Origin of the sequence: Undibacterium sp. WLHG33 (assembly GCF_049544815.1) — a bacterium.
Lineage (GTDB): Bacteria > Pseudomonadota > Gammaproteobacteria > Burkholderiales > Burkholderiaceae_D > Undibacterium.
Map to the genome: position 1 here is coordinate 3,225,099 of NZ_CP186697.1, position 115,343 is coordinate 3,340,441.

The window sequence follows — 115,343 nt, forward strand, 5'->3', positions numbered from 1 at the left end:
TCTGAATGCCGCCGCCGAAACGGAGGATGCGCAATGAGTCATCTGCTCAATCCGATAAGTTTTCCGCTGCATGGCAGTCGTCTGATTGAAGCGAGCGCCGGAACGGGAAAAACCTGGACTATTGCTGCTCTGTACTTACGACTGGTGCTCGGGCACGGCGATGAAAATGCATTTCAGCGCGCTTTGCATCCATCAGAAATTCTGGTCATGACATTCACACGTGCTGCAACCAGAGAATTATCCGATCGCATACGTCAGCGATTGACGGAAGCTGCGAACTATTTCCGTTCTGGCGATGTTCCCGCACATGATCATTTCATCCGCGAACTGATGTCGGCTTATCCTACCCATGAGTTACAACAGCAGGCGGCGTATCGCCTCAGTATGGCGGCGCAAGCGATGGATGAGGCGGCGATTTTCACGATTGATGCCTGGTGTCAGCGCATGCTCAAAGAGCATGCATTTGACAGCGGTTGTCTGTTTGATGAAGAACTGATCGCCAGCGAATCTTCTTTGCTGGAAAATGCGGCGCTCGATTACTGGCGGCAGCAGGTGTATCCGCTCGATAGTAATAGTTTCTCGCTGCTCACTTCATTCTGGAGTGATGCGCATGCACTATCAGCCGCGGTGCTGAAACTGGTGCCATTTGCCGGTTTGCTCGGTCCACGTATGACCCGGCCTTTGTCTGCATTGATTGAACAGACATTGGCTGATCAGGAGAAAATTCTGGCCGCGCTGAAAGCGGGTTGGGCGGATAAAGCTGAACAGATGGCGCAATGGTTCGCGGAACAAAAAGAGACCGCGCCCAAACAATTCAGCGCAACGAAATTAAAACCTGCGAATCTGGAAAAATGGCTGACTGCACTCAAAGTCTGGGCGCAGACGCCTTCGCTGGTCTGGCCGGACGGTTTTGATAAGGCGGCAGAAAAGCTGACACCGGATGGCTTACGGAGCGCATGTAATAAAGGGTACGAGCCGCAGATTCCTGAGATCTTCAATGACATCGCGCCACTCGCGGAAAAACTGGGCGAGATAGAACCGATCAAACACGTGCTGTACCGCCATGCCGTTTCTGTGATCGTTGCCCGCGCTGATGCACTCAAACGCAACAGCCGCCAGTTTGGTTTCAACGATATGTTGCAAAGGCTGCGTGCCGCCGTTAGCGGGCCGAATGCGGCTGCGCTGAATCTGCGTATCCGTCAACAATATCCGGTGGCGCTGGTGGATGAGTTTCAGGATACTTCGCCGGATCAGTATGCGATTTTTGACGCAATTTATCGTATTGAAGAGAACGCGCAGACGCAGGGCTTGTTTCTGATCGGTGACCCTAAGCAATCGATTTATGGTTTTCGCGGTGCTGATATACAAAGTTACCTGGCCGCCCGCGAAGCGACCACAGGCCGGCACTATATGCTTGGCACTAACTTCCGCTCGACGCATGCACTGGTTGGTGCATTGAATCATTTGTTTCTGCACGCGGAAAAAAATGAAGATGCGGCATTTGCTGCCGGTGCTTTCCGGTTCCGACGTGCTGCAACTGATCCTGTGCCGTTTGAAGCCGTCACAGCACATGGTCGCGCAGAAAAATTTGTTAATGCCGAAGGCGAAGTCAGTGCGCTGAATCTGTGGGCATCGGCAAATCCTGACATGAAAAAAGACGAGTATCTTTCGTTTTTTGCAGAAAACTGTGCTGAGCATATCGTCACGCAACTGAATAGCGCGCAGACTGGTTTTCAGTACACCGGAGACGTGCAGCGATTTCAGCGATTGCAGGCAGCGGATATCGCGATTCTGGTCAGGGATAAATTTGAAGCCGAAGCGATCCGCAGCGCGCTGCAAAAGCGACATGTCGCCAGTGTCTATTTGTCCGATAAAGATTCAGTGCTCAACAGCGACGAGGCCAGCGATGTCTTACGCTGGCTGCATGCATTTGCGAATCCGCTGGATGATATTGCTGGTCGCGCCGCGTTCGCTACCAAAACAGCGAAACTCAGCATCGCGCAACTGATCACGCTGGCATCGGATGATGAAGCATGGGAAAACTGCACTACGCAATTAAAAGAGTTGCACCTGATCTGGCAAAGGCAGGGTGTTCTTGCTGCTATCCGGCGGTTTATACACATGTTGGAATTACCTGCAAAATTACTCAGCGAGGTTGGCGGCGAGCGCAGCCTGACGAATATCCTGCATCTGGCGGAATTATTGGAAACGGCGAGCATGCAACTCGATGGCGAGCAATCACTGGTACGCTGGCTGGCAGAACAAATGGCGGATGATAGTCAGCTCAGCGACGAACATATCTTACGACTTGAAAGCGATGCGAAACTGGTCAAGGTGATTACGATACATAAGTCCAAGGGGCTGCAATATCCATTGGTGTATCTGCCGTTCGCCGTGTCAAACCGGGTGACAACGCGGATGAACCGCAGTTTCTTTGATTATGTCGATGAATCCGGTGTACGGAAAATTGATTTTGCATTGTCGCAGGAAGCGTTGGATGCGGTGGATCGCGTCAGAAAAGAAGAAGACATTCGTTTGTTTTATGTGGCGGTCACACGCGCCGTCCATACCTTGTGGCTGGGTGTTTCCTCGAATCAGAACAAAATACACGAGTCCGCGTTCGGTTATCTGCTGGCTGGCGAAACGACACTGGCGGCTGCAGCGTTGATCGATGCTTTGCAAAAAATGCGCAATGATTGCAACGATATCACCATCACTGACGTTGCAGAGTTAGCTGACGTTAATATCTACGAGCAGCAAGAAACAAAACAAAGCCTGGTGGAAATGCCTGAGTACAAACACGAGTTTGAGCGCGACTGGACTGTCGGCAGCTTCACTTCGCTGACGCGAAGTATCGCAACCACCGGCAATATGACCCGCGTGCAGGACAGTAAGCTGCTGGAGGACGACGGCAGTGCGCCGGTGACAGTAGCTGGTCACAGTGCTTGGCATCGTTTTCCGCGCGGCGCGATGCCGGGTCAGTTTTTACATGAACAGCTCGAATGGATGGCTGGTGAGGGCTTCGAGTCCGCCGGGGCCGATACTTTCGATGCCAGACTGGCAGCGCGTTGTCAGCGCGCGGGTTGGGATAATCATTTCGACGATATTCTGCTCTGGCTGAAGCGCATCGTCGCAACGCCTTTGTTGCCAGCGAATGTACGTCTGCAGGAACTGTCAACATTTCTGCCTGAAATGGAATTCTGGTTTCCGTGTGAACGCGTGAACGCGCAACAGATAGATCGCTTATGCCAGGAATTTTTTCTCGACGGTACGCCACGCGATGCTCTGGCTGAACGCGATTTGCATGGTCTGCTGATGGGCTTCGCTGATCTGGTGTTTGAGTATCAAGGCAAATACTGGGTGCTGGATTACAAGTCAAATGTTGTTGCTGCGGATGACGCGGGATATCACCGCGCCGCTCTGGCATCTGCTATGGCTGCGCACCGTTACGATGTGCAGGGGGCGATTTATATGCTGGCCTTACATCGCTTGTTGCAGTTGCGCCTGGGCGAGACTTATAACCCTGCCATACATCTTGGTGGCGCGATTTTTTTCTTCATGCGTGGCGTTGCCAACGAAGAGACGCATGGTTGTTACCAGCTTGAAGCAAACCCGGAATTCCTCGGCAGGCTCGATCAGATGATGCGCCACGATGAAGCGTCGGCTGCCGGTAATTCTGTGAACGATACAAAGGACATCCCATCATGATGGTAGCGACACCGCCAGTGCTGGAAAGATTCAAACAATATGCAGAGCAGGGGCAAGTCCGTCTTCTTTCTGTGGCTTTTATGCGTTTCATGCACAGCCTTGGCATGCAGGATCAGCGGCAATTGCTGATTGTCGGCTTGTTATGTGAACTCGAAGCGCTGGGCCATAGTTGTATCAAACTCGGTGCATTAGTGGCTGACCCTTGCGCTTTGTCAGGCTGGGATAAGGCGCTGTGGGAAACGCTGGTCGCGGAGATGGATGTACCTGCCGACGTTGAAGGCTGGTTGCATGTGCTCAGCAGTTCTGCGCAGATTTATGCTGCGGATAAAGCGGGTCAGGATGATCAGTTTGATCAACAAGAGCCGCTGGTGTTGCACAGAGAGAGCCTGTATCTGCGTCGTTACTGGCGACATGAAATGGCGATAGCGACTGCGGCCAGACGACGGGCGTCGGCTTTGATGCCGGTCGATGTGGCTACCGTGTCGCGCTGGCTGGATGTGTTATTTCATGCCTCTGACGAGATTGACTGGCAGAAAACCGCTTGTGCGATTGCTGTACGCAGCCATTTTTCGGTGATTACCGGTGGCCCGGGAACGGGTAAGACGTACACCGTGGCGCGGCTGCTGGCGCTGTTGTTTGCCTTGTCCGAGCAGCCAGAACGTCTGCGTATCGCTTTGGCGGCACCAACCGGTAAAGCCGCAGCGCGCCTGAAACAGGCGATTGATCATGCGTTGTCTGAACTCGCTCAGAAAATTGGTCCGGCGCTGCCGCTGGCAGAGCTGACGAACCGTATCGGTGCGGCGCGCACCTTGCATAGTCTGTTGGGGGCTCGCCCTGATACACGGGCATTCCGCCATCATGCGGGAAATCTGCTGGATATCGACGTGCTGATCGTGGACGAGGCATCGATGGTACATCTGGAAATGATGGCAGCGCTGTTAGCGGCGCTGCCCGAATCCACGATGCTGATTTTGCTCGGCGATAAAGATCAACTGGCATCGGTAGAAGCAGGAGCAGTGCTGGGCGATCTGTGTGATCGTGCGGAATCCGGCAATTATTCTTCCGATACGGCGCGTTATATCGCCAGTGCCTGTGGCAAAGAGCTTCCGGCAGAGTTTATTGCCAATGGCAATGTGATTGCGCAGCAGACCGTGATGCTCAGAAAGAGCCGCCGTTTCAGCGGTGCCATCGGTACGCTGGCGCTGGCAGTCAATCGCGGGCAGACTGAGCTGGCGATTGATTGTTTGCGCCGTGCGGATGAGCACGTTTTGTACTGGGCTGAAGCCGCGCAGCAAAAAACGCTATTGCAAATGGCCTTGCATGGCAGGGCTGGTGCAGAAGGTGGTTATTTCTCTTACCTGCAAGTACTGGCACAAAGACCGCAGGGTGATGACGAGGCACAGTTTCAGCAATGGGTGATTGCCGTCCTGAAAGCCTTTGAGTCATTCCGTATTTTGTGTGCCGTCAGGGAAGGGGATTGGGGTGTCAGCGGCTTGAATCAGTCTATCGAAAAACATCTGCATCAGCTCGGCCATATCAATAGCCGGACCGAATGGTACACCGGGCGGCCAGTGATGATTACCCGTAATGACTACGGCATCGGGGTTTTTAATGGCGACATCGGCATGACTTTGCCTGACTTCAGGAAAGACAAGGTGCAAAGAGTGTATTTTCTGGAGGGCGACAAACTGCGCCATGTACTGACCTCACGCCTGCGCCATGTGGAAACAGCGTTTGCGATGACGGTGCATAAATCGCAAGGGTCTGAATTTCAGCATACGGTGATGGTATTGCCCGCAGAGACATCGCCGGTGATCACCCGCGAGCTGATTTATACCGGTATTACCCGGGCGAAGGAGAAATTCAGCCTGCTGACACCGGTAGCGTCTGTCCTGGGACATGCGATCGGACGCCTGACACTACGCGCGAGCGGCTTGCAGGCAGCGTTGAATGTTGATTAAAAGAAAATGAATTTAACGCGACAGTGCAGATTATTCCGTCGGTTTCCGGTGAAGTCTTTTATAATCCCCCGCGTACCAGATAAGTCCCAGGTCGCGCGGACTGATGACTGATACCTTCGAAGTTGATGTGCTCGTATCAACGTTGTGACATTCTTGGAGGTTGTTATCTTGGATAGACGTGTTAAATAAAGAATGTAAATTGTATGAGTAAAGACTTAAGTAAGCCTGCCAGGGCTGAATCAGGAAACATCCCCGAACATATCGCAATCATTATGGATGGTAACGGCAGATGGGCAAAACAACGTTTGTTGCCTCGTTTTGCCGGTCATACCAAAGGGGTGAATGCTGTCAATAAAGTGGTGGAAGCATGTTGTAACCGTGGTGTCCGTTACCTGACCTTGTTTGCGTTCAGTTCAGAAAACTGGCGTCGTCCACCGGAGGAAGTCTCACTGCTCATGAAATTGTTCCGGAAAGTGCTGGTACTTGAAATCAACAATATGTGCCAGAACAATATCCGTCTGAAAATCATCGGTGATCTGAGCAAATTTGACGCCGAACTCAAGCAATTGATCCACAACGCGGAAGAGAAAACGGCCGCTAATACCGGGCTGACGCTGACGATCTGCGCCAATTACGGTGGCCGCTGGGATATCGTCAATGCCTGTAACGCATTAATTCGTGAAGGGCTGGATCAGGACAGCATTACCGAAGACATGCTGTCGTCAAAATTGTCTATGGCCTACGCGCCGCCGCCAGACATGCTGATACGCACCGGTGGCGAAGCACGCATATCGAATTTCCTGTTGTGGCAAATGGCGTATTCAGAATTTTTCTTTACCGATACCTACTGGCCGGATTTCGACGGTAAATCGCTGGATGAAGCGATCGCTTCGTTCCAGAAGCGCGAGCGCCGTTTTGGCAGAACCAGCGAACAATTGCTGGAATCAGCCGAGTAAAGCTGCAGGCGAATTCCAGGGTGAAGCGCGAATAAACGCAAATGATTGAAGTGATGCAGGCGGGAATTATCCATGACCAAAATTGTTCCGGTAATTTTATGTGGAGGCTCAGGTACACGCCTGTGGCCTTTGTCACGCGCGGGTTTTCCTAAGCAGTTTCTGGTGCTGTCCGGCACCACCAGTCTTTTTCAGCAAGCGGTGCAACGCGTGAATGCGATTGCCGATGCCGATATTCAGGTCAGTCCTACACTGATCGTGACCAATGAAGAGCATCGTTTTCTGGCGCTCGACCAGTTACGTGAAATGAAATCCGTTGCGGCCAGTCTGTTACTGGAACCCGCCGGAAAAAATACCGCACCGGCGTTGACGCTGGCGGCGCTTGAAGCCACGGCCAACGGCGAAGACCCGGTGCTGGTGGTGACACCGGCAGATCAGACCATACAGGATGACGCCGCGTTCACCAACGCATTGCAGCGTAGCGTGCGAGCCGCCAGCGATGGCGCGATTATAATTTTAGGCATTACGCCTGATCGCCCTGAAACTGGCTACGGTTATATCCGCAGAACCGGGCAGGCAGCAACATTCGGTGAATCTGCAGTAGCGCAGTTTGCTGAAAAGCCTGATGCAGCGACGGCGCAGCAATATCTGGACAGTGGCGAATATCTCTGGAACAGCGGCATGTTTGTGCTCAGAGCCAGCACCTGGTTGAAAGCACTGGCGCAATTCCGGCCTGATATTGCGGAGTCTGCCAGACTCTCGTGGTCGGAAAAAACCAGCGACGCCCAATTCATCCGTCCCGGTACTGCTGCTTTTGCCAAGATTCCGGCAGATTCTATCGATTACGCAGTGATGGAAAAATGCCCGGGGTCAGCTTTTGACATACGCATGATTCCGCTGGACGCAGGCTGGAACGATCTGGGCGCGTGGGATGCGGTCTGGCAGGTCGGCAAGCAGGATGCGCAGGCCAATGTGACGTACGGCGACGTGATACAGACCAATTCCAGCAACAGCCTGATTTATTCTTCCAGCCGCCTGGTCAGCACCGTCGGCATTGATCATTTGGTGGTGGTGGAAACGCCGGACGCAGTGTTAGTGGCTGATAGGCGTCAGAGTCAGGATGTGAAGGCGATTGTGGCGCAATTAACGCAGCAGGGGCGGCAGGAACATACATTACATCGCAAGGTGTATCGTCCCTGGGGCTGGTATGACAGCATTGATGAAGAAGAACGCTTCAAGGTCAAACGCATACAGGTCAAGCCCGGTGCCAGCCTGAGTCTGCAAAAGCATCATCACCGTGCCGAACACTGGGTCGTGGTCAGGGGAACGGCCGAAGTCACTTGCGGCGATAAAGTCATGCTGCTGACGGAAAATCAATCAACCTACATTCCGTTGGGCGAAGTGCACCGGCTGGCGAATCCGGGCGCGATACCGCTGGAAATTATCGAAGTACAGTCCGGCAGTTATCTGGGTGAGGATGATATTGTCCGTTTTGAAGACACCTATGGCCGCACGAAGTCAAAGTGCTGATGTCTTGAAAAAACAGCGCGGCGGCAGGCAAGCGCATTTTTTTTGATGTATGTCATGGCAATGAAACAATTTTTTGGTATGATTCATCTCAGTTACTGTACATGCAACCGATATGTATGACGGTAACGAGGTGTGCCTGATCAGCAGATAGCGGGTTGGCCACCGTCCGGAACAAGGGTACGGAGACTGAACAGACAGTCTCCGTATTTTTTTTGTGTGCCGCTTTTATTCGTTACGCACAATGCGAATGCAGGGCTGCACCGAAAAAGACAGAAAGTGCCTTGCTGCTCAGATTCAGACACTTTTGCCCATTTCTGATTCCGGCTGCTCCCTGTCTTGAATCACGCACAGCGACGCTGCGCTGTCAGCGGGCATAACGAAGCAAATAATCCGCAACTAGTGCACTCCACATCCGCATCCGGCCTAGCCAGCACGAAAAAACGGCACTGCAGGCGAAAAATATACTCCCCCCAGTATGTAAAAAAACCCAATATCTATAAGGAGATAAAGCTGTTTTCCGCACATACTCCCTCGATTTTTCCTATTTCAGGATAGCCGAAGCGTATTTCCGCCGCTTTTCGCGAACGTGGCACGCTATCTGCTCATAGGCTGGTGAAGCTTGCAGTTTCTTTGTTACCCACCACCTCAGGAGAAATCATGACACGTCGCACGGTTTTGAAAGCAACAGCAATTGGCGCAATGGCGCTCGCTACATCGGGCTGGATGGCTCAGGCATTCGCAGCAGATACGATTAAGGTTGGCATTTTGCATTCCCTCTCAGGAACGATGGCGATTTCTGAAACATCGCTGAAAGACGTGGCGCTGATGACGATTGATGAAATCAATGCCAAAGGTGGCGTGATGGGGAAAAAACTGGAAGCGGTTGTCGTTGATCCGGCATCTAACTGGCCTTTGTTTGCTGAGAAAGCACGGCAGTTAGTGTCGCAAGATAAAGTCTCAGTCGTGTTTGGTTGCTGGACATCGGTATCACGCAAATCGGTGTTGCCGGTGTTTAAAGAGTTGAACAGCCTGCTGTTTTACCCTGTGCAATATGAAGGCGAAGAGCTGGAGAAAAACGTGTTTTACACCGGTGCTGCACCGAATCAGCAAGCGATCCCGGCGACAGAATATCTGATGTCAAAAGAAGGCGGCGCGGCAAAACGTTTCGTGCTGCTGGGTACGGATTATGTCTATCCACGCACGACCAACAAAATCCTGCGCGCTTTCCTGCATAGCAAAGGCGTAAAAGACAGCGATATCGATGAAGTCTACACACCGTTTGGTCACTCTGATTATCAGACCATCGTGGCGAATATCAAGAAATTTTCTGCCGGTGGAAAAACAGCAGTGATCTCGACCATTAATGGCGATTCGAATGTGCCGTTTTACAAAGAGCTTGGTAATGCCGGTCTGAAAGCGACCGATGTACCTGTCGTGGCGTTCTCGGTCGGTGAAGAAGAATTGCGCGGTGTTGATACCAAACCTCTGGTCGGCCATCTGGCGGCATGGAATTACTTCCAGTCGGTCAAAAATCCGGTGAATGCGGAATTCATCAAAAAATGGAAAGCGTATGCCGTTGCGAAAAAATTGCCGAATGCTGCCACCGTGGTGACGAACGATCCTATGGAAGCAACTTATGTCGGCATTTATATGTGGAAGCAAGCAGTGGAAAAAGCCAAATCCACGGATACCGATAAAGTGATCGCAGCGATGAGCGGGCAGACTTTCAAAGCACCATCCGGTTTTGAACTGACGATGGATGCGACCAATCACCATTTGCATAAACCCGTCATGATTGGTGAGATTAAAGCAGACGGCCAGTTCAGCGTCGTCTACAAAACCAAAGCGCCTATCCGCGCGCAACCTTGGAGCCCTTATATTCCGGGTAATGAAGGTAAGCAAAAGCTGTAAACAGTGCGACAGTTTTCTCCTTGCGCGAGCACTTCCTGGTGTTTCCCCGACTGACCAGGTCGTTGCTTGCGCGTGCGGGGAATCTGGCTAGCTTTCTGTTTGCGGCGGTGGTGTTTTCCCGCTCTCGTACACAACCAGCTTGCACGAAAATTCGATTAATGAACACGTCTGCAGAACTATGACATTCCAGAAAATGTTGGCACGCCAGCTTGTCACGATGTCCGCCACATCAGGTGGAACATTGCTTAGCAGATTACGTGGCGGATTATGCGGCATCCTGTTCAGCATCGCGATAGCGATATTGCTGCCGGCAACAGCGCATGCGGCGATTGACGCGAGTCAGCTCAAGGCGCTGGCGGGTGAAGATCCGGATGCGCGTATCGTTGCCGTCAATACGATAGCCGCGCTGGCGAATGATGAAGCCGCGAAAGTGCTGAGCGCACTGAAAAATGAAGAGTTGTATTTCAAAGACGATCAGGTTTTTCTGCCGGATGCTGAACAGTTTATTTCTTTGGTCGATGGAAAAAAGCTTGCCTTACCCGATGGTGCTGATGTCATTGCGATTAACAATCGCTTGCGGGCGGCAGTTGACAGCGCCTTATCCGGTCTGAAGCTGTTTGCGACTGAGCGCGCAGTCCGTCTGGCGGCGGCGCAGGCGCTGCAAAAAGAAGCGACACCGGAACAACTGCCTTTACTGAACAAGGCGTATGTCAAAGAAAAAGATCCTGAGATAGGCGCATTGCTGCAAATGCTGATCGCGACCGTGAATCTGCATGCAGAAGATCCCGCTATTCGTAAAGCGGCGGTCAAAACACTCGTCACCAGTGCGAATGCGAATCTGAAACCTGCATTGCAGGAAATGATTACCCAACGTCCGGATGGTAGTTATGCCGAGCCGGACGAAAGCATACGCGTCGCAGCGGTGGCCACCCTCAATGCGATTGACAACCGCATTGCCCGCACCGAATTTGTCGGTAACCTGTTTTATGGTATCTCGCTCGGCAGCGTGTTGTTACTGGCAGCGCTGGGGCTGGCGATCACATTCGGACTGATGGGTATTATCAATATGGCGCATGGTGAATTGCTAATGATAGGTGCCTATACGACCTATGTTTGTCAGTCACTGTTCCGGCATTTTTTTCCGGAAGCGATTGATGCATATTTATTGCTGGCCGTGCCAGCGGCGTTTCTGGTGTCGGGCATGGTCGGTATCGTGCTCGAGCGCACGGTGATTCGCTGGCTCTACGGCCGTCCTCTGGAAACTCTGCTTTGCACCTGGGGTATCAGCCTGATGTTGATGCAGGGCGTGCGTTCGGTGTTCGGCGCGCAAAACGTCGAGGTCGCCAATCCTGCCTGGATGTCTGGCGGCGTCACAGTGATGGGCTCGCTGGTGTTGTCTTACAACCGCATCATCATTATTTTCTTTTCTCTGGCCGTGGTGTTTGCGGTTTGGCTGATTCTGAATAAAACCCGTATGGGCTTATTTGTGCGTGCCGTCACGCAAAATCGCCGCATGGCCGATTGCGTTGGCGTAGCGACCGGCAAGATCGATATGCTGACCTTTGGTCTGGGCTCGGGTATCGCGGGCCTGGGTGGCGTTGCTTTGTCTCAGTTGGGGAATGTCGGCCCTGATCTGGGGCAGAGCTATATCGTCGATTCGTTTATGGTGGTGGTGCTGGGCGGTGTCGGCCAGCTGGCGGGTACCGTGATTGCGGCATTCGGCCTCGGTGAAGTGAATAAATTTCTGGAGCCGGTGGCAGGTGCGGTGATGGCCAAAATTGTGATTCTGGTGTTCATCATTATCTTTATTCAACGCAGACCGCAGGGCTTGTTTGCACTCAAGGGAAGGAGTGTCGACTGATGCGCCATTTATTTTCACGTCCGGCATGGACGGGCATCGTTGTACTGGCGCTGATCGCAGCGCTGCTGCCGCTGTGCTATCTGATGTTCCCTGAAGGCCATGCCTTGCATGTGTCGTCGTATGTGATCGGTATCGTTGCCAAGTTCATGTGTTACGCACTAGCGGCGATGGCGCTGGATCTAGTGTGGGGCTACACCGGCATTTTGTCTTTGGGCCACGGCGTATTTTTTGCGCTCGGTGCTTACGCGCATGGCATGTATCTGATGCGCGCGATTGGCCGTGACGGTGTATATCAAAGCGATTTGCCCGATTTCATGGTGTTCCTCGATTGGAAAACCTACCCGTGGTACTGGTCGCTGACGGATCATTTCTGGTATTGCATGGCGCTGGTGGTGCTGGTGCCCGGTGTGCTGGCGTTCGTCTTTGGCTATTTCGCTTTCCGCTCCCGAATCAAAGGCGTGTATTTTTCCATCATTACGCAAGCCATGACCTTTGCTTTCATGCTGCTGTTTTTCCGCAATAACACAGGCTTTGGCGGCAATAACGGCTTTACCGATTTTAAACGCATCCTCGGTTTCAGCATTACTGCGCCTGGCACCAAAGCGGTGATGTATCTGACCACCTTAGTGATTCTGCTGGCCGCCTTATTTTTGTGTCGCTGGATCGTGCAGTCCAAACTCGGGCGGGTGTTGCAGGCGGTCAGGGATTCCGAATCCCGCCTGATGTTCATCGGCTACGACCCCTTATGGTTCAAGCTGTTTATCTGGACCTTGTCTGCAGTCTTGTGCGGCATTGCCGGGGCTTTGTACGTGCCGCAGGTCGGCATTATCAATCCGTCTGAAATGTCACCGGGAAATTCCATCGAGATGGTGATCTGGGCCGCCGTTGGCGGACGCGGCACTTTGCTCGGCCCGATTATCGGGGCGTTCACTGTGAATGGGTTGAAGAGCTGGTTTACGGCGGCCTTTCCTGATCTCTGGCTGTATGCGCTGGGCTTGTTATTTATACTGGTGACCCTGTTTATGCAGCAAGGCATCTTGGGTTTGGCAGGTAAATTCAGAAAACGTGGGGAGTCCGCATGACTTACTTGATGAACGGCGTGATGAGCGGCGTATTGCGTCCCGGCCAGCAATACGCATCGGCGACCGGCGATCAGGGTGTTTCCTATGGCAGAGTCCGGCAGGCAGGTGTCGATACCACGCATGGCGCGATTCTGTATCTGGAAGATATCGTTGTCTCCTTTGATGGTTTTAAAGCGATCAATCATCTGACGCTGGATATTTCTGTCGGTGAATTACGCTGCATCATCGGGCCGAACGGTGCCGGTAAAACCACCATGATGGATGTGATTACCGGCAAAACCCGGCCTGCATCGGGCACCGCATTTTTTGGCCAGACCATGGATCTGAGTAAGATGAATGAAGTCGAAATTGCGCATGCCGGTATCGGTCGTAAATTTCAGCGCCCCACGGTGTTTGAGCAGCACACGGTATTCGACAATCTGGAACTCGCCATGAAAATGGATAAGCGGGTCAAGACGACTTTATTTACCAGATTGAATAGCGAACAGCGCGACAAGATCGCGGCAATTTTGCAACTGATACGTTTGCAGGGCGAAGAAAAACGCCTTGCTGGTTTGCTGTCACACGGGCAGAAACAATGGCTGGAAATCGGCATGTTGCTGATACAGGAGCCGCAACTGATTTTGCTGGATGAGCCGGTGGCAGGTATGTCGGATGCTGAGACCGCACGCACCGCCGAATTGCTGAATGAATTGCGTGGCAAACACTCGATCATGGTGGTGGAACATGACATGGGATTTGTGACCGAGATTGCACGACAGGGCAAGGTCACGGTATTGCACGAAGGTGCCGTACTGGCAGAGGGCACGATGCAGCAGGTGCAGGCAGATGAACGTGTGATCGAAGTCTATCTGGGGCGCTGAAAATAAGATGATGTCAGGCAGCCTACAGCCGCCGTTTAAATCGGAAAAATCATGCTAGAAGTTAATCAACTCCATCAATATTACGGCTCCAGCCATACGCTGCGCGGCATTTCCCTGTCGCTAAAAAAAGGCGAATGCCTGACCTTGCTGGGGCGTAACGGCGTCGGTAAAACCACCTTGCTCAAATGTCTGATGGGCGTGCTGCCTGCGTCGCAGGGCGAGGTGATGTTTGAAGGGCGCAATATCAATAAGCTGGCGCCGCATGAGCGGGCGAAGGCCGGTATCGCCTATGTGCCGCAAGGGCGCGAGATATTTGCCCGTCTGACGGTGGAAGATAATCTCTTGATGGGCATGGCAACGCTGCCAGCGAAACGCGCCAAGACGATCAAAGGCGAGGTGTTTGAATTATTCCCCGTGTTGAAGGAAATGCTGCACCGGCGCGGCGGCGATTTGTCTGGTGGACAGCAACAGCAACTCGCGATTGCCCGCGCTTTACTGGCCGAACCCAAGCTGATTATTCTCGATGAACCCACCGAAGGCATACAACCATCGATTATCAAAGACATTGGTCGTGTGATCCGGCTCTTGCGTGAACGCGGCGATATTGGCATTCTGCTGTGCGAACAGTATTTTGATTTCGCACGTGAACTGGCCGATCAGTTTGTAGTCTTGACGCGCGGTGAAGTCGTGGCGTCCGGCACACAGGATTTGATGGATGGCGACGATATCAAACGCCATCTGGCGGTATAGTGTGGTTCTTGTTTTTTTGTTGTGAGTCTGCATGAGTTTGCCTATCACTGTTACGACGCCTATCACCGAAACTGATGCAGTATCTGCACCATCCGCACCAGAAAAAGCCCACTGGCAGGCACGTTTGCAACTGGGGTTTAGCAAAGATGCAGAGACCACACGCCTGACTGAGCGTCAGCACACTGGCCCGCTGCGGGTACAAAAGCCTTTGTATCCCGAAGGCGCGGAGATTTGCCACGCGATCATTATTCATCCTCCCGGTGGCGTGGTCGGTGGCGACGAATTGCAGATCAGCGCAACGCTGGGCGCGGGAACCCACGCCCTGATCACCACGCCCGGCGCCGCCAAATGGTATCGCGGCAATGGCTACACATCTAAGCAAGCTGTGGTGCTACATGTCGCTGACGGCGCGGTCATGGAATGGCTGCCGCAAGAAACCATATTTTTTGATGATGCCTGCGTATCCTTGCATCAGGATATTCACCTCAGCGGCAATGCCGCCGTCATTGCGTCCGACATTCTGTGTTTTGGCCGCACCGCTGCCGGTGAAATCTACACCAGCGGCAATATCTGGCAACACAGCCGCATCTATCGTGATGGCAAACTGATCTGGTTTGAGCAAGGTTGTTTGGAAGGTGATGGCGAGTCCATGCAAAGTCCGCTGGGGCTTGTTGGTCGTTCTGTCAGTGGCATGGTACTGGCGGCAGGCGCCATGCTCAGCAGCGCACAGCTTTTGCAATTACGCGAAGAAAGCCGCGCCTTACTAGATGCGCGCGAGCCACAGGCTTTGTGTGGCGTCACGCAAATGAAGTCAGTGCTGGTCGCGCGTTATCTCGGCAATTCCAGCGAAGTCGCCCGCGCATGGATGCAACTGGTCTGGCAACACCTGCGTCCCGTCATCGCCAGACAACCTGCTCGCATACCGCGCATCTGGAATACCTGAGTGTTGGTTTTTCCAGAGATTCGCATTGTTTTGCCGACGACTGCTATTTACTAAAGTCATCGCACCAGTACCAATGCGATATCTGCAGCGCGAGCGAATACAAACGCTATTCCCTTTCGGCAGCTAAGAGAATTTCCGTCGCATCTCCAGTCGCACCAAAATCAATCAACCTGCACTTATTTGATGCGCACATCATTTCTCGGCGGTGCGTTGCCTGTAAAACTTGGTGCGTTCTGGCTGGTTTGATTCTTGCTGTTTCTGTCAATAACACATTGCGTAGGCAGATGAGGAAAGCGAACGATGGATCTGAGCCCGAGAGAGAAAGACAAACTACTCATTTTTACGGCGGCGCTGCTGGCGGAAAGACGCAAAGCGCGTGGCCTGAAACTGAATTATCCGGAAGCGGTGGCGCTGATTACTGCGGCGATTATGGAAGGTGCTCGCGATGGTAAAAGCGTCGCAGAGCTGATGTCCGACGGCACGCAGATATTGAGCCGTGCCGATGTGATGGAAGGGATTCCTGAAATGATTCCTGATATTCAGGTCGAGGCGACTTTTCCGGATGGCACCAAGCTGGTGACCGTTCATCATCCGATTCCATAGGAGGCCACATGATTCCGGGAGAAATGCTGATCGTTGACGGCGATATCGAGTTGAACGTGGGGCGGCAGACGACGTCGCTGACGGTCGCTAATAGCGGTGACCGGCCGATTCAGGTGGGCTCGCATTTTCATTTTTTTGAAACCAATCCGGCGCTGCAATTTGAGCGTCAGGCAGCGTATGGCATGCGCCTGAATATCGCTGCGGGCACGGCGGTGCGCTTTGAGCCGGGGCAGCAACGCACGGTTGAGCTGGTGGCGCTGGCAGGTGAACGGCGGGTGTTTGGTTTCAGCGGTAAGGTCATGGGCGCACTGGATGCGAAGGAGAAAAACGCATGAGAATTTCGCGTCAGGCGTATGCCGAAATGTTTGGCCCGACCACGGGTGACCGTATTCGTCTTGCCGATACCGGTTTATTTATTGAGATCGAAAAAGACTTTGCGATCTATGGTGAAGAAGTCAAATTCGGTGGCGGCAAAGTGATACGCGATGGCATGGGGCAATCTCAGCGCGCGCACGCGGATGTGATGGATACCGTGATCACGAATGCGGTGATTCTCGATCACTGGGGCGTCGTTAAAGCGGATATCGGCTTGAAAAACGGCCTGATCGCTTGCATAGGCAAGGCGGGCAATCCTGATATTCAGCCCGGCGTGGATATGGCGATCGGCGGTGCGACCGAAATCATTGCGGGCGAGGGAATGATCGTCACTGCCGGTGGCATTGATTCGCATATTCATTTCATTTGCCCGCAACAGATAGAAGAAGCGCTGATGAGCGGCGTGACCACCATGCTTGGCGGTGGCACCGGGCCAGCGGTCGGCACTGCGGCAACGACCTGTACACCAGGGCCGTGGCATCTGCATTCCATGATCATGGCGGCAGATGCGTTTCCTATGAATCTGGGCTTTTTAGGCAAAGGTAATGTCAGCCTGCCGTTGCCGCTGGAAGAGCAGATCCGCGCCGGTGCGATAGGCCTGAAACTGCATGAAGACTGGGGCACAACACCGCAGGCCATCGATAATTGCCTGAGTGTGGCCGACAACATGGATGTGCAGGTCGCCATTCATAGCGATACCCTGAACGAAGGCGGTTTTTTAGAGCACACGCTGGCCGCATTCAAAGACCGCACTATCCATACCTTTCATACGGAAGGCGCGGGTGGCGGCCATGCGCCGGACATCATCGCCGCAGTAGGTGAGGGCAATGTGCTGCCGTCGTCGACCAATCCGACCCGGCCCTATACCGTCAATACGCTCGATGAACATCTGGATATGCTGATGGTCTGCCATCACCTTGATCCGGCGATTGCAGAAGATATTGCGTTTGCCGAATCGCGCATACGCCGTGAGACGATTGCTGCCGAAGATATTCTGCATGACATCGGTGCGATCTCGATGATGTCGTCAGATTCGCAGGCGATGGGGCGTGTTGGTGAGGTGATCATGCGCACCTGGCAAACTGCCGATAAGATGAAACAACAGCGTGGTGCATTACCGGAAGACAGTCGCCATAACGATAATTTCCGCGCCCGACGTTACATCGCTAAATACACGATTAATCCGGCGATCACGCATGGCATTTCGCATGCGGTGGGCTCGCTGGAAGTCGGCAAAATTGCTGATATCGTTTTGTGGAAACCCGCGTTCTTCGGCGTGAAACCATCGATGATACTGAAAGGCGGCATGATCGCAGCGGCGCAGATGGGCGACCCGAATGCGTCGATTCCTACGCCGCAGCCTGTGCATTACCGCATGATGTTTGGCGCGTTTGGCGGCGGCCTGAAAAAATCGTTTACCTTTGTCTCGCAAGCGGCATTTGATGCCGGATTAGCAGAACAACTGAAACTGAATAAAACCCTGATTCCGGTAAAGAACACGCGCACGATACGCAAACAAGACATGATCCTGAATGGGCTCACGCCGAAGATGGAAGTGGACCCCGAAACCTATGAAGTGCGTGCGAATGGTGAATTGCTGGTGTGTGAACCGGCAAAGATTTTACCGATGGCACAGCGCTATTTTTTATTCTGACATGATGCTGACACTCCAAACCAAAATTGAACGCAGTGAGAATGCTGCTCAGATCGACGGGCAACTTATTCTGCCGTATGAATTACGTGAAAAATCGCGTTTGCGTGCGACGCTGCAAAGTGGCGAAGATGTTGCCGTATTCACCGTGCGTGGCACCGTGATGCGCGATGGTGATCTGATGCTGGCAAATGATGGCCGCATTATTCAGGTGCTGGCGGCGGCTGAGCCTACTTACAAAGTCGAATGTGCGAATGCGTTTGCATTGCTGCGCTGCGCCTTCCATCTGGGAAACCGGCACACGCAAGCGCAACTCGGCGATGGCTTTTTACGTATCCGCAAAGACCCGGTGCTGAAAGAAATGCTGGAAGGCCTGAACGCGGTCGTAACTGAAGAGATGGCGAGTTTTGAGCCTGAGGCTGGCGCTTACGGCGGTGGTCATCATCATGGTGGCGATGACATGCATCCGCATAATCCGCTGGCGCCGATACCCTTGCGACAGCGCATACATCGCCCTTCGGATAAGCAGTAAACAACAAAAGACAATGAGCACATGCAATCCGCCGCCTTACTTCATCTGTTGCAGCTCGCCAGCCCGTCGTTGCCGATAGGGGCTTACAGCTATTCGCAGGGTTTGGAAGCAGCGATAGAGAATGGCACGGTAAAAAATGAAGCGACAGCGCGGACATGGATCGCCACGTATTTGCGCGAAGTCGTTGCCCGCTTTGAAGCGCCGGTTTTATGGCGACTGATACGCGCGTTTCAGCAAAAAGATCTGACTGCCGTGACGTACTGGAATGAATTATTTATCGCCGCCCGCGATACCGCAGAGTTTCGCGCAGAAACCATACAAATGGGGTATTCGCTGGGCAAGCTGGTCGGTGATTTGCAGATTGCTGATCCTGCATTGCTGACGATCTTGCAGGCGCAAAGCGAGTTGCCATTACCGACTGCACTGGCTTGTGCCGCCGTCGCGCTGGAGGTGCCGGCGAAAGCAGCCTTGCTGGGCATGTTATTTACCTGGGCAGAAAATCAGGCGCTGGTCTGTGTGAAATCAATACCGCTGGGGCAGGTCGCAGGGCAGCGTTTATTGCTGTCGCTGCGCGCAGATCTGGAAGCCGCAGCGACGCTGGCAGAGCATCTGGAAGACCATCAGTTATCGAACTGGTCGCCGGGTTTGTCGCTTTTGTCTATGCAGCATGAAGTGCAGTACAGCCGTCTTTACCGTTCCTGACGTGTTTTACAGACGGAAGTTAAAGATGATGTTTGTCGCCTCAACATGAGAACAACAGGAACAGAATGACTATGAATACAGAAAATGTGAATGCAGCCGATACGAGCACAGCCGATACGAGCACAGCAACTGGCAAAAGCGAACCGAATCCCTTGCGTGTCGGCATCGGTGGCCCGGTCGGTTCCGGCAAAACCGCCTTGTGCGAAATGCTGTGCAAACGCATGCGCGACGACTACGAAATGGCGGTCATCACGAATGATATTTACACCAAAGAAGATATGGAAATTCTGCTGCGTGCTGATGCGTTGCCAGCGGAAAGACTGATGGGCGTGGAAACCGGCGGTTGCCCGCACACCGCGATTCGTGAAGATGCCTCGATTAATCTGGAAGCGATTGCGCGTATGAGTGCCGATTTTCCTGATCTTGATCTGATACTGGTGGAATCTGGCGGTGACAATCTGGCGGCGACCTTCAGTCCTGAATTATCCGATCTGACGATTTATGTGATCGACGTGGCAGGCGGTGAAAAAATCCCGCGTAAGGGCGGCCCCGGCATCACCCGTTCTGATCTGCTGATCATCAATAAAACAGATCTGGCACCGTATGTTGGTGCGAACCTCGACATCATGGCGCAGGATGCCAAACGCATGCGCGGCACGCGCCCGTTTGTGTTTACGAATCTGCGCACTGGTGACGGGCTGGAAGCCGTGGTGAGTTTCATTCGTGAGCAGGGCATGCTGGACGAAGTCAGACCATAAGCCCGTGCGAGGACTTGCGCAAAATCGCCTCTGCGGCGTTATGGCTCCTGGCCGTACTATTCGTACTGTCTTCGTCGCCCAGCCTTGCCAGGACAATTTTGCGTAAGTTCTGCAGTATTTTTTCTGAAAATTATTAATTCCTACCATTCGTATTCATCCAAGCTGAAGGAAAAAATCATGAAATCCGTCACCGTTAAATCCCGCCATTTACTGAGCTTGTTGAGCTTGCTGAGCGCAACGCTGCTCGCCACAACGCCAGCGTTTGCCCACGTCAGCGTGATGCATTCCGTCGCCGGAGGCAGCGGCTTTCTTGCAGGTTTCCTGCATCCGCTGATGGGCGCAGATCATTTGCTGGCGATGCTGGCGGTGGGCATCTGGGCTGCGCAACATCAGCGCCCGGCTTACTGGCTTTTGCCACTGGCATTTCCGCTGATGATGACGGCTGGTGCAGCGCTGGGCATGAGTGGCGTCATCCTTCCGGGTGTGGAGGCGGGCATTGCCGCCTCTGTCTTGATACTTGGTTTGCTGATCGCGGGCGCAGTGAAATTGCCGCTGGCTGCCAGCACGGCGCTGATCGCGGTATTCGCCGTCGCGCATGGTTATGCGCATGGGGTTGAAATGCCGGCGGATGGCAAAGCCTTGTCGTTCGGTGCCGGTTTTGTGGTGGCGACTGCCTTGTTGCATCTGAGCGGCTTATTCGCGACGATCACCGCAAACCGCTTACTCAGTACAAAATTCAGTGCAAAACTCAGCCGCATCGCCGGTGCCGGTATTGCACTTAGCGGCTTGTTCTTTGTATCGGCGATGGCCTGATTTTTACGAGAGGGATGCAGGCCTTATGCGGTGGTGGCAAGTTGGACTATGCTTTTCTTCAACGCTGCATGTACCGCCTGCATTTCTGTTTTTTGTCTGTGCTTGTGATAGCGGAACAACATCAGACCTTCCACCTGAGCGACGATCAGAACTGCGCGTAACATGTACTCGTCATCACTGACATCCGGGTGCATACCGCGTATCAATTTATAAATGGCTTTGCGTTCGCGCAAAATCATCGTATCCATCAGCGCCGACGCGAATGCATTGCGCGCCGCCAGTGCCCATAGTTCAAAAAACAAACCGTGTGTCAGCGGGTCATTCAATTCCTCCAGAAACATATCAATCGCGCTGTTGAGCTGTTCTATGCGCGACAGTTTGCCCTTCGTTGCCGTGATGTGATCGAGTTTTTCCTGAAACATGTTCATCGTCATCAGCAGCACGGCTTCGATCAGCAAATCTTTGCTTTGATAATAGTGCTGCACGTTGCTGAGGCTGATGCCCGCCTGCGAGGCGACTTTGCGCATCGATAAGCCTGCGTAACCCTCGGTCGCAAAAATCGCCCGTGCAACACTCAGAATCGCATGCACTCGCTCCATGCCTTTTTCTGTGGTACCGGAAGGTTTGCTTTTCAACGAGGTGTGTAGTGCATCAGGCATGAGTAATGTGTGGATATGAGCAATCGCGTTGGGAAATACGAGTAAGTGTGAGGCAAAATTATCCCATAACGATTGACAAATAGTACGACTGACCTATAATTTTTGTTTAATTGGTCGTTTGACCTATTTTATTGCCCGCTTCAGCCCGGCTGTTCTGCGGACGATGCGGCAAAGCTGCAAAGTTGTTACCGGAGATGGCGCAGCTTTGCTTAAGCGCAGTTTTACATCATCTATCAATCATAAAAATAATCAGGAGACACACATGAATCAGCGGGTATATGTATCCGGCGTAGGGATGATCCCTTTCGTCAAGCCAGGCACCAGCGAGAGTTACGATCAGATGGGAATGACAGCTGGCCGTCTGGCACTCGCTGATGCAGGCATCAGCTACGATGACATCGAGCAGGCGTATGTCGGTTATGTGTACGGCGATTCAACGGCAGGGCAAAAGGCTTTGTATCAGATCGGCATGTCCGGCATACCGATTGTGAACGTGAATAATAATTGTTCGACTGGCTCCAGCGCCTTGTTTCTGGCGCGGCAGGCGATTGCCAGCGGTGCCGTTGATTGCGTGCTGGTGCTGGGGTTTGAGCAGATGAGCCCGGGCGCGTTGGGCTCTGTATTTCAGGACAGACCTAGTCCGTTTGATGCGTTTGATGCCGTGACCGATCAGTTGGTCGGCATGCCGCAGATTCCGCTGGCGCTGCGTTATTTTGGCGGTGCCGGGTTGGCGCATATGCAGGAATACGGCACACCGCTGGCGTCGTTTGCAAAGATACGCGCCAAAGCCAGCCGCCATGCGGTGAATAATCCGCTGGCCTTGTTCCGTCAAGAAGTGACACCGGAAGATGTGCTGAATTCCACCATGATCTGGCCCGGTGTGATGACGAAACTGATGGCATGTCCGCCGACCTGTGGCGCTGCTGCGGCAGTCCTGGTTTCTGAAAAATTTGCCAAAGCGCGTGGCCTGAATACGCAAGTGTATATTGCTGCACAAGCCATGACGACGGATACGCCCAGCACTTTTAATTCAAGTGACATGATGCGCGTAGTGGGTTACGACATGAGCCAGAGTGCAGCAGCGAAAGTCTATGCCCAGGCTGGTATAGGCCCGGAAGATCTGGATGTCGTCGAATTGCACGACTGCTTTGCGCACAACGAACTGATCACTTACGAAGCACTGGGTTTATGCCCCGAAGGCGGCGCGGAAAAATTCATTGACGATGGCGACAATACCTACGGCGGTAAAGTCGTGACCAATCCTTCCGGCGGTTTGCTGTCGAAAGGGCATCCGCTGGGCGCCACCGGGCTCGCGCAGTGTTTCGAGCTGACCCAGCAATTGCGTGGCAATGCGGGAGCGCGACAGGTCGCCAATGCGCGGACAGCACTGCAGCATAACCTGGGACTGGGCGGCGCTTGCGTCGTCACCATGTATCGCCAATCCTGAGGCAGAGAGGAAAATAATATGCAATATACATCCCCCTGGATGACAGCCGAGCTGGAAGGTTTCCGCGATGCGATTCGCCGTTTTGTCGAGAGCGAAGTGGTACCGCATCAGGAACGTTGGGCCAGACAGCAACACGTCGATCGCGAGTTGTGGCGCAAAGGTGGCGAAATGGGTATGCTGCTCGCAGATATTCCTGAAGAATACGGTGGTTCCGGCGGCACTTTTGCGCATCAGGCGATCGTGTTTGAAGAACTGACTTATGCCGGTGACATGGCGTTCGGCATCCATGTGCATGCGATTGTGGCGCACTACATTCTGAATCAGGGCACGGAAGCGCAAAAGAAAAAATATCTGCCCTTGCTGGCGAGCGGTGAAATGGTCGCGGCGATTGCGATGTCCGAACCCGGCGCCGGTTCTGATCTGAAAGGCATACGCACCACTGCCTTGGCGGATGCAGATGGTTACCGCATTAATGGCTCAAAAATTTTTATCTCGAATGGCTATCTGGCTGATCTGATCGTTGTCGTTGCCAAAACTGATCCGGACGCGGGTGCCAAAGGTGTTTCGCTGATGTTGCTGGAAACCAGAGATTGCCCCGGTTTTAAAGTCGGTCGTATCCTGGAGAAAATCGGTCAGAAAGGGCAGGATACCTGCGAGCTGTTTTTTGACGATGTGCGCGTGCCTGCGGATGCGGTGCTCGGTGGCGTGGAAGGTCGTGGCTTCGCACAGTTGATGACGGAGTTACCGTATGAACGCACGATACTCGGTGTCACCGGGGTTGCCGCGATAGAACGTGCTTTGCAGCTGACAGTCGAGCATACGAAACAGCGCAAGGCGTTTGGACAGGCATTGATAGACATGCAGAACACCCGTTTTGTACTGGCGGAAATCAAAACTGAAGCCACCATTGCCCGAACCTTTATCGACCGGTGCATCGTCGATATGCTCGAAGGCCGCATGGATACTGAGCTGGCGTCGATGGCGAAATACTGGATCTCCGACCTGCAATGCAAAGTTGTCGATCAGTGTCTGCAACTGTTCGGTGGCTATGGTTATATGCTCGAATATCCGATTGCGCAGATGTATGCGGATGCCCGTGTGCAGCGCATTTATGGCGGGGCGAATGAAATCATGAAAGAAATCATCGCCCGCGGCTTGTAAGCGATTGCAAATAAATTGATCAGGGTGTCGTTCTGACAGAATCGCGCGTACTGCTTGGCACGAAGATGATGCTGCTGAAAACGCGACGCACCCTGCATCAGATAATCATCTTCCGGAGGCAGTATGAGTGGTCCATTAAGTGGTTTGCGCATCATAGAAATGGTGGGGCTGGGGCCTTGCCCGTTTGCGGCGATGATGTTCGCCGACATGGGGGCAGAAGTCATACGCATCGATCGCCCACCAGTGCCCGGTGCGGCCAATCCGTTTCCCATGCTGGGCACAAAATACGATGTGATGGCGCGCGGCCGGCGTTCGCTGGCGCTCGATCTGAAGCAGCCACAAGACCGCGCAACCTTACTGGAACTGATCGGCAAAGCCGATGCGCTGATCGAAGGATTTCGTCCCGGCGTGATGGAAAGGCTGGGTCTGGGGCCGGATGTCTGCCTGCAAAAAAATCCGCGTCTGGTGTTTGGCCGCATGACAGGCTGGGGGCAAGATGGTCCTTTAGCGCAAGTGGCAGGGCACGATCTGAATTACATCGCCTTGAGCGGCATGCTGCATGCAATGGGGCGCCCCGATACGCCACCGGCACCGCCGCTGAATCTGGTCGGTGATTTTGGCGGCGGTGCGATGATGCTGGCGTTCGGTGTCGTTTGCGCCTTACTCGAGGCAAAAACATCCGGGCGCGGCCAGGTCGTGGATGCGGCGATGGTCGATGGTTCCGCCTTGCTCGGCGCGATGCTGTATGGCTTCCGTGCTTACGGTGCGTGGAATGATCAGCGCGGCAGCAATATGCTCGATGGTGGCGCGCATTTTTACGATACCTACGCCTGCGCGGACGGTAAATTTGTTTCGGTCGGTGCAATAGAACCGCAGTTTTATCAGCTATTGCTGCAACACGCAGGCATCACCGATCCCGCGTTTCAGCAGCAAATGCACACGCCAGCATGGCCGGAGCTGAAACAAAAATTAGCGGCGGTTTTTCTGACGAAAACCCGGGCCGAATGGTGCGCCATTATGGAAGGCACCGACATCTGTTTTGCGCCTGTGCTGGATATGGCCGAGGCACCGCAGCATCCGCATAATCTGGCGCGGCAGAATTTTGTTGAGATCGCTGGCGTGACACAGCCAGCACCAGCGCCGCGCTTCAGCCGCAGTGTGCCGGATCTGCCGCAAGCACCGGCGCAACCTGGGCAACACAGTCAGGACATACTGCGTGACTGGGGCATCACTGACACTGCAACGCTTAAAAACTGAACGACCTGCTTCTGCTGTCTGGGTAACTCCTCTAAAAAGCAGAAAACAGGGGAGTATCTGCTGATTTCGCTCTATCCTCATTGTAAATAAAGGGTTTTAAAAAATACTGGGGGGAGTATATATTAGGCATTTTCCCCGGTTTTTAAGCGCTTGTGGCGCGATTTGTCCCGCGCTGACTGAATTGCTGTAACACCCGGCTGATACCGGCGATGTTCTCTGCCTGTCACTGCTCGCGGCTTCACAGCGTCTGCGTTTGTCGTTTCTCTGCACACACACTATGAGTGCTGACGCTGAGCAGGGCGTCATCCATCACCAAAAAGCGGTAACGAAAAGCGCTGACAGCGGGAACTATTTTCTGCTTTGTTCAGTCCGACAGACGTCAACGATCATCAGCGCTCAGCCGGCGTCAGCACTACGGCAAGCAAACGTGCGAGCGCGAACCCTCAAAAAAAGAAACAGGAGAAAAACTGATGCGTGTTTCCAGACTCTTGCCAGGCGCACTGGCAGTCATGATGTGCTTTCCGGTTGCAGCTACATTTGCCGCCGGAGCTGAAAAAACAGCTGCCACCGACACCAAAGCAGAAAACAAGGCCGAAAAAAAGGCAGATACCGACAAGAAAAAATGGGATGTGAATAATCCGCCCGGTGACAAACAAACGGTGAATATCGATACCCGCAGCGGCACCTGGATGAGTGTCGATGTCAGCCCAGATGGCAAGCAACTGGTATTTGATTTGCTCGGTGATATTTACAGCCTGCCGGTCAGCGGTGGTGAAGCGAAAGCGCTCACGCATTCGCTCGCATGGGAAATGCAGCCGCGTTTTTCGCCGGATGGCAAACACATAGCGTTTATGTCGGACGCTGGTGGCGGCGATAATGTCTGGGTGATGGATGCCGATGGCAGCAACCCGCGCGCGGTGTCCAAAGAAGATTTCCGCCTGTTGAATAATCCGGTCTGGCATCCGGATGGCAATTACATCGCCGCCCGCAAACATTACAGCGGCACGCGTTCGCTGGGTTCCGGTGAAATCTGGATGTATCACACCAGCGGTGGTGCAGGCATACAACTGAATGAAAAACCGAACTGGCAAAAAGATCTGGGCGAACCCGCATTTTCGCCGGATGGTCGTTACGTCTATTATTCGCAAGACACAACCGGCGGCACGTCGTTTGAATATAACAAAGATTCGAATGGGCAGATTTATCAGATTTTCCGCAAAGATTTGCAGGATGGTAAAGTCAAAGCCATCGTCAGCGGCCCCGGCGGTGCGGTACGTCCTGTGCCTTCGCCGGATGGCAAATACCTCGCCTTCGTGCGCCGTGTCCGCAATCAATCTACCTTGTTCCTGAAAAATCTGGAGACCGGCGCTGAAACTGCCGCCTGGCCGGAATTGGAACGCGATATGCAGGAAGCCTGGGCGATCCACGGCGTGTATCCTGCGTTTGCGTGGATGCCGGGCAGTAAAGAAATTGTGGTCTGGGCGAAGGGAAAATTATGGCGACTTGATCCGTTTGCAGGCAAAGCAAATGAGATCGCTTTCCATGTCAAAGACAGCCGTGAAATTCGTCCGGCATTGCGCTTTGCGCACGATGTCGCGCCGGATCAGTTCGACGTGCATCAGCTGCGCTGGGTGAATGTTGCACCTGCGGGCGATAAAGTGATTTACTCGGCGCTGGGGCATTTGTATATCCGCGATTTACCGAATGGCACACCACGTCGCCTGACGAAACAAACCGAAAATTTTGAATATTTCCCCAGCTTTTCCCGTGATGGCAAAAGCGTCGTTTATACCACCTGGAATGATCAGAAACTCGGCACGGTGAAGGTGCTGGATATCGCCTCAGGTAAAGAAACCCTGATCACGAAAGCACCGGGTAAATATGTGCAGGCCCGTTTTTCACCCGATGGTAAGCAAGTTGTTTTCGTCAAAGCCAGAGGCGGTTATCTGACCACGCCGTGGTATGCAGTCGAAACAGGCGTGTATATCGCGAATACCGATGGTAAATCTGCACCGGTGCTGGTGACGGAAGATGGCAGCGCACCGCAGTTCGGCAAAGATGGCAGCGCCGTGTATGTGAGCCGCACCAAATACACCGGCGAAGTCGATTGGACGACATCGCTGGTGCGTGTGCCTCTGGATAAATCGCCGGAACAGGCGGTGGCAAAGAGTGAATTTGCCGGTGAGTTTGCGATCTCGCCTGATGGTGAATGGTTGGCATTCGGCGAGCGTTTCCATGCGTACGTGACGCCGCTGCCGTTGGCGGGCAAGCCGATCACGATAGGTCAGAAAATGGATGCGCTACCTGTCAAACAATTGGATGTGAACGCTGGCCAATATCTGCACTGGTCGGGTGATAGCAAGAAAATTCATTTTGCGCTGGGCGATGAATTGTTCACCCGTGATCTGAAAGATGCCTTTGCTTTCGTGCCCGGCGCGCCGAAAGAACTGCCGAAATTCAGTGAAAACGGCATGAAGATAGGCTTTGCGCAAAAGGCTGATAAGCCTGCCGGGGTGACTGTGATTTCCGGCGCAAAAATTGCGACCATGAAAGGCGATGAAGTGATAGACGATGGCCGCATCGTCATCAAAGATAATCGCATTGTGCAGATAGGCAAAACGTCAGAGGTGGCGACACCTGCCGGTGCAACGGTGATTGATGCGAAAGGCAAAACCATATTGCCGGGCATTGTGGATGTGCATTGGCATGGCGGCATGGGCGAGGGCGGCATTATCCCGCAACAAAGCTGGATCGATTACGCGTCGCTCGCTTTTGGTGTGACGACGATACATGATCCGTCGAACGACACCAATGATATTTTCACGCACAGCGAATTACAAAAAGCCGGGGAAGTGGTGGCGCCGCGTATTTTTTCCACCGGCACAATTCTGTACGGCGCAAAAGGTAATTTCAGCGCTGTGGTGAATAGTCTGGATGACGCGATGACGCATCTGAAACGCCTCAAAGCAGCCGGTGCGATTTCGGTGAAAAGCTACAACCAGCCACGCCGCGAACAGCGTCAGCAGATTCTGGAAGCCGCACGGCAGACCGGCATGATGGTGGTACCTGAAGGCGGCTCACTGTTCCAGCACAATATGACCATGGTGGTTGATGGCCATACCGGTGTCGAGCACGCGTTGCCAGTGGAAAAAGTCTATGACGACGTCAAGCAGTTATGGTCGCAGACCAAGGTTGGTTACACCCCGACACTCGGCGTTGCTTATGGCGGACTGGATGGCGAGCATTACTGGTATGCGCGTACTGATGTCTGGAAGCATCCACTCCTGTCTAAATACGTGCCGCGCTCGGTATTGCAACCGCGCAGCGTGCGTCGTGTCACTGCGCCGGAAGAAGATTTCAATGTGTTCCGTACCGCAGAAACAGCCGTGGCGCTGCAAAAAGCCGGTGTACCTGTGAATCTGGGGGCGCATGGTCAGCGTGAAGGTCTGGCGGCGCATTGGGAAATGTGGACGCTGGTGCGCGGCGGTATGACACCGATAGAAGCGATCCGCAGCGCGACGATGAACGGCGCGCGCTACCTGGGGCTGGATAAAGATGTGGGCTCGCTGGAACCCGGCAAACTGGCCGATCTGATGGTGATCGATGGCGATGTGTTGAAAGACATCCGCCAGTCTGACCGCATCACTCAGGTGATGATCAATGGCCGCTTATACGATACCGCCAGCATGAATGAAACCGGTGCAAGCAAAAAAGCCCGCAAGCCTTTCTTTTTTGAAGGCATCAACGGCGCGAACGTACCGGTGGAAGCCAATGATTATTCGCATAATCACGCGGAAGAATAAACACCACTCAGACCTCTTGCAGGTTCAGGGTGAATACACCTTGTAACGCGGGAGTTTTTTTAAGAATGGCATTATTCCACTTTTGGTAATGCCATTTTTTATGGATTTTCGATTTTTTTTAAAAAACGCTATACATTTTTGCTGCATTGCAGTATATTGGAACTGTCTCCTCCAATACCCCACAGGTTTTGGATTCAAGCCCGCAATTGCGGGCTTTTTTTTCGCCTTCTGATTCTGTGATTTCTGAAATCAGATGCTTGTGCGGGTATTTTTATTGCGTTGCACCAAAGGTGGGCTTTGTTATGGTGAATGTCGGCTTCATTGCGGTGCATCTGATGTTTTTATCGGAGGGGAAACTTTTTTGTCGTGCCGTGTTTCGCAGAATACTGTCATCAGGCGCGTGTGCAAGAACGCTGTGTTCGGTTTGAAGCGGCAATCCGGCACAGCTGGTATCGCTTTTGAAAAGATGTCAAAAAACATGCAATACTGTACTTTTTAACAAAACAGATAACGAGACATGAGCATCCAACCGAAAGAATTCATCGTCAACAAAAGCCACTTGCCTGAATCCAGATTTGTCCCTTTGCGTGTACCAACGCTGGGCGAGCTGCAAGACGGACAGGTGTTGCTGCAGATAGACCGTTTTGCTTTCACCTCCAATAACGTGACCTATGCCGCTTTTGGCGAGGCCATGCAATACTGGAATTTCTTTCCTACGGAAGATGGCTGGGGCAATATCCCGGTCTGGGGTTTTGCCGATGTCATCGCGTCCAAAGCCGATGGTGTGCAGGTCGGTGAACGTTTCTACGGCTACTACCCGATGGCGACGCATCTGACCGTGAATGCTACCCGCGTGTCCGACGCTGGTTTTATGGATGGCGCTGAACACCGTCAGGCTATGCACGGTTTGTACAACCATTACGTCAGAACGACGACCGACCCTGGTTACACCAAAGAATCGGAAGACGTGCAAGTGCTGCTGCGGCCGCTGTTTATCACATCCTTCATGATTGATGATTTTCTCGACGACAACCAGTTTTTCGGTGCGCAATCTGTGCTGATTTCGAGTGCCTCCAGCAAAACGGCGTATGGCCTCGCGTTTATGCTGTCGCAGCGCAAGGATAAAACCTGCAAGGTGATCGGTCTGACCTCGGCGGCAAATCTGGAATTCGTCCGCAATATGGGGATTTACGATCAGGTCATCAGCTATGACGAGGTCGCCACACTGACGGCTGATCAGGCCGTGGTGTATGTCGATATGGCGGGCAACGGGCAGTTGCGCAGCCAGCTGCATCATCATTTTGGCGACAACATGAAATACAGCTGCGCCGTTGGCGGCACGCACTGAGATGAACTCAGCGGTGCATCCGGTTTGCCGGGTGCCAGACCAACCCTGTTTTTTGCTCCGGCACAAATCAAAAAACGCATAACAGACTGGGGCCCGGGCGGTGTACAGAAACGCCTGGCAGACGCATGGCAAGCTTTCATGCAACCCGTCATGGCGGCTGAAAAACCGTGGATGCAGATCAGCCACGGTGATGGCGAAGACCATGTGCGTCAGGTCTACGAAGCCATGCTGAGCGGCGCCGCCCGCCCGGATCAGGGGCATGTGCTGTCGCTGTGCCGTCCGCTGGATTAAACGAATTTCATAACTAATATTGTCAGAGTGCAGGCAAATCGCCCGATTGCCTGCCACTGATTTTTTGTACTCACCGCGTTGGCTGGCAGCCTCAGGTGCTCTCCATACTCTTTTTCAGCCCTTCAAATCCTGAAAATATACTCCCCGGGGTATATCTACAAGCCCAATTTTTATGCAGGGATTAAGGGTGTTTTATTAAAAACAGGGGGGAGTATGCAGAATGAGAGCATTTTCCCCTCGGGTTTGGGCGCATGCGTCTGTGCGCCTAACTGATGTGATACCCCGACGTATTTGAGCCTGCGACGAGCGCGGGCAGGTTCCTGTTGTTGTACTGTGTTTTTAATCAGTATAACGAAAAAAAGCTAGACCAGATAAGGACTTGCGAGGCATTGGAACTTGTTGCTTATTTTTCATTCATCTGTTATTTTGCCATTTTGCACTTTAAAACAAGTTAGAACACTATGGGTCCGATGTTCTCCGCACTAATCATTGCTTTCGCACTCCTGGTGCTTTTGGCACTCGCGTTTATCGTTGCTAGAGCATTTTTGCCAACCATCGTAGCGTTTCGAGCAGCTGCCATATTTGTTGCTGGCGTCGTGGTCGGTATTAGCTTGTCAGTTGCCGCACTCGCAGTTCTTTTCGGCGGTGGCACGTTTTCTTCTACCTCGCAGGTTGTTGCCTACTTGTCCGCGCTTGCATGTGGCGGTCTTTTTGTGGGGGCTTTAGGTCTGTGGGCATCTATCAAGCTCCGCGTTCTAACCCTGCGCTCAAGTTCGCTCCCTCCGGTCGCTGGGACGCGCCTTCGGCGCGCCCCTTAGCACCACGTTAGGGATCAAATGTTACGACCACGTGAGTTGCTTCCCCACTGGAATATTCCGTATCTGGCACTTGGTGGAGTTACGCTTGTTCCGCGCAGCGCATCGGCCGCTTGCGTTCATCGCATCCTTGCAGAGCGCTGCAAGTTCCTTGGCTACGAAGGGTTTACGCTTCACGCAGACGGGAAATACCAGCCGCACCTTGAGTGGAGTGCAAGCTGGTCACCGACTAGCGTTCCGTCCGAATCGGAAATCATTTCGCAGCTTGATGAGGCATCTACCGACGTCACGCACTATGAGTTTGTCTTCGAGAGTGATCTCTAACCCTGCAGTCGAGAGGGAACCACAAGCTGCACTTGTGGGTTCCCTTCGCCGCTGCGGCGGCTCGTCATGTCAAACATAAGTACCAAACATGTCCCCTGATTTACTGCCATCCATTCCGAAAATACGCCGGGTCACGCAATCGCTTGCGATGCTGGATGCGATACTTTGCCCGGAATGGGCATATCGCTATTACAGCTTTGATCGCCATTGGGGGCAGGGTGAAGAAATGGCATCGATGCGTAATGGTTGCGGCGATGACTGGTTCTTGCTGCTGGACGCTGCCGGGGCGGTGCTCAAGGGTTACGCACATGAACTGGCCGATGATGCTGAACTTCCTCACAACATTCAGGCGCAGGTGCCGGCAAATTTTGCGTCATTTTTGCAGGAGCCGGCATTTTCTATGGAGCGCGCAACTTTTTGCTACTGGCGACAAACGGCTGATGTGGGCTGGAGTAAGGTCAGCAGCAGTTTAGATAATGATGGTTCCGACGACATGCTTGCGCTGATCGTGTCGGAGCCTGCGGCCTATAAAACTTGGGCGGAAGAGTACTACGAAGTTGCTGTGTCGCTTGCAGCGGTAGAGGCGCTGTTTTCTCATCAGCCGCTTGATGATGCGCTCATTCTGGCGCTGAATCCTGATGCTGATTTAAGTGCAGTCTATGCTGAGGCTGAGGCAATTGGCTACCCGAAAAGCGTTGCCTGACGTGTCTGTCAGCCTGCCGAATTCAACACAGGCGTATCGTTGAATGTGACTTTTCAGCTGCGGTGGACGATATTCTGAAGCGTGCATATTGCGTATTTTCTCTGTGCTTACTGAGCATGCAGCAGCCCGACAGCATGTGCGCGCGATCAAGCGTATTGCACTGAGGTCTGCAGATACCCGTTTTTTCACAGAAGCAGATGCGGATAATCTTCCGGCAATGGCGGTATTGGCGATGGAGTATGTCAAAATGACGGTCTTGTCGCGTTCTGTCTTCGCATCTTGTCTTTCTTTATTTTCAGGATACGCTGAGTACGGAGCGATATTCCTGTCGTATGTATAACTATCTGGAGTCATAACATGTTTCAGCACGTCGAAGCCTATCCTGGTGATCCTATTTTGTCTTTGAATGAGGCGTTTGGTAAAGATCCTCGTCCGAACAAAATTAATCTGTCCATCGGTATTTACTTTGATGATGCCGGCAAGATTCCTATGCTGCCATCGGTGCGTGCGGCGGAGTTGAAGGTGGTGGCAGAAGCGGGCGCACGTCCGTATTTGCCGATGGAAGGCGCGGCGAATTTCCGTACCGCGGTTCAGCATTTGTTGTTCGGCGCGGAACATGCGGCGGTCAAGGCTGGTCGTATTGTAACTTTGCAGACGGTGGGTTCCAGCGGTGGTCTGAAAGTCGGCGGCGATTTTATACATCGTTATTTTCCCGGTTCTGTAATGCTGGTGAGTGACCCGACCTGGGACAATCACCGCGCTGTGTTTGAGGGCTCGGGAATCACGGTTAAGACATATCCGTACTATGACGCTGCGACTGGCGGCCTGCGTTTTGATGCGATGCTGGAAGCGTTCAAAGCGGCAGAAAAGAAAAGCATTGTGTTGTTACATGCTTGCTGCCACAACCCGACCGGCGTTGATCTGACGCAGGCGCAATGGCAGGCATTGGTGCCAGTGCTGAAAGAGCGCGAGCTGATCGCTTTCCTCGATCTGGCTTATCAGGGTTATGGCGATGGTATAGAGGAAGATGCATATGCGGTGCGCTTGCTGGCCGATGAGGGTTTGAGCTTCTTCGTCGCTAATTCTTTCTCCAAGAGTATGAGTCTGTATGGCGAGCGTTGTGGTGCGTTGAGCGTTGTTTGCCCGGATGCGGCGCAGGCGGTGAACGTGCTCGGTCAGATGAAGGCAACGATACGTCGCAATTATTCGAATCCGCCTTTGCATGGTGGCCAATTAGTGGCGCGCGTGTTGACAGATCCAGAGTTGCGCCCGATGTGGGAAGCAGAGGTAGTTGCGATGCGTGATCGTATTCAGTTAATGCGCCGTCAGTTGCACGATGTGCTGAGTGCGAAATTACCGGGCCGCGATTTCAGTTACTTCCTGACGCAACGCGGTATGTTCAGCTACACCGGCCTGACAGCAGAACAATGTGATCGTCTGAAAGACGAGTTCGGCGTGTATCTGGTGCGTTCTGGCCGCATGTGCGTCGCAGGTCTGAATACGGGCAATGTCGAAGCAACAGCGAAGGCGATTGCGGCAGTGCTGAGTTAATCACGCGATGTTATACCCGGGGTAGCCCGGTTTCGCTGAACGTTGATTATTCAGTGATATGCGTAAAAAACGGCGCTGTTGAGCGCCGTTTTTATTTGTCTGCCGGTATGTGTTGCGTGGCTAAGGTGTGTATCGTGGTTGCTGGTATTTTCAATAACTGCGTGAACGCCGTATTCAGGCTGGACTGGCTGCCTGTAGTCCATGCGGTGACATTGGCGGCGTCACTGCTATGTGTCAGCAAATCCGTTTTGATGAGCCGCCGTTTTAATTGCTGAGCGACGGCCAGTCCCGTATCGATGATGTGCATTTGCCTGCCCGGTGCCGAGGTTTGCGCAATCACCTCATTGATGAGTGGGATCACGAACGGGTAATGCGTGCAGCCCAGCACTATGGCATCTGCACCTGCGTGCAATAAAGGTGTGACGTATTTCTGCACCAGCGAGTAGGTGACACCAGAATGCAGTTCGCCTTTCTCTATCTGGCTGGCCAGTCCTATACAGGCTTGCTGTTCTACTTTAACGCCGGTCGTCTGCGTCAGATGATCGCGCAGATCCTGAAATTTTTTACTGTGTAAGGTGCTTTGCGTCGCGAGGACACCGATGATGCCGGATTGACTCAGAGCTGCCGCGGGCTTCAAGCCGGGTTCAATGCCGACGATGATCAGATCAGGGTGGCGCTGACGCAGTAATTGTATCGCCGCTGCAGTCGCTGTGTTGCAGGCGACTACCAGTGCTTTGATGTGATGCTGCAAGAGAAAATCAGTGATCGCAAAACTGCGTTCAATAATCACTGATTCAGATTTTTCGCCGTAAGGAGCAAAGCCCGAATCGGCAAAATACATCAGGGATTCGTGCGGCAGCGTCTGACGAATGTGCTGTAACACCGATAAGCCGCCAACACCGGAATCAAACACGCCTATCGGTGCATCAGGGGAAAATCGCATCGTCATTTTATGATGAGAGGAAAAAGGCAGAGCAATGCCGGATACAAAATACCGGCTTTGCGCTGCCTCTTTCCGTGGTGATGAACCGGGAAACAGGCGGGGATTACTGCACCGGAATGATACCGATTTTTGCCTGCCATTCTTTCGGGCCGGTATTGTGTACCGAGGTGCCGTTTGAATCAACAGCAACGGTCACTGGCATATCGACGACATCGAATTCATAGATCGCTTCCATGCCCAGATCGGCGAAGCCAACCACTTTCGCAGATTTGATCGCTTTCGAGACAAGATAAGCCGCACCACCCACTGCCATCAGATATGCAGACTGATGTTTTTTGATTGATTCAATCGCAACCGGGCCACGTTCTGCTTTACCGATCATCGAGATCAGACCGGTTTTTTCCAGCATCATGTCGGTGAATTTATCCATACGTGTGGCCGTGGTCGGGCCTGCCGGGCCAACTGCTTCATCACGCACAGGATCAACCGGGCCAACGTAATAAATCACACGGTTGGTGAAATCAACTGGCAGCGATTCACCTTTCGCCAGCATATCCTGAATACGCTTATGCGCTGCATCGCGGCCGGTCAGCATTTTGCCGTTCAGCAGCAAGGTCTGACCTGGCTTCCAGGAAGCGACTTCTTCTTTGGTCAGGGTGTTCAGGTCGATGCGTTTGGATTTTTCTGTGTCTGGTGTCCAGTGGACTTCTGGCCAGTCAGACAGTTTCGGTGGTTCGATATAGCTCGGGCCGGAACCGTCGAGTACGAAGTGAGCGTGACGTGTTGCTGCACAGTTAGGAATCATCGCCACCGGTTTGGACGCAGCATGCGTCGGATACATATTGATCTTGACGTCGAGTACAGTCGTCAGACCACCCAGACCTTGCGCGCCTATGCCAAGTGCATTGACCTTGTCGCACAACTCGATACGCAATTCTTCGAGCTTGTTTTGCGGGCCGCGTTTCTTCAGCTCGTACATGTCGATGTCATCCATCAGGGATTCTTTCGCCATCAGCATAGCTTTTTCGGCTGTACCGCCGATACCTATGCCCAGCATACCTGGCGGACACCAGCCTGCACCCATGGTCGGCACGGTTTTCATGACCCAGTCGATCAGAGAATCAGATGGGTTCAGCATTACGAATTTTGTTTTGTTTTCAGAGCCGCCGCCTTTGGCTGCGACTTTGACATCAACGGTATTGCCCGGCACCAGTTCCATGTGCACCACGGCAGGCGTGTTGTCTTTGGTGTTTTTACGTTCAAACTGAGGGTCAGCAACGATGGATGCGCGCAGCTTGTTATCGGCATTGTTGTAGCCCTGACGCACGCCTTCGTTTACGGCATCAATGATGGAGCCGGAAAAACCTTCAAAACGCACGCCCATACCGATTTTCAGGAATACGTTGACGATGCCGGTGTCCTGGCAGATAGGGCGGTGGCCTTCAGCGCACATGCGCGAGTTTGTCAGAATCTGTGCAATCGCATCTTTAGCGGCAGGGCTTTGTTCTGCTTCATAAGCACGCGCCAGATGGGCAATGTAATCAGCAGGATGGTAGTAACTGATGAATTGCAGGGCTGCAGCAACGGATTCGATCAGGTCGTCTTGTTTAATGACTGTCATGATGTGGCTCTTGGCTAGGTGAATGAAAAAAGCGGAGGTTCTTTGCGCTGTATCTTTGCTGTGCCGATATTGGCACAGCGAATATCGGCGCGGGTATCAACCAGTGATGTGGCGGAACCCCAATAAAGATGCGGGTGTCCGGATGAGTGCTCCGGAAGGCCGCATGAATATTGGGAGACAGGGCACATGATTGGTTTGAGTTTGTGCGTTGTTATTAATGTTTAGCAGCGGCTTGCTGTGTCTTGGTCATAATCTGATCGCAGTAGGCGATTGCCATCGCGGACAGCAGAAACGCAATGTGTATTGCCGTCTGCGCGATGATCACTTCTGATTTGTAATTGCCGGCATTGATAAATGTTTTCAGCAAATGGATAGACGAAATGCCGATGATCGCCATTGCCAGCTTCACTTTAAGTACCGAAGCATTAACGTGCGACAGCCATTCCGGCTGATCCGGGTGACCGTCCAGCCCGAGACGGGAAACAAATGTTTCATAGCCGCCGATAATCACCATAATTAACAGGTTGGAAATCATCACCACGTCAATTAATCCCAACACCACCAGCATGATCGTGGTTTCTGTCAGTTTGGTCGGGCGCTCGCCGCCAGTGGAAACTGCATCAAGAATGTGTTGCAGCGCAGCTTGATTGCCAAGTGCAGCACCGATCAGGTCAACCAGTTCTACCCAGAAATGAAAGACATAAACGCATTGCGCAAGGATCAGGCCGAGATACAGTGGCAGTTGCAACCAGCGGCTGAAAAATATCAGGTTAGCGAGTGGCGATAGTTTGCTATGGGTTTCTGGTGTTGACATGTGGTGTTCTCTTCGTCTCTTTAGGGCTTACGCAAAGCCGTCCCAGTGGCGTTATGGCTCCCGACCGACCTATTCGTGCTGTCTTCGTCGCCATGCTTTGCCGGTACAACTTTGCGTAAGCCCTGTCTTTATCTGCCAGGTTGACATGAATGCAGGCGGTATTTTACATGGGCACTGACTGATCGTGTGAGAACGCTGGATTTGTTGAAGCGGTTTATTTTTGTGTGGCAACAGAGTGCGGCAGCAGATCGGCACGGCATAGCATTGGGGATGTCACTGCTGTTCTCGTTGTGATTGTTGTATTGTATGAGTGGCAGGATTTTACTGCAGATCTGCTGTAGTAAATTGGTATTGTTTTGGTATTGCTTGCGCTTGCAAACCGTAAGGCTTGAGTAAGTCTCCAAGTTTAAGGTTTGCCTATTACTTCGTTGATGATTTCAATCAAACTATAAAAATTGGAGACACGTATGTCAGACCTTAATACCGCCCAAAATTCAGCGTCAGATGTAAAAGCCGAATCCCGGATTTTCCCTCCGCCAGCCGCTTTCGCTGCGAATGCAACGATTTCCGGCATGGATGCTTACCACGCGATGTGCAAGGAAGCAGAAACCGATTACGAAGGTTTCTGGGCCAAACTTGCCCGTGAAAATCTGCATTGGCACAAGCCGTTTGAAACGGTGCTGGATGAAACGGACGCACCGTTTTATAAATGGTTTGAAGACGGTCTGATGAACGTGTCTTACAACTGTCTGGATGTGAATCTGCAAAAAGGGAATGGCGATAAAGTTGCTGTCATTTTCGAGGCAGATGGCGGTGAGGTCACCAAAGTGACTTACAAAGAATTGCATCACAAGGTCTGCCAGTTTGCGAATGGGTTGAAATCACTTGGTATCACCAAAGGTGATCGCGTTGTGATTTATATGCCGATGTCAGTGGAAGGCGTCGTCGCAATGCAAGCCTGCGCACGTATCGGCGCGACGCATTCCGTGGTGTTTGGCGGGTTTTCTGCAAAATCCTTGCATGAACGTATTGTTGACGTTGGTGCAGTCGCCGTTATCACTGCAGACGAACAGGTGCGCGGTGGTAAACATCTGCCACTGAAAGTGATCGTGGATGAAGCGCTGACGCTGGGCGACTGCGAAAAAGTTAAAAATGTCGTGATCTACAAACGCACTGGCGGTGCAATTAATCTGACTGCCGGACGCGATCTGTGGATGCATGATCTGGTTGCAAATCAGTCTGCTGTCTGCGAACCTGAATGGGTTAGCGCCGAGCATCCGCTGTTTATTCTTTACACTTCCGGCTCCACTGGTAAGCCAAAAGGCGTGCAGCACTCCTCCGGCGGTTACTTGTTGTGGGCGATTCTCACAATGAAGTGGACGTTCGACATCAAACCATCTGACGTATTCTGGTGTACTGCCGATATCGGCTGGGTCACAGGCCATACCTACATTACCTATGGCCCGCTGGCAGTCGGTGCGACAGAAATTGTATTCGAGGGCATTCCAACCTTCCCGAATGCAGGACGTTTCTGGGACATGGTAGAAAAACATAAAGCGACGATTTTCTATACTGCACCGACCGCAATCCGTTCACTGATCAAAGCCGCCGATGCGGATGCCAATGTGCATCCGGCAAAATTTGATCTGTCATCCCTGCGCTTGCTGGGATCGGTGGGCGAGCCGATTAATCCAGAAGCGTGGATGTGGTACTACAACAATATCGGACGCGGTCATTGCCCTATTGTTGATACTTTCTGGCAGACAGAAACCGGTGGTCACATGATGACACCATTGCCAGGCGCGACACCATTGGTACCCGGTTCCTGTACCTTGCCTTTGCCTGGAATTATGTCGGCCATCGTGGATGAAACCGGCCATGATTTACCGAACGGGCAGGGCGGTATTCTGGTTGTGAAGCGTCCGTGGCCTGCGATGATACGCACCATCTGGGGCGATCCGGAGCGCTTCAAAAAAGGCTATTTCCCAGAGGAATTTGGCGGCAAGATTTATCTCGCCGGTGACGGTGCGATACGCAATAAAGATACCGGGTACTTCACCATTACCGGCCGGATCGACGATGTGCTGAATGTGTCTGGTCACCGCATGGGAACGATGGAAATTGAATCGGCACTGGTTGCACATCCGCTGGTGGCAGAAGCAGCCGTGGTCGGCAAGCCTGATGACACCACAGGTGAAGCGATTTGCGCATTCGTGGTACTGAAACGCAGCCGTCCTATTGGCGATGAAGCCAAACAAATTGCGACAGAACTGCGTAACTGGGTTGCCAAAGAAATCGGTCCAATTGCCAAACCAAAAGAAATTCGTTTTGGCGACAACCTGCCTAAAACCCGCTCCGGCAAAATCATGCGCCGCTTATTGCGTGTTCTGGCAAAAGGCGAAACCATCACGCAAGACGTATCAACACTGGAAAATCCAGCCATTCTTGATCAGTTGAAAGAAGCGCAGTAATTTACTTAGCCGTTGAATAAACGACGGTTTTTCTACTCAGCAAAAACGGCATTACCTGAATGGTGATGCCGTTTTTTTTATTGATATGCGCAGCCGCCGGTACTGCATGCTCTTGGCGCTGTACACCTGGTTTCATTCATTGTCAAAGTAGTTTTGATGGGGAATTTTCTTGCTGAATTCGCGCAGAGCTTGATGGATGCAAGCGTCTGCGCGTTGATGCGGAATTAATTAGTGAATTAGCGGTTGTTGCGGGACATGAAGATCAGGCGTTCAAATAAGTGTACGTCTTGTTCGTTCTTCAGCAGGGCGCCATGCAACGGTGGCACGATGGCTTTGTTGTCTTTGCTGCGCAGGGCGTCGGCTGGAATATCTTCTGCCAGCAAGAGTTTCAGCCAGTCGATGAATTCAGATGTGGAAGGTTTTTTCTTCAGGCCAGCCACCTCTCGCACTTCATAAAATGTCTGTAATGCGTGCGTGAGCAGATCTGCCTTGAGTTTGGGGAAGTGGACATCGACAATTTTTTGCATTGTCTCTTTGTCCGGAAATTTAATGTAATGGAAAAAGCAGCGGCGCAAAAATGCATCCGGCAATTCTTTTTCATTATTGGATGTGATGATGACCAGTGGGCGATGTTTGGCGCGCACCATTTCACGTGTTTCGTAGACGTAGAATTCCATGCGATCGAGTTCGCGTAGCAAATCATTCGGGAATTCGATATCGGCTTTATCAATTTCATCGATCAGCAGCACGACCGGCTGATCAGCTGTAAACGCCTGCCATAAAACGCCTTTGACGATGTAGTTGTGGATGTCTTTGACGCGCTCATCGCCAAGCTGGGAGTCGCGCAAGCGGGAGACGGCATCGTATTCGTAAAGGCCTTGCTGGGCTTTGGTGGTGGATTTGATGTGCCATTGCAGTAAGGGCATATTCAGCGCTGCCGCCACTTCTTCTGCCAGCATGGTTTTACCGGTGCCGGGTTCGCCTTTGATCAGTAGCGGACGTTGCAGTTTTAACGCAGCGTTGACGGCAAGTTTCAAATCATCGGTGGCGACGTAGTTGTCGGCGCCATCAAAACGGAGAGTCGTAGTTTCCAGCGTCATGGTGGTATCAGAAGAGTTAAATAAGCTTATTGAGTATAAGCGAGAATCTGTAATTTTGTGAACGGATGTGAGCCTGTAAGAATTTCTGTGTGAACCGGGGTCATGAAATAATACCGAAAGGGATTTGCCATGACCGATACGATGACCACGAAAAAACCTCGCAAAAAGAAAGAACCATACCGAGATTATGAAGCACTTCACTCTCACTGTCAACTCCCTTCACGCTTCAGATCCGCTTTTTCTTCTCGGCTTCCGCATTTTGTTGTGGGGGCGCCAATCAAATCGCTTGGCATGACTTCGGTCTGTTGACTGTCTGGCTGCTTTTTTACTTGCAGCGCTTCACTTTCTTCCCCGCCTTTCAGCGCGGGACCGGACGATAGCAAAGCCTCCACCTCCGGGCAATCTGTGAGGGAGATTATTTTGATTAATAGTGTTATTGGTTCTGGCGTATCAGCCTGAATCCGTCAGCTCACTTGCATATCAAGTATCTCTGCCGATTTGATTACGGCCTGCACAGCTCTGTCGATCAGAGGAGCGCTTTCGACAAATGTCAGCGCACCATTGCCGGAATAGTGGACGAAACTGTCATAGCTGATAATGACCGGCTCAGCTTGTTGATTCAGACTCAATACGAGATTACTCATATTAGGGTTGACCCAGACTATGCATCCCCGTTTGATTGACTGATCAATAGCGATTTCTATCGGTACACCACTACATAAGCGTGATTGGACTTCCGAAGATTTACTTTGTTCCAACGCAGTCATTGCAGGCAAGCTATCTTCGTCCTCCAGATCAGCTCTCGTGTCATTATCCTCAATGAAGATGACTTTTAAATGCAATTCCGCGAGCACTTCGCGCAAATGTTTTTCGACTTGATGGTACCTGTTTCTCTCGATAACATCGGATAGGATAACTGGTGGCTGCCGAATAAAGTTCGCGAACAACTCCCGCATCTGCGCCAAGGTCTCAGACGTTGAAAATTCTTGCGTGGCAAGTAATACGCGGCGATGGTTCTCATGCAGCCAGTTTAATAGAGCGTTCTGTTTAAACTGTGTCCAATCCAGCATCGCAATACCAAGCTTGAGGTCTGCCAGCATTCCGGGCAACATTGCAGTGAGCTGACTCTGTTCGTCCTGAGAATTTTTGGCTTGTATGCTCCACAGTATGTCAGGTACCAGTGTTCGCATACGATCGACCAGTGATGGATCTGTTCTTTCAGCGATATTTATTGCCCGCACCCATTCCGTGGCGAGAAAATTGGCGAAATGCTGAGGAACATTCAGCTTCGTCATTCCTTCCATCAGCAATGACGATGTTTGCTCAGAACGCAGGTAGCGGATTTGAGCCTCTTCGATCGACTTGACGGTACGTCTGAAAGACTTATCCTGCGTTCTTAATTCTGTAGAGATAAACGTGTCAAACCGGTTATAAATACGCTGGAATAGTTCAGGTACGTGACAATCATGTCTGGACAAAGTTTTAAATACCCGGGAAATTTCTTCCTCAATTTTGTGCTGACTCGCAGGTAAATGCTGCGTACCAAGTAACACAGAAGCCATCCGGTTCAGCAACAACCGGGCCGATTGCAGTGGATTACTCAGGAAAGTACGATCACTCAGAGCCAGTTGCAACAACAGAAATTGAAGGCGTCCCAGCTGTTCCCGCAGTGCTTTTGATAGCAGGTCATCAAATAAGATAGTCTCGAATAACATCGCCAGCACATCAATGATCATCAGCTCGTCGGCAGAACGGGCTAAAGCTGAAAGTGCCTCGCGTTGTTCTCGTATCAGGTTTCGTACCTCTCCGCGTTCATTCACGATATTCAGATCCGGCTTCATCGACAGATGTAAATAGCCAAGCGTACGAATCAGATCCCGCTCGCTGAGCAGCTCATCTAATTCAGCAGGCGCGGTATTCATTTGTTCGGGCGCAGGCAAATGACTGAAACGCTCTAATAAATCCCGGATAGCAAACTGGGCGATATCTGAACCTGGTAAAGGGAACTCTGTATTTACCTGCTGGCTGGCGAGATCAAAATCTCTTCCGCGCTGAGCCTCGCCAGACTGACCGAAGGTTGTTCGTAAAAGCGCAGGTAAATCGGATGTATTCGCAAGCCAGACAGGTGGCGGCAAATCATCTTTCACTGCAACAGCTGGCTGATACGCTGAAAACGTCGTTCTTTCCACGCCGCGTAAAGCCTGAAATAACTGTTCTATATTAATGGGTGAATTAACCGGTTGCGCCGGCACCGCCGACCTGAAAACAGCATCTGCAACAAAATCGGCCTGATTAAATGCAGGAAAAGCGTTACCACCATCTGGATTAACGACAAAATTCTGCTGCCGCCCGGTACCACTCGCCCCCCGGGGATGCATGGTCTCTGCCGATTTGTTTATTTTTAAAGAAAGGTGCGCATGAACGCCCAGCCTTTCTAACTCGGCGTTGGTCTGATGGTAGATATCCGGAATATCTGCGGTCAGTGTTTCTCCCATTTGCGTCGACAATACAGAAAACATTTCCTGCGGCAAATGCAGACTTTCTACAGCCAGAAAAATGCAACGTGTTATCAGGTAAGGTCGGAAAGGGTTTTCGCGCTCGCGTATATCGTCCTGTACAAACAGAACTGCGATACGGATATTCAGATCAACCAACTCCTGCTCTGCGGCATTCCTGAACAGTTGTGTGACGTCATTAAAGCGCAGCGAGCTTTCAAATGCAGAAGAATCGAGCAAGCTCAGATTATCGGCAGAAATGGCGAGGGCGGATAAATTGGGACGGAAGTTCTGATAGGTCGTTTCCATACTCCTATCAAGCAACTGTTGCATCTGTTTCGTCAGTTGCAGCTCAATTTCATGGCGATGTTCCTGCAACAGAAGCTGAGCACGGACAATGTCGGCCTGTTCTATCGGGCTGTTTTCTGAGTTGACCTTGGAAAATAAGGTCTCAACTGTACGCGGAACCAGAGTTGCAGCAGCATTTTGAAATGCGTTAAAAAATTCTCTGCGTGCGCTCGACAGTGTGTCAACCAATCCCATATATACCTTATTGCAGGAAAATCATTTCAGACAATATACCGAAGGAAGAGTATATCCTGCAACTTAAAGCGAAACGGTAGGAGCTGGAGGAATTGGCTCAGGCAATATCAGGCAGTTTTTTTCTTTCTGGTGGTCGCTTTTTTGACTGGTTTGTCAGCTTCATCCGCCGCCACTTCCGCTTTGAATTTACCCGCGGCGGGTGCCTTGGCTTTGCGCTCCTCAAATTCAAAGCTCACCTTGCCATCTTTTGCCCTGACCAGAAAGGCTTTGAACGGCCGACGTGTACGCTGAGAGATAAAACCCGGCAATAAATCTGTTTTACCGTCGATCAGTAATTTACTCATCTGCTCGGGTAAGATCTCTTGCTGCAAAATGATGCGGCCACTGCGGAAATCGCATGCCTTCGGTTTAGCGACGGTTTTCTCACAGACATAGGCAAGACCCATTTCGAAAACGCCGCTGCCACATTTCGGGCAAGGGCCCAAAGACGTCTGACCAGTAAAATCTACGCCTTCGCCGTCCTCGCCCTCGTCCTGACTCTGGCCAAAGTCAAATTCCAGTTTTAAATTATTGTGTTCTGTATCCGGCACAATTTTCAAAATAGCCGCAAATGGTCTGCCCATTTTCGAGCGGAACCCTTGCAGAGGACCGATTTCACGCTTACTCAGCAACTCTTCAACCTCGGCCACCTCGAACTGACGGCTGCCAGGCGTTTTGCTCATAGAGAATTCACACTTCGTACAGGCAAATCGACGATAGTTTTCTTTGACAACACCGCCGCAATGCGGACAAGGTGTGTGTAGCGTCGCATAATCGCCGGGAATCGTGTCGTTGTCATACTCTTTAGCGCGTTTGACGATGATTTGTGTCATCTGGGCAATTTCGCGCATGAATTCTTCACGGCTGATTTTGCCCTTCTCCATTTGCGATAACTTGTATTCCCATTCGCCGGTTAATTCCGGTGAAGTCAACTCATCCACGCCCAAACCACGCAACAAGGTCATTAATTGAAAGGCTTTGGCCGTCGGCATCAACTCACGGCCTTCACGCAGCAAGTATTTCTCGGTCAGCAAGCCTTCAATAATTGCCGCCCGTGTTGCAGGAGTACCAAGACCCTTGCCCGCCATCGCTTCACGCAATTCTCCGTCATCCACCAATTTGCCGGCACCTTCCATTGCTGACAATAAGGTCGCCTCGCTGTAGCGAGCGGGTGGTTTCGTGACTAAACCATGCGCTTCAATTTTATCGGCGAGCACTTTTTCGCCTTTGGCAACAGGAACCAGCGTGCCTTTGCCTTCCGTATCTTTTTCTTCCAGTGCTTCTTTACCGTAAATAGCCAGCCAACCAGCGTTGGTCATGACTTTACCTTCGGTTTTGAAGTGGTGCCCTGTCACTTCCGTGATGCGCGTTGTCACCTGAAATTCTGCTGCCGGGAAAAACACCGCCATAAAACGACGGGTTACCAGATCGTAGAGCTTTTGCTCGGGCTCAGACAGATTTTTAGGTATCTGCCCGGTAGGAATGATCGCGAAGTGATCACTGATTTTCGTGTTATCGAAAATGCGTTTGTTCGGCTTGATCCAGTTATTTTTCAGAATCTGGGTAGCAAACTGATGATAATTATTACTTTCCGAAACCGTTTCTAAGGTCTGTTTAACGGTATCCAGATAATCTTCCGGCAAATGGCGGGAATCGGTACGCGGATACGTCAGCACTTTGTGTTTTTCATACAAAGCCTGCGCCAGACCCAAAGTATTTTTCGCGGAGAAACCGAATTTGGCATTAGCCTCACGCTGCAGGCTGGTCAGATCAAACAGTGCCGGTGCCATCTGGGTAGCAGGCTTAGATTCCTCGGTGACATTGCCCTGACGTCCACGGCATGCCGCAACGATGGACTCGGCGGCCAGCTTACTCCACAGCCGCTCCGCCTTCTTCTCTGGATCATGTTCATCTTTTTTGAACTGCTGATCCATCCAGCGTCCTTCGTAAATGCCGGCAGCACAAACGAATTCAGCACGCACTTCCCAAAAATCGCGGGCAACGAATTTCTTTATTTTTTCTTCACGCTCAACCACGATCGATAAGGTTGGCGTCTGTACCCGCCCGACGGTCGTCAGATAAAATCCGCCTTCTTTGGAGTTGAACGCCGTCATAGCGCGGGTACCGTTAATACCGATCAGCCAGTCCGATTCCGAACGGCAGCGCGCAGCGTCTGCCAGAGGCTTCATTTCCGCGTCACTGCGTAATTTTTTAAAGCCCTCGCGGATGGCTGCCGGCGTCATCGATTGCAGCCACAAACGTTGTACCGGTTGTTTTGCTTTCGCGTGCTGTGCAATCAGACGGAAAATAAGTTCACCTTCACGCCCCGCGTCGCATGCATTAATCAGTGCCGAAACATCTTTACGCTTGATCAGCTTATTCAGAACTTTCAGGCGAGTTTCGGTTTTGGCAATAGGATTGAGCGCAAAATGCGGCGGAATCATAGGTAAATGTGCAAAACTCCATTTACCGCGCTTGACGTCGTATTCCTCTGGAACAGTAATTTCGAGTAAATGACCGACGGCCGACGACAACACATATTCATCGGACTCGAAATAGTCATCATGCTTAGTGAAACCTCCAAGCGCTTTGGCAATGTCAGCAGCGACAGAAGGTTTTTCGGCAATGATGAGCGTTTTTGTCATTTCGGAATTCTCGAATGTTTTTGCACAAAAAATGATTAACAAGCAACATTTTTTGCTAAATAAGCGTAAGACTAACCTGAGTTAGTGCGGAATGATAAACGTGCAAACGCAAAACCCGCAACCACGCTGCGATTTTTGCCAGAAATTTTCTGTTTATGAAACGATTAATGCAAAAGACGTGGTGTATTGTCGTCATCTGACAACAATAGCTCATCAAACATCAACATATCAGGCTCAGCGCCCTGGCTCCACAGCATCATCAGGACAATGATGCGCAGTTTATTAAGAGGCAGCGGTGATTCGTTGACAGCGAGCGCGCGTTCGATAACGATTTCACGTTGCAAAGAGGACAATAATCCTGCTGACTCAAGAAACTGAATAAAACCTATCGCTTCAGTACCGAGAGCGGCAAGCTCGGCTGCCGCATAGACCCGGAACCCGCTTGAACTTAAGGGTGATGGCAACGACTGACCGGTCGTCTTTGCCAGACCAGTCAGCCAATCCAGAGCCTCAGAAATTTCGTCTTCAGGAAAACCGACAGCAGACAACTTTTTGACCAGAGCGGCCGTGTCCGGACATGCGTCAGGACGATAATAAGTTTCGTAGAGGTAAACAAGAATATCAAACATGTCGGTACTCTATCTGCTGAAACAGTTTCAAACAAGTCCCGCTCAGAAATATCACCGCAGTTTTTTTAATTTTTAACCATTCCGGGGCAGTATCCGCGTTTTTGGCAAAGAACTCCGCGCTAACACTGGGCTTTAAAATATACTCCCCGGGGTATATTCAACGCCAGCGGCGCTGTTTATCACGGCTTGTCAGCCAAGGCGGCGAAACATCCCGCCCGGCAATGATTCAATCTGCCCGCTCAGCTCCAGTTCTAATAATTGCCCGGTTAAACTCGCAACATCCTGGCCGGCACGCAATGCCAGCACATCGACGGGAACCGGATCATAACCCATCAGTGCCAGCAAGCCAGTAGTCGCGACAACGCCCGGTGCAGGCGGGATCAGACCCGGCGCAACAACTGATTGAGGCAGATTCAGTTGCAACTCTTCTAAAATATCCTGAGCAGACTCGACGAGTTTTGCACCTTGCCGAATCAACTGATGGCAGCCTTTTGCTAATGGCGAATGGATAGAACCAGGAATTGCAAACACTTCCCGCCCCTGATCGGCCGCCATCCTCGCCGTAATTAAAGAGCCAGACTGCGCGGCGGCCTCCACCACCAGCACACCTCTGGTCAGGCCGGAAATAATCCGGTTGCGACGAGGGAAGTTAGAGGCAATCGCCGGGGTTCCAAGTGAGTATTCACTGACAATACAAGCCTCCGTGGCAATCTGATGTGCCAGCGAGCGATTTCTGGCAGGATAAACAATGTCCGCGCCGGTACCGATCACTGCGATTGTCGAACCCATGCCACGAAGCGCGCCCTGATGCGCCGCAGTATCAATGCCTGCAGCCAGACCGGAACTGATCGTTAATCCGGCATGACTTAAGGCTTCGGAAAACTGTTCCGCATTTCGTATTCCCTGCGCAGTCGCATTGCGGCTACCCACGACACCTATTCCGGGATGCCGCAGTAAGTCGGGGCGTCCTTTCACATACAGCATCAGCGGCGGGTCGGGAATTTCCAGTAAGGTCGGAGGATATGCCGCATCGGCAAGCGTGACAACGTAGTTGCCTTGCTGCATTGCCCAGGATGCAGTGATCTCGGATAATCTGAGAAAATCATCACCCGGTGGAATTAACAGGGCGCGGGCAACTTTTGGTGTGACAACAGCACACAGTGCCTCATAACTTGCCGAAAAGATATGTTCTGGCAAACCAAAGCTGGTAAGCAGCTTGCGGGCCGTACCGGGACCGACGCCCGGCGTTTGTTCCAGCCTTAACCAGAAATAGAAGTCCGGTAACATTTCCAGACCTCCACGATCATTATTGAGGTGATTTGGCTACGTCGCCAACTTTGACAAAATCCGTCACCTGCATCACCAGACCATAGGAAATATGATCAAACAGACGGAATATAAACACATGCCCGTATTGTTCATTTGGTAATTTTATTTTACGGTTACCGTCTGTGCGGTCGGCAATCACACCACCGTAGCGTTGCAGGGACAGTACGGTACCAAGATCTAAGCCATCCTCTTTTCCGCGATTAATCGTGATGATCTGGTTTTGTCCGGCAACCGAAACACCACCATAGACACTGACGACACGTGCGCGGACTTCCTCTTCCGGTGGGTGCGGTACATAGCTGAGAATAGGAGTAGGCGTTACAGGCAGCAAGCGGTCGCCGACAGACATTTCCTCTTTTGAATTAACGACATTAAAGGTATAAACGTCGTTGTTTGCATCCGGCTCACGTGCCAGCTTTAAGGTACCGACAAACGCTGCCTCATAGCCAATAATTTCGCCGTTATCAGGATCTTTCAAAGGGACGCCGGGACGAAATACCTGAAATGAGGTGCCGCCATCAAGATCACCGCGGACATAGGCCTTTTCGCCTTGCCCCATGTTTACTTTACTTTCCGGTGCGGCGACGATACGCGGTGTATTTTCGAGCGTATTAGCCTCAACAATCATCGGATGTGACAGGAAAGGCTCAATCGCCGACGCGGGAATCGCTGGGATCGCATTTGCTCCCAGCCCCTCAACGCGCGATTTTGGGGATAACTTGACAGTAGGCACGCCGCCGACAACGCCATTTGCCGACACATTTCCCAGACGCAGACGCTGATTCGTACGGTCAAAATAGACAATCTGTCCCGGATAAATCCAGTGCGGATTACGGATTTCTTCTTTGTTCATGCCCCACACTTGTGGCCAGCACCATGGATTTTGCAGGAACTTGGAAGAAATTCCCCACAAGGTATCACCACTGACGACAACATGTTTATCCGGTGCATCCGGCAGGAAATCACATTTGCTGCTGCGGGCTAACGCCTGAGCTTGCGCAATCGTCGCTTCTGCCGGCGCCGCAACTGCAGAACTATAAGCGAATGGCAGACTGCCAACGAGGATGGCAGCGATTGTGCTAAACTTTTTCATAAACATATCCGATACGAGATGCTGTCTTACAGCAAACAGGCGAGCAAGCATGGAAACTGCTTGTAATAATTGCCAAATTGAATCAAATTCTGCCCACAAATCCTTGAACTAGCAAGAAAAACAGCGCAAAAGCCAAACCAGCTTGTTGCGAAATGTAATATGCCTATACTAAATATACTGCGTTATCCCGACCCGCGCCTCCATAAAGTGGCAAAACCGGTGACTACTTTTGATGCACGTCTCAAGCAACTGATCGCGGACATGGCTGAAACGATGTACGACGCACCCGGCGTCGGTCTGGCAGCATCACAGGTTGACGTACATGAACAACTGGTGGTCATCGACATTTCTGAAACTAATGATCAGTTACAGGTATTCATTAATCCGGAAATTATCTGGGCCAGCGAAGAGAAAAAAGTCTACGACGAAGGTTGTCTGTCCGTACCGGGGATTTACGACGGCGTGGAGCGACCAGCCGAAGTCAAAGTCAAAGCGCTGGACGCTGACGGCAAAGAGTTCGAAATTCATGCCAAAGATTTGCTTGCTGTCTGCATACAGCACGAGATCGATCACCTTAAGGGAAAAGTGTTCGTCGAATATCTGTCTCCGCTGAAGCGAAACCGTATTAAGACGAAGCTGGTTAAAGAAGAACGTGAGATGCAACGCCGTCCCGGGAATCGCAAATGAAAGTGATCTTCGCCGGTACGCCGGAATTCGCCGCCACAGCCTTGGCTGCATTACATGAGGCAGGTTTTGAAATTCCGCTGGTGCTCACGCAACCAGACCGGCCGGCAGGCCGGGGTATGCATCTGCATGCATCGGCAGTCAAACAATACGCACTGGAACACAATATTCCCGTTGCCCAACCCGTTTCGTTGAAATTAAACGGAAAATATCCGGATATTGCAGCTGAGGCACACGACTTGCTGCGTAAAACCGCGCACGATGTCATGGTGGTCGCCGCTTACGGTCTGATATTGCCGGTCTCTGTGCTGGACATTCCACGTCTGGGCTGTCTGAATATCCATGGCTCACTCTTGCCTCGCTGGCGCGGGGCGGCGCCTATCCACCGAGCGATTGAAGCCGGTGACCAGGAAACCGGTATCACAATCATGCAAATGGAAGAGGGTCTGGATACCGGCCCTATGCTTTTAAAACAAAGTATCGCCATCAGCAGCACCGATACGACCGGCAGTCTGCACGATAAACTGGCTGCGATGGGCGGCAACATGATCGTACAGGCTTTACAGCAATTAGAACGCGGCTCCCTGACTGCGACCGTGCAGCCGGAACAAGGTGTTACTTACGCCGCCAAAATCAGCAAAGAAGAAGCGGCTCTCGACTTCCATCTGCCCGCCTGTGTACTAGAGAGAAAAATCCGTGCCTTTAATCCTTTTCCGGGTACGCATGCTCAGTATGGCAACAGCACCATCAAGATCTGGGCAGCACAGATGATCACCGGTGCGAAAACCTCTGCAATACCCGGACAAGTTCTGACAGCGTCCACGCAAGATGGCATTCTGATTGCCTGCGGAGAGGGTGTACTCAAACTGACGGAACTGCAAAAACCCGGTGGGAAACGCCTGCCTGCAGCAGAATTTCTGCAGGGCTTTCCACTGACCCCGGACACACAATTCAACCGGCTCTGAAGCTTGTTGCCTGTGAAGCAAAAAAACGACACTTTTAATCAAAGATCATGTCGTTAAACAAAGTTTGTCTCTATCTCTAATTAATTTAATGGCAAATTCTTTGTTGCTTTGCGGGACTTGCTGTATTCTCGCAAGCGGAATTCGGTTCGCCCACTTGTCGTGGACGACTCATTACAAGCATCCAGTAAAGGTAAACAAATGAAGAAATTTCTTCCGGTTGTCCTCGCAACGATGGCGCTCACGGCTTGTTCCACTCAATATAGTGAGACGCCACTTGCAGGAAATTTTGCAACCAGCACACAAAACAAATTACAAGCATCTGCGCACTGGTTATCGATTGCGAAAAATGTTGCTGAACAAATCAAACTGGGTACAGACAAAGTGGGAGCACCGGTTTATGTGACTCCACCTTCACAAAACAGTAAGTTTTCACACGTATTTTATGAGCAGATTGTGACGTCCTTAGTGAACCAAGGTGTCACTGTCAGACGAGTGCATGATCAAACGGTTCAAGTTGTTGATATTGATACACAATTAGTACGATTCTCCGCCGATCGCTCGCAAAATAAACGCTTTACAAGCGCAACAGCGATTGCCGGCGGCATCGCTGCTTTATATGGTGTGAACTGGGCGCCAGGAACGAAAGCGGCAGTTGGTGGCTTAGCCGCAACCGCCTCGTATGACTGGCTTAGCTGGGTTGACCAAGAATATGCAAAGGGAAGCACACCTTCCTACGAGCTGATAGTAACAACGTCTCTCACTAAAAATGCACAGTACTTAGCACGCCGCACAGATGCTTACTATATCAGCGACAGCGACGCGTCCTTGTATACAAAAGAATCTGATTTCAGTTTTAAGGTTGTCGGAGGACAATAAGATGAAAAAAATCCTAGTATGTACTTCTGTTGTCATGGCGCTGTCAGCCTGCTCAAGTCTCAACATGGGTAATAATTCAGGTCTGGCAAGTGCATCTCAGCCAACCTGGAGAGACGCTGAGAACAATGAATTCATTCCATCAAATCAAAAAGCTGCCAACGCTTTGATTTCTGCTGCAAACGCGGCGACTTCTGGAATACCTCTGGATAAGTCGCGCCCACTGATCGTTGCCACACTGGCAAACATCAACGCACTCGAAGAATCTTCACCATTTGGCCGTATTGTTGCGGAACAGGTTTCTGGTCAGTTCACGCGCAGCGGCTACAAAATGGTGGAAATGAAGTTCCGCGATAAAGTATTTATCAAACAAAACGTCGGCGAACTGCTGCTGACCCGCGAAATCAAAGAAGTTGCTCAAAACCACCAGGCACAAGCGGTCATTGTTGGTACCTATGCAGAGAGCGATAAGCTGGTATTCGTCAATTTAAAACTTATTCGTCCTGGTGATAACATCGTTCTGGCAACGTACGATTACGCCGTGCCACTGGATAAAACAGTCAAATCGCTGCTGGGCCGTCGCTGATACGTCGTTCTTACTCTGCCATACTGGCGATGCAACCCGAAAAAAAGCACCTGAATTGCAGGTGCTTTTTTTAATCTCTTTTCAGCAGCCAACCCCGTATCCGTTTTCAACACTGGGTCGATTCCGGCATCACTTTAGTCTGGTGAAAATGATTGAACCCAGTTTTGCTGTGCGGCCTGACTGATAGCTAACACAGCAGGGTGAGTCAGTTTACGCTGAACCGATATCGCGTAAAACTGTTCCTGAATTGCCTGCGTCTGGCCGATCAGCTCAACGTCATACTGGCGTATCACGCGATCAACGATGACGGTCGGCGCGGCAAACACGCCGGCACCAGCCTGACCGAATGCACTCATCAACGCACTATCGTCAAACTCGCCGGTAATCTTTGGATGCAATTGTTGCTGATCCAGCCATTGCAACAAACGCCCGCGCAGCGCAGCATCTTCGCCTGGCAATAAAAGTGGCGCACCATCCAAAAGTTCAGGAAAAGGTCCGGACAAACGGGCACGCAAATCACGGGTGGCAAAAAAACTGATGCCGGATTCGGCCAGCAAATGACTGTAACCGCGAACATTGGCTGTCACCGGCATGGGGCTATCGGATAGCACAACGTCCAGTTTATGCATCGCCAGCTCTGCTAACAGCAATTCGAGTTTGCCCTCACGACAATTAATTCTTAAGGTCTGCGGCAGAGTCATCGCGGGCTCCAGCAATTGATACGCGACCGTTTTCGGCACCGCGTCCGACACCCCGACACGCAATTGCACTGTGCGCGCGGTCGGCCGGTGATGCAGCACTTCTTCCAGCTCCCGCCCCAGTGCGAATATATCTTCTGCATAACTGAGCACCAAGCGGCCAGCCTCTGTCAGTTCCAGATTTCGCCCCTGCTTACGGAATAAAGTCTCACCCTGCATTTCCTCAAACAACGCAAGCTGTCCGCTGATGGTTTGCGGCGTCAGATGCAATTGTTCACTGGCGCGCGCAATACTGCCTGACTTGGCGACCATCCAGAAATAATGCAGGTGTTTGTAATTCAGTGTGGGCATAGCAGAACGATCAGCAATAAATCATCGGTTTTTACGAAGTATTTATCAATTATATTCGACTTTTCTTTCAATTTTCTAGCAACTAGACTGTCACCACCTTCTGTTGAGAAGGGGAAGTCCTGTGTCTTTTCATCAGACTTCAACATTTCAGGAGAAAAGCATGAAAATCTTGAGTCGCTCTACTGCACATGATGTGCAAACCGTTGACTATATCGACACCACAGCCAGTGACAGTCAGAAAGTCTTGCGCAACACATATATGTTGCTGTCAATGACTTTATTGTTTTCTGCACTGACGGCCGGCGCGACCATCGCTTTCGCAATTCCGGGTCCCGGCATCTTTCTTACCCTGATCGGCTATTTTGGTCTGCTGTTTGCGACCAACAAACTGCGTAACAGTGCATGGGGTATTGCCAGTGTGTTTGCCCTGACAGGTTTCATGGGTTACACCCTGGGTCCGATTCTTTCCCACTATCTGAAAATGCCGGGCGGCACTTCCATTGTGATGACCGCAATGGGGATGACAGGTCTGATTTTCATGGGTCTGTCTGCCTACGTACTGATCAGCAAACGTAATTTCAGCTTCATGAGCGGCTTCCTGATGGTCGGCATGATCGTCGCACTGGTGGCGAGTCTGGGCGCGATTTTCTTCCAGATTCCAGCCTTGTCGTTGACGATTTCTGCGGTCATGGTGTTGCTGATGTCCGGCATGATCTTGTTTGAAACCAGCAATATCATCCACGGTGGCGAAACCAATTACATCATGGCGACCGTCAATCTGTACGTCACGATCTTCAATCTGTTCACAAGCCTGCTGCAATTGCTGGGCTTTATCGAAAAAGAGTAAATCATGTTGCACTCCGTCGCTCAACCCTGGATGTGGGTCGCGTTTATCGCTTTTGTCTTAGCGATGTTAGCCATAGACGTTGTGGCGCTGGGTGGTTCGCGCGCTCACAAAGTCAGCGTCAGGGAAGCGGCGGCCTGGTCCGTTGTCTGGGTCAGTTTGGCGCTGGCGTTTGATCTTGGTCTGTGGATGTATCTGACGGAAACCGTCGGTCGTGAAATCGCCACCGCGAAAGCGATGGAATTCCTGACCGGTTACGTCATCGAGAAATCGCTGTCGGTCGATAATATCTTTATCTTCCTGCTGATTTTCGGACATTTCTCAGTACCGTCGCAATATCAGCGCAAAGTCCTGCTCTATGGCGTTCTGGGCGCGATCGTGATGCGCGTCATCATGATTCTTGCCGGTAGCTGGGTCGTCACGCAGTTCGCATGGGTGCTGTATCTGTTCGGTGTGTTCCTGCTGATCACCGGTTTCCGCATGTTGGTCTCAACAGAAGCCGAACCGGATCTGGATGCTAATCCGGTATTGAAACTGGCGAAGAAATTACTGCCATTCACCAAAGAGTTTCACAAAGAAAAATTCAGTATCAAGGTCAATGGTAAGCGCGTCTTTACGCCTTTGCTGCTGGTCCTGATCCTGATTGAAGTATCCGATGTGATCTTTGCAGTCGATTCGATTCCGGCAATTTTTGCGGTGACGACTGATCCGTTCATCGTGTTCACCTCTAACATTTTCGCGATTATGGGTTTGCGGGCGTTGTATTTCCTGCTGGCCGATATGGCAGACCGTTTCCATTTACTGAAATTCGGTCTTGCATTTGTGCTGATGTTTGTCGGAATCAAGATGCTGATCGTGAAATGGATGCATGTGCCGACCGAGGTTTCGCTGATGGTGATTGGCCTGATACTTGGCGGTTCTATTATTGCCAGCCTGATCGCAACCCGTCATAAAAAGCATTAATCACGCTTTCTCACGCTGTTAATTTCATCGTCATAAGTATTCCCTTTGGGCATATCTCTCATCTGAGGATATGCCCTTTTTTGTTAATACTTAAACAAAATAGTGTCGCCTCAGACGGTCAACATATATCGATCTAACCACAATGTATAAGCAAAACCCGGTAAAAACCAGCAACCACGGCGTCAAGTCCTTGATCTGACGTATAATTTGACTTCCCAGCGCCGATTTGAGATTCAGATTGCGGGCGCGTAATAAGTGCTGCTAAAAGGACGTCGCCCGATCCGCCTGCATGCATGAGCCGATCGGGTTTTTGTTTTTCTGGACTGATGCAACATCGCCCCGGCGGCGTAATGGCTTCTGGTCGTACTAACTAATGTACTGCCTGCGTCGCCATGCCTTGCGGGAACAATGTTGCATCAGTCCTATTGATACGACGATGCGAGTAAAGATCATGACCAGAACCCTGCCTGTCTCCGCCACCGAAACCCGTTTGCGCGCATTGCTGCAACAACGCATCCTGATCCTGGACGGTGCGATGGGTACCATGATCCAGCGTTACAAACTGACGGAAGAAGATTATCGCGGCGAACGCTTCAAGGATTTTTCGGTTCCGGGTAAGGAATTATTCGTCAAAGGCAACAATGAATTACTGACCCTGACCCAGCCACACATCATTCAGGAAATTCACGAACAATATCTGGCCGCCGGTGCCGATCTGATTGAAACCAATACCTTCGGTGCGACGACCGTCGCACAAGACGATTACCACATGGCGCATCTGGCTTATGAGATGAACGTGCAGGCGGCAAAAATCGCCCGTGCTGCCTGTGACAAATACAGCAGTGCCGACAAACCGCGTTTCGTCGCCGGCGCATTAGGGCCAACGCCAAAGACCGCCTCGATTTCACCGGATGTGAATGATCCTGCGGCGCGCAATGTCACGTTCGATCAATTGGTGGCTGCCTACCATGAGCAAACCCGTGGTCTGGTCGAAGGCGGCGCCGATGTGCTGCTGGTCGAAACGATTTTCGACACCCTGAACTGCAAAGCAGCGTTGTTCGCGATTGATCAGTATTTTGAAGAAACCGGCCAGACTTTACCAATCATGATTTCCGGCACCGTGACCGATGCCTCGGGTCGCATACTGTCTGGTCAGACCGTGCCGGCATTCTGGAATTCCGTGCGTCACGCCAAGCCGCTGACCATCGGTCTGAACTGCGCACTCGGTGCGGCGCTGATGCGTCCGTATGCAGAAGAGCTGTCGAAAATTGCCGATACCTTCGTCTGCATTTATCCGAATGCAGGTTTGCCCAATCCTATGAGCGATACCGGTTTCGATGAGCTGCCTGCCGACACATCCGCCTTGCTGAAAGAATTTGCCGAAGCCGGGTTTATCAATATCGCCGGTGGTTGCTGCGGCACTACGCCACCGCATATCAAGGCGATTGCAGACATCCTGCAAACCCAGGCGCCACGTATTGTTCCTGCCATTCCGCCGGCCTGTCGTTTATCCGGTTTAGAGCCATTCACTATCGATGAACATTCTCTGTTTGTGAATGTCGGTGAACGCACGAATGTCACGGGTTCCAAAGCTTTTGCACGTCTGATTCTGAATGAGCAATACGACGAAGCCTTAGCTGTCGCCCGCCAGCAAGTGGAAAACGGTGCCCAGATCATCGACATCAATATGGATGAAGCGATGCTCGATTCTCAGGCGGCCATGACGCGCTTCCTGAATCTGATCGCGTCTGAACCGGACATCGCCCGCGTGCCGCTGATGATCGATTCGTCGAAATGGAGTGTGATTGAAGCCGGTCTGAAATGCGTGCAAGGCAAAGCCATCGTCAATTCGATTTCGATGAAAGAAGGCGAAGCAGAATTTTTACGTCAGGCCAACTTGTGTAAGCGTTATGGCGCAGCGGTCATCGTGATGGCATTTGATGAAAAAGGCCAGGCGGACACCTATCAACGCAAAATCGAAATCTGCGAACGCGCTTATCGACTGCTGGTTGATCAACTCGATTTCGATCCGCAAGACATTATTTTCGATCCGAATATATTTGCAATCGCTACCGGTATCGAAGAACACAATAACTACGCGGTCGATTTCATTGAAGCGACACGCTGGATACATCAGAACTTACCCGGCGCCAAAATCAGCGGTGGTGTCTCGAATGTGAGTTTCTCCTTCCGCGGCAATGATCCGGCACGTGAAGCGATCCATACTGTCTTCCTGTATCACGCGATACAGGCTGGTATGACGATGGGCATCGTGAATGCCGGTATGGTCGGCGTATACAGCGAGCTCGATCCCGAATTACGCGAACGCGTCGAAGACGTGGTGTTAAATCGCCGTGAAGATGCCACCGAACGCATGATCGAATTTGCAGCGACACTGAAAGCGGGTGGCAAGAAAGAAGAAGCCACGCTGGAATGGCGCAGCGAGCCTGTTGAAAAACGCTTGGCTCACGCGATGGTGCATGGCATCACGCAGTGGATCGTTGAAGATACCGAAGAAGCGCGCGTCGCCATCATGAACAATGGCGGCCGCCCGATACAGGTGATCGAAGGCCCGCTGATGGATGGCATGAATATCGTCGGTGATTTATTCGGTCAGGGCAAAATGTTCCTGCCACAGGTAGTGAAATCAGCACGCGTCATGAAGCAGGCGGTCGCGCATCTGGTGCCTTTCATCGAAGAAGAAAAAAAACGCAGCGGCGACAATAAACCGAAAGGCAAGATCGTCATCGCCACCGTCAAAGGCGACGTACATGACATCGGTAAAAACATCGTCACCGTGGTACTGCAATGTAATAACTTTGAAGTCGTGAACATGGGTGTGATGGTGCCATGCTCCGAAATTCTGGCCAAAGCCAAAGCTGAAAATGCCGACATCATCGGTCTCTCCGGCCTGATCACACCATCACTCGAAGAGATGGCTTATGTCGCTAAAGAGATGCAGCGCGACCCGCATTTTCGCATGATGAAAATCCCGCTGCTGATCGGCGGCGCCACCACCAGCCGCGCCCATACTGCGGTGAAAATCGCGCCGAATTACGAAGGCCCGGTGGTGTATGTGCCGGATGCGTCGCGCTCAGTATCAGTTGCGCAATCGTTGCTGACGCCGGAAAGCCGCGATCAGTACATTGGTGAGCTGGCGACGGATTACGAACGTATCCGCGTGCAGCATGCGAACAAAAAAACCACGCCATTGCTGACGCTGGCGCAAGCGCGTGCGAATAAAATGAAGCTCAGCTTTGATGGTGCGAACGCGCCGGTCAAACCGAAATTCATCGGTCGCCGCGTATTTAAAAACGTTGATCTGGCGACGATTGCGCATTATATCGACTGGGGTCCGTTCTTCCAGACCTGGGATCTGGCCGGGCCATTTCCTGCGATACTGATCGACAGCGTGGTCGGTGAAGCCGCCAGCAAAGTGTTTGCCGAAGGTCAGGCGATGCTGAAAAAAATCATCGATGGCCGCTGGCTGACAGCGAACGGCGTCGTCTCTTTGCTGCCTGCGAATAGCGTGCATGACGACGACATCGAAATCTACACCGACGACAGCCGCAGCCAGGTCGCATTCACCTATTACGGCACGCGCCAGCAAACCGAGAAGCCGGTGGTTGATGGCGTACAGCGGCCGAATCAATGCCTCGCTGATTTCATCGCGCCGAAAGACAGCGGTATAGCGGACTACATCGGTATGTTCGCCGTCACTGCCGGTCTGGGAATCGAAAAATACGAAAAACGTTTTGAAGACGCACATGACGATTACAGCAGCATCATGCTGAAATCGCTGGCAGACCGTCTGGCCGAAGCCTTTGCCGAATATCTGCATGAACGTGTCCGCACCGATCTGTGGGGCTATGCCGCCGATGAAAAACTCAGCAATGAAGAACTGATCAAAGAATCCTATCAGGGCATACGTCCGGCACCCGGCTATCCGGCCTGCCCGGAACACACGGTCAAGACCGCGATGTTTAAGCAGATGCAATGCGAAGAAATCGACATGCACATCACCGAATCATGGGCGATGATTCCGGGCGCTGCGGTCTCTGGTTTCTACTTTGCGCATCCGCAATCCAAATACTTCAGCGTCGGTAAAATCGGTGATGATCAGGTGGCGGACATGGCGGCACGGCGCGGTGTCGCGAAGGAAGACATCGAACGGTGGCTGGCACCGAATTTGTAGTCCTTTTCTCAAAAAATGGGGGAGTATATGGCGTTTTACGTCAATTCTCAGCGGATTGACTTGGCTTTAAAATATACTCCCCCCAGTATATTTCCCCACCGGGAAGCGCTCTGAGCGCCTTTTTGAGGTGTCTGATGACAGCGTGAGCGACATAAGTGGGGGCGTCGGGGATTGTGACTCCCGCATGAAATCTGACCATGACAGCCATTAAAAATGTCGTACCGGTAGGGGTGCTGTCTTACAATAGCGGCTCTATCGTTGTGCAGGAAAGCAGATGGTGCTGGATAACTTATCGTATGGCTCAGATCAGTCTGGTTTAATTTGTGGCTATCTGTTTGCGCATGGCCGGGCCGGCAAAACGCTGCATACCGATGAAGCGCTGGCATGGCTGCAGGCACCGCGTGCCGCCAGTGACAACAGCTTTATCTGGCTGCATTTCAATCTGACCAATGTCGCAGCCGAAAAATGGCTGCATGAACACGTGCAGCTACCGGAAGAATTCTACGAAGCACTGCACGAAGGTTCGCGCTCAACCCGGATTGAACATGCAGACCATAATCTGATCGCGGTGATTAACGATGTTCTGCACGACTTTGCATTTGAAGCGTCGGATATTGCGACCTTGTGGCTGAGTGTGACTAATAACATCATGATCAGCGCGCGCCGCAAACCTTTACAGTCGGTTGACCGCTTGCGCAATGCCGTCAATCACGGTGAAATTTTCCATTCTCCCAGCGAATTGCTGACGCATCTGTTACGCGATCAGGCCGATGTGCTGATCGGCATCGTGCGCAATGTCATCAAAAAAATTGACGACATCGAAGACCATTTGCTGGCGGACAGGCTGAACAAAAAACGCGCCAATCTGGGCGAAATCCGGCGTGTACTGGTGCGCCTGCAACGCTTGCTGGCACCGGAGCCTGCAGCCTTGTTCCGCCTGCTGCAAAAACCGCCGGTATGGCTGGCGGAAACCGATGTGCAGGAACTGCGTCAGTCCACAGAGGAGTTTGCGGTGGTGCTGAGTGACATGGCGTCCCTGCAGGAGCGCATCAAGTTATTGCAGGAAGAAATCGCCGCCAGCGAAAATGAACAGAATAACCGCTCGCTGTTTGTGCTGACTGTCGTCACGGTGCTGGCCTTGCCTATCAATATGATTGCCGGCTTACTCGGCATGAATGTCGGTGGCATTCCACTCGCGCAACACGAATACGGCTTCTGGATTGTGGTGGCGATCGTGCTGACATTCACGGTCATTGCCGGCTGGCTGGCGTTCCGTAAACGGGATCGCGATTAAAAAGCCGGCCCTCTTCTGCTACCATTGGGCATGCAGGCGCTGGCTCGTGTATTCGATAACAACACCCTCACAGAATTACACCCGTACAAATCATTTTTCGGGAAGATTTCAGTTAGTATTGGAAAAAATGACGTGGTATTTTTTACAAAAAGCTGTTTTCCGTTAAAAATTTTGCTTTTTAAATGATTAAAATTGAAAAGACCGCGGGGATCACCCCTACTATGTTGCAAGTTTTGGGTCAGCAAACGTGATGACTGACACTCATACCCAATTTATAGAACTATCCGAACTGCGGATAGGGATGTACGTCTATCTTGACGTCGGCTGGATGGATCATCCATTTCCGATCAGCAACTTCAAAATCAGCTCTCAGGAACAGATCGATACCATACGTTCGCTGGGCATAGAACGTATCCGTTATGCCCCCGATAAAAGCTCAGTCGCCGACACCACTGACACTATCACGCCAGCAGAAACTGTCAGCGCAGTAACGGAAACGCCGACAGAATATGCGTTACGCCGCCGCCGGGCATTGCTTGCTGGTCAGGCTGCCAGTCTGCAGGTGTGCGAGCGGCAATTCAATCACGCCGCGCAGACATATAAACAAGTCACCGAGCAGGTTCATGCGCAACCGGGACTGGCAAAGCAATTGGTCGAACAATTGATACAGGGGTTCCTCGGACAAATCCTCAGCGAAGATGAGGCTGCGATCCGCCTGTTGTCAGAAAAAGCCGGTGAAAAGACTTCCCTGCATTCGATTAACGTCACCGTCATTTCGCTGTTGCTGGGTAAAGCAATGGGGCTGAATAAAACCGAGATGCTCAATCTGGGGGTCGGTGCGCTCATGCACGACATCGGTAAAATCGAATTGCCTGACCGGGTACGCTGGATCGATGAACATTTCAGCGCCCCCGAAAAACTGGCATATCAGGAACACGTGGTACACAGCGTGAATCTGGCACGTAAAATGGATCTGGCGCCAAACGCCATGCTGCTGATGGCACAACATCACGAACATTACGACAGCAGCGGCTATCCCAGCCGCATTCCGGGTGAAAAGATGTCGCCGTTAAGCCGTATCGTGGCGCTCGTGAATCAGTACGATAACCTGTGTAATCCGCCGAATCCGGCACTGGCGCTAACACCGCACGAAGCCTTGTCGCAGATCTTCACCAAGTTCAAAACCCGCTTTCACGCGCCAACACTGACAACCTTCATCCGTATGATGGGGATATATCCACCAGGCTCGGTTGTGCAGTTGAGTGACGACAGATACGCGCTGGTGGTCTCGGTAAATTCCGCTCGTCCGATCAAGCCCAAAGTGATCATTCATGACTCCTCAATTGACCGCGATGAAGCGCTGGTGATTAACCTCGAACACGAGCAGCAGCTGTGCATACATCGCAGTCTCAAACCCTTGCAATTACCTAAGTCCGCGTACGATTATCTGTCGCCACGCAAGCGTTTGTGCTATTTCTTCGAACGCGGACTGGAAGCGCAATCAGATACATCCAGCGAGAGTCCGCCATGAAGGCGCATCAACTGCAGGCACTGATAGAGGGAATGCTGGAAGCCGTGATTCTGGTCGATCCTATCTCTTTGCGCATACTTGCGGCAAACCGGGCAATACACACGCTGCTCAAAGTGCAGGAAGGCAGCCTGCGCGACAAGGGTATTGTCGAGCTGGCGGCAGCGCCCGAAGATGTATTTTTCTGGGAAGACGTCGCCGCAGGCCTGTCAGAAAATATTTACTCTGAAACCTTGCTCGAATGCGCGGATAAAACCGTGGTGCAGGTGGAACGCCGGGTCAGTCTGGTCAGAGTTGGTATGGACAACTCGATTTTTGTTGTCGCAGTACGCGACTACACCAGCCAGAAACAAACGGAAAATGAACTCGAGAAACTGATCGCAGAATTGCGTGCAACGCTGGAATCGACTGCTGACGGCATACTCGTTACCGATCTGGATGGCGCTATCCGCAGTTATAACCATTTGTTTGCCAGTCTCTGGGGGCTGCCTGACGAGCTGATGACGCAGCGTGACGATGCAGCAATTTATGCCTGGATGGATAAGTGCATGATAGACGCCGATCATTATACCGAGCGTCTCGGTACGATCAGCCGCTCACCACTGATGGAAGCCAGTGACGTGCTGGTCCTTCGTTCCGGCAAAATTCTCGAGCGCGTGACACTGCCGCAATATGCACGTGGCCGCCCGATCGGCAGAGTGTATTCGTATCGCGATATCACGCAAAAACTCGCTGATGAAGCACGCCTGCAGCTGGCGGCAAAAGTATTTGAATCCAGTACAGATGCGATTTTCATCACCGACAAAGATCAGCGCATCATCACCACCAATCCGAGTTTTGAGCGGCTGAGCGGTTACACCGAAAGCGAAATGCAAAAAAAGACGCCGCGCGATTTTTTTGCCGCAGAAAGTAATCCGGATCTGATCGATCAGTTACTGGCAAAGCTGGAAAAAGACGGCTGCTGGGAAGGTGAACTCTGGAATCGCCGTAAAAACGGACATGCGTATCTGTGCATGATCACTCTGGTCAAAGTGCAGGATGAAAAAAATAATACTCTGCACTACATCGGTTTTTTCAAAGACAGAACCGAAACCCACGTTGCCAAGCAAAAAATCGAGGAACTGGCTTTTTCAGATGCGCTGACTGGCTTGCCGAATCGCCTGCTGCTGTCAGAACGGATCAAGCAATCGATTACGATTTCCAGCCGCGATCACAGTAATTTTGCTGTTCTGTTTCTCGATCTTGATCACTTCAAACAAATCAACGATTCTCTTGGTCATCAGTTTGGTGACCGGGTGCTGCTGGAAGTCACTGAGCGCCTGAAAAAATGTATCCGACAGGTCGATACCGCCGCCCGTCTCGGCGGCGACGAATTTGTGTTACTGCTGCATGAGGCCGATGCCGCCGGTGCTGAAGTGTGCGCACAGCGCGTGCTAGAAGAATTATCTGTACCGATCAATCTGGAAGGAATGAGCTTTACCGTGACGTCCAGTATCGGCATTGCTTTGTTCCCCGATGACGGAACAAATATGGATGATCTGATCAAAAATGCCGACAGCGCCATGTATCACGTCAAGGAACGCGGCCGTTCGGATTTCCGTTTCTATCAGCGCCAGATGAACATCGGTTTGTTATCACGCATGAAGCTTGATCACGCCATGCGTCAGGCACTGGAACATCAGCGTTTCCGCCTGCATTACCAGCCACAGATCAACCTGAGTACCGGCGAAATCTTTGGCGTTGAAGCCTTGTTGCGCTGGAATGACAAGGATCTCGGCGAAATCGGCCCGGCACAGTTTATTCCGATTGCCGAAGAAACCGGCGTCATTGTTCCTATCGGTAACTGGGTCATGCAGACGGCAATCAGCCAGGCCGCGCAATGGAACCGCGCGGGGCATACATTACGGATGGGTTTCAATGTCTCGGCACTGCAATTTCAGCAAGCCAATTTTGTGGAGTCGATAGCCGCTGCGCTGGAAGAACATCAACTGAGCCCGGATAAAATTGAACTGGAACTGACTGAATCCGTACTGATACGGGATGTCGAGGAAAATTTAAAGAAACTGGAATCGCTGGCAAAACTGGGGGTGAAGTTATCGATTGATGATTTCGGTACTGGCTACTCCAGCCTCAGTTATCTGAAGCGTTTTCCTATCCATAAGCTGAAAATTGACCGTTCTTTCATCGATGAATTACCAACTGACGAAAGCGATGTTGCTATCGTCACGGCAATCATCCATCTGGCACATGCCTTGAAACTGCAAGTCATTGCTGAGGGCGTAGAAACTGAGGAACAGAAAAATTTCCTGCTCAATCTGCACTGCGACGAATTTCAGGGTTATCTGTTCTCACCGGCGATATCCGCCGGTGAATTTGAGGAAAAATTTCTGTAAATCATTCAGGATTTGAATTGCCAGTGGCGGCTCTCTTGCTGAATCGCTGCAACCTGTTCAGCAGTCAGCCCGGTATTGACCAGATCCCGGCTGTCTATCGCTTTGCTGCCGACATTGATGCTGGCTCTGAGTAAATACTGATAAGCCAGGAAAATATCCTTTGGCACACCAGCGCCATATAAATATTGACGGCCAAGTTCAAATTCAGCGGATGATAATTCCTGAGCAGCAGCAAGATTGAGCCAGTACACCGCCTGCTTTTCGTCTTTAGGCACACCCCATCCATTAAGGTACAACATCGCCAGATGGTACTGTGCGCTTGTGTTCCCCTGTTCGGCCGCATCCTGATACCAGACAGCTGCCTCACTATAGCTGTGCGGCACCAGCGTCCCCGCTTCATGCAGGGAACCAAGCACTAACTGGGCAGCGGCAAATTCCTGTTCAGCCGCCTGATACAAAAGCTCAAGTGCCTTCTGTTTTTCTTCCGGACTGGTATAACTGGATAAATACAGCAGACCGAGATTCGTCTGGGCACCGGGATGACCCTGATCTGCGGCACGCTTGAGCCAGAAACGTGCCTCATCCACGTTCTTATAACCAAAATCACCGTTCAGATACGACAACGCCAGGGCATTTTGTGCCTGCATGTCGCCGAGTACAGCCCAACGCTGAATCTGCAGTTCGTCATCGTCAAAATCATCATCGCCTGATGCCGTCGCACACGAAGACATGATCGCGAGCGCGCAAAACAAATGTCGCCACTTTTTCATGATTCTCTTCCACTATTGTCGGTACTCACGATGTTACGTCTTAACCTGAGAGAAACATATTTCCATACTGTCGATTAAGGTAACAAATTGTAGTCGTCACTGATGACGAGATCCTGAGCAGGGGTTACACTGACGGTCTGCCCCTCTGAAAAGGATGAACCGTGAGTTTTACCATCGCTAAAAAATTGCGTATTGGCCTGATTGCAAACCGTTCTCATCAGGATGCACATGATTCCGCCTTAGTTCAGTTAATTCGGGGTTCGCGTCAGGCTATCACATTCTTGCAACCGGAGTTTGTGGTCGTCGGCAGAACGCTGGACGCGATGGTCACACATGGATTACTCGATATTTGCCAGCATGTTGAGCGTTTTCCCTATGGTCGCGACGGCGGTCTGATGAAGCTGGTCTCACGCGTGGTTGACAGCGACCCGGCCAAGGCCGTGGATGCGGTGATTTATCTGATCGATCCGGTCGATCCCTCATCTGTTTTCCCGGAAGCAGTCGCATTAAAACGGCAATGTGTGATTCATAAAAAGCCGTTTCTGGCCAGTCTGGCCGGCGCACGCGAATGGCTGGAACTGGAAGCGACCGTCAATGGTGCACCTGCCGACCCTGTGCTCAATGCCAGTTTCAGTCTGGACAATGAAGGTATCGCTCTGATCGCGCACGATGCAATGAAAGATAAAATGCTGGCACTGGCAGAAAAACATTTCAGCGTACTGGATAAATTTGCGCACCGGTATGCGACCGGCACCACCGGTGGTCTGCTGAATCAGCTGGCAAAAAAAATCAAAGGCGAAACAGGACGTGACTGGGTGCAGCCCTTTCTGTCCGGCCCGCTGGGCGGCGATGCCCAATTAGCGGAACTGGTGCTCGACAGAAAAATACGGCGCATCCTGTTTCTGGAAGACCCGCACGTCGCCCGTCAGCATGAAGCCGATATCCAGTTACTCGAACGTGCCGCCCGCACCGTGACCGATTTCGCGCAGGTCTTTAGCGAAGTGGAAGGTGCCGATCGCTGGCTGACCTTCCTCAGTGAGCGTTCCTCCCTGTGAGCGATGAAAGTGGCCGCCACCGATATTCCCTGCGGTGGGCAACGCCTTGATTGCAACTGATTGATAAGCAGATAGTGAATCAGTACAATCGCGTACCACTATGCCGCACCACGCGGCCCGCTCATGATCAATCTCCCGGCAATCAAGGACGCCCGATGACACGCAAATATTCAGATATGAACCAGCATGACGCCCTGTATAAAGTGGCACGTGCTTATCCGGGCGGGCTGGAAGCGCTGGCACTGCGCATGGATATGTCTGTCAACGTGCTCAGGAACAAACTGGCTCCGGGCATAGACTCACACTATCCTTCGTTTGAGGAACTGTCAGTCATCATCGAACACTGTCATAACGCCGGAGTGAAAGAAGCGCATCTGCCATTGCACGCCTTGCTCGGACGCCACGGCATGGCCGCATTCGTCGTGCCGGAACCGGATGAAGTGCTGAAAGATGATCTCTCACAAACCGTGTGCCGGGTCATGAGTCAGGTGGGGGATGTCGCTGAAGCGGTCTCCACAGCACTGCTTGATGGCGTCATCACCGATGCTGAAGCCGATCTGATCGAGCGTGAATTTCAGGGTGCGCTGACCGCGCTTGGCGAATGGCGCGCGCGTATCCGCGCTCATCGCAAGTCTCAGGAGTGAGTCTCTGCGTCAGCTGCAGCTCTGTTTTACAATAGCGCTCCTGCTGACATTTCCATCACCATGTCTACCGAGCCTGAATCCGCACGACCGCGCCCGACGTCTTTAGCAGACATCTTCTTCTCATTTACTGTGCTGGCACTGCAAGGTTTTGGCGGTGTCGTCGCCATCGTGCAAAGAGAAATGGTAGAACGCAAACGCTGGCTGACCAACGAGGAATTCGTGGAGGACTGGGCCGTTGCGCAAATCATGCCCGGCCCGAATGTCATCAATCTTTGTCTGATGATAGGCAACCGCTACTTTGGTCTGCGGGGCGCACTGACGGCGCTGGCCGGTTTATTGCTGATTCCGCTGATCATCGTTTTGCTGATGGCAGCGGTATACGCTCAGTTTGCGCAACATCCCGGCGTAGCCGGAGCTTTGCGCGGCATGAGCGCCGTGACGTCCGGGCTGATTGCTGCTACCGGTCTGAAGCTAATTCCTGCACTCAATCATCATCCATTAGGCAAACGTCTGGCACTGTTATTCAGCGCTGTCTGTTTTGTCTGTGTCGCCATCTTCAAACTGCCATTGGTCTATGTATTACTGGGACTGGGTGCCATCAGCTGGGCGCTGGTGTTCAGGAAACTGAAATAATGAGCGAAGCTATCCATCCGGTTTTACACATCAGCATGAATTGGGGCGACTGGCTTCATCTGTGGCTGCATTATCTGATGCTTTCCTTGCTGTCGATAGGCGGCGCCGTATCGACCTTACCGGACATGCACCGTTATCTGGTTGATCAGCAGCACTGGCTCACGGATGCGCAATTCAACGCCTCAATCGCGATTGCACAGGCCGCACCTGGGCCGAATGTGCTGTTTATCGCTCTGATGGGCTGGAATATCGGTCTCAACAGCGGCAGCATGTGGGCGGGCTTGCTCGGTGTGCTGATCACGATGTCAGGCATCCTGCTGCCAAGCACCACGCTCACGTATATGGCGGCCCGCTGGGGTCATGAAAACCGCGATCTGCTTGGCGTACGCAGTTTTAAACTCGCGATGACGCCTATCGTGATTGGCCTGCTGCTCGCGACAGGCTGGATCATGGCGAGTTCACACAATGTTGTGGCGCGCGACTGGTCACTGTGGCTGCTCTCGGCAGCATGTGCCTTCATGGTCTGGCGCACCAGCCTGCATTTGTTGTGGCTGCTGGCGGCGGGTGCGCTGCTGGGCTGGTTCGGGCTGGTCTAAACAAAACCCAGAGTACGGTTGCTGACATTATAGTTCGCCAGATTCGGTAACAGCATCAGTAAATCGCTGTCCGACACGCCCAGCCATTTACCGAGCGTTGCGGCATACTGATCTACCGACGTGGTCGGCAGTAAGCGCCCCTGACCAACATCATCCGGACCATTCGACGCAACAACGGGCGGTGTGCCGAAATAGCGCTGACCATTCACCGCACCGCCCATCACAAAATGCATACTACCCCAGCCGTGGTCTGACCCATCGTTATTACCACTGAGCGTACGGCCAAAATCGGATGCGGTGAACGTGGTTACCCGGTCCGCCACGCCTAACTCCATTGTTGCGTTATAAAACGCAGCCATAGCGTCTGCCAGCGTTTTCATCAGACCGGGATGATTTGCCACCAGACCGTCATGCGTATCAAAACCACCCATAGACACAAAAAATACCTGGCGTTTTGCGCCCAGTGTGGTCGCACTGGAAATCATACGGGCCACTAATTTCAGCTGATCGCCAAGGCTGTTTTTCGTCGGGAAAGGCGTATTCAGTACAGGTGCGCTGGCCAAAGCCGAAGACAAAATGACGTTCGCATCAATCGCCCGTTTAGTCACGCGGTTGTATTCATTTTCAAATACATGCGTACGGCTTTGTGTGATTAAGGCTTGTAAAGCCGCAGAGCATTCTTTCGAGCCGAACATAGGTGTCTGCAACGCAGATAACGGTACTGATCCGCTGGTCGACACCTGATACTGGACTGCCGTGTTGCCCGATAAATAGACAGCGTTGCCGGACACATTAATACAAGTGAACGTGGAGTTGGTATTCGCGGCTTGAAACAAATCTCCCATACGACCGCCCCAGCCGGTGCGTGCACCTTCAGCAGCACTCGACTGCCATACGGATTGCTGGTCGTTATGCGAAAACAGTTTCGGCGGTAAAGGTACGCTCTTGTTTGTGTACTGTAATTTGGTAGTCGGTTGTACCAGCGTGCCGGCATTCAGGATCACGCCTAATTTTCCGGCATTAAAAATAGGCATCAGCGGTGCCAGATTCGGTGCCAGCGCATATTGATGACTGACACCTGCGCTGTCTTTCGGGTCGTTGAGCGAGGTCAGCGCTGTTGCCGTCAGCGCATCCCGTGCATATGCCAGAGTCGGGCGCAAGCTTGAATACGCATTGTAGGAGCTGGTATCGTAAGGCACCAAGGTGTTGCCGTAATCATTACCGCCGTATAAAAATACACAGACAATGGCTTTGTAATCCGTTGCGGTCGCTGCAGCTGCCTCTGACATCGCTGCCAGATTTAAAGCCCACGGTGTCGCAATACCTGCCACCGATAACGCTGAGGCGCGCTGTAAAAATGCGCGGCGTGATGCATTCATCCTGGTTTGATCGGTCATGATAAATTCCTTATTTAATGACGAGAAATTCTGGCGCTGCCAGAACCAGGGTCAGTGCGGCGTAAATGCGGTTATTCCGGCGTGCATCGGTACCGCTAGGCATGGTGTTGACGGCCGTAGCAATGGTGTTGAGGGTTTCATCACTGAGCTGCCCTGCTGCCAGCACGATATTGATTTCTTTCAACAGCGCCGGTACGTTGTCAGTTAAAGGCAGCAAACTGCTGTAATCGGGAATTAAATCCGTATTACCAAGGCTGACCAACCGCTGCATATAATTGACATAACCGACGACCGTCGATTCATTCGTGATCTGAAATTCCGGGGCGACCAAGGATACTGCAGCAATCGCGCTATTTGGCGGTACGTAACCCGGTCGGAAAAAATTGAAAACCGACGAAGAACGCAAGGGACTTTGCCCGAGACGGGTAGCCGGGTCACTGGTATTACCTATGCTCCAGTTACCACTGACGGAAGAAAGCTTATACGCACGTGCCCATGCCAGCAAGCGCAACACCGGTTCACGCAATTTACCTGCGAGCGGATTGCTGAGAATTTCTGCGTTGCGCGCTTCATCATCCAGCAGCAAGGCTTTGATCACCGCACCCAGATTGCCTTTCACTCCTTTGCCATCGTTCAGGAATACACTCGCAACACGCTGTACATAGGCCGGCGTCGGGTTACTGGTCACCAGTCGCTGTATCAGCTGACGGCAGATAAAAGGGGCCACATTCGGATGTGCAAAAATAATATCCAGAGCCGCTTTTAAACTTTGCGCTCCGTTTAAACCGGCGGGCACCGTCGCTCCCAGAAATGTCGAAGCGCCTGTTTCATGGCGACTATCAACCTGCGTCATCGGACGCCGTAAAAAATCCGGCGTGTCGGTTTTGCTGGTGGATAAATCGAAATCCCAGCCAGTGAAAATTCTGGCAAGACCGGTGATGTCATCAAGAGTGTAGGTTTCCTGCTGGACGCCATTCACGGTCTGTGGCGTCCCGTCAGGATTAAGCTTTAACAGGCCGATAGAAAATAACTGCATCAGTTCGCGCGCATAATTCTCGTCGGGGAGCGCACCGGTTTTGGCATTGTATTTGGTGTTGCCGCGATAGGTCAGGTATTGCCCCATGGCGGCACTGGTGGACACATTTTCCAGCAAAGTACGGAAATTGCCAAAACATTGTGCTTCCAGTAAATCGAGAAACTGTGCAGCAGAAAACGCCTGCCAGCCCGCGCCGACCAAACCATCAATACCGATCACGATAATTTCCGACAAAGCCAGCGTCACGCGTTGACGTAAGGTATCCGGCGCGTTAATCAGCCTGTACCAGACCACAGAATCAAAACCGTTCTGGGTAAAAATATTCGCCGCCGCATTAAAGCCTTTGGCGACCAGCCAGTCCCAGCGGCTCTGGGACAACGGCATCGCCATCTGTTCATCTATCCACGCTGCGTAGCCTATCGCACTGACACGCGCAATCTGTTCGCGTGTCGCACCGGTTGACGCCTGAGCCAGAAAGCGGGACGCCTGAATATCGGTAACCGGTGGCCCACTGGTGACAGGGGGAGTGCCGCCGATACTGCCGGTCGTTCCGCCACCACAGGCACTCAGCAGCGTCGCCGACGCCACTACTGCTGCTGATAAATCCGCACCGGCATTGGTATACGGGCGGGACGGGGCAGCCACGGCCACCATCTCATCTTCTGTCTGAACCTGCATGTCTTTCCCCTTCTGTATGTACATGGCGCCGGACGCTGCTGACAACTCCGGCAACAGCATAAACGAGAGACTGCCGGTCCGCACACCGAATTTGTATGTGCTCTTCACAAAATAAATACATAAGCTGCTCAAAAAATAGCATGTTTCATAGGAGAACATCGCCGTTGGGACAAACCAACAGCATGAATTCTTGTTACATATTCGCTACTTAAAGCAACTCCCTTTAGCGGATACCCGCTACCGCATCATCAATCTTTGTTACAGTCCGCACCACAGATTAAGGTATCCTTGTCAATTCGCCACCCTGAAATTCCTGACCGCTATCCATGAAGTTGAGTATCGAAGCACCAGAAAATGACCCTGCCAAGTCTGGCGAAATTCATCTGCATATACGGTTTCGACCCGCCAATTTCGTAGGTATCCTGATTGTTCTGATCATTCACGCCTTGCTGCTGTATTTTTTACTGAACATGCATCCGGTCAAGAAAAAAAAACAGGGGGATGATGCTGCCGCACAAAATCCCATCGTTCTGATGCTGGATAAGGCCACTGTCGCCAAGATGGCTGTCCCTGAACCGAAAAAACCGGTTACCAAACCTGTGGTTATTCAACGGCCGAAAAAGTCTGTAGCCTCACCTGCAACACCAGCGGTCGCACCGGTTCAGATGGCGCAAACAACTGTCACACCGCCGACACCCATCGTTCAGGCACCACCTGAACAGGATATGATGAGTATGCTCAATGCTGCACGCGAACGCCGCCGTGCACAGGAACAGTCCAGCCAGGAGGCCGCCGTGAATCAGCCGGCGCGTGGCATGACTCCGCAAGAAGTCGCGGAAGCCAATGTCCGCCGTAGTATGCAACAAGCGAATGGTCGCGAAGGTACAGGCGGGGTGTTCCAGATCACCAGCAAAAGCTTGCGCGTAGCAACCTTTACTTTCCGCGGCTGGAAGCCCGACCGGCAAAACAGCTTCAAAAAGACTATTGAAGTGGATGCAGGTCTTGGCGGCGACATTGATATCGCCATCATCCGCCGCATGATCATGTTAATCCGCGAAGAATATCAGGGCGACTTCAGCTGGGAGTCACATCGCCTTGGCCGAGTCGTCACCTTATCAGCCAGACCACAGGACACGGCAGAGCTGGAAAATTTCATGATGAAAGAATTTTTCGGTAACGGTCGCTAACAACTGCGGAATCTGAATTCCACAAGATGTGCTGATGCTCTGCCATAGGGTGAGAAGGTGTCACTGCGAACCTGAACACGAAGACATTGGGTGTCTGCTGATATTGATTACACATCCCCGCAAAACTGTCCGGCACGCATATTAAACCCATACTCAGAGCCGGTTTACCGCATACAGCAGCGTGCTTGGCAGATTGGCAATCGTGTGGAAACCCACAATTGTCCGGCTTTCGCTATTTTTTGATAATGCTCCGATAGAAGTCATTGTGATTGTCATGGCGCATTCATTCACGCCATCAATTTCCCGCAACAATTCTCGGAGACGGCAAATGAATAAGCCACCAATTTACAAATCCCTGTATTTCCAGGTGATCAGCGCCATTATCATCGGCGTTTTGTTAGGTCACTATTATCCTGAAACCGGAGCGGCAATGAAGCCGCTGGGCGATGGGTTCATCAAGCTGATCAAGATGATGATTGCACCGATTATTTTCTGTACCGTGGTCGTCGGTATTGCCGGTATGGAAGATATGAAAAAAGTCGGTAAAACCGGTGGTATGGCACTGCTGTACTTTGAGATTGTCAGTACGCTGGCGCTGATAGTTGGTCTCCTCATGATTAATTTCGTGCAACCCGGCGCCGGCATGCATATCGATGTGAATGCGCTCGATACCAAAGGAATCGCGGCCTACACAGCTCCGGGAAAAATGCAGACCACGACTGAATTTCTGATGGCGATTATTCCGACGACGATCGTCGACGCATTTGCCAAAGGGGAGATTCTGCAAGTCTTGCTGATTTCGGTCTTTTTTGGTTTTGCATTACATCGTTTCGGTGGTCGTGGCACGCTGATTTTTGACTTTATCGAAAAATTTTCCCACATCTTATTCGTCATCGTTGGCTACATCATGAAAGCAGCGCCGATCGGTGCATTCGGCGCGATGGCATTTACAATCGGAAAATTCGGTGTTTCCTCACTGCTGTCACTCGGTTATCTGATGGCGACTTTTTACGGAACCTGCCTGATTTTCATTTTCGTTGTCCTCGGCACTATTGCTAAGTTCCACGGTTTCAGCATCTGGAAATTCGTCAAATACATCAAAGAAGAATTACTGATCGTGCTCGGCACGTCGTCGTCAGAATCGGCATTGCCGGGGATTATTGCGAAACTGGAAAAACTGGGCGTGAAAAAATCCGTCGTTGGTCTGGTTGTTCCGACTGGCTATTCATTTAACCTTGATGGCACCTCGATTTATCTGACGATGGCCGCCGTATTCATCGCTCAGGCCACCGATACACCGATGAGCCTGATGCAGCAAATCACTTTACTGGCCGTACTGTTGCTGACATCCAAAGGCGCGGCGGGTATTACCGGCAGCGGCTTTATCGTGCTGGCCGCCACCTTATCTGCGGTAGGCCACGTGCCGGTTGCGGGTCTCGCCCTGATACTCGGTATTGACCGCTTTATGTCAGAAGCCCGCGCTTTGACGAATCTGATCGGGAACGGCGTTGCAACCATCGTCGTGGCAAAGTGGGGAAATGACGTCAACATGCAGCAACTGGAAGATGGTCTGAATTCAGTCAGTCCGGTCGGCAGCAATGATTACGAAGCGATGATGGATGTACCAAAGCATCGCTGATCAACTGAAGATAAAAAAAGCGGACTGATGTCCGCTTTTTTTATGAGAGTAAATTATCGTACGCAAATGATAATGCGCTATTTTTTCAGATGGCGTATCGCCAGCAAAAGCGCAAAGAATTGTACTGTTGCCGCCATAAAAAACGGTGCGCCCAGCATCCAGCTACCTCGCGGAAAATGACTCACCTGTGCCAGCAATGCTGTACCAGCGAGTGTCGCAGCAACACTCATGATACTCGCCAGTGCACTCAGTGAACCCATGGCTAAGCCTTGCGAACGCACATTCACAGCACGCGAAAAAAAAGCCTGTAAAGCCGGCCCGGAAGCAAATGCCAGCATATTGCACAGGATCAGGACGTACATCATCCAACCCTGTGTAGCAACGCCGTACAAACTCAGCGCAATACACGAAGACGTAAGGCCATACAAAACAGCATTCGCATCACCGACGCGCTGAATATAACGCGTTAGAAAAACACCTTGCATCAGCACACTGGAAATACCGACCATAAACAGGGAAAACCCATTTTGCATCGGTGTCCAGCCGAAACGTAATTCCGTCGATAAAACCCAGGTCGTTTGCAAAATAAACTGGGCAAACATCGACAACGCATACACCCATACCAATGGTCCCACGCTCTGTAAATGCGCAAGCCCGTTCAGTCCGGCAAATGGGTTGGCCGATAACAGTGAAAAGGCTTTACGGTGTTCCGGCGATAAGGATTCAGGCAAAGAGAAATAGCCGTAGACCACGTTTGCCAGCGACACAAGAGCCGCCAGATAAAACGGATAATGAATATTGGCTTCACCGACCAGCCCGCCGATCACAGGTCCGCAGATAAAGCCAAGACCAAACATCGCACCAATTTTTCCCAGCGCCTTGCTGCGATTTTCCGGAGCGCTGACGTCCGCAATATAGGCCGTTGCAACTGACAGATTACCCGCTGTCACACCGCCTAAAGCACGGATAAACAGGAGCCAGTATATGGATGTCGCCTGAGTCAGTAAAACAAAATTCAGCCCCAGTCCGAAGACACAGGTCAGCAACACCGGACGGCGACCAAAGCGGTCACTCAGTGCGCCGATCACCGGTGCAAAGAAAAACTGCATCACGCCATATATGGCGACAATCGCACCATACCAGTACGCCTGCATATCGCTCTGCAGAGTGAACGATGCCACCAGCCGGGGCAGAACAGGAATGATCAGACCAATGCCGAGAATATCCAGAAAAACGGTAATCAGTACAAAACGCACATTCGTCGGCAAAGACGTTTGCTCAGAAGAATCCGGTGGAGGCATCTGCTCTCTCTTTCAATACAATAAATTTTGGGAATTAATGCGAGATGACGCTGTCTTACGTGCAATCTCAGGCCAGCGTTTGCATAGTATATGATTAACCCTGACAACATGCTTCACGGGAGTTAACATGGCCTTATTTGATCATTTTCTGGTGATTGCTTTACTGGTTGCGATCAGTGCATTTTTCTCGATGGCAGAGATTTCTCTTGCCGCAGCAAGGAAAATGAAATTACAGGTACTGGAATCAGAAGGGGAGTTGCGCGCCACGAAAGTACTGGAGCTGCAACAGGCGCCCGGTCATTTTTTTACTGTCGTGCAGATCGGTCTGAACGCGGTCGCGATACTTGGCGGTATTCTGGGTGAACAAGCGCTGACGCCGTATTTTTCTGCGGTATTCCAAGCATTGTTCGGTAATACCAGCTGGGGCGATACCGCGGGCTTTCTGATCTCGTTTGTTTTTGTTACTTCGGTTTTTATTCTGTTCGCAGATCTGATCCCGAAAAAGCTGGCGATGATCGCGCCGGAATCGGTGGCGATGGTAGTCATTACCCCGATGCGCTTATGTGCGGGCATATTCAAGCCACTGGTCTGGATATTCAATGGTTTATCCAATCTGATGTTCAAGTTACTGAATCTGCCGACAGTCCGCGATGAACAGATCACCTCGGATGAAATTTATGCGATGGTGGATGCCGGAGCTGAGGCAGGGGTGTTGCAGGAACGCGAGCACCACATGATAGGTAATGTCTTTGAACTGGAAAGCCGCACCGTCCCGAGTGCGATGTCACAGCGCGACAGCATCGTCTTTTTTACCTTGCAAGACACGGATGCCGTCATACGTCAGAAAATTGCGGATAATCCGCACAGTAAGTTTCTGGTCTGTGACGGGCATATCGATAATGTCGTCGGTTACGTCGAATCCAAGGATATTCTGAAGCGCGTGCTGACCAATCAGGCTTTTTCCAAAGTGCAGGAACTGTCGATCAGAACCGCGCTGGCGGTACCGGATTCACTGACTTTGTCGGAGATGCTTGAGCAATTTAAAGGGACGCGCGAGGATTTCGCCGTGATCCTCAATGAATACGCGCTGGTAGTCGGTGTCATCACGCTCAATGATGTCCTGAGTACGCTGATGGGAAATCTGGTGCATCCGTTTCTGGAAGACCAGATCGTCCAGCGTGACACAAACTCATGGCTGATAGACGGTGCGACAACGATAGAAGACGTATGTCGTGCGCTGAACATAGACTCCTTGCCCGGGCAGGGCAGCTATGAGACTATTGCGGGCTTCATGATGACGATGCTCAAAAAGATACCGAAGCGTACCGATTTCGTGATGGTCGACAGGTATAAGTTTGAAGTGGTTGATATCGACCATTACCGGATAGATCAGTTGCTGGTCGTTCTTCAGGAAGAACCACCGCTATCGCCGGAATGATGGTTCAGTTGACAGCTCATTCATTATCAGCGCCGCCAGCTTATGCTTGACGGCGTTTTCGTTTTTTTATCAGGAAGTTTCATGTCGCAAGCTTGTGGAGTAGATTTTGGTACCTCAAACTCAACCGTGGGTTGGCATCGCGGCGCGCAATCCGTTCTGCTGGCACTGGAGCAGGAAAAGCTGACTTTGCCATCGGTTATTTTCTTCAATGCCGAAGAACATGAGGTCAGCTACGGACGCGCTGCACTGGCGAATTATCTGGCGGGTTATGAAGGGCGCCTGATGCGCTCGATGAAAAGCTTGCTGGGTACCAATCTGATTGATGGTCAGACTGAAGTGATGGGCAAACCACTCGCATTTCGCGATTTGTTATCGCAATTTATCGGTGAGCTGAAAAAACGTGCTGAACACTCCGCAAGACAAGCGTTTGAACATGCGGTATTCGGGCGCCCCGTTCATTTCATCGACGATAACCCCCAGGCGGATCAGATCGCCCAGAACACGCTGAAAGATATTGCCCATGCGGTTGGTTTCAAAGAGGTGCATTTTCAGTTTGAGCCTATCGCGGCCGCCTTCGATTATGAGTCGCGCATAGAAAAAGAAGAGTTGGTACTGATTGCCGATATCGGCGGTGGTACTTCCGATTTTTCTCTGGTGCGTCTGGCACCGGAACGCGCGCATTTGCTGGATCGCCGTGATGATATTCTGGGCAATGGCGGCATCCATATCGGTGGTACGGATTTCGATAAATACCTGAGTCTGACGCATATCATGCCCATGCTGGGCTTAGGCGGCAGACTGGGAAATCAGACCGATGTGCCATCGAGTTATTATTTTAATCTGGCGACGTGGCATACAATTAATCTGGCCTACACGCAAAAAGTCTGGCGAGAATTACAGGATGTATATCGCGATATACAAAGCAGCGATGTGCGTCAGCGTTTTGAACGCTTGCTGAATTTAGTCGAAGACCGTGATGGACACTGGCTGGCAATCAAATCGGAAGAAGCGAAAATCTTATTGTCAGATCAGGATGCCATTAATCTGCCACTGGAACGTCTGCGCAGCAAACCGGTATCTGTGCCCTGTTCACTGATACTGGAGCAAGAAGGTTTGCAATCCGCCATCGGCCATCTGAGCCGCGATATTGCACAGGCGGTCTCCAAAGTATTGCAGCAGGCCGGTATTCGCCCGGATCAGGTGGACACCGTGTTCTTTACAGGTGGATCAAGCGGTGTACGTGGCTTACGCCAGCAAATCGCAGCGATTGTCCCGAATGCACGCAAGGTGGAAGGGGATCTATTCGGCAGCATCGGTGCCGGTCTGGGATTAGATGCGGCAAGAAGATTTGCCTGATGAGAAAAGATCGTACTGCGTAAAAAAACAAACGGGCATCCTGGTACAGATGCCCGTTTGCTTTTTCTTTTGTGTCGTTTTATGGCTTATTCATCATGCCGGGAGCATCACCGCGTTTATGCATTTGCCGCGCAATGTGGCTTTGCATTTTGTGCTGCAGACGGCGATGGCTTTCATCAAAAATCTTTTGCTGTTCCGGCGTCAGCGTTGCATAGAAAGTCTTGGTGGCCGCCAGACGATCCTGCATCTGTGCCTGATGCTCTTTCATTCTTTCCAGCATTTTTTCCATGCGCTGCGGTGTCGTCAGCTTATCCAGCTCTTTAAAATCTTCGCGCGGTGGCATAGCTTTCGGTGTGACCGATTGTATGAATGCTTTCCATGCGGGCTCCTGCGCCGCTGTGATCTTCAGGGTATCGTGCAGCTCTGCCTGATGCTTGGCAAAACGTTCTTTCATCTGCTCAGGATTTTTACCAGGCTCGCCCATAGGATGTTGCGGACGCGGAGGGACATCCGGTGCGGTTTGAGCCAACGCTATCGCGCTGACGCCACAACAGGAAGTAAGGACAACTGCCAGCAAAGTTTGTTTGAAATTTTTCATCATGTATCTTTCCGAATGCTCGAAAAAAGCTCAGACTTTGCAGATACTTATTCTGTAAATAAAACTACTGCAGTTGAGCAACGTTGACCGGTACACCTTTTTCCGTGGCCACAGTCATGGGTCTCATTGTGCTTGAGTCTTGTAACCAGTAAATATCAATTCCGCTCAGGTTTGTATCTCTGTGTAACAACCGCAGAATACGTGCCAGTCTGATGTTTCGTACTATGTCAGTGAAGCGTTATCATAACAAGACGATACAAAATCAGAATGCCTTTCGCAGAGACACGGTTCATAATGAAAACCATGGATACCCCAAATAAAATACTCATTGTTGATGATGACCGCGACATCCGCAGTTTGCTGGCGGAATACCTGGATCAGAACGGCTATTCAGCCGTCATGGCCGCTGATGGCACAGCGATGTGGGCGGCATTACAGGAACATCAGTTCGAGCTGATCGTTCTCGACCTGAATTTGCCCGGAGATGATGGCCTGACCTTGTGCCGTAATCTCCGTAGCAAATCGTCGGTCCCCGTCATTATGCTGACAGCACGTGGAGAACCCCTGGACCGTATACTCGGACTGGAAATGGGCGCAGATGACTATCTGCCCAAGCCATTTGAACCACGCGAATTGCTGGCCCGCATACGCAGCGTGTTAAGACGCACGCAGAATAATTCGCTGAGCTCGAATAATGAAGGCCTGCAAAAACTGAAGTTTGCCGGGTGGGTGCTGGATATGACAGCGCGTCACCTGATCAGCCCGGATGGTATGGTTGTCTCCTTATCCGGTGCAGAATACAGAATGCTGACGATTTTTCTCGAGCATCCGAACCGCGTCCTGAATCGTGATCAGTTATTGAATATGACGCATGGCCGCGATGCAGATCCGTTTGATCGTTCTATCGATATTCAGATCAGCCGTCTGCGCCAGAAACTAAGGGAAGATGCACGATCTCCGCAGATCATTAAAACTGTCCGTAACGGCGGCTACGTACTGGCGGTCACGGTGACGACAGAGAAACACTGATGGCGATGTTGTCGTCCATGTGGGGGCGAGTGTTCAGCGCGCTTCTGATCGGTGTTTTATTATCCGCGACCCTGACCGTCTGGCTCGCCTTTGGTGAGCGCGAGAAGACGCTGATGCAGTATCGCGAGTTACATTCGATAGACCGGATAGAACAGTTAATCAGCGCACTCGATACCTTACCCACCGCTAACCGTGAGAGTTTTCTGGCGACAGCGCCGCGACTCGGCTTACAGATCACGACGTTGCCTGACAACATGGCTGACACAACCCCACATTCGGATTACGCGAAAGCGGTCAGTGAACGACTCGGTAAAAATTTTCGCGTGCAGTCTCTGCCGGCAGATCCGGCCACATGCCCGCGTCCACCTAAAAACGCAGTGCTGATGCGGGTTCCATGTGAAGCGCTCAGCATTACTCTGCACGACGGAACCGTGTTGCGACTAACGGTTATGCCACCGAAAACACCGGCACCACCGCTGCGCGATGATTTCGTTCAGTATCTCTTTTTATTCCTGATCTTCATCGCGGTACTGGCTCTGGTAATTGCGCGTATGACGATGCGTCCCCTGCGCCAGATGGCAGAAGCTGCCACCGCGCTGGGGCAGGATATTAACCGCCCGCCCTTACCGGAAAAAGGCGCCAGTGAAATCGTCACCGCAACACGCGCATTCAATGCGATGCAGGCACGCATACGCCACCATATTTCACAGCGCACACACATGCTGGCGGCGATTACACACGATTTACAGACTCCCTTAACCCGTCTGCGTCTGCGCCTTGAAAAAGTCAGTGATGCTGAATTGCGCGATAAACTGATCGGTGACCTATCTGCGATGCAGATGATGATCAGGGAAGGTCTGGATCTTGCCCGCAGTATAGAAAGCAGCGAAGCGCGCCAGCCGCTGGATATTGATTCATTGCTGGACAGTGTCTGCAGCGATGCGACTGAGGCAAGACAGGATGTCAGCTTTTCAGGACTGCCGGGAATAACGGTACTGGCCAAACCTCAGGCTCTGCGACGCTGTCTGACGAATCTGATTGATAATGCAGTGAAATACGGACACTACGCTAAAGTCAGTATGTCAAAAGAAAAAGACGGCGGCAAAGATATCGTGCAGATTTTCGTAAGGGATGGCGGCCCCGGCATTCCGGCAGAACAGCAGGAAAAAGTGTTTGAGCCGTTTTACCGCATCGAGACCTCACGCTCGCGCGAATCCGGTGGTTCCGGTCTGGGCCTGACCATCGCGCAAAATATCGCTCAACAACATGACGGACAATTGCAGTTGCGCAATTTACCCGAGGGTGGACTGGAAGTGCGCCTGACCCTGCCGATTCATCATCCGTAGCAAACCACAGAGCGGAAAACCCGGAAGTCACGGGCTTTACCGCATCTGCATCAGGAGATGAGGACGCTCATCATGCTGATGGAACCGAGATCCATACCATCGACCACGATCTCGGTTTTGTCATGCGGATTTTTACTTCCTATCACATACAGCAAAGGCAGAAAGTGTTCAGAGGTGGGGACGGAAAGTGCCGCATCCTGACCGAATTGCTGGTAGTTCACCAATTTTTCAGTGTCATCTTCAAGTATCGCCTTGCGCATAACATCATTGAAGCGGTGCGCCCAGTCAAAGCCGGGCGACTGCAGCGCAATCCGGCGCAGATTGTGTACCACGTTGCCGCTGGCCATCAGCATGACACCGTCATCCCGCAAAGCCGCCAGCCGTTGTCCTAATTCGAAATGCCAGCTCGCTGGCTGAGTCAGATCCAGACTCAGTTGTATCACCGGAATTTGTGCCTGCGGATACATTTTCACCAGCACCGACCAGGTGCCGTGATCCAGCCCCCATTCCTGATCGAGTACCACCGGTAAAGGTGCAAGATGTTCAGCAATACGCTGAGCGAGCTCCGGATTTCCCGGAGCCGGATACCGGATATCAAACAAAGCTTGTGGAAATCCGCCGAAGTCGTGAATCGTCTGCGGCTGTTGCATTGCCGTTACTGCTACGCCACGCGTCATCCAGTGTGCCGATATCATCAGTATCGCCCTGGGTTCAGGAAAGCGTCGCCCCAGCGCCTCCCAGGCCTGCGTATAGACGTTATCTTCGATGGCATTCATAGGACTGCCATGTCCTATGAAAATGGCGGGCATACGCTGTGGCTGAGTCATAAATCGATCCTGACGCTTATCTGGAGTTAAACCGGTGAATAATCAATGTAAGCTGAGACGGCTTATCGCACGCACAAACCGGGTTCAGACCGGCACACAAGCTACAGATCATTCTCACTAACAGCCTCTAGGATAGAATATTTTTGAAAAGCAGGTATGCAAGAGGCTCAATACGATTCCGCCACAAGGTAGAATCACGCGAAATTAGAAAGGAATTTTCATGATCAGTCTTCAACTTGGCGATGTCAGCCATATTATCCAACTCGCGATTGCACCCGTTTTTTTACTTACCGGGGTGGGAACCAAACTGTCCGTACTGACCAGCCGTCTGGCACGGATTATCGACAGAGCGCGGGTAGTGGAAAATTTACTGCAGACAAACGCAACGGTGGGTCTCGAAGAGGAACTGGTTGAGTTATTTCAACGTTCACACCTGATTAATCGCGCGATCACGCTGAGCACAACCTGCGGCTTACTGATCTGCCTGGTGATTGCATCACTCTTCGTCGGCGATGCAATGGGTCTGAATCTGGATAAGCTGATTGCGGGTCTTTTCGTTGGTGGTATTTTGTCGCTGATCGGCAGCTTTGTTTATTTTATGAGTGAAATTATCGTTGCAACAAGAACGCTGGATCGCCAACATCAACGCGACAGAATCAGACATTTGCAACGCTGATTCTGTCGCCGGAAATTCTGTTCCGGGAACTCTGTTTCAATTCTTCGGCTGCACCTGTACCAGCAGATCGACACTGGCACTTCCGGGATTGGCCACCGTGATCGGAAAATAATCTGCCGACACCCGGAAACTCAGGGTAGTAGCGACAGATACAGTCGGTGCGATAAAACCCGCAATCTGCGAATTTGTGCCGACCAGTGTGACCAGCGGTGTATTGGTCTGGGTCCAGCTGAAATACAGTGGCGCAGCCCCGTTATAATTCGGTGTTTCTGCTTTCAGCTGCACACTGGCTCCACTCTGCACTACCTGCACCAGATTATATGAAGTCAGCGTAATCGGCGGCAGCGCACTGACAAAGAACACCACGTCTTTTTGCTTAACGGTATCTGTCGAAGTACCATCCGCTGCAATCGGCGCAGTCGAAGCATTCAGCGTGAATACGTAAGTGGATGTGGTCGTGACGATGCTGGGAAAGACAACACTGGCAATGCTGCTGGTCGGATTATAGATTGTCAGTGGAACGGCACCCGCCGGACCTGATTTGAATTGCCACAGATAATAAATCGTACCGCTGACTTCTTTGCCAAAGACGTCATACATCGTGGTTTTGCTGCCATCCAGCGCCACCGCAGCGCCAGGTTGCACAGTGCCGCCGCTGTAAGAAATCGGGACAATTGTCGGCTTGAGAACAGGCGTGATCGTGATTTTCTGTGTCGCGGTACCTGTCTTTTGTTTATCGTCAGTGACGCGACATTGCAACTTGACGGTCGTCGCATCTTTCACTACGGGTGCGACAAAACTGCTGCTGGCACCGGTCGTGTTCGCCAGAGAAATTGCCAGACCGGCGGCATCTTCAACCACCCATTGATAGGCATAAGCTGCACCACTGGTGGCGGGGGTTCCACCGCTGCCGGTGCAATTCAGGCTGACTTTATCACCGGCAGTAACAGTCGCATCAGCACCGGTCTGAGCCACAGGATTATTGGTTACCGAAGCGGATTGCAATACCTTTAATGTCGTTGACATACTGGACGTATTTCCCTTCGCATCGGTTGCCAGCAAGGTCAGCTTGTAGGTGTAATCGGCGCTCAGTTTTGCAGGTGGCGTCACTTGCAAAGTGCAACTCGCTGAATTGCCGGAAATCTGCATCGTCTTGCAATCCGCATTCGTGATCGCTGTCAGCGGATTCGCACCCAGCGTCAACGCTTCAGTCTGCCAGGACATTTGCGTTATCTGTCCGGCAGAGCTGCTGGCCTGGCCGACAAAGCTGAGCGGATCGCCGACAGATACCGTGGAAGCAGAGGGTACGCTGACAGCAACCGCAGCATTATTCACACTACCGCTGGTGCCGCCACTACCACCGCCGCAAGCGGATAACAGAAGACTGATTGCACTGAAAGTAATTAATCTGCTGAGAAACACACTGACTCCGATAAAAAATGGGACTGGCGGTCATTGTAACGTCAGGGGAAAACAGAATATGTTTAAAAATACAAAACGCAGTGATTAGTTAACAATTTTTTCGAACGATCATGCAATTTTCGTTGAAATATGGCAATCTCAATATAAACGATACCATGGAGACGTTGAATGAATACTGCTCACTACGCCCACTGGCCTCAAGGCCTGCCGCATCATCTGATCGTTCCCGCTACCAGCGTGTATGAAAATCTGCAGATTTCCGCACAACGCTATCCGGATAAAGCCGCAATTATTTTTTACGACTCGGTACTGACCTACCGCCAGCTCCATCAGGAAGTGCTGGCTCTGGCAGGATATTTGCAGCAGGTCTGCGGTATCCGGCGTGGCGACCGGGTGCTGCTGGATATGCAGAACAGTCCGCAGTTCGTCATCGCCTACTATGCAATCCTGCGGGCAGATGCGATGGTCGTGCCGGTCAACCCCATGCTGATGACGGAAGAGCTTGACTATTACATCAAAGATAGTGGTGCCAGAGCTGCACTGGTGTCACAGGATGTGTTTCCGCGATTAGCGCCACTCGTCGGCAGCACAGTGCTCAGTCACGCCGTGGTGGCGACCTATTCCGATCATCTGACCTGCGACACCACGCTGACCGTGCCTGATTTTGTTAAAGCTGCTGCAGATGTAGCGGCATCACCTCAGATCACACCGTGGAAGACAGCGATTGCTGCCGGCTTGTCACCGTCCGCTCATCAGGCAACACCGGATGATCTGGCCTGCATGCCATATACGTCCGGCACAACAGGGCATCCGAAAGGCTGCATTCATACCCATCGTTCGGTCATGTTCAATATTGTCGCCAGCCCGACCTGGTCCGGCCCTATCGTGCCGAATAATGTCGCGCTTGCAGTGCTGCCTTTCTTTCATGTCACCGGTATGCAATCCGTCATGAATGCCTCGCTTTACTGTGGCGGCACGCTGGTGATTTTGCCACGCTGGGACAGAGACGTTGCGGGGCAACTGATTACCCGCTACCACGTCACCAACTGGACACTGGTGCCATCGATGATGATAGATTTTTTATCGAATCCACGTCTGCCGGAATATGATATTTCCAAACTGACGCGCGTATCCGGTGGCGGTGCTGCGATGCCGGCGGCAATCGCACAAAAATTGCTGGATCTGTCAGGTCAGGTATATATGGAAGGTTACGGTTTGTCTGAAACGATGGCGCCATCACATCTGAATCCGCCGCAAAGAATGAAACAGCAATGTCTGGGCATACCCTTTTTCAATGTTGATTCCCGCGTTGTTGACCCCATTACGATGCAGGAAGTCAGACAAGGTGAAACCGGCGAGATCTGGATACACGGCCCGCAATTATTTCAAGGCTATTGGAATGATCCGGAAAAAACCGCCGAGGCGTTCGCTGAACTCGACGGTAAAAAATTTTTCCGTTCCGGTGATCTCGGCTATATCGATGAGGAAGGTTTTTTCTTTTTTACGGACAGGCTGAAACGCATGATCAATGCCAGCGGATTTAAAGTCTGGCCAGCCGAAGTCGAATCCATGATGTATCAGCATCCTGCGGTACAGGAGTGCTGCATTATTTCGGCAAAAGATGCGTATCGTGGTGAAACAGTTAAGGCGCTGATAGTCAGAAAACCCGGCGCAGAGATTCATCCCGAAGAAATCATCGCCTGGGCACATGAAAAAATGGCGGCTTATAAAGTCCCGCGTCTGATTGAGTTTGTCGAATCGTTACCGAGATCCGGTTCAGGCAAAATCATGTGGCGCCTGCTGCAGGAAAAAGAAGCTGTGAATAACCGGGTATAACTGACTGAAAGACTGACGCTGAGATGGTGCATAAAATGATGCACCATCAGCGAGCCAGTTTCATTTTGGATAAAGTATCATCTGCGTGCATCGGAATAAGGCGATCGTCTTTCCTTCGTAAGTCACTTCAGCATCCCATAACTGAGTTGTGCGTCCGAGGTGCGAAGCTTTCGCCACCACTTCGATTTTGCCGCTGCGGGCCGTTCCCAGATGATTCGATTTTAATTCTATGGTTGTAAAACTGTGCGCGCCTTCCGGCAAACTTGCCATGCACGCATATCCGCAAGCGGTGTCAGCCAGCGTCACCACACTGCCGGCATGTAAAAATCCGTTCGGTGCCAGCAAATGAGGCAGTACGTCCAGTTCGCCATGCGAACGACCTTTTTCTACAGACAACATCCGTATGCCAAGGTGACCGGGTAAAAAACTGCTACCCAGCTGATTCAGTTTTTCAGCCTCTGCTGTCTGATTTGATAATACTTTTTCCATCTTCATCTTTCTGTTGTTTCATTCACTGGCAAACTATTATTAGTCGCCGCCACATCCACCACCGCATGACGAGCTGTCGCTGCCGCTGTCAGCGACATCACCAAAAGAACTGGTATCGCCGAAATCGACGCTGTCTCCTGCTCCTCCGGAAAAATCACCGCCGCAGTAAACCGTGCCATCACCATTTCTGCGTAAGGCACTGCAATCCGGTTCATAACGAAAACCATCTGCAATATTCCATTTCGCATCGAGCGCAAACAGCAGAGGTAAGCGAGTGGCACGACGCGGATTGATGTTTTCTTCGAGACAGGCAAACCACCAGGTACGGCGCAGCCCGATATTACTACGCTGGTTCTCACCTAATACGGCAGCCGGCGTGTGATGCATGTAACGACCGAAAGCTTTTTGACAAAACACGTCGTAGTTTTTTGTGTACAAAATGAATTCGTGCCACAAATCATCCACCACTTGCGACGGCATAGAGATATGCTTGTATCCAGACTTCAGATACACCAAAAAAAATTGTCGCAAAGCTCTGGCCACCAGTTGCCGGTCTTTCAGGGATAAGTCAGGGCGACGTTGATGTAAGCGTTCCAGCAAACCGGGAGGAAACATATAACTGCGGATGTAGTCAGCTCTCGTCAATATTCGGGACCGCTGCCAGACATACCACAACGCAGCGGCAAGAGCGGTCATCAATACAAAAGTAAGGGCCAGAATCATACTGATCAATTTCTTTCTTATCTTATGTGTAATGAAGCGGATATGGGATACAGACGCTTATCACCTGATTAGGAAAAACGATAGCTCTGGCATCGTGCTTGCTTAAAAGATGAACGACACTGAGTAATAAGTAAAACCCGGTAATCGACGAGATGGATGTGCGTTGATTATTTCACGGACATTATTTTCTGTGCAATCGTATTTCGTTATATTTTGTAAAGGACGCCCAAATGAATCTGCGCCAACTTCGTATCGGAACCCGTCTCGCAACCGGCTTCGGCGTTATCCTGGTTTCTTTGCTTGCGATGCTGATGATCGGCAGCGCGCTCAGTGCACGCAACCGTCAACAGATGCTGACGGGCATAGAACTGTCCCATAGCAAAACAGCACTGGCAGCAAAGATGAGAAGCAGTTTGCTCGAAGGTGGTCTGGCGATCCGGAATATAGGATTGCAGACAGATCTGGCCGAAATCGACAAACAAAAAGTGATCGTCAAAAATCAGCAGAATGCGTTTAACGAGGCACATCAGAAATTGATTGCACTCGGTCTCAATGATGCAGAGAAAAAAATTCTCGACGCCGTGCTCAGCTTCAATCAGCAAGTCGATGCTCCGACCAAAGAAGCCTTCAAAATGCTGCTCTCGTTTAATGGCGAAGAAGCGGTCAAAGTCATCTCCACGCAGATCGATCCTTTACAGCAGAAAGCCCTGCTGGAAATTAACAAACTGGTTGCCTTGCAGGATGCGGCCTCGGCAGAACTGGCATCGCGATCCGAAAGTACGGCAAACAAAACCGTGGGAACGCTGGTAATCATGGCGCTGCTGGTTTTATGCGCAGGTATTGCCATTTCCGTTTTCCTCACACGCAGTATCACTGCTCCGCTACGTGAGGCCGTCGCGATAGCAAAACGGGTTGCTGCCGGTGAGTTGTCTTTTCATGAAGAGCCTGAAGGTCACGATGAAATCAGCGAGTTACTGCTGGCACTCAAGGAAATGAACGACAACCTGTATCACATCGTCAGCGAAGTCAGACAAGGTACTGACGCGATTGCGATTGCATCCGTCGAAATCTCGACCGGGAATGCCGATCTGTCATCACGCACAGAATCGCAGGCAGGCGCACTGGAGGAAACGGCAAGCTCCATGGAAGAAATCACCGCAACCGTACGGCATAATGCCGATAACGCTCGGCAGGCAAACGCGCTGGTGACTTCCGCATCCAGTTTTGCGATCAAGGGTGGTGAAGAAGTCGGCAAAGTTGTTGACACCATGAATTCGATTAAAGAAAGTTCGCGTAAAATAGTCGATATCATCAGTGTGATTGATGGAATTGCCTTTCAGACCAATATTCTTGCACTCAATGCTGCAGTTGAAGCAGCCCGCGCTGGCGAACAAGGGCGTGGATTTGCCGTGGTGGCAAGCGAGGTCAGGAATCTGGCACAGCGCAGCGCCAACGCCGCCAAAGAAATCAAAACGCTGATTGGCGACTCAGTAGAAAAAGTCGGGGCCGGCGACAAATTAGTTGAAGCAGCAGGTAAAACCATGGAAGAAATTGTCCGTTCCGTCAGACATGTCGCGGACATCATGGAAGAAATCACTGCTGCGGGTCAGGAACAAAGTTCCGGCATTGAAGAAGTCAATCGTGCAATCACACAGATGGACGAAATGACCCAGCAGAATGCGGCATTGGTAGAACAGGCAGCAGCAGCGGCAGAAAGTATGGAAGAACAGGCTGGCAATCTTGCGCGGGCTGTTTCTGCATTTAAACTTGATACGGACGGACGTTATCATCGCCCCGCACAGCGGGTGCAGACCGGTATCACCGATGCGACTGCACCGGTATCTTTGCTATCTGCAACGGCAGGAAGAATTGTAAAAACTCTGGGGATGAAAACATGATTCCCGCCACCATACGTTTGGTAAAACAGACGGTTATCAGTATTTATGAAGAAGTCAGAAGTAATAAAGTCGCAAGCATTACGTAACATCGTTGCACAAATCAGCTCGGGCGAACTGGTGTTTCCTGCCAACGTCCGGGCAACACTCAAAATTCAGAAGGCACTGGACACTCCGCAATACGGAATCGACAACATCGCCAGACTGATTATTCAGGAGCCATTAGTCGCCGCACGTATCATCGCTGTCGCCAATTCGGTTGCCTACAGCCGCTTTGGTGGTGGTATTACCAATGTGCGCATGGCCATTTCGATTCTGGGATTCAGCACTTTACGATCCGTCGTTGCCGCTGTCATCATGCGTCAGATATGCCTGGCAATTTCGGATCATGCCATCCGGGAAAAAATGGAATATCTGTGGGTGCATTCTGCAACCGTCGCGGCAATCGCCCATCTGTTAGCACGCAAAGTCAGCAAGATTGATCCTGAAACGGCACTATTTGCCGGCGTCGTGCATGAAGTTGGCGGTTTCTATTTGCTGTCGCGTGCAGAAGAATTTCCTGCATTATTAGAAGCCGGAACAGAAGTGGATTCTCCATCCGCTGACGAATCCCATGAGCTGGAAATCGCCCGCGCAGTGCTGCAGAAATTAATGATCCCCAAGCGGGTACTGACCGGCATAGAAAGTTTCTGGCAAGGTGACCCCGCCATCCCTCCCGTCAGTCTGGGCGATACCTTATTGTTGGCGAATCATCTTACCGATACGGTCTCTCCGCTGAGACAACGCCATCAGACCAGGATAACAGCGAACACCGATACCATCGACTTCATGGTCGGAGACAAGTCTTTACAAGAAATTCTGACTGAGTCGCAAGAAGATATCGGTTCGCTGACCGACGCGCTGATCAACTAATTCTTCACGCAGCCGGCCAGGTCAATGATGGCTGCGCCGCAAAAAAAATAGACCGGTCGTCTGCAAACTTTGCATTTATTCGGCATAATCAGCTTTCCATGTTTGTCCGATCAATAACTTTGAAGGAAAAAAAATGAAAGTATCGCATCTGTTGTCTGCCGGAATATTTGCTACTGCCAGCGTATTGGCACTCTCCGTCAACACTGCTTATGCTGCAGCGCCCTTGGTAAAAACTGCTGCACCTGGCTTTTACAGAACGATGTTGGGTGACTTTGAAGTCACAGCAATATCAGACGGTACGGTGCAACTTCCTGTGGATAAGTTACTGACCAATACCACACCGGCGAAAGTCAATCAGGCACTCGCTAAATTGCATCAACACAGCCCGCTGGATACCTCCGTCAACGCTTATCTGATCAATACCGGCAGCAAACTGGTCCTGATTGATGCTGGTGCCGGCGCTTTGTTCGGCCCTACTCTGGGAAAAATGCAGGCTAACCTGAAAGCCGCCGGTTATCAGCCAGAGCAGGTCGATGAAATTTACATCACACACATGCATCCTGACCATGTCGGTGGTCTGATGGATGGCGAAAAAATGGTGTTCCCGAATGCCGTCGTACGTGCCGATCAGCACGATGTTGATTTCTGGCTGAATCAGGCCAATCTGGACAAAGCACCGCAGGACAGCAAAGGTTTCTTCCAGGGTGCGATGGCTTCACTGAATCCTTATGTCAAAGCCGGAAAATTCAAAGCGTTTGACGGAGCAACAGAACTGGTGCCTGGTATCAAGGCCTTGCCAGCACACGGTCACACAGCCGGCCACAGCATTTATAAAATCGAAAGCAAAGGTCAGACACTGGTACTGTGGGGGGATCTGATGCACGTCGCTGCGGTACAGTTTGCGAATCCATCCGTCACTATTCAATTTGACACCGACTCTAAAGCGGCAGCTGTTGAACGTAAAAAAGGCTATGCCGATGCAGCGCAGCAGTCTTATCTGGTGGGTGCATCACACCTGGCATTCCCAGGCTTGGGCTACGTGCGCAAAGAAGGCAAAGGCTATGCCTGGGCACCTTTGAATTACGCGCCACAACCATAACCAGCTTCATTCCTGCGTCGTCACGCAGGCCATAACAAAAAAGGACGAAACGCCTTGCAGCTTTCGTCCTTTTTTCATCTGCCGTATTTTCAGTAACCGGTAATGCTGAGTGAAAATTTAATAATGCGGTGGTCTTTCGTCGATGACTGTATTTTTCTGGCTCGCCATTACCGCCAGTTCACGGATACGGCCTGCCATCGCAGCACACAAGGCTTCCAGCTCATCAATTTTTTTCTGTTGACGATACACCTGCGTATTCAGGGTATCGACCAGATCATCCTGTCGTGACAAACGGATTTCCAGATCAATCAGACGTTCTTCGGTATTCATCATGCGACCACTTTGTTTGAAAGAGGTCGCAGTATGCCACATACTGCGGGCGACAAAAAATTCTCGTTCCGGCATGTTTTCAAAGCAAAACAATCCACAATCTTTCAGGTGCATCGCTTTGTTTTAAAAGCGCACCTGCTCTAATTGGTCGCAGCTCCTGACAGCCCATCACCTTTTTGAACCGCTGATTTCAATAATTTATACCTCATCAATGTTTCCCCTCAGATCGCAGTGCGGCGGCTGTTTTTCTCTGCGACAGATTGCTGTTTGAACTGGTCCTTTTGGTCTTGCTGATCCATTGCCAGTTTTTGCTCCGTCGTCAGGCGTTTAGCGGAAATCACGACAGTTTGTATCCCGTTTTGTTCAGCGTCATACGCCAGTTTTTGCGCTTCCGTCATTGCCTTTGCAGTGATGGTGACAGTCTGGATTTTATTCTGTGTACCATGATTGACAGTGTTGAAAGCACTGCCGGTAACGAAAACTGCAGCACACACAGCGACTGCAAAAATGGTGGTGTTTTTCAGTGATGATGTCATTTTATTTCTCCTTCAGTGGTTGTTTGATGTGTGTACTGTAGAAGAACGTTTGTCGAGCAGCGAGCGGTATGCGACGAACTGCAGAAACGCAGGAGTGAAATTACAAATAGCCGGAATAAAGAAGACATCGCGAGCCTTCTTACACTGCTCTGCATTGCAATGACAACGCCGGATATGCTGCTACCAGACAAGTTCCGGCATACCCCAAGACCACCAATCAGCATTGTCCGCGCACAGCGTACAATAGCGACTTTCTGCCTGCTCTCTGCTCCATGACTATCCTGCTGACTACCCTGAATGCCCGCTATACCCATGCCTCACTGGGTCTGCGTTATCTGCTCGCAAATATGGGAGAGTTACAGGAACAGACAAAAATTCGTGAGTTCGTGATCGGGGCGCGCAGCACTGACGTGGTGGAAAAAATTCTTGCCTTTCGTCAACCAGGGAAAAAATTCATCGTCGGCTTCGGTGTATATATCTGGAACGTGGTTGAAACGAGCCAGATCGTTGCGATTCTGAAACGGGTGGCGCCGGATGTGGTCGTGATTCTTGGCGGGCCAGAGGTATCGCACGAAACAGGTGATCAGGAAATTATCCGTCTTGCAGACTATGTGATTACCGGCTGGGGCGATATCAGCTTTGCCCATTTGTGCCAGCAAATTTTGCGTGGCCCGCAACCTTTAATGAAAATCCATGCGGGGCTGCAGCCACCGATGAACGATATCCGTCTGCCGTATCAGCTTTACAGCGATCAGGATATCCGCCACCGCACTTTGTATGTCGAGGCCTCACGCGGTTGCCCGTTCAAATGCGAATTCTGTTTGTCGTCACTCGATAAAACCGCCTGGCCGTTTGATATTGATGTCTTTCTGGCGGAGATGGAAAGTCTGTATCAGCGCGGTGCTCGCTTATTCAAATTTGTTGACCGTACATTCAATCTGAATATCAAGACCAGCCTGAAAATCATGCAGTTTTTTCTGGATAAGCTGGCTGCCGCACCGGATGATCCGGTGTTTGCCCATTTTGAAGTGGTTCCCGATCATTTGCCCGACGCCCTGAAAGAAGGAATACAAAAATTCCCCGAAGGCACGCTGCAATTTGAAATCGGTATTCAGAGTTTTAATCCTGAAGTGCAAAGCCTGATCAGCCGTAAGCAAAACAACGACAAAGCAGCCGAAAATATACGCTGGTTGTGCGAACACTCACACGCCCATTTGCATGTCGATCTGATTGCTGGTCTCCCCGGGGAAACAATGCAAAGTTTTGCGGCGGGCTTTAACAAACTGGTCGCGCTCGGTCCGCATGAAATTCAGTTCGGTATTTTGAAACGCTTACGCGGCACGCCGGTGATACGTCACACCGAAGCGTTCCAGCTGACATTCGATCCGCAACCACCGTACACGATACTGGCGAATAAAGATGTACCCTTCGCCGACATGCAAAAACTGGTGCGCTTTGCCCGCTACTGGGACATGGTGGCTAACTCGGGACGCTTTGCAAACACCCTGCCTGTCATTCTGGCCGACGCGCCATTTGAAAATTTCCTGGCTTTCTCTGACTGGATTTACACGAGTACAGATGCCACCCACAGAATTGCCCTTGATCGTCTGGCCGGCCTGGTCAGCAAATGGTTACAGGAAGAACGTGGCATGGAAAGAGAAGCAGCGCTGGCGCTGGTATCCAGCGATTATGCTGGCGATGCCAAGCACAAACAAAGCAGCAGTAAACCCGTAGCAGAAAAAACGACGGCAAAAGCCACTCCGCAACGCCAAAGCAGACATATCGCTGCCTGAATACAGGCTCACAAACGCTGATGCTTCAGGCAGGCAACGTCTGTGGCATTGGCAACATCAGGCGAATTTTTCTAACAGCGCTGCGAGGCGCTTGCTGCCCTCAATGGCTTCCGCCGTCGTCTTCGCTTTTTCAGCCTGAGTAACAACAGAATCCGTCAGCAAAGTCACGAAAGAACGATCCAGCGCCTTGCGTGCCGCCGACATCTGTTGGGCGATACCTTCACAATCATCGGCTGTATCCGCCTTGGCAATCAGTTTCTGCACACCGCGCAACTGACCTTCGATACGCGCCAGTCTGTGCATCAGATCTTTTTTCTGTGCATCGCTTAACGCATTCCCTGGAACTATCTTTAATGGGGGAGTATCTGCCATCTTCGTTCTCCTGAGTAGTGTTTATATGAGTTATACGGGCATGATCCCCTATACTCTACCGAGTATGCTAACAGCATTCAAGCCAGACAAGGAAACTGTGTCGCCTCACGCGACACACGCAAAAATGCCGGACAGCATTCTGCACAGAAGAACCGATCAGACTCAGACAGAACCCGCAGCATCATTTTATTAGAATGATTCATTCCGCTAAGAAAGAGATACATCAAAAGAGAGACATCAGTTCTTTATGTCTGCACAAAAAATTCCGGGAATGTCCCAACTCAATTCATTGCCGTTATAACGCATAATAGCCAGGCTTAGTCATCATTCAATTTTCATGTTAAAGACGCAGAACCCCAGCTTGTTTGCCCGCTTCAGATCAAAGCAGTCGCTTCCCCGGATACTGTCAGTGATACTGATCTATTTTCTCGCTTGCAGCCTGGCAATCTCCATTACTTATCGCGATTCAAATCTCAGCCTGCTCTGGTTACCTGCCGGTGTCGCGATTGCCGTTATTTTTCGCTATGGCAAAGTGATGATTCCAGCAATTTTCATTGCGATTCTGCTCACGGAGTTATGGTGGAAATTATCCATTTATCAAGCAATCTTACTTGCCATCGGTTCCACGACCGGGCCTGCGGCGACCTGCTGGATGCTTCATAAAAAAAATTTCGACCTGCACTTTGCGGCGCGCCGCGATGTACTGTGGTTTACGCTGTCTTCGCTGGCCGGCGCGATGATTTCTGCGACATTTGGCACACTGGCTTTAAGCATTCTGTCCGGAAAACCCTTCACCGTTAGCACCTGGTACATCTGGGTTGCCGGTGACACCGTGGGTGCATTACTGGCCAGCCCGGTATTACTTGCAATATCGCGACACTCTTTACGTGCAGTTGAGCATAAAAAAGAAATTTTGATGTTTCTGATTCTGCTCGTAGCCGCGAACTGGTTCGTTTTTTTATCGCCGTATAACTATCTGCGTCTCAGTTTCGTGATTGTCGCCATGATGATCTGGGCCGCGATGCGATTCAGCCTGCTGACGGTCAGCAGCATCACCCTGGCCTTGGCCATATTCTCGACCTGGGCCGCATCGAATAATCTCGGCAGGTTTTCCAGTTTCGAGGCATCCGGTCTGGTTGTGGTCTGGGCGTATGTGACCACGATTGCCTTGATTGCTCTGATGATCAACGCCATGCGATCAGAAAACGTAATCGCCAGTAAAAAAATAAACGAAACCTATCAGCGGCTCAATAAAGTGACGTCCCGCCTGCCCGGCCTGGCAATACAATACCGGGTACGTTCTGACAAAACCACGAGTATCCCTTACGCCAGTATCGGCATCTTGCATATGTTAGAAGTCAGTCATCAAGACGTCAAAGATAACGCGCAACAGCTCATAGACAGAATCGATCCTCGTGATGTCGAGACAGCCAGACAACAACTCGCACAGGCAACCCGAGAACTGTCGCCATGGCAAACGGAATTTCGCTTTTATCGCCTTGACGGCAGTGTGCGCTGGTTGTTTGTCGATGGACTGCCTGAGCGCGAAGCCGATGGCGCTATGCTCTGGCATTGTTTTCTCAGCGATATTACAGACCGCAAACAAGCGGAAAGAGATTTGCATATCGCTGCCTGCACCTTCGAATCACAAGAAGGTATTTTCATCACCGATGCCAATTGGAAAATTCTGAAAGTTAATCAGGCATTCACCCGGATCACAGGATTCACCGCAGAAGATATGCTGGGAAAACGCCCCCCTGTTTACAGAAGCGATGAGCAGGACAGCGCTTTTTTTCAAAGAATTTTTGACTCATTGAAAGAGAAACATTTCTGGAACGGAGAACTGTGGAGCCTCCGCCGCAATGGCGAAGCGTTCCCGCAAATGCTGACACTGACAGCCATCATGGAAGGCCAGGAAATCAGCAACTATGTTGCCTCATTCACCGACATCAGTCTTTCCAAAAGTTATGAAGCAGATATCCGCAAACTCGCATTTTACGATTCGCTGACGCAGTTACCGAATCGCCGCTTGCTGATGGATCGCCTGGAACATCTGATTTCTGTTCGTCAGCGCAACAGCAGTCACAGCGCCATCTTTTTCATCGATCTGGATAACTTCAAAAATCTGAACGACACCCGTGGGCACGACGCGGGTGATTTGTTATTGATAGAAACAGCAAAGCGTTTAAGCAGTTGCATACGCGAAAGCGACACCGTTGGCCGACTAGGTGGCGATGAGTTTGTTGTCATACTTGAAGAACTCAGTGCAGACAGAAAAGAAGCGATTATTCAGGCAGATAAAATTTCAGAAAAAGTCCGCCAGATTCTGAGTGAACCATACCAGATTGCCGATTTTGAACATCATGGTTCCAGCAGCATAGGCGTATGCTTATTTCAGGGTGACGAAATCACGGTCAAAGACTTGTTCAAGCGGGCTGATACCGCCATGTATGAAGCCAAGACTGCCGGGCGAAATACCGTTCGCTTTTTCGATCCGGCAATGCAGGCGATATTACTGGTGCGCATGCTGCTGGAATCGAATCTGCGACTGGCATTATCACAGAACCAGTTCCAGCTTTACTATCAGGTGCAAGTGAATGCTGACGGTAAATTTCTGGGCGCTGAAGCACTGATACGCTGGTGGTATCCGGATCGCGGCTTCATCTCGCCGGCTGAATTTATTCCGCTGGCAGAAGAAACCGGGTTGATCATTCCTATCGGTCAGTGGGTTTTAGAAACCGCTTGTGCGCAATTGAAGCAATGGGAAAAATCAGCCGCCACTTCAAACCTGAGCCTGGCAGTGAATGTCAGTGCCAAACAATTTCAACTCACGTCGTTTGTCGAAACACTGAGTGAGATCGTCGCACGGCATCAGATTAATCCAGCGCTGCTTAAAATTGAGCTGACCGAAAGTGCCATTCTCGACAACATCGATGCCACCACAGAAAAAATGCGCGAGTTGAAAAAACTCGGTATCGCTTTTTCTATGGATGATTTCGGTACCGGGTATTCTTCATTAGCCTATCTGCAGCGACTGCCGCTGAATCAGCTGAAAATCGATCAGTCATTTGTACGAGATCTGAGCCACGATGAAAATGATGCGACCATCGTTCGCGCCATCATCGCACTGGGTATCAATCTCGGTCTGAACGTTATTGCGGAAGGTGTGGAAACCAGCGCCCAGCGTGCATTTCTGATTAAACACAGCTGCACGGCATTTCAGGGCTATCTGTTTTCCAAACCTTTGCCGATGGAAGAATTTATGTGCTTGTTAGAACAGGAACATTCAGTCCACACCCAGCAAGCGCAGATCGGCTTTGCCGGATAACAGCGGCGGGCACCAGAAATAACTGCCGGTTTGCGGCTGCGTGAATTGAAACAACGCATCGGTTATACCATCTTCAGCACCCGACATGCGACGCAACTGTGCTTCAAACGCCGCATAAGAAGTCGCGAAAGCGACGAAATACAAACCGCCGCGCGCGCCATCTGCCCACGGCATAGAACGGCGCATCACGAAGGCTTCCGGCTCGAAATTTTCCTGCGCGGTGCGTTTCACATGGGCCGATTCCGGCGCCTCGTCCAATTCTTCATTGTCGTCTTTACGCCGCCCTATCATATTGTCCTGTTCCGCTTGCGGCATTGCCTGCAAACGTTCAAAACGGTGTTCCCATTGCTGTATCGCGACGTAGCTGCCGCCATCAGCTGCAATCGCAACCGCCAGCACCTCATCGCCTTGCGGATTTTCTGTTCCGTCTTCGTAACCGCTGAGATCGCGGCCACCGGCATATTTGAACGCCTCGGTTTTTTGCTGCAAAACAAACGCGCCAGCCAGTGCCTGTTGCAAGCGGATTTGCTGATGCAACAACTCGCCACGTTCATCTTCACGCAACCAACACCACAACGCCGCCGGTGTGACAGGCAAGCGGACTTTGCTGCCTGCTATGCCTGTGAATTCGCGTAAGCCAGGCACGCTGACCTGTAAAAATCCGGCCAGCGACGCACCGATGCCGATCACCACACGCTGCCCGTCAGCCAGCGCCTGTAATTGTTGTAAAGCCTGACGTACCGCAGTTTGACTGGCGTTTTCCTGTAAATCAAAACTCAGATACACCGCGTGCAATGGTAAATCCTGCACGATTGCTGCCTGATGCTGCGACATAATTTTCTCCGTATTTCTGTGAACGCTGATGAATGACGACAGCATAGCGTAAGCATCTTTTTTTAGCAGTACAAAAGTCTTGTGAACATCGTCATTTGGTGAGTACAATGAAAAAGGAAGTTCGCGCTTCCACGTCGCTCGGACGGTTCCGGGCGCTACGTTAACCACACACAAACTGATCATGACAAACACACTTACTCCGCCGGGCCGGGGTTCAACGGGTGAAAATACACCTGCATCCACGCCTGCTTCCTCGCCAAAATTTTCGTTCTCCCGCATCAATCGTCTGCCGCCTTACGTGTTTAATATCACGGCCGAACTCAAGATGGCCGCCCGTCGCCGTGGCGAAGACATCATCGATATGTCCATGGGCAATCCGGATGGCACGACACCAAAACACATCGTCGATAAACTCGTCGAAGTCGCGCAACGGCCTGATACGCATGGGTATTCCGCGTCCAAAGGCATACCGCGCCTGCGTCGTGCGATTGCGCGCTGGTATAAAGACCGTTACGCGGTTGATCTGAATCCCGATTCCGAAGCCATCGTCACCATAGGTTCAAAAGAAGGTCTGGCGCATCTGATGCTGGCGACGCTGGACAAAGGCGACACCGTACTGGTACCGAATCCGAGTTACCCGATACACATTTACGGCGCGGTGATTGCGGGTGCCGATATCCGTTCGATACGCATGAGTCCGGACGTGGATTTTTTCAGCGAACTGGAACGCGCGATACGCGAAACTTATCCGAAACCGAAGATGATGATTTTCGGTTTCCCATCAAATCCGACCGCGCAATGTGTCGAGCTGGAATTTTTCGAACGTGTGGTGAAACTCGCCAGAGAACACAATATTCTGATCGTGCATGATCTGGCGTATGCCGATATCGTGTATGACGGCTGGAAAGCGCCATCCATCATGCAGGTGCCGGGCGCGCGTGACGTGGCGGTGGAATTTTTCACGCTGTCGAAAAGTTATAACATGGCAGGCTGGCGCATCGGTTTCATGGTCGGCAACAAAGAATTAGTCGCCGCACTGGCACGCATCAAGAGCTATCACGATTACGGCAGTTTCACGCCGGTGCAGGTGGCGGCAATCGCCGCGCTGGAAGGCGATCAGACCTGTGTGCACGAGATTCGCGATCAGTATCAGAACCGCCGCGATGTGCTGGTCAAAGGCTTGCACGACATCGGCTGGATGGTCGATAAGCCGAAAGCGTCGATGTATATCTGGGCGCATATTCCTGAACATTACCGCCATCTCGGCTCACTCGAATTTGCCAAGCAAGTGCTGGAAAAAGCCAAACTCTGCGTCTCGCCCGGCATCGGTTTCGGTGAATACGGTGACGACTACGTGCGCTTTGCGCTGATCGAAAACGAGTCGCGCATCCGTCAGGCTTTGCGTGGTCTCAAGCACATGTTCAAAGAAGATGGTCTGATCGGCTAAACTATGTCTGATAAAAAGTAAGGGCAGATTGCCCTTACTTTTTTGCGGCAAGACCAACGTCATCACAAACACCAGCGATATTTTTATCTTCACCCGATCAGCGCCAGACAACTGTTGTGCGCGGTCCCACTTGTAAAAACATCATGAGCCAATACTGGAGCAAGCTTGTACACACCCTGACACCGTATGTGCCGGGCGAACAACCCAAGCTGCAAAATCTGATCAAACTCAACACCAACGAAAACCCGTATCCACCGTCGCCGAAAGTGCTGGCGGCGATCACGCAAGCCACCTCTGGCGATCTTCGCCTGTATCCTGATCCGGGCTCAGACCGTCTGCGCGAAGTGATTGCTGATTATTACGGGGTCACACCGCAACACGTGTTTGTTGGCAACAGTTCAGATGAAGTGCTGGCGCATACGTTTCAGGCATTGCTGAAACACGATAGCGCCTTGCTGTTTCCGGATATTACTTACAGTTTTTATCCGGTCTATTGCGGCCTGTACGACATCGCGTACAAAACCATTCCGCTGAATGCGCAATTTCAGATTGATATCGAGGATTATGCACAGGCAGATGGCGGCGCGATTATTTTCCCCAATCCGAATGCACCAACCGGCTGTGCGCTCGGTCTGGCAAAAATCACTGAGTTGCTGAAGAATAATCCGCGCTCCGTCGTGGTGGTAGATGAAGCCTATATTGATTTCGGCGGTACTTCGGCGATCAGCCTGGTAGCGCAGTTTCCAAATCTGCTGGTGGTGCAAACCTTGTCAAAATCGCGCTCGCTGGCGGGCTTGCGGGTAGGGCTGGCGGTCGGTCATCCTGATCTGATCGAAGCGCTGAACCGCGTCAAAAACAGTTTCAATTCTTACCCGCTGGATAGACTTGCGGTTGCCGGTGCGATCGCGGCATTTGAAGATCAGGACTATTTCAAACTGACCTGTGATGCCGTCATCAACACGCGGCAAAAGCTCACGGCACGTTTGCAGGAATTGGGATTTGAAGTCTTGCCATCAGCGGCGAATTTTGTGTTTGCGCGTCACCCTGAACATGATGCGGCGACACTGGCACAAGACCTGCGCGCGCGGCATATTATCGTGCGCCATTTCCGGTTGCCGCGGATAGAACAATTCTTGCGAATTTCCATCGGCACCGATGCCGAATCGCAATTGCTGACCGAAGCGCTGGAAGCATTGCTGGCCTAATCATTCGCTACTGCAGCGAACCGTCAACAGACTACTATCCATACAAAAACGGCGTGATTTCCTTACTCAGAAATCACGCCGTTTTTTTAATGCGATGAAAAATACGATGTTCGCTGCTGCAATTTTTAATCCGGCCAGAGCGACATCACCAGTTCTTCAATGTTATTCGGATTACTGATTTTTTTTCTCGCTGCCGGCCAGTCGGCAGGCTCAGGAACGGCTTTTCTGGTGAAGACCGGGGTATCGATCGCCATCTTCATCGCAAATACGAAGATGCCGGTTTTCACTTCCGGTGGCGGCAGTTTCTGCACGATATCGTAAATCTGATTATCAAAATATTCGTGCACCGTCGGCGTCATATCCAGCCATGAATACGTTGCCCCATCGGAGCGGATCGCGATCACGACATAACCTGTACTGGGTGCGACTTTCGTCTTTTTAAATGCCTTGTAAATCTGCGATTGCAACGCCCGCGTGTACCGGCCGAGGCTATCGACATTGATGCCTTTTTGTTGCATCACACTTTCAGACTGAAAGAAATAAAACGAGTCAAAACGCACATCCGCCGCCGATGCCAGCGCGGAAATCGTCAGCAGTGCCACTGCCAGCAGCCATCTCATGATGTCATCCTCATTTATTCACAAATACGCCCGCCGTGCGGTTTTTCTGCACGTCGTTCCACGGAAAGACTTTGCCGTTCATCGCCACATACACGCCCGGCGACAGTAATTGCGCAGCGGCACAGGCAAAACCCAGATTAAACAAAGCATCGGAATTTGCAATTTCATACGGGATCATCGCGCCGGTAAACACGATGGTTTTCCCAAGATTTGCCGCGCCCAGCACCTCAGCTGTTTCGCGCATGGTGTCGGTGCCGTGAATAATCACAATCGCTTTTTCGGCCGACGCCTGGCAAGCCGCTAATATCGTCTGACGGTGGCTGTCATCCATATCCAGCGAATCCATCAGCATGCAGATATCCAGCTCGACCGGCACCGTCAGCCGCGCGCGGCGTATCACTTCCGGCAAATGGCTGTCGGCAAAACTCAGCTTGCCCGCGATTTCATCATAATGTTTATCAAAAGTGCCGCCGGTGGCGAGGATACGCAAGCTCATAGTGTGCCGGAAAAATGAAGTCTCAGAGGCTGTCATTGTAACGCGCCAGGCGGTGTGCTGAAAGCTGCTACACTTGCGCCTCATCATCGCTGAGCTGTTTTTTCTGTCCCACGCACCATCATGAAAACGATCGCCCCAGGCACTGTTATTTTTCACCGTCATCGCGGCTACGGCGTGCTGACCGCGGTGAATCTGCTGACCGGCTGGGTCGCCGCCCGTTTTGGCGATGAAAAGCGCACCCTTGATCTGAACTTATCCACCGACGACGTCCAGCATGCCGACGGCAGCCCGATCCTGTTTCGGCGCGACCCGCCGGAACGCATGCCGCAGGCGCGCCTGATGGCGATGGTGCGCGAGTTGCACGCCGCCGGTTATCAAAAACTGTATCTGTATATCTGGCCGAAAGCCTCCGGCCTGCACTGGCGCTGGCAGTTATTCACTGGCACGCGCAACTGGATGCAACGTCCGTGCCGCGAAGGCTGGTATGGTTCCGGCGCTGACTATATTTTTAATCCGGTGATGGGCTGGGGCGACGCGCCCGGTGCCAGCAGCGCCGAACTGAGTCAGGCACTGGCCCAGTTCGACCCCGCCGGGTTGGCGCAGGCATTGGGCCGCGACGAAGATCACAGTGCCTGGTTTGCCGACGTCTGCGATGCGCTGCTGCCCGATTACGCCTACAGCCTCGGTGCCGACACCGCCGACAACCCGCTGCCGCTGTATCTGCCCGTCATTGGCGTGCGCCAGCGCCAGCCCGCGCTGGAACGGCAATTACCGTATCCGCCCGGTTGGGAACGCACCTGGAGCCCCGACAGCATCGCCCGCCGCCACCAGCAACGCGCCGTCGTGCGCCACGATGTAATACCGTCCGGCTGGAGCCTGCCCATCGATATTTAAACAGTGTCGGAAGATATACTCCCCCCTGTTTTTAGCAAAACACCCCAAATCTCAGCATGAACATTGGGCTGTAAAATATACTGGGGGGAGTATTTTTCAGTGCTTTTAGCCACTTCACCAGTGCATCAGGCCAGCACGGAAAAAACCGCAGCCACCACCACTGCCAATAACGCCAAATTCAGCAGCATCCCCGCCAGAGGACGACCTCTGCGGTTCCGATTTTTTGCAGGGACGACCCTGCCACCGCACAAGGAACACTATATGAACTGGCTTATCCTCATCACCGCAGGCTTGTTTGAAATCGTCTGGGCGATCGGCCTCAAATATACCGAAGGTTTTTCCCGCTTCTGGCCCAGCGCGTTGACACTGGCCGCGATGGCAGTGAGCGTGGGCTTACTCGGCAGCGCCATGAAAGGCCTGCCAGTCGGCACGGCCTACGCGATCTGGGTCGGCGTCGGCGCCGTCGGCACCGCGATTTTTGGCATCATTTTGTTCGGCGAACCCGCCAACCCGGCCCGCCTGCTCAGCCTCGCCCTGATCGTCTGCGGCATCATCGGCCTGAAACTCGCCACGCCTGCCTGAATCACAATGTGTGGTCGCCGCCCGAGTTCTCGACTTCTGCATCCACAGCCTCGAACAGCGACTCTAGCAGCGAATCGGAGATTGGAAATGTGTCCTGTGCAAGCTTCTGCTGTTGAAGCTTCCAGGCCTTCTTTCGATCTCGGTCACTTGCGTCCATCAGCTTTCGCTCCTTGCCACCGAACGCCTAAGTTCAGCAGCGTTTGAGGCGACGCATACTCTTACGACAGCAAACGTGCGAGGCAGATCAAACCTCCGCTGCAACGATTTGTTGGGCGGCAGCTTCACTCCCGCTCAAGGCGGCTAACTTTCGAATACAAGCTTTCCGCCAACTCGACAGAATTGGCACCGTGGTGCAACTCTCTATGACAATTTGGGCAAACAGCAACAGCATTCGAAATTTTATCAGAACCACCAGATGCTAGCCGCTTTACATGATGCACTTCCAAGTAAGGCAGGCCATTAGGCTTTGTGAACGGCGCCGACTGCACACAACACTCACAAATTCCCCTGGCGTCCCTGAGCACATAGGCGACTACTGCTGCATCTCGGACAAACTGCTCGGTTGAACTCATTTGGCTAGCTGGAGCAGCTTGGCCCAAAGGCTTACCCAACTTAGTTTCGAGAAACAATTTCGAGGCTTCGTGTTCTAACGATTCTGGAGAATCACAGAGAACAGGCTCGACGTCTGCAGTAGGAAGCTCGGCAAATTTGACACCCTCTGGAAGGGCCTTTTCCAAGTGTGACTCAGCAAGCTCATCTAGCCGATCGACTTGGACTCGGACCCAACCCAACGTAGGGCCTAAAAGCGGAGACCCTGTTTCGTTGCCGTGCCGCCAGCGTGCTCTATATTGTTTTTCCTCTTTCCTTCCAGAATTGACGACGAAGACTTTGTGCTCGTTCTCAACGAAAGATTGCTGAACATCGCGCAAGGCATCGAAATACCCGCCTGTCGATGGAGCGGCTTTGTAGCCGTATCGATAAGTTCCCTCGAGGCCATTGATAGGAAGAAAAGCTCGAGCAGGGCCGCCATTTTTGCCTTTTGCAACCGGTATCCAGATGGAAGCATCTCCATCCTTGAAAATTGAAATCATCTACTAACAACTCCTAATTAGGGATCTGGCATGCACAGGTGTTTCACTGCCGCCCAACTTGTTTTAAAGTGCAAAAACCAACATTAACACAATGATATATATATAACAATTGAGTTTCAATCGCCTCAAAAGCCGCATGAATACGACTTCTACATTGTTATACCGCACATATAAATTCAGCATAACAACAGGAACCTGCCTGCACCACGTCTGAGTTTGTTGCAGTCTCAAATATGCCTGTGCATAACATCTGATTAACGCACAGGCGCATCCGGCAAAAGGCAGCACGTCAAACTATAAAACACGGGGAAAACTGCCCGCATTCTGCATACTCCCCCCCTGTTTTTAAAGAAATACCCTTAATCCCTGCATCAACATTGGGCTTGTAAACATACCCCTGGGAGTATATTTTTCAGGTTTTGAGTGCCTGGGATGCGGCAAATTGGATCGCCAGGGGCAGATAAACCATGCCGGGCTCGTCTTGCTGCGCCGCGCCAGGACCGTGGCTGTGCCTGTGTCAGGCAGGTGGCAGTGCCTGCAGCATCGCCACGCGGTTGCCTTCGGTGTCGAGGAAGGAGACATAGGTGCCGATGCCCGGGATGTTCATGGGTTCACCGAGTATGCTGCCGCCTGCGCTGGTCACTTTGGCGATGGCGGCTTGCAGGTTATCGACCGCGATGACCACCGATGGCTGCTGCGCCGGGTTATCCGGTGTTTTCTCAAAAAAGCCGCCGTTGATGGTGCCTGGCTGAGTAGGTCGTCCATCGGCGGTTTCGCAGGTGTTGGCAACGACGTAATTGTTCATCGCGGGGCCGAGTGCCTGTGTCTGCCAGCCAAAGGCGGCGCTGTAAAAATCCGCCACGCGGGTCGCGTCTTGATACGGCATTTCAAAGTGGATGACGGGATTCATCTTTCGCTCCTTCGCTCAAAAGGCGTTTGTGATCGTGACGTTTTTACCGCGTTGTATTTGGCATGAAGCCTGAGCAGTAAATTCAGCGGATGGCAAAAAAAGCTATCTGGTGATCCGCTGGAATGATCGCTCAGGTTTGTTTCAGAACGGGTTGCGGCTGTTAATCAGGCAGCCGGACAACCAGTTCCATTTCCACCTGCAGATCCGGTGCCGCCAGCGCCGCCACACCGATGCCGGTCACACAGGGTTGTGCGCCTTCAAAGGTGGCCAGAAACGGTGGCATCAGTTCTTCCATGCGTTCAGGCGTCAGGTTGACCAGATAAACACGTGCCAGCACCACATCGTGCGGCGTGGCGGCGACGGCGTCCAGTGCGGCTTTGGCATTCAGCGCGACGAGCTGCATTTGCTCGGCCAGCCCGGCTGGCACCGGCTGACCATCTGCCCGCCACGCGACCTGGCCGGAGATATACGCCATGCGTCCCGGCGTAACGATGGATATTTGTGAGTAGCCCATATCGCCAGCGTTTGGCAAGGTGGGTGGGTTCAGGCGGACGATGGATTGCGTCATGGTTGCTCCGGTGGGTAAATTGCAGAGGGTGTCGGGCGCATCGCTGCGCCCCGGTGTGTGGCGTACGTTCAGTGGGTAACCGGGCGCGCGCATGGTGCTGCCATTACTTCATTTGCGCCAATGCGCCGTGCAGATCAGCGTTGCCCCAGTGCTCGGCATACTGGCCATTCTTGATGCGGACGATGTCGGTCACGTTAATGCGGATGCGGCGCCCGGTCGCCGGAACGCCGAGAAACATGCCCTGGTGCGTGCCGGAAATCGTCTTGCGGGTGACGACTTTGTCGCCTTCGGCGATCTGATCGTGTAACTCGACCGTCAGATCGGGCAGGGCTGGCCGCAGGACGTTAGTAAAAAACGCAGCGAAACCATCGCGCCCATTGGGCGTGCTTGGTGGCGCAGTGTGGTTGATGAAATCAGCAGCCACCAGTTCATTGAAGGTCTGCATATTGCCTTGTTCAATGACTTCACGATTGAAGCGTGCGACGATTTGTTTGTTTTCAGAAAGAGTATTCATAGCAATATCGACATTAGTCAGCTCGAACCTTGATTGAATTTGACAAAAATGAAGCTTAACTCTGGGTGTAAAAAAGACATTTTCCCCCATTGCCTTGTAAGCGACATGGAAGCTTGCTGCAAACAATTATACTGTATTTATATACAGCGCAATTGTATGAACAAAAATCATCATCACACCACAGGCGAACAGCCCGAATTCTGCATACTCCCCCTAGTTTTTAAGAAAACGCCCTTAATCTCAGCATAGACATTGGGCTTGTATACATACCCCGGGGAGTATATTTTTGGCGTTTTGAGGCTGTGGGAGGCTGTGGATTGGATACTCGATACCGAGTAGATAACGCTGGTATCAGGTTAATGCGATCGACGCTGGGGGAATATTCGGATTATGAATTCAGCGTTGAAGTGACCGGAGCTCTGCGTCCTAATCATCGCGCAGCGTCAGATTGACTGTTGAGTTGGGCATGCAACGGAACTTCGATACCCATGTGGTCGATAGCTTCCTGAATTCGCCGCCCAACAGAAATCATTGTTTTAGCACCCTACGTTTGAATTTAAAATCAGAGACGATCCAATGGAATGATAGGCGGGCATCATATATTCATTTCCTCGGGGTAGCGTCGACACCGATGATTTCATACGAGTCTTCTTTTTGATACGGCTGGCGAGATTCAGGAATGTGCTTGCGCAGTTCTTCGATAAGAACCGGAGCGAAATATGCCCCCGCGCCAAGGACAATCCAGAGTGGTACTCCGATTGCAGTGCCCAGCGCAGCTATACCCGCACCTTGTGTACCAAAGAAGGTAAGACCAAGACCGGCACCGACGATACCAAACCGACTTTTTGTTCCGCGCTCGTCCCACCCTAGGCGTTTTATTTCCTGCCCGAGAATCTTGACAACTGGCCAAATAACCTTGCTGTGAGACGTGACATGCAGAGCTTGCTTTGCCTTCTGTACGTTGGAAACCCCGCTATTTCGGATATGAACTAGTTGAAGCATCCACAGCAGCAACGCCTCGCGCTCCTGCTCAGAGGCAGAAACAGCGACTCGAACTGCAACAGCATGTTGCTCTGTCTCTTTGCTCACACTATCCTCCCTTTGTGACGCCAAACGTTATTTAATTTGACAAAATTAAAGCTTAACTCGGGATGTCAAAAAAACTATTTTCTTCGAATTCCATGATGGTGCTGAGCCTTAATATTCCAACTTAGAAAACCCTTCAATACAGAACGCCTGAGATTGTCTCACTCACTTTGCGCCTGTTGATAATGCCAGATTTACGCATAGGCGTGTCTGAGATGTGATCATCGTGTAGGAGGAATCGAATTTGGATTCTACACCGCGTTAATTACGCACACAGGATATGCCGCGAAGTGACAAGTGTTCTTCTGTATTTCTTTTTAATAATGAGTCAGTGGTCTTGTCTACCACAACCACATGCTCCACAACGACAAACTATCCAGCCGCAAGATACACACTCAACGTCTATAGCATTGTCCAGATGACTCTTGCAATTCCAACAATGAGTAATTCTATTAACACGTTTTTTTGATACCGCGATCCCTAAATATTTATAACCATGAGCAATTAGGAACTCTCTGTGACGTTCAATGGTCCTTTCTCGCTCTATGCGAAGCCGCTCTAACTTAGAATATTCAATCGACATTAACTCAGCGTCATTAGCCACCTTCCATGAGAAGTACTTCTCCAAAGCTTGTTCACGTTGCAAACCATCGACCGTACGCACTTTATCTCGAATTTTCGCCGGATCAAACTCTCGAACGAGATTTCTTTTGACTGAGTAGACGTTAATAGTTTTTTGATCTGCAAATTGCAACTCTGGATCAAAAACGATGAGGACTCCTGTACTCGGAATGACTCCAACCCAGATCCCTTTCTCGTTCTTTGACATTTATGATCCTAGCGCCATTTAATTTGACAAAACTGAAGCTTAACTCGGAGTGTCAAAAAAGACAATTTTTATAACTACCTTGAAAGCCGCATACAGCCTTGTTGTATTTGCTGATTGTGCATATCTCCGACCTTATCCACACCCACCTTCACTCCCGCAATAAATTGGTCGGCGTTCCGGCCGCGAAATTCAGGATGTTTTGAAATGCGGCGGCGAAATAGAGTTCGTAGCTGTCTTGTTCGACGTAGCCGATGTGCGGTGTGACGAGGACGTTTTCACGGCGTAGCAGCGGGTGATTTTGCGGTACGGGTTCGGTTTCAAAGACGTCGATGGCGGCGAAGCCGGGGCGGCCGGCATCAAGCGCGTGGACGAGGGCGTCCGGTGCCAGCAGTTCGGCGCGGCTGGTGTTGACGAACAGGGCATCCGGTTTCATGCGGGCCAGGTCGTCTGGCTGGACGATGCCGCGCGTGGCGTCATTCAGGCGCAGGTGCAGGGTGACAATATCGCTGTCGGTAAAAAATGCCTCGCGCGAAGCAGCGGCCTGATAGCCATCCTGCAGCGCTTGTGCGCGGCTGGTTTCACTGCCCCAGACCGTGACGTGCATACCAAACGCGGCAGCGTAACTGGCGATGCGTTTGCCGATTTTGCCGTAACCCCAGATGCCGAGGCGGCGTTGTTTTAACACGCGCCCCAGTCGGTTGCGCTCCGGCTGGACGGAAGATGCCTGCCAGGTTCCCTGTTGCAGTAAAGACGAGTAATTAGTCAGGCGGCGCGAGGCGGCCATGATCAGCGCCCAGGTCAGCTCGGCGGGGGCGGTGGCGTCGCCGACGCCTTCGGCAATGGCGATGCCTTTTTCTCTGGCGGCGGCGAGGTCGATGTGTCCGGCGACTTTGCCGGTTTGCGAGATGAGTTTTAAATTCGGCAGGCGTTGCAGCAGGGCGCGGTTAAAGCGGGTGCGTTCACGGATCAGGACGAGGGCGTCAAACGGGGCAAGGCGTATTGCCAGCTGGCCGACGCCAACCGCGCTGCTGTTGAACACTTTGACGTCATGGTCTTTGAGCATGGCAAAACAGGCGCAATGCCGGACAACATCCTGGTAATCATCGAGGATGGCAATCTTCATGATTTTTTTTCCTTATGCAGCGAAACCGTTGAAACAGTTTCACTTTCAAAAACAGTATTACTGTGATAATAAATCTGATGTGAACTGCACCCAAATGGGCGCGTCCGTGTAGAATATCCGGTTACGTAGCTTTTTGATTCTTCCGTCCGCCTACCGCGCCGACGCAAGCTGGAGTCGGGATCATCCTCCTGATTGCCTATTATCCGACAGAACCGCCGCCATCGTGTTCGCCTTGCTGGAGCTGGGATCGTTTTCCAACCGTGCTCGCATCGCCTGACTTTCTAACGACGACACTGCCGCGCTGCTACCCCGGTTTTTTTATTGCAATCTTATTGGAGTCAGTATGAGTCAAACAACCGCCAACGACATCGCGGCAACCGGCGCAAAAATTAATGCGCCCGCTTATGTCAAACATCCTAAGCTGATCAGCTGGATCGCTGATATCGCTGCGCTGACGAAGCCAGACAATATCGTCTGGTGCGACGGCACACAGGAAGAATATGACCGCCTGTGCGCACAAATGGTCGCTTCCGGCACTATGAAAAAACTGAACGAAGCCAAACGCCCGAACAGTTATCTGGCATGTTCTGATCCTACCGATGTGGCGCGCGTGGAAGACCGCACGTATATCTGTTCTGAGAAAAAAGAAGATGCGGGCCCGACCAATAACTGGATGGCGCCGGCAGAAATGCGCGCGACGCTGAACCCGCTGTTCGACGGTTGCATGAAAGGCCGCACGATGTATGTGGTGCCTTTCTCTATGGGCCCGCTGGGTTCACCGATTGCGCATATCGGCGTTGAATTGTCTGATTCGCCTTATGTGGCTGTGAACATGCGCATCATGACGCGCATGGGCAAAGCGGTGTATGACGTGCTGGGTACGGATGGTGATTTCGTTCCTTGCGTGCATACCGTTGGTAAGCCGCTAGCTGCGGGTGAAAAAGATGTGGCATGGCCATGCAACGCAACCAAATACATCGTGCATTACCCTGAAACCCGCGAAATCTGGTCGTTTGGTTCCGGTTACGGCGGCAATGCGCTGCTGGGTAAAAAATGCTTCGCGCTGCGCATCGCTTCGACCATGGGTCGCGATCAGGGCTGGCTGGCAGAACACATGCTGATTCTGGGTGTGGAATCACCGGAAGGTAAAAAACATTATGTGGCAGCGGCGTTCCCTTCGGCTTGCGGTAAAACGAATTTTGCAATGCTGATTCCGGCAATCAAGGGCTGGAAAGTGACGACGATCGGCGACGATATTGCGTGGATCAAACCAGGTAAAGACGGGCGCTTGTATGCGATCAACCCGGAAGCCGGTTATTTCGGCGTGGCACCGGGCACGAACACAGCCACCAATTCAAATTGCATGGCATCGCTGACAGCCAACACGATTTTCACGAACGTCGCGCTGACCGATGATGGCGATGTCTGGTGGGAAGGCATGACGAAAGAAGCGCCAGCGCATCTGATTGACTGGCAAGGTAAAGACTGGACACCGGAAATCGCTAAGGAAACCGGCCGTAAAGCAGCACATCCGAATGCGCGCTTCACTGTCGCCGCAACACAAAACCCTGTGATTGACGCTGCATGGGATGACCCAGCCGGTGTGCCGATTTCTGCATTTATCTTTGGTGGCCGTCGCTCAACGACAGTACCGCTGGTAACGGAAGCACGTAACTGGATCGAAGGCGTTTATATGGCTGCGACCATGGGCTCGGAAACCACTGCGGCAGCGGCTGGTCAGCAAGGTGTGGTGCGTCGTGATCCGTTCGCGATGCTGCCATTCATGGGTTACAACATGAGTGACTATTTCCAGCACTGGCTGAATATGGGTAAGAAGATCAACGAGATCGGCGCGACCCTGCCATCGATTTACTGCGTAAACTGGTTCCGTACTGATGCGAACGGTAAATTTGTCTGGCCTGGCTTCGGCGACAATATGCGCGTACTGAAATGGATGCTGGAACGTATCGAAGGCAAAGCCAATGGCGTGGAACACGTCTTTGGTGTGACACCGGCCTTTGATGATCTGAGCTGGGACGGTCTGGAATTCACCGAAGAACAATTCCAGACGATCACATCGATCGATGTGGAAGCCTGGGAAGAAGAACTGGTATTGCATACCGAGTTGTTTGAAAAACTGGCTTACCGTCTGCCGGCAGAGCTGGAAGCAACCCGCGTTGCTTTGAAAAACCGCCTGAGTATGTAAATTTCAGCGCAACAAGTTCTGCTGTTTAAAAAGCGCGACGTGGTCGCGCTTTTTTTATGCCACCATTTTTGCGCTGTTGAGACACTGCCGGCGTGTGATCAGGGCTTACCGTCAGGCGCAGCAACAATGCTGGCGCTGCTGTTCATGCCGATGAATGCAAAAAAAAAAGCCGCTGATGCACAGCGGCTTTTTTGTTCAGATCAGCTTTAATCAGCAATCTTTGCATTAATGGGTGATTTTCGGTACCCGGGGAGGTCTGAGAGTCAGTCCATTCTGCGCAGTCACTTCATCAGACACCTGCTGTACTGCTGCAATACCGATGCCCTGTGTACGATGTTGAAGCACGACAGGTTTGCTCAGGCTGCGTGAAATTTTTTGCACCACAGGCAAGGCCATGTACGCCAGCGGAAACGCGATAGGCCAGGTCGTCAGCCATGCTTCCATCCACGATGCGAAGAAGTCACTCGTCATTCCGACCCACAATAAACGCAAAATGGCAGTGACGAACAAGGTCAGCAAACCTGTCATCAGCAGACTAGGCAGCATTGATGCCAGACTTCTGGAACCAACGACTTCACGTGGTGTTGTGCGCTGGTAAGCTGTGGTATAAGCAGACATGGTTAACTCGCTGTACACTGGGCTATGTTGCATTGCAAAATTTTGCGCTTACCGCTTAAGCGCGGGAAGCAAGAGCGCGCAGTTCAGCGGCCATATTCGGCGATGTGCTGTCGAGCTCGTTAGCGATACGGCGCACCGCCAGCATGCTGCGCAAATTGCGTAAAGCAGATTTTTCTTCACGTGTTTTGTTTGGGAATATCGTCAGTTTCAATGCACGTAACATGCCTGTAATCAATGGCTTAAAGACCAATAACATTGTGGTCAGGATACTCAGGCCGATCAAAGGACGGGCGGCAGCAACTAAAGCGCTGATGGCAACTTCAGCGACAGGCAGTGCGCTGGTGGCAGGGAAAGCAATATTGAGGAAATTCATGATCATCTCTACTTTTATTTACATTTGGGAATAATCAGATAATATTGCATTGCAACATATAATTCTAATTTCGATTTCCTATAATCAATATATTGTTTGTGAATAATTGCAGATAACAATACCAACGGAGACAAACAACATGAACTTTTTGACACTGGATCTGAATTTATTGCGGGTGTTTGATGCGGTGATGATTGAGCAAAACCTGACCCGCGCAGCAGACAAACTGGCAATGACACAGCCAGCCGTGTCAAATGCGTTAAAACGCCTGCGCCATTCGCTGAACGATGAATTATTAATACGTACCGCTTATGGTGTGAAGCCGACCCCGCGTGCCGAGGCCTTGTGGCCGACCATACGTCAGGCCCTGTCCAGCCTCGAAGCAGCAATTGCGCCGGGCGTTTTTGATGTGTCGCAGGCGCAGCTGACCTTTCGCATGGCAATGGCGGATGCGACTGCTGCACTGTGGATGCCAACCCTGGTGCGATCCATTCAGAATGAGGCTCCCGGCATTAATGTCAGGATGATGCCACTGACAACGCGCGAACCGCGTCCTATGTTGTTGCACGGCGATATTGATATTGCAGTCGGTTTTTTCCCGGGTGTGGTTGCCCAGCTGGCAGGCGGACAAGCCGCTGGCACCAGCGCGATTCGCCATGAGCGGCTGTACTCGGGTCACTATATTTGTGTGATGCGGCAAAACCATCCTCTGGCGAACAAAACGCTGACGCTGGATGACTACTGCGCCGCAAATCACTTGCTGGTCAGTTTTTCAGGACGGGCGCACGGTCTGATTGATGAAACTTTAAGCAAAATGGGACGTGAACGACGCATACTGCTGACCATTAACCAGTTTTTCACCGCCGGCCGCGTCGTTGCCAATTCTGACTTACTGACAGTCTTGCCGAGGCACCTGATTTCCGCCACCGGTATGACGGATGCGCTGATCTGGAAAGAATTGCCGTTTGAGACACCGGCAGTACATATCGACATGCTGTGGCATGAACGCGATGCGCGCAATCCTGCACATCAATGGCTGAGAAATAATCTGATCACAATGACGCATTCCAATCTGATCCCGGAATTACAGCAGGACAAAGAGGCAGAGTAAGGGAGAAAATTTTATTCTTGTTTCTGATTGCTAAGCTGATAGAAACTTGTTAGGCTGCTTCATCTGTTTAACAGTTTTTTACATTTCGTGTTGATTTTTCGCTTTTCTCCCTCGTAGCGACTTAACCGCCAAGAAAGATGCACACAGCCAGCTATCGCCGATTAATTATTTTCGCCTTGTTGCTGTTATCTTTATTTTTCAAAGGATACGCAGCGCAGGCAGCGGTAACTTCTCTGGAAAAGGGCGAACAGAAAATTCCTCTGAATGCCCATTTTCAGATGCTGGAAGATAAAACCGGCAAGCTCGATATTCAGGATATTCTGGCGCCCTCAATCAATCAGCAATTCAGACCGCTGCACGGAAGTCTGAGTCAGGGTTATACCTCGTCAGCCTTCTGGTTACGTCTGGATATACAAAGAAGCAGTGCCGAAGCCAGCAATACCT

The 115,343-nt window shown here is 51.7% G+C and carries 98 protein-coding genes and 1 pseudogene (2 of these 99 cut by a window edge); 63 read left to right on the plus strand and 36 right to left on the minus strand.

Annotated features, from left to right (window positions below):
- From recC to ACOTSW_RS14705, 18 genes are all read left to right on the plus strand, one after another.
- Nucleotides 1-37 carry the 3' portion of an exodeoxyribonuclease V subunit gamma gene (gene recC / locus ACOTSW_RS14620; protein ID WP_423679794.1) on the plus strand. The gene continues 3,392 nt to the left of window position 1, outside the view, so only the last 37 of its 3,429 coding nucleotides appear in the window; its start codon lies beyond the left edge, outside the window; the stop codon is at nt 35-37.
- Complete coding sequence (recB, locus tag ACOTSW_RS14625) at nt 34-3,708, plus strand: exodeoxyribonuclease V subunit beta (RefSeq protein WP_423679795.1); 3,675 nt, start codon at nt 34-36, stop codon at nt 3,706-3,708. Before recC ends, recB begins: the two co-directional genes overlap by 4 nt.
- The gene (gene recD, locus ACOTSW_RS14630) at nt 3,705-5,669 is read left to right on the plus strand and encodes an exodeoxyribonuclease V subunit alpha (RefSeq protein WP_423679796.1); all 1,965 of its coding nucleotides are present in this window, start codon (nt 3,705-3,707) and stop codon (nt 5,667-5,669) included. Before recB ends, recD begins: the two co-directional genes overlap by 4 nt.
- 203 nt (nt 5,670-5,872) lie before the next feature.
- Nucleotides 5,873-6,625 (plus strand): isoprenyl transferase, encoded by a 753-nt coding sequence (locus tag ACOTSW_RS14635; RefSeq protein ID WP_423679797.1) that lies wholly within the window; start codon nt 5,873-5,875, stop codon nt 6,623-6,625.
- A gap of 72 nt (nt 6,626-6,697) precedes the next feature.
- Nucleotides 6,698-8,152, plus strand: a complete 1,455-nt coding sequence (locus ACOTSW_RS14640) for a mannose-1-phosphate guanylyltransferase/mannose-6-phosphate isomerase (RefSeq protein ID WP_423679798.1) — start codon at nt 6,698-6,700, stop codon at nt 8,150-8,152.
- A 657-nt stretch (nt 8,153-8,809) separates the two neighbouring features.
- Entirely contained in the window at nt 8,810-10,063 is a 1,254-nt protein-coding gene (urtA, locus tag ACOTSW_RS14645) for an urea ABC transporter substrate-binding protein (protein ID WP_423679799.1), read from the plus strand.
- A gap of 178 nt (nt 10,064-10,241) precedes the next feature.
- A complete protein-coding gene (urtB, locus tag ACOTSW_RS14650; RefSeq protein WP_423679800.1) occupies nt 10,242-11,924 on the plus strand; it encodes an urea ABC transporter permease subunit UrtB in 1,683 nt (560 codons plus the stop codon).
- On the plus strand, nt 11,924-13,006 hold the full coding sequence (gene urtC / locus ACOTSW_RS14655; RefSeq protein ID WP_423679802.1) for an urea ABC transporter permease subunit UrtC: 1,083 nt from the start codon (nt 11,924-11,926) through the stop codon (nt 13,004-13,006). Before urtB ends, urtC begins: the two co-directional genes overlap by 1 nt.
- Nucleotides 13,007-13,026: 20 nt before the next feature.
- Nucleotides 13,027-13,869, plus strand: a complete 843-nt coding sequence (urtD, locus tag ACOTSW_RS14660) for an urea ABC transporter ATP-binding protein UrtD (RefSeq protein ID WP_423682337.1) — start codon at nt 13,027-13,029, stop codon at nt 13,867-13,869.
- 51 nt (nt 13,870-13,920) lie between these two features.
- Nucleotides 13,921-14,619, plus strand: a complete 699-nt coding sequence (urtE, locus tag ACOTSW_RS14665; protein WP_423679803.1) for an urea ABC transporter ATP-binding subunit UrtE — start codon at nt 13,921-13,923, stop codon at nt 14,617-14,619.
- Nucleotides 14,620-14,650: 31 nt separating this feature from the next.
- Nucleotides 14,651-15,562, plus strand: coding sequence for an urease accessory protein UreD (locus ACOTSW_RS14670; RefSeq protein ID WP_423679805.1), 912 nt, complete (start codon nt 14,651-14,653; stop codon nt 15,560-15,562).
- Between the two features lie 300 nt (nt 15,563-15,862).
- Complete coding sequence (locus ACOTSW_RS14675) at nt 15,863-16,165, plus strand: urease subunit gamma (RefSeq protein ID WP_190480778.1); 303 nt, start codon at nt 15,863-15,865, stop codon at nt 16,163-16,165.
- Nucleotides 16,166-16,173: 8 nt separating this feature from the next.
- Nucleotides 16,174-16,500 (plus strand): urease subunit beta, encoded by a 327-nt coding sequence (locus tag ACOTSW_RS14680; protein WP_423679807.1) that lies wholly within the window; start codon nt 16,174-16,176, stop codon nt 16,498-16,500.
- Nucleotides 16,497-18,194, plus strand: a complete 1,698-nt coding sequence (gene ureC / locus ACOTSW_RS14685; protein WP_423679808.1) for an urease subunit alpha — start codon at nt 16,497-16,499, stop codon at nt 18,192-18,194. Before ACOTSW_RS14680 ends, ureC begins: the two co-directional genes overlap by 4 nt.
- Before the next feature lie 4 nt (nt 18,195-18,198).
- On the plus strand, nt 18,199-18,723 hold the full coding sequence (gene ureE, locus ACOTSW_RS14690) for an urease accessory protein UreE (protein ID WP_423679809.1): 525 nt from the start codon (nt 18,199-18,201) through the stop codon (nt 18,721-18,723).
- Between the two features lie 21 nt (nt 18,724-18,744).
- A complete protein-coding gene (locus ACOTSW_RS14695; RefSeq protein WP_186885765.1) occupies nt 18,745-19,425 on the plus strand; it encodes an urease accessory protein UreF in 681 nt (226 codons plus the stop codon).
- Nucleotides 19,426-19,490: 65 nt separating this feature from the next.
- Nucleotides 19,491-20,183, plus strand: coding sequence for an urease accessory protein UreG (gene ureG, locus ACOTSW_RS14700; RefSeq protein WP_423679811.1), 693 nt, complete (start codon nt 19,491-19,493; stop codon nt 20,181-20,183).
- 177 nt (nt 20,184-20,360) lie between these two features.
- Entirely contained in the window at nt 20,361-20,996 is a 636-nt protein-coding gene (locus ACOTSW_RS14705; protein WP_423679812.1) for a HupE/UreJ family protein, read from the plus strand.
- A gap of 23 nt (nt 20,997-21,019) precedes the next feature.
- Here the strand turns inward: ACOTSW_RS14705 and ACOTSW_RS14710 are convergent, their stop codons facing one another.
- Nucleotides 21,020-21,655, minus strand: coding sequence for a TetR/AcrR family transcriptional regulator (locus ACOTSW_RS14710; protein ID WP_423679813.1), 636 nt, complete (start codon nt 21,653-21,655; stop codon nt 21,020-21,022).
- 262 nt (nt 21,656-21,917) lie between these two features.
- Here ACOTSW_RS14710 and ACOTSW_RS14715 point away from each other — a divergent pair, with 262 nt between their 5' ends.
- The 9 genes and pseudogenes from ACOTSW_RS14715 to ACOTSW_RS14755 all read left to right on the plus strand — a co-directional run bounded on the left by ACOTSW_RS14715 (nt 21,918) and on the right by ACOTSW_RS14755 (nt 34,355).
- On the plus strand, nt 21,918-23,102 hold the full coding sequence (locus ACOTSW_RS14715) for a lipid-transfer protein (protein ID WP_423679814.1): 1,185 nt from the start codon (nt 21,918-21,920) through the stop codon (nt 23,100-23,102).
- Between the two features lie 18 nt (nt 23,103-23,120).
- Nucleotides 23,121-24,263, plus strand: coding sequence for an acyl-CoA dehydrogenase family protein (locus ACOTSW_RS14720; protein ID WP_423679816.1), 1,143 nt, complete (start codon nt 23,121-23,123; stop codon nt 24,261-24,263).
- A gap of 123 nt (nt 24,264-24,386) precedes the next feature.
- Nucleotides 24,387-25,520, plus strand: a complete 1,134-nt coding sequence (locus ACOTSW_RS14725; protein WP_423679817.1) for a CaiB/BaiF CoA transferase family protein — start codon at nt 24,387-24,389, stop codon at nt 25,518-25,520.
- A 470-nt stretch (nt 25,521-25,990) separates the two neighbouring features.
- Complete coding sequence (locus tag ACOTSW_RS14730; RefSeq protein ID WP_423679818.1) at nt 25,991-29,323, plus strand: amidohydrolase family protein; 3,333 nt, start codon at nt 25,991-25,993, stop codon at nt 29,321-29,323.
- A gap of 517 nt (nt 29,324-29,840) precedes the next feature.
- Nucleotides 29,841-30,962 (plus strand): annotated as a pseudogene (locus tag ACOTSW_RS14735) (DUF2855 family protein).
- Between the two features lie 836 nt (nt 30,963-31,798).
- A complete protein-coding gene (locus ACOTSW_RS14740; protein WP_423679819.1) occupies nt 31,799-32,101 on the plus strand; it encodes a hypothetical protein in 303 nt (100 codons plus the stop codon).
- Nucleotides 32,102-32,189: 88 nt separating this feature from the next.
- On the plus strand, nt 32,190-32,804 hold the full coding sequence (locus tag ACOTSW_RS14745) for a hypothetical protein (RefSeq protein ID WP_423679821.1): 615 nt from the start codon (nt 32,190-32,192) through the stop codon (nt 32,802-32,804).
- Between the two features lie 88 nt (nt 32,805-32,892).
- Nucleotides 32,893-33,144 carry a hypothetical protein gene (locus ACOTSW_RS14750; RefSeq protein WP_423679822.1) on the plus strand — a complete coding sequence of 84 codons (252 nt, stop codon included), beginning with the start codon at nt 32,893-32,895 and terminating at the stop codon, nt 33,142-33,144.
- Between the two features lie 17 nt (nt 33,145-33,161).
- Entirely contained in the window at nt 33,162-34,355 is a 1,194-nt protein-coding gene (locus tag ACOTSW_RS14755) for an aromatic amino acid transaminase (protein ID WP_423679823.1), read from the plus strand.
- Between the two features lie 91 nt (nt 34,356-34,446).
- On the opposite strand, the gene murI is transcribed toward ACOTSW_RS14755, so the two are convergent.
- The 3 genes from murI to ACOTSW_RS14770 form a co-directional block, all read right to left on the minus strand.
- Nucleotides 34,447-35,304, minus strand: coding sequence for a glutamate racemase (gene murI, locus ACOTSW_RS14760; RefSeq protein WP_423679824.1), 858 nt, complete (start codon nt 35,302-35,304; stop codon nt 34,447-34,449).
- A gap of 97 nt (nt 35,305-35,401) precedes the next feature.
- Nucleotides 35,402-36,919: a fumarate hydratase gene (locus ACOTSW_RS14765; RefSeq protein ID WP_423679826.1), complete on the minus strand. Its 1,518-nt coding sequence runs from the start codon at nt 36,917-36,919 to the stop codon at nt 35,402-35,404.
- 214 nt (nt 36,920-37,133) lie between these two features.
- Nucleotides 37,134-37,733, minus strand: coding sequence for a TIGR00645 family protein (locus ACOTSW_RS14770; RefSeq protein WP_423679827.1), 600 nt, complete (start codon nt 37,731-37,733; stop codon nt 37,134-37,136).
- A gap of 467 nt (nt 37,734-38,200) precedes the next feature.
- On the opposite strand from ACOTSW_RS14770, the gene acs reads away from it, so the two are divergent.
- Nucleotides 38,201-40,204: an acetate--CoA ligase gene (gene acs, locus ACOTSW_RS14775; protein WP_423679828.1), complete on the plus strand. Its 2,004-nt coding sequence runs from the start codon at nt 38,201-38,203 to the stop codon at nt 40,202-40,204.
- A 236-nt stretch (nt 40,205-40,440) separates the two neighbouring features.
- On the opposite strand, the gene ACOTSW_RS14780 is transcribed toward acs, so the two are convergent.
- The 6 genes from ACOTSW_RS14780 to ACOTSW_RS14805 form a co-directional block, all read right to left on the minus strand.
- A complete protein-coding gene (locus ACOTSW_RS14780; protein ID WP_423679829.1) occupies nt 40,441-41,304 on the minus strand; it encodes an AAA family ATPase in 864 nt (287 codons plus the stop codon).
- Nucleotides 41,305-41,768: 464 nt separating this feature from the next.
- Nucleotides 41,769-44,342 (minus strand): DUF1631 family protein, encoded by a 2,574-nt coding sequence (locus ACOTSW_RS14785; RefSeq protein ID WP_423679830.1) that lies wholly within the window; start codon nt 44,340-44,342, stop codon nt 41,769-41,771.
- A 107-nt stretch (nt 44,343-44,449) separates the two neighbouring features.
- On the minus strand, nt 44,450-47,026 hold the full coding sequence (locus ACOTSW_RS14790; RefSeq protein ID WP_423679831.1) for a DNA topoisomerase III: 2,577 nt from the start codon (nt 47,024-47,026) through the stop codon (nt 44,450-44,452).
- 164 nt (nt 47,027-47,190) lie between these two features.
- Nucleotides 47,191-47,655: a DUF494 family protein gene (locus ACOTSW_RS14795; protein WP_423679832.1), complete on the minus strand. Its 465-nt coding sequence runs from the start codon at nt 47,653-47,655 to the stop codon at nt 47,191-47,193.
- A 189-nt stretch (nt 47,656-47,844) separates the two neighbouring features.
- Entirely contained in the window at nt 47,845-48,942 is a 1,098-nt protein-coding gene (gene dprA / locus ACOTSW_RS14800) for a DNA-processing protein DprA (protein ID WP_423679833.1), read from the minus strand.
- Nucleotides 48,943-48,961: 19 nt separating this feature from the next.
- Entirely contained in the window at nt 48,962-50,077 is a 1,116-nt protein-coding gene (locus ACOTSW_RS14805; protein ID WP_423679834.1) for a LysM peptidoglycan-binding domain-containing protein, read from the minus strand.
- Nucleotides 50,078-50,236: 159 nt separating this feature from the next.
- Here ACOTSW_RS14805 and def point away from each other — a divergent pair, with 159 nt between their 5' ends.
- From def to ACOTSW_RS14825, 4 genes are all read left to right on the plus strand, one after another.
- Nucleotides 50,237-50,764, plus strand: coding sequence for a peptide deformylase (gene def, locus ACOTSW_RS14810; RefSeq protein ID WP_423679835.1), 528 nt, complete (start codon nt 50,237-50,239; stop codon nt 50,762-50,764).
- Nucleotides 50,761-51,726, plus strand: coding sequence for a methionyl-tRNA formyltransferase (fmt, locus tag ACOTSW_RS14815; protein WP_423679837.1), 966 nt, complete (start codon nt 50,761-50,763; stop codon nt 51,724-51,726). Before def ends, fmt begins: the two co-directional genes overlap by 4 nt.
- A 198-nt stretch (nt 51,727-51,924) precedes the next feature.
- Entirely contained in the window at nt 51,925-52,602 is a 678-nt protein-coding gene (locus tag ACOTSW_RS14820; RefSeq protein WP_423679838.1) for a hypothetical protein, read from the plus strand.
- 1 nt (nt 52,603) lies between these two features.
- A complete protein-coding gene (locus ACOTSW_RS14825) occupies nt 52,604-53,185 on the plus strand; it encodes a FlgO family outer membrane protein (protein WP_423679839.1) in 582 nt (193 codons plus the stop codon).
- Between the two features lie 134 nt (nt 53,186-53,319).
- On the opposite strand, the gene nhaR is transcribed toward ACOTSW_RS14825, so the two are convergent.
- Complete coding sequence (nhaR, locus tag ACOTSW_RS14830) at nt 53,320-54,234, minus strand: transcriptional activator NhaR (protein WP_423679841.1); 915 nt, start codon at nt 54,232-54,234, stop codon at nt 53,320-53,322.
- A gap of 160 nt (nt 54,235-54,394) precedes the next feature.
- On the opposite strand from nhaR, the gene ACOTSW_RS14835 reads away from it, so the two are divergent.
- The 7 genes from ACOTSW_RS14835 to ACOTSW_RS14865 all read left to right on the plus strand — a co-directional run bounded on the left by ACOTSW_RS14835 (nt 54,395) and on the right by ACOTSW_RS14865 (nt 65,451).
- Complete coding sequence (locus ACOTSW_RS14835; RefSeq protein ID WP_423679842.1) at nt 54,395-55,081, plus strand: Bax inhibitor-1/YccA family protein; 687 nt, start codon at nt 54,395-54,397, stop codon at nt 55,079-55,081.
- Between the two features lie 3 nt (nt 55,082-55,084).
- Nucleotides 55,085-56,041 carry a TerC family protein gene (locus ACOTSW_RS14840; protein ID WP_423679843.1) on the plus strand — a complete coding sequence of 319 codons (957 nt, stop codon included), beginning with the start codon at nt 55,085-55,087 and terminating at the stop codon, nt 56,039-56,041.
- A gap of 451 nt (nt 56,042-56,492) precedes the next feature.
- Nucleotides 56,493-60,236, plus strand: a complete 3,744-nt coding sequence (gene metH, locus ACOTSW_RS14845) for a methionine synthase (RefSeq protein WP_423679845.1) — start codon at nt 56,493-56,495, stop codon at nt 60,234-60,236.
- 197 nt (nt 60,237-60,433) lie between these two features.
- A complete protein-coding gene (locus ACOTSW_RS14850) occupies nt 60,434-60,556 on the plus strand; it encodes a hypothetical protein (RefSeq protein WP_423679846.1) in 123 nt (40 codons plus the stop codon).
- Nucleotides 60,511-61,530 carry a transporter gene (locus ACOTSW_RS14855; protein WP_423679847.1) on the plus strand — a complete coding sequence of 340 codons (1,020 nt, stop codon included), beginning with the start codon at nt 60,511-60,513 and terminating at the stop codon, nt 61,528-61,530. Before ACOTSW_RS14850 ends, ACOTSW_RS14855 begins: the two co-directional genes overlap by 46 nt.
- 250 nt (nt 61,531-61,780) lie before the next feature.
- A complete protein-coding gene (locus ACOTSW_RS14860; protein WP_423679848.1) occupies nt 61,781-63,061 on the plus strand; it encodes an HD-GYP domain-containing protein in 1,281 nt (426 codons plus the stop codon).
- Nucleotides 63,058-65,451 (plus strand): sensor domain-containing protein, encoded by a 2,394-nt coding sequence (locus ACOTSW_RS14865; protein WP_423679849.1) that lies wholly within the window; start codon nt 63,058-63,060, stop codon nt 65,449-65,451. The genes ACOTSW_RS14860 and ACOTSW_RS14865 overlap by 4 nt, the downstream gene beginning before the upstream one ends.
- 5 nt (nt 65,452-65,456) lie before the next feature.
- Here the strand turns inward: ACOTSW_RS14865 and ACOTSW_RS14870 are convergent, their stop codons facing one another.
- Nucleotides 65,457-66,221, minus strand: a complete 765-nt coding sequence (locus ACOTSW_RS14870; RefSeq protein ID WP_423679850.1) for a tetratricopeptide repeat protein — start codon at nt 66,219-66,221, stop codon at nt 65,457-65,459.
- Nucleotides 66,222-66,382: 161 nt separating this feature from the next.
- On the opposite strand from ACOTSW_RS14870, the gene ACOTSW_RS14875 reads away from it, so the two are divergent.
- The 4 genes from ACOTSW_RS14875 to ACOTSW_RS14890 all read left to right on the plus strand — a co-directional run bounded on the left by ACOTSW_RS14875 (nt 66,383) and on the right by ACOTSW_RS14890 (nt 69,149).
- The gene (locus tag ACOTSW_RS14875; RefSeq protein WP_423679851.1) at nt 66,383-67,276 is read left to right on the plus strand and encodes a methylglyoxal synthase; all 894 of its coding nucleotides are present in this window, start codon (nt 66,383-66,385) and stop codon (nt 67,274-67,276) included.
- A 155-nt stretch (nt 67,277-67,431) separates the two neighbouring features.
- Nucleotides 67,432-67,920: a phage regulatory CII family protein gene (locus ACOTSW_RS14880; protein WP_423679852.1), complete on the plus strand. Its 489-nt coding sequence runs from the start codon at nt 67,432-67,434 to the stop codon at nt 67,918-67,920.
- A gap of 60 nt (nt 67,921-67,980) precedes the next feature.
- Nucleotides 67,981-68,553, plus strand: a complete 573-nt coding sequence (locus ACOTSW_RS14885; protein ID WP_423679854.1) for a chromate transporter — start codon at nt 67,981-67,983, stop codon at nt 68,551-68,553.
- Nucleotides 68,553-69,149 carry a chromate transporter gene (locus ACOTSW_RS14890; protein WP_423679855.1) on the plus strand — a complete coding sequence of 199 codons (597 nt, stop codon included), beginning with the start codon at nt 68,553-68,555 and terminating at the stop codon, nt 69,147-69,149. The genes ACOTSW_RS14885 and ACOTSW_RS14890 overlap by 1 nt, the downstream gene beginning before the upstream one ends.
- On the opposite strand, the gene ACOTSW_RS14895 is transcribed toward ACOTSW_RS14890, so the two are convergent.
- Nucleotides 69,146-70,546, minus strand: coding sequence for a DUF1501 domain-containing protein (locus ACOTSW_RS14895; protein ID WP_423679857.1), 1,401 nt, complete (start codon nt 70,544-70,546; stop codon nt 69,146-69,148). The two genes, ACOTSW_RS14890 and ACOTSW_RS14895, sit on opposite strands and share 4 nt — an antisense overlap.
- Nucleotides 70,547-70,556: 10 nt before the next feature.
- Entirely contained in the window at nt 70,557-72,368 is a 1,812-nt protein-coding gene (locus tag ACOTSW_RS14900; protein WP_423679858.1) for a DUF1800 domain-containing protein, read from the minus strand.
- Between the two features lie 218 nt (nt 72,369-72,586).
- On the opposite strand from ACOTSW_RS14900, the gene ACOTSW_RS14905 reads away from it, so the two are divergent.
- Both ACOTSW_RS14905 and ACOTSW_RS14910 read left to right on the plus strand, forming a co-directional pair.
- Nucleotides 72,587-73,447: a hypothetical protein gene (locus ACOTSW_RS14905; RefSeq protein WP_423679859.1), complete on the plus strand. Its 861-nt coding sequence runs from the start codon at nt 72,587-72,589 to the stop codon at nt 73,445-73,447.
- A 328-nt stretch (nt 73,448-73,775) separates the two neighbouring features.
- On the plus strand, nt 73,776-75,086 hold the full coding sequence (locus tag ACOTSW_RS14910) for a dicarboxylate/amino acid:cation symporter (RefSeq protein WP_423679860.1): 1,311 nt from the start codon (nt 73,776-73,778) through the stop codon (nt 75,084-75,086).
- Nucleotides 75,087-75,163: 77 nt separating this feature from the next.
- Here ACOTSW_RS14910 and ACOTSW_RS14915 read toward each other — a convergent pair whose 3' ends face one another.
- Complete coding sequence (locus ACOTSW_RS14915; RefSeq protein ID WP_423679861.1) at nt 75,164-76,387, minus strand: TCR/Tet family MFS transporter; 1,224 nt, start codon at nt 76,385-76,387, stop codon at nt 75,164-75,166.
- 127 nt (nt 76,388-76,514) lie between these two features.
- Here ACOTSW_RS14915 and ACOTSW_RS14920 point away from each other — a divergent pair, with 127 nt between their 5' ends.
- Both ACOTSW_RS14920 and ACOTSW_RS14925 read left to right on the plus strand, forming a co-directional pair.
- Nucleotides 76,515-77,825 carry a hemolysin family protein gene (locus tag ACOTSW_RS14920; RefSeq protein ID WP_423679862.1) on the plus strand — a complete coding sequence of 437 codons (1,311 nt, stop codon included), beginning with the start codon at nt 76,515-76,517 and terminating at the stop codon, nt 77,823-77,825.
- Between the two features lie 81 nt (nt 77,826-77,906).
- On the plus strand, nt 77,907-79,181 hold the full coding sequence (locus ACOTSW_RS14925) for an Hsp70 family protein (protein WP_423679863.1): 1,275 nt from the start codon (nt 77,907-77,909) through the stop codon (nt 79,179-79,181).
- Nucleotides 79,182-79,260: 79 nt separating this feature from the next.
- Here ACOTSW_RS14925 and ACOTSW_RS14930 read toward each other — a convergent pair whose 3' ends face one another.
- On the minus strand, nt 79,261-79,782 hold the full coding sequence (locus ACOTSW_RS14930; RefSeq protein WP_423679864.1) for a Spy/CpxP family protein refolding chaperone: 522 nt from the start codon (nt 79,780-79,782) through the stop codon (nt 79,261-79,263).
- A 300-nt stretch (nt 79,783-80,082) separates the two neighbouring features.
- Here ACOTSW_RS14930 and ACOTSW_RS14935 point away from each other — a divergent pair, with 300 nt between their 5' ends.
- Both ACOTSW_RS14935 and ACOTSW_RS14940 read left to right on the plus strand, forming a co-directional pair.
- Nucleotides 80,083-80,808 (plus strand): response regulator, encoded by a 726-nt coding sequence (locus tag ACOTSW_RS14935; RefSeq protein WP_423679865.1) that lies wholly within the window; start codon nt 80,083-80,085, stop codon nt 80,806-80,808.
- On the plus strand, nt 80,808-82,154 hold the full coding sequence (locus tag ACOTSW_RS14940) for an ATP-binding protein (RefSeq protein WP_423679866.1): 1,347 nt from the start codon (nt 80,808-80,810) through the stop codon (nt 82,152-82,154). Before ACOTSW_RS14935 ends, ACOTSW_RS14940 begins: the two co-directional genes overlap by 1 nt.
- 50 nt (nt 82,155-82,204) lie before the next feature.
- Here ACOTSW_RS14940 and ygiD read toward each other — a convergent pair whose 3' ends face one another.
- Nucleotides 82,205-82,981 carry a 4,5-DOPA dioxygenase extradiol gene (gene ygiD, locus ACOTSW_RS14945; RefSeq protein ID WP_423679868.1) on the minus strand — a complete coding sequence of 259 codons (777 nt, stop codon included), beginning with the start codon at nt 82,979-82,981 and terminating at the stop codon, nt 82,205-82,207.
- A gap of 220 nt (nt 82,982-83,201) precedes the next feature.
- Here ygiD and ACOTSW_RS14950 point away from each other — a divergent pair, with 220 nt between their 5' ends.
- Nucleotides 83,202-83,657 (plus strand): DUF2721 domain-containing protein, encoded by a 456-nt coding sequence (locus ACOTSW_RS14950; protein ID WP_423679869.1) that lies wholly within the window; start codon nt 83,202-83,204, stop codon nt 83,655-83,657.
- Between the two features lie 36 nt (nt 83,658-83,693).
- Here the strand turns inward: ACOTSW_RS14950 and ACOTSW_RS14955 are convergent, their stop codons facing one another.
- On the minus strand, nt 83,694-85,079 hold the full coding sequence (locus ACOTSW_RS14955; protein ID WP_423679870.1) for a hypothetical protein: 1,386 nt from the start codon (nt 85,077-85,079) through the stop codon (nt 83,694-83,696).
- 168 nt (nt 85,080-85,247) lie between these two features.
- On the opposite strand from ACOTSW_RS14955, the gene ACOTSW_RS14960 reads away from it, so the two are divergent.
- Complete coding sequence (locus tag ACOTSW_RS14960; RefSeq protein ID WP_423679871.1) at nt 85,248-86,915, plus strand: long-chain fatty acid--CoA ligase; 1,668 nt, start codon at nt 85,248-85,250, stop codon at nt 86,913-86,915.
- A 60-nt stretch (nt 86,916-86,975) separates the two neighbouring features.
- Here ACOTSW_RS14960 and ACOTSW_RS14965 read toward each other — a convergent pair whose 3' ends face one another.
- Nucleotides 86,976-87,404: a PaaI family thioesterase gene (locus tag ACOTSW_RS14965; protein ID WP_423679872.1), complete on the minus strand. Its 429-nt coding sequence runs from the start codon at nt 87,402-87,404 to the stop codon at nt 86,976-86,978.
- Between the two features lie 39 nt (nt 87,405-87,443).
- Nucleotides 87,444-88,127, minus strand: coding sequence for a glycine-rich domain-containing protein (locus ACOTSW_RS14970; RefSeq protein WP_423679873.1), 684 nt, complete (start codon nt 88,125-88,127; stop codon nt 87,444-87,446).
- A gap of 230 nt (nt 88,128-88,357) precedes the next feature.
- Between ACOTSW_RS14970 and ACOTSW_RS14975 the strand changes: the two genes are divergently transcribed.
- The 3 genes from ACOTSW_RS14975 to ACOTSW_RS14985 all read left to right on the plus strand — a co-directional run bounded on the left by ACOTSW_RS14975 (nt 88,358) and on the right by ACOTSW_RS14985 (nt 92,033).
- The gene (locus ACOTSW_RS14975; protein WP_423679874.1) at nt 88,358-90,025 is read left to right on the plus strand and encodes a methyl-accepting chemotaxis protein; all 1,668 of its coding nucleotides are present in this window, start codon (nt 88,358-88,360) and stop codon (nt 90,023-90,025) included.
- Between the two features lie 45 nt (nt 90,026-90,070).
- A complete protein-coding gene (locus tag ACOTSW_RS14980) occupies nt 90,071-90,934 on the plus strand; it encodes an HDOD domain-containing protein (RefSeq protein WP_423679875.1) in 864 nt (287 codons plus the stop codon).
- A 133-nt stretch (nt 90,935-91,067) separates the two neighbouring features.
- Nucleotides 91,068-92,033 carry an MBL fold metallo-hydrolase gene (locus ACOTSW_RS14985; protein WP_423679877.1) on the plus strand — a complete coding sequence of 322 codons (966 nt, stop codon included), beginning with the start codon at nt 91,068-91,070 and terminating at the stop codon, nt 92,031-92,033.
- Between the two features lie 117 nt (nt 92,034-92,150).
- On the opposite strand, the gene ACOTSW_RS14990 is transcribed toward ACOTSW_RS14985, so the two are convergent.
- Entirely contained in the window at nt 92,151-92,477 is a 327-nt protein-coding gene (locus tag ACOTSW_RS14990; RefSeq protein WP_423679878.1) for a SlyX family protein, read from the minus strand.
- A 107-nt stretch (nt 92,478-92,584) separates the two neighbouring features.
- Nucleotides 92,585-92,899, minus strand: coding sequence for a hypothetical protein (locus ACOTSW_RS14995; protein ID WP_423679879.1), 315 nt, complete (start codon nt 92,897-92,899; stop codon nt 92,585-92,587).
- A gap of 272 nt (nt 92,900-93,171) precedes the next feature.
- Between ACOTSW_RS14995 and ACOTSW_RS15000 the strand changes: the two genes are divergently transcribed.
- Complete coding sequence (locus ACOTSW_RS15000; protein ID WP_423679880.1) at nt 93,172-94,692, plus strand: DUF4080 domain-containing protein; 1,521 nt, start codon at nt 93,172-93,174, stop codon at nt 94,690-94,692.
- 57 nt (nt 94,693-94,749) lie between these two features.
- Here the strand turns inward: ACOTSW_RS15000 and ACOTSW_RS15005 are convergent, their stop codons facing one another.
- Entirely contained in the window at nt 94,750-95,064 is a 315-nt protein-coding gene (locus tag ACOTSW_RS15005) for a metal-sensitive transcriptional regulator (protein ID WP_186895925.1), read from the minus strand.
- Between the two features lie 409 nt (nt 95,065-95,473).
- On the opposite strand from ACOTSW_RS15005, the gene ACOTSW_RS15010 reads away from it, so the two are divergent.
- Nucleotides 95,474-98,392 (plus strand): bifunctional diguanylate cyclase/phosphodiesterase, encoded by a 2,919-nt coding sequence (locus ACOTSW_RS15010; RefSeq protein WP_423679881.1) that lies wholly within the window; start codon nt 95,474-95,476, stop codon nt 98,390-98,392.
- Here the strand turns inward: ACOTSW_RS15010 and ACOTSW_RS15015 are convergent.
- Complete coding sequence (locus ACOTSW_RS15015; RefSeq protein ID WP_423679882.1) at nt 98,351-99,226, minus strand: Dyp-type peroxidase; 876 nt, start codon at nt 99,224-99,226, stop codon at nt 98,351-98,353. The two genes, ACOTSW_RS15010 and ACOTSW_RS15015, sit on opposite strands and share 42 nt — an antisense overlap.
- Before the next feature lie 181 nt (nt 99,227-99,407).
- On the opposite strand from ACOTSW_RS15015, the gene alaC reads away from it, so the two are divergent.
- Nucleotides 99,408-100,673, plus strand: a complete 1,266-nt coding sequence (gene alaC, locus ACOTSW_RS15020; protein ID WP_423679884.1) for an alanine transaminase — start codon at nt 99,408-99,410, stop codon at nt 100,671-100,673.
- Between the two features lie 143 nt (nt 100,674-100,816).
- Entirely contained in the window at nt 100,817-101,878 is a 1,062-nt protein-coding gene (hisC, locus tag ACOTSW_RS15025; protein WP_423679885.1) for a histidinol-phosphate transaminase, read from the plus strand.
- A 125-nt stretch (nt 101,879-102,003) separates the two neighbouring features.
- On the opposite strand, the gene ACOTSW_RS15030 is transcribed toward hisC, so the two are convergent.
- Together ACOTSW_RS15030 and ACOTSW_RS15035 are read right to left on the minus strand one after the other, a co-directional pair.
- Nucleotides 102,004-102,498, minus strand: coding sequence for a hypothetical protein (locus tag ACOTSW_RS15030; RefSeq protein ID WP_423679886.1), 495 nt, complete (start codon nt 102,496-102,498; stop codon nt 102,004-102,006).
- A gap of 10 nt (nt 102,499-102,508) precedes the next feature.
- Nucleotides 102,509-102,994 (minus strand): asparaginase domain-containing protein, encoded by a 486-nt coding sequence (locus ACOTSW_RS15035; RefSeq protein ID WP_423679887.1) that lies wholly within the window; start codon nt 102,992-102,994, stop codon nt 102,509-102,511.
- A 120-nt stretch (nt 102,995-103,114) separates the two neighbouring features.
- On the opposite strand from ACOTSW_RS15035, the gene ACOTSW_RS15040 reads away from it, so the two are divergent.
- Together ACOTSW_RS15040 and sugE are read left to right on the plus strand one after the other, a co-directional pair.
- Entirely contained in the window at nt 103,115-103,888 is a 774-nt protein-coding gene (locus tag ACOTSW_RS15040; RefSeq protein ID WP_423679888.1) for an L-asparaginase, read from the plus strand.
- Nucleotides 103,889-104,149: 261 nt separating this feature from the next.
- Nucleotides 104,150-104,470, plus strand: a complete 321-nt coding sequence (sugE, locus tag ACOTSW_RS15045) for a quaternary ammonium compound efflux SMR transporter SugE (protein WP_423679889.1) — start codon at nt 104,150-104,152, stop codon at nt 104,468-104,470.
- A 1-nt stretch (nt 104,471) separates the two neighbouring features.
- Here the strand turns inward: sugE and ACOTSW_RS15050 are convergent, their stop codons facing one another.
- The 8 genes from ACOTSW_RS15050 to ACOTSW_RS15085 all read right to left on the minus strand — a co-directional run bounded on the left by ACOTSW_RS15050 (nt 104,472) and on the right by ACOTSW_RS15085 (nt 110,591).
- Nucleotides 104,472-104,627, minus strand: coding sequence for a hypothetical protein (locus ACOTSW_RS15050; protein WP_423679890.1), 156 nt, complete (start codon nt 104,625-104,627; stop codon nt 104,472-104,474).
- Nucleotides 104,628-104,751: 124 nt separating this feature from the next.
- Nucleotides 104,752-105,561 carry an HNH endonuclease gene (locus tag ACOTSW_RS15055; protein ID WP_423679892.1) on the minus strand — a complete coding sequence of 270 codons (810 nt, stop codon included), beginning with the start codon at nt 105,559-105,561 and terminating at the stop codon, nt 104,752-104,754.
- A gap of 517 nt (nt 105,562-106,078) precedes the next feature.
- A complete protein-coding gene (locus tag ACOTSW_RS15060) occupies nt 106,079-106,471 on the minus strand; it encodes a VOC family protein (RefSeq protein WP_423679893.1) in 393 nt (130 codons plus the stop codon).
- Between the two features lie 160 nt (nt 106,472-106,631).
- A complete protein-coding gene (locus tag ACOTSW_RS15065) occupies nt 106,632-107,132 on the minus strand; it encodes a RidA family protein (protein WP_423679894.1) in 501 nt (166 codons plus the stop codon).
- 10 nt (nt 107,133-107,142) lie between these two features.
- Nucleotides 107,143-107,553 carry an ester cyclase gene (locus ACOTSW_RS15070; protein WP_423679895.1) on the minus strand — a complete coding sequence of 137 codons (411 nt, stop codon included), beginning with the start codon at nt 107,551-107,553 and terminating at the stop codon, nt 107,143-107,145.
- Between the two features lie 603 nt (nt 107,554-108,156).
- Nucleotides 108,157-108,642, minus strand: a complete 486-nt coding sequence (locus ACOTSW_RS15075; RefSeq protein ID WP_423679896.1) for a hypothetical protein — start codon at nt 108,640-108,642, stop codon at nt 108,157-108,159.
- Nucleotides 108,643-108,967: 325 nt separating this feature from the next.
- A complete protein-coding gene (locus tag ACOTSW_RS15080; RefSeq protein WP_423679897.1) occupies nt 108,968-109,468 on the minus strand; it encodes a hypothetical protein in 501 nt (166 codons plus the stop codon).
- Nucleotides 109,469-109,616: 148 nt separating this feature from the next.
- On the minus strand, nt 109,617-110,591 hold the full coding sequence (locus tag ACOTSW_RS15085; RefSeq protein WP_423679898.1) for a D-2-hydroxyacid dehydrogenase family protein: 975 nt from the start codon (nt 110,589-110,591) through the stop codon (nt 109,617-109,619).
- Nucleotides 110,592-110,934: 343 nt separating this feature from the next.
- Between ACOTSW_RS15085 and ACOTSW_RS15090 the strand changes: the two genes are divergently transcribed.
- Nucleotides 110,935-112,797 carry a phosphoenolpyruvate carboxykinase (GTP) gene (locus ACOTSW_RS15090; RefSeq protein ID WP_423679899.1) on the plus strand — a complete coding sequence of 621 codons (1,863 nt, stop codon included), beginning with the start codon at nt 110,935-110,937 and terminating at the stop codon, nt 112,795-112,797.
- Between the two features lie 225 nt (nt 112,798-113,022).
- On the opposite strand, the gene ACOTSW_RS15095 is transcribed toward ACOTSW_RS15090, so the two are convergent.
- Complete coding sequence (locus ACOTSW_RS15095; RefSeq protein WP_423679900.1) at nt 113,023-113,415, minus strand: DUF2798 domain-containing protein; 393 nt, start codon at nt 113,413-113,415, stop codon at nt 113,023-113,025.
- Between the two features lie 55 nt (nt 113,416-113,470).
- Nucleotides 113,471-113,788, minus strand: coding sequence for a hypothetical protein (locus ACOTSW_RS15100; RefSeq protein ID WP_423679901.1), 318 nt, complete (start codon nt 113,786-113,788; stop codon nt 113,471-113,473).
- A 139-nt stretch (nt 113,789-113,927) separates the two neighbouring features.
- Here ACOTSW_RS15100 and ACOTSW_RS15105 point away from each other — a divergent pair, with 139 nt between their 5' ends.
- Together ACOTSW_RS15105 and ACOTSW_RS15110 are read left to right on the plus strand one after the other, a co-directional pair.
- Nucleotides 113,928-114,899 (plus strand): LysR family transcriptional regulator, encoded by a 972-nt coding sequence (locus tag ACOTSW_RS15105; protein ID WP_423679902.1) that lies wholly within the window; start codon nt 113,928-113,930, stop codon nt 114,897-114,899.
- 137 nt (nt 114,900-115,036) lie between these two features.
- Nucleotides 115,037-115,343: the 5' portion of a sensor histidine kinase gene (locus ACOTSW_RS15110; RefSeq protein ID WP_423679903.1), read on the plus strand. The gene runs 1,739 nt beyond the window's last position; 307 of the gene's 2,046 nt are visible here — the first part of the coding sequence; it begins with the start codon at nt 115,037-115,039; the stop codon falls past the right edge of the window.

Coding starts and splice junctions, on each gene's coding strand:
- ACOTSW_RS14695 (WP_186885765.1), top strand. CDS start 18,745: ATGCAATCCGCCGCCTTACTTCATCTGTTGCAGCTCGCCAGCCCGTCG.
- ACOTSW_RS14765 (WP_423679826.1), bottom strand. CDS start 36,919: ATGACAGTCATTAAACAAGACGACCTGATCGAATCCGTTGCTGCAGCC.
- sugE (WP_423679889.1), top strand. CDS start 104,150: ATGAACTGGCTTATCCTCATCACCGCAGGCTTGTTTGAAATCGTCTGG.
- ACOTSW_RS15080 (WP_423679897.1), bottom strand. CDS start 109,468: ATGTCAAAGAACGAGAAAGGGATCTGGGTTGGAGTCATTCCGAGTACA.
- ACOTSW_RS14910 (WP_423679860.1), top strand. CDS start 73,776: ATGAATAAGCCACCAATTTACAAATCCCTGTATTTCCAGGTGATCAGC.
- ACOTSW_RS14865 (WP_423679849.1), top strand. CDS start 63,058: ATGAAGGCGCATCAACTGCAGGCACTGATAGAGGGAATGCTGGAAGCC.
- ygiD (WP_423679868.1), bottom strand. CDS start 82,981: ATGACTCAGCCACAGCGTATGCCCGCCATTTTCATAGGACATGGCAGT.
- ACOTSW_RS15055 (WP_423679892.1), bottom strand. CDS start 105,561: ATGATTTCAATTTTCAAGGATGGAGATGCTTCCATCTGGATACCGGTT.
- ACOTSW_RS14850 (WP_423679846.1), top strand. CDS start 60,434: ATGACAGCCATTAAAAATGTCGTACCGGTAGGGGTGCTGTCTTACAAT.
- ACOTSW_RS15030 (WP_423679886.1), bottom strand. CDS start 102,498: ATGAGATGGCTGCTGGCAGTGGCACTGCTGACGATTTCCGCGCTGGCA.
- ACOTSW_RS14970 (WP_423679873.1), bottom strand. CDS start 88,127: ATGATTCTGGCCCTTACTTTTGTATTGATGACCGCTCTTGCCGCTGCG.
- ACOTSW_RS14890 (WP_423679855.1), top strand. CDS start 68,553: ATGAGCGAAGCTATCCATCCGGTTTTACACATCAGCATGAATTGGGGC.
- ACOTSW_RS14985 (WP_423679877.1), top strand. CDS start 91,068: ATGAAAGTATCGCATCTGTTGTCTGCCGGAATATTTGCTACTGCCAGC.
- nhaR (WP_423679841.1), bottom strand. CDS start 54,234: ATGCCCACACTGAATTACAAACACCTGCATTATTTCTGGATGGTCGCC.
- ACOTSW_RS14675 (WP_190480778.1), top strand. CDS start 15,863: ATGGATCTGAGCCCGAGAGAGAAAGACAAACTACTCATTTTTACGGCG.
- urtB (WP_423679800.1), top strand. CDS start 10,242: ATGACATTCCAGAAAATGTTGGCACGCCAGCTTGTCACGATGTCCGCC.
- ACOTSW_RS14790 (WP_423679831.1), bottom strand. CDS start 47,026: ATGACAAAAACGCTCATCATTGCCGAAAAACCTTCTGTCGCTGCTGAC.
- ACOTSW_RS14795 (WP_423679832.1), bottom strand. CDS start 47,655: ATGTTTGATATTCTTGTTTACCTCTACGAAACTTATTATCGTCCTGAC.
- ACOTSW_RS15105 (WP_423679902.1), top strand. CDS start 113,928: ATGAACTTTTTGACACTGGATCTGAATTTATTGCGGGTGTTTGATGCG.
- ACOTSW_RS14920 (WP_423679862.1), top strand. CDS start 76,515: ATGGCCTTATTTGATCATTTTCTGGTGATTGCTTTACTGGTTGCGATC.
- urtC (WP_423679802.1), top strand. CDS start 11,924: ATGCGCCATTTATTTTCACGTCCGGCATGGACGGGCATCGTTGTACTG.
- ACOTSW_RS14740 (WP_423679819.1), top strand. CDS start 31,799: ATGTTACGACCACGTGAGTTGCTTCCCCACTGGAATATTCCGTATCTG.
- ACOTSW_RS14780 (WP_423679829.1), bottom strand. CDS start 41,304: ATGACGCTGGAAACTACGACTCTCCGTTTTGATGGCGCCGACAACTAC.
- ACOTSW_RS14820 (WP_423679838.1), top strand. CDS start 51,925: ATGAAGAAATTTCTTCCGGTTGTCCTCGCAACGATGGCGCTCACGGCT.
- ACOTSW_RS14935 (WP_423679865.1), top strand. CDS start 80,083: ATGGATACCCCAAATAAAATACTCATTGTTGATGATGACCGCGACATC.
- ACOTSW_RS14860 (WP_423679848.1), top strand. CDS start 61,781: ATGACTGACACTCATACCCAATTTATAGAACTATCCGAACTGCGGATA.
- ACOTSW_RS14885 (WP_423679854.1), top strand. CDS start 67,981: ATGTCTACCGAGCCTGAATCCGCACGACCGCGCCCGACGTCTTTAGCA.
- ACOTSW_RS14915 (WP_423679861.1), bottom strand. CDS start 76,387: ATGCCTCCACCGGATTCTTCTGAGCAAACGTCTTTGCCGACGAATGTG.
- ACOTSW_RS15035 (WP_423679887.1), bottom strand. CDS start 102,994: ATGAGCTTGCGTATCCTCGCCACCGGCGGCACTTTTGATAAACATTAT.
- urtA (WP_423679799.1), top strand. CDS start 8,810: ATGACACGTCGCACGGTTTTGAAAGCAACAGCAATTGGCGCAATGGCG.
- ACOTSW_RS15000 (WP_423679880.1), top strand. CDS start 93,172: ATGACTATCCTGCTGACTACCCTGAATGCCCGCTATACCCATGCCTCA.
- ACOTSW_RS14640 (WP_423679798.1), top strand. CDS start 6,698: ATGACCAAAATTGTTCCGGTAATTTTATGTGGAGGCTCAGGTACACGC.
- ACOTSW_RS15005 (WP_186895925.1), bottom strand. CDS start 95,064: ATGGCAGATACTCCCCCATTAAAGATAGTTCCAGGGAATGCGTTAAGC.
- ACOTSW_RS14975 (WP_423679874.1), top strand. CDS start 88,358: ATGAATCTGCGCCAACTTCGTATCGGAACCCGTCTCGCAACCGGCTTC.
- ACOTSW_RS14725 (WP_423679817.1), top strand. CDS start 24,387: ATGAGTGGTCCATTAAGTGGTTTGCGCATCATAGAAATGGTGGGGCTG.
- ACOTSW_RS14925 (WP_423679863.1), top strand. CDS start 77,907: ATGTCGCAAGCTTGTGGAGTAGATTTTGGTACCTCAAACTCAACCGTG.
- metH (WP_423679845.1), top strand. CDS start 56,493: ATGACCAGAACCCTGCCTGTCTCCGCCACCGAAACCCGTTTGCGCGCA.
- ACOTSW_RS14670 (WP_423679805.1), top strand. CDS start 14,651: ATGAGTTTGCCTATCACTGTTACGACGCCTATCACCGAAACTGATGCA.
- ACOTSW_RS14730 (WP_423679818.1), top strand. CDS start 25,991: ATGCGTGTTTCCAGACTCTTGCCAGGCGCACTGGCAGTCATGATGTGC.
- ACOTSW_RS14835 (WP_423679842.1), top strand. CDS start 54,395: ATGAAAATCTTGAGTCGCTCTACTGCACATGATGTGCAAACCGTTGAC.
- ACOTSW_RS14980 (WP_423679875.1), top strand. CDS start 90,071: ATGAAGAAGTCAGAAGTAATAAAGTCGCAAGCATTACGTAACATCGTT.
- ACOTSW_RS15100 (WP_423679901.1), bottom strand. CDS start 113,788: ATGAATTTCCTCAATATTGCTTTCCCTGCCACCAGCGCACTGCCTGTC.
- ACOTSW_RS14960 (WP_423679871.1), top strand. CDS start 85,248: ATGAATACTGCTCACTACGCCCACTGGCCTCAAGGCCTGCCGCATCAT.
- ACOTSW_RS14805 (WP_423679834.1), bottom strand. CDS start 50,077: ATGAAAAAGTTTAGCACAATCGCTGCCATCCTCGTTGGCAGTCTGCCA.
- ACOTSW_RS14680 (WP_423679807.1), top strand. CDS start 16,174: ATGATTCCGGGAGAAATGCTGATCGTTGACGGCGATATCGAGTTGAAC.
- urtE (WP_423679803.1), top strand. CDS start 13,921: ATGCTAGAAGTTAATCAACTCCATCAATATTACGGCTCCAGCCATACG.
- urtD (WP_423682337.1), top strand. CDS start 13,027: ATGAGCGGCGTATTGCGTCCCGGCCAGCAATACGCATCGGCGACCGGC.
- hisC (WP_423679885.1), top strand. CDS start 100,817: ATGAGCCAATACTGGAGCAAGCTTGTACACACCCTGACACCGTATGTG.
- ACOTSW_RS14785 (WP_423679830.1), bottom strand. CDS start 44,342: ATGGGATTGGTTGACACACTGTCGAGCGCACGCAGAGAATTTTTTAAC.
- ACOTSW_RS15060 (WP_423679893.1), bottom strand. CDS start 106,471: ATGAATCCCGTCATCCACTTTGAAATGCCGTATCAAGACGCGACCCGC.
- ACOTSW_RS14705 (WP_423679812.1), top strand. CDS start 20,361: ATGAAATCCGTCACCGTTAAATCCCGCCATTTACTGAGCTTGTTGAGC.
- ureC (WP_423679808.1), top strand. CDS start 16,497: ATGAGAATTTCGCGTCAGGCGTATGCCGAAATGTTTGGCCCGACCACG.
- ACOTSW_RS14840 (WP_423679843.1), top strand. CDS start 55,085: ATGTTGCACTCCGTCGCTCAACCCTGGATGTGGGTCGCGTTTATCGCT.
- ACOTSW_RS14905 (WP_423679859.1), top strand. CDS start 72,587: ATGAAGTTGAGTATCGAAGCACCAGAAAATGACCCTGCCAAGTCTGGC.
- ACOTSW_RS14940 (WP_423679866.1), top strand. CDS start 80,808: ATGGCGATGTTGTCGTCCATGTGGGGGCGAGTGTTCAGCGCGCTTCTG.
- ACOTSW_RS14930 (WP_423679864.1), bottom strand. CDS start 79,782: ATGATGAAAAATTTCAAACAAACTTTGCTGGCAGTTGTCCTTACTTCC.
- ureE (WP_423679809.1), top strand. CDS start 18,199: ATGCTGACACTCCAAACCAAAATTGAACGCAGTGAGAATGCTGCTCAG.
- ACOTSW_RS14880 (WP_423679852.1), top strand. CDS start 67,432: ATGACACGCAAATATTCAGATATGAACCAGCATGACGCCCTGTATAAA.
- ACOTSW_RS14825 (WP_423679839.1), top strand. CDS start 52,604: ATGAAAAAAATCCTAGTATGTACTTCTGTTGTCATGGCGCTGTCAGCC.
- recB (WP_423679795.1), top strand. CDS start 34: ATGAGTCATCTGCTCAATCCGATAAGTTTTCCGCTGCATGGCAGTCGT.
- fmt (WP_423679837.1), top strand. CDS start 50,761: ATGAAAGTGATCTTCGCCGGTACGCCGGAATTCGCCGCCACAGCCTTG.
- alaC (WP_423679884.1), top strand. CDS start 99,408: ATGACAAACACACTTACTCCGCCGGGCCGGGGTTCAACGGGTGAAAAT.
- ureG (WP_423679811.1), top strand. CDS start 19,491: ATGACTATGAATACAGAAAATGTGAATGCAGCCGATACGAGCACAGCC.
- ACOTSW_RS14710 (WP_423679813.1), bottom strand. CDS start 21,655: ATGCCTGATGCACTACACACCTCGTTGAAAAGCAAACCTTCCGGTACC.
- ACOTSW_RS14995 (WP_423679879.1), bottom strand. CDS start 92,899: ATGACATCATCACTGAAAAACACCACCATTTTTGCAGTCGCTGTGTGT.
- ACOTSW_RS15040 (WP_423679888.1), top strand. CDS start 103,115: ATGAAAACGATCGCCCCAGGCACTGTTATTTTTCACCGTCATCGCGGC.
- ACOTSW_RS15065 (WP_423679894.1), bottom strand. CDS start 107,132: ATGCGCGCGCCCGGTTACCCACTGAACGTACGCCACACACCGGGGCGC.
- ACOTSW_RS14635 (WP_423679797.1), top strand. CDS start 5,873: ATGAGTAAAGACTTAAGTAAGCCTGCCAGGGCTGAATCAGGAAACATC.
- ACOTSW_RS14720 (WP_423679816.1), top strand. CDS start 23,121: ATGCAATATACATCCCCCTGGATGACAGCCGAGCTGGAAGGTTTCCGC.
- ACOTSW_RS14855 (WP_423679847.1), top strand. CDS start 60,511: ATGGTGCTGGATAACTTATCGTATGGCTCAGATCAGTCTGGTTTAATT.
- ACOTSW_RS14870 (WP_423679850.1), bottom strand. CDS start 66,221: ATGAAAAAGTGGCGACATTTGTTTTGCGCGCTCGCGATCATGTCTTCG.
- ACOTSW_RS15015 (WP_423679882.1), bottom strand. CDS start 99,226: ATGTCGCAGCATCAGGCAGCAATCGTGCAGGATTTACCATTGCACGCG.
- ACOTSW_RS14745 (WP_423679821.1), top strand. CDS start 32,190: ATGTCCCCTGATTTACTGCCATCCATTCCGAAAATACGCCGGGTCACG.
- ACOTSW_RS14990 (WP_423679878.1), bottom strand. CDS start 92,477: ATGCACCTGAAAGATTGTGGATTGTTTTGCTTTGAAAACATGCCGGAA.
- murI (WP_423679824.1), bottom strand. CDS start 35,304: ATGACGATGCGATTTTCCCCTGATGCACCGATAGGCGTGTTTGATTCC.
- acs (WP_423679828.1), top strand. CDS start 38,201: ATGTCAGACCTTAATACCGCCCAAAATTCAGCGTCAGATGTAAAAGCC.
- ACOTSW_RS15085 (WP_423679898.1), bottom strand. CDS start 110,591: ATGAAGATTGCCATCCTCGATGATTACCAGGATGTTGTCCGGCATTGC.
- ACOTSW_RS15095 (WP_423679900.1), bottom strand. CDS start 113,415: ATGTCTGCTTATACCACAGCTTACCAGCGCACAACACCACGTGAAGTC.
- ACOTSW_RS15050 (WP_423679890.1), bottom strand. CDS start 104,627: ATGGACGCAAGTGACCGAGATCGAAAGAAGGCCTGGAAGCTTCAACAG.
- ACOTSW_RS14965 (WP_423679872.1), bottom strand. CDS start 87,404: ATGGAAAAAGTATTATCAAATCAGACAGCAGAGGCTGAAAAACTGAAT.
- ACOTSW_RS15070 (WP_423679895.1), bottom strand. CDS start 107,553: ATGAATACTCTTTCTGAAAACAAACAAATCGTCGCACGCTTCAATCGT.
- def (WP_423679835.1), top strand. CDS start 50,237: ATGCCTATACTAAATATACTGCGTTATCCCGACCCGCGCCTCCATAAA.
- ACOTSW_RS14950 (WP_423679869.1), top strand. CDS start 83,202: ATGATCAGTCTTCAACTTGGCGATGTCAGCCATATTATCCAACTCGCG.
- ACOTSW_RS15090 (WP_423679899.1), top strand. CDS start 110,935: ATGAGTCAAACAACCGCCAACGACATCGCGGCAACCGGCGCAAAAATT.
- ACOTSW_RS14715 (WP_423679814.1), top strand. CDS start 21,918: ATGAATCAGCGGGTATATGTATCCGGCGTAGGGATGATCCCTTTCGTC.
- recD (WP_423679796.1), top strand. CDS start 3,705: ATGATGGTAGCGACACCGCCAGTGCTGGAAAGATTCAAACAATATGCA.
- ACOTSW_RS14770 (WP_423679827.1), bottom strand. CDS start 37,733: ATGTCAACACCAGAAACCCATAGCAAACTATCGCCACTCGCTAACCTG.
- ACOTSW_RS14895 (WP_423679857.1), bottom strand. CDS start 70,546: ATGACCGATCAAACCAGGATGAATGCATCACGCCGCGCATTTTTACAG.
- ACOTSW_RS14755 (WP_423679823.1), top strand. CDS start 33,162: ATGTTTCAGCACGTCGAAGCCTATCCTGGTGATCCTATTTTGTCTTTG.
- dprA (WP_423679833.1), bottom strand. CDS start 48,942: ATGTTACCGGACTTCTATTTCTGGTTAAGGCTGGAACAAACGCCGGGC.